The sequence below is a fragment of the Paenibacillus sp. R14(2021) genome (genome assembly GCF_019431355.1).
In the GTDB taxonomy this organism is placed as follows: domain Bacteria; phylum Bacillota; class Bacilli; order Paenibacillales; family Paenibacillaceae; genus Paenibacillus_Z.
The window spans coordinates 3,995,001-4,090,000 of sequence record NZ_CP080269.1 but is presented as its reverse complement, the minus strand read 5'-3'; the positions used below and the strand labels follow the sequence as shown (position 1 = coordinate 4,090,000).

Below are 95,000 nucleotides of genomic sequence, written 5' to 3'. Positions count from 1 at the left end.
CTTACTTCTACAACGGTTCCTTTGTTCTTGCCAAGTATCGCTTTACCAACCGGACTTTCGTTTGAAATCTTATTCTTAAGCGGATCGGACTCCGCAGTACCTACAATGGCATATTCCATTGTATCGCCGAATTCCAGATCTTCAACCGTAACGATCGAGCCGATGCTGACAGTATCGATGTTGATTTCATCGTTATTGATGATACGGGCGTTGCGGAGCATCTTCTCGAGCGTAATAATGCGGCCTTCAATAAACGCCTGTTCATTCTTTGCATCTTCATATTCCGAGTTCTCACTGATATCGCCGTAGCCGATAGCCACTTTAATCCGCTCGGCAACTTCACGACGTTTAACGGACTTCAGATTCTCTAGTTCATCTTCAAGTTTCTTAAGTCCGTCCTGTGTAAGAATAATCTCTTTATCGCTCATGTTACCAATTCTCCTGTCGTGTGGCTTTTATTCATACCGAGTATGAATTCACTGTTACTTAATATATTACGCTCCATGCCCATGATGACACCGCGCAGTAATCAGTTTTTAGACAATCCCAAACCAGGCGGACGGTTTGTTATTGGAAGATTATATTTCAACTTCCCCTATATGTCAACGAAAGCCAAATTCAAAATGTAATCGCTTAACTCCACGAAACGCAAAGGCGCCGGCTGGCTCCTTTGCGTTGTTTATTAGTGGTATACAGCTTCGTTAGAGGCGGATGAGGCCGCGGTCACAGGGGACTCGCCCATTTCACCTAGAGATTCGACATAATTCCCTAAAATTTTCACCATCTTATCACGGGTGGTTTCTTCCATAATGACATCTTTTACACGTGCTGCGCCTGGAATACCTTTGAGGTACCACGCCAGATGCTTGCGCATCTCGCGTACAGCCGTGGATTCCCCCTTGAGGTTCACCAGCCGGTCCATGTGCAGGATGGCTACATCCATCTTCTCGCGCGGCGTCGGATCGGACAGCAGCTCGCCCGTCGTCAAGTAATGAATGGTACGGTACAGCATCCATGGATTGCCGAGCGCGCCGCGGCCGATCATGACACCGTCGCAGCCGGTATGCGTAAGCAGCTGCTGGGCATCCTCTGGCGTAAATACGTCGCCGTTTCCAATAACGGGAATGGATACGGCTTGTTTAACATCCCTTATGATGTCCCAGTTAGCCTTGCCCGTATACAATTGTTCCCTCGTGCGGCCGTGAACGCTGACAGCCTTGCCGCCCGCGCGTTCTACAGCTTGCGCATTCTCGACTGCAAAGACATGCTCGCTGTCCCAGCCGATCCGCATTTTGACCGTCACAGGCTTATCCACAGCATCGACTACAGCCGATACCATTTCGTATATCTTGTTCGGGTCGAGCAGCCAGCGTGCGCCTGCATCGCATTTTGTCACTTTCGGGACAGGACAGCCCATGTTGATATCGATAATATCCGCATTGGTTTGTTTATCGACGACTTTCGCGGCTTCCACCAGCGACTCGCGGTCGCCGCCGAAAATTTGAAGGCTGAGCGGCTTCTCGCGCTCATCGACGAACAGCATTTCCATCGTACGCTTGTTGCCGTGCAGGATCGCTTTATCGCTGACCATTTCGGCACAGACAAGGCCAGTGCCGAACTCTTTGGCAATCAGTCGAAAAGCCGGGTTGCACACACCTGCCATCGGCGCGAGCACGACTCTGTTTTTCATCTCGATGTTTCCGATTTTAAGCATGGACATCCAGTCTCCCTTCTGACTTCGCGGAGGTTATTTGGTAAATACATCATTTCGTGATCGGTGCTGCTAGGATTGATTGTCCGCGGTAAGATCTGCATAGCTGATGCCAAGGGCTTCCGAAATGCGTTCCAACAGTTTGAGGTCCGGCTTGCGTGTTCCCCGCTCCAACGACCCGAGAACGGCAACAGATACCTCCAGTTTCGCCGCTAGCTCTTGCTGCGTATAGCCCTTCAGCTTACGGAATGCGCGGACGCGTCCTGCCAATTGATCGTATTCCATAGCGCGATTCCTTCCCCTCTGTCCTGCAGCGCTCGCTGCGCGATTGCCGTGACTTGCTTGTACAGCGTATGTTCGTTCTGCAGCACATCTCCGAGCGGAACAAGCACAAATGCCCGCTCCATCATGCGCGGATGCGGCAGCGTCAGCTCTTCGTCAGGCAAAATCACTTGTTCGTAAAGCAGCAGGTCGAGATCTATCGTGCGCGGACCCCACCGGATATCCCGCTTTCTGCCCAGTTGATTTTCCATGGCCTGCATGGCATGAAGTAATTGCATGGGAGACAGCGTCGTGCGGAGAGCTGCCGCCATATTTAGAAAAGCCGGCTGATCGGTATAACCGACCGGTGCCGTCTCGTAAATGGACGATACGCGTAAAACCGATATCTCCGGGTGCTTCTCGAGCAGGTTCAGCGCATCGCGCAGCAGCTGCTCGCGATTGCCGACATTAGCGCCTAGCGCAATGTACGCTTCGCTGCCAACTGAACGCTGCTCTTCAGTCCCTGGCGGGTTGTTGTCTTCCATGATCATCCCGCTTTCTGCAAAGTTCCACTGTCACCCCGTCAAAATAAATTTCGAACGGCGGATGCGGCTTCGTTACGGACACCGTCACTTCATTTACACTAGTATAAGCGTCGAGCACGGACGATGCAATGTTGCCGGCTAAAGCCTCAATCAATTTAAACGGCGGTCCTTCGACGATCTTCTTCACAAAAGCATGAATCTCGGCATAGTTCACCGTGCTTGTCAAATCATCGTTTGCTGCAGCTTCCGACAAGTCGAGCTGCAGTGCAAGATCGATAATAAACTGCTGTCCCAGCTTATTTTCCTCCGGGAATACGCCATGGTACCCGAAAAAGCGCATCCCGCGCAAAATCATTTTGTCCATCGCCATGTGTGGCCCCTCTCCATTCTCCTGCTGAGGCATAGGTCGAATACCCTGTACGCGCCCGCTCCTATCGCGGATATACGATGGCATCGGTCATTCTTGCCGCTTCACTGTTGCTGCGCACATCATGCACGCGGACGACTTGGCAGCCTTGGGCAATGCCAAGCACCGTTGTCGCCGCCGTGCCGAAGGCGACCTCATGGGCTTGCAGCCCGCCCAGCGTATCGCGAATGAATTTCTTGCGTGACGTTCCCAGCAGTATGGGGAATCCATGACCGGTCAGCTTATGGAGTTGGCTCATCAATGCCAGATTATCGGCATGCGTCTTGGCAAACCCTATGCCCGGATCCAGCCAAATGTTCGCATCCAAGACGCCGGCAGCTCGAGCTATGTCCACACTCTCCAGCAGATCGGCCATTACGTCCAAAGCAAGATCTCCGTAATCACGGTTATGCCGGTTATGGCTGATGATGACCGGGCAGCGGAACGCCGCGGCGACTTCCGCCATTTGGGGGTCGGCTTTGAGCCCCCAAATGTCGTTAATTAGATGAGCGCCGGCTTCCAGCGCCTGCCGGGCCGTCTCCGCTTTATAGGTATCAATGGAGATCGGCATATGAGGAAGTGCCAAGCGAACCGCCTTGATCACCGGAATTACCCGTTTTAATTCCTCATCGAGCGATACCGCCGCAAAGCCCGGTCTGGTGGACTCTCCGCCGATGTCGATAATATCGGCGCCATCGGCTTCCATCTGCCGAGCGTGACGAACCGCGGCTTCCGTCTCGTTATAACGGCCGCCGTCTGAGAAGGAATCCGGCGTTGTATTCAAAATACCCATTATCAGCGTGCGCGTGCCCAATTGAAGCTTTGCTCCATCCGGAAAGATGTAAGCGCGCTGATACGGCCATTGTTTCTGCTGGGCATCCATTACTGTCATCGTCGTGTCTCCTCCCTATAGAGGGCTAGAAGCCTTGTCGCCAGCGGCCCGGCCGATGCCCTGCCTACGCTGCGCACCTGACCTGCGGCATCCCGCAGCGAGGTGACGGGAACCAGCTCCTGCACGGAAGTCGTGAGCCATGCCTCCTCGGCAAGAGCGAGCTCGTCCCATGTATAGTAGCCTTCCTCGGTGCCGATCCCCACGCTTGCCGCCAGCTCGATTACCCGCTGACGCGTGATGCCCGGCAAGATGCCTGTTGCAATGGACGGCGTGAACAATCGTCCCTCCTTCATGAAGAAGAGATTACTGACAATACCTTCGGCCAGCCAGCCTTCCCGGGTCAGCATCAGCCCTTCCGCACCGGGCAACGCCCCTATTGCCGTTAATTCCCGTTTTGCCACGATATTATTCATATAGTGAAGCGACTTAAGCCGAATTTCGCCCTCTGGTGTATTGCGGCGCGTCGCCAGCAGCGCCAATTGCCGTCCCTCCGTGTAAAGAGCAGGGTCCGGCACGGACAGCGGCTTAACGAGCAGCAGCGCATTCGGCGCCTCGTAATCGCCCGAAGGCAGACCTAGGATGCCTTCGCCCGCAGTCACGGTAAGCCGTACGTAGGCCTCTTCAATCTCGTTCGCGTCCATTAGCTCGCGTAGCCAGCTTTGAATTGCAGCCCCATCCGGTTGATAGTGTATCCCAAGCGAGCGGCAGCCGGCAGACAGCCGCTCCAAATGGCGTTCCAGCAGGTACGGCCTGCCCTCATAGGTGCGGAACGTCTCAAACAATCCCATGCCATACAAAAAACCGTGATCATAAACCGAGATCACGGCTTCCTCCTGACGCTTGATGGTACCGTTCCAACCGATCTTCATCGCGCCGCGCCCGTCCGCGTATTCAGAAAATTGCGGAGCAGGGTAAATCCGTTCTCGGTGATGATGGACTCCGGGTGAAATTGAACGCCTTCAATTGCGTATTCTTTGTGGCGAAGTCCCATGATTTCGCCTTCTTCCGTCTCCGCGCTGATTTCCAGGCAGTCCGGCAGCGTGTCGCGCTTCACGATAAGCGAGTGGTAACGCGTCGCCGTGTAAGGGGACGGAATGCCGGCGAAAATCGTACGGCCGTCATGATAAATCTGCGAGGTCTTGCCGTGCATCAGCTTCTCCGCGCGCACGACGTCGCCGCCGAAAGCTTGTCCGATCGCCTGATGACCCAAGCATACGCCGAAGATCGGGATTTCGCCCTTGAAGCGCTCGATTAGCGCGAGGCTGATGCCCGCTTCATTAGGACTGCAAGGTCCCGGGGAAATGAGAATATGATCCGGTGCCAGCGCAGCAATGCCGTCGAGATCGATTTCGTCATTGCGTTTGACAACGATCTCCTCGCCCAGCTCACCCAAATACTGCACCAAGTTATACGTAAACGAATCGTAGTTATCGATGACCAATATCATTTGTGTTCCCCTTCCGTTCACTTTAATGGCTGCTGTTTACGCGCGGCTAAGCGCCGACCACTGCTCGCTGTACTGAATGGCCTTCCACAGCGCCTTGGCTTTATTCATGGACTCCACGTATTCCCGCTCCGGTACGGAATCGATCACAATCCCGGCTCCGGCCTGCACGTGAACAACCTCATCCTTGACGACCATCGTTCGTATAATAATATTAAATTCCATATCGCCGTTGTAGTCAATCCATCCCATGGAGCCCGTGTACGGACCGCGCCTCGTAGGCTCAAGCTCTTCGATAATCTCCATGGTTCGGATCTTCGGCGCACCGGTAATTGTACCACCGGGGAACGTTGCGCCGATAACATCGTAAGCGTCCTTGCCTTCTGCCAGTCTGCCTTCCACCTGCGATACCAGATGCATGACATGGCTGTAATATTCAATGACCATCAGCTCTTCGACTTTTACCGAACCGAAGGCCGAAATCCGCCCCAAATCATTACGCTCCAAATCGACAAGCATAATATGCTCGGCGCGCTCTTTCTCATTATGAAGCAGCTCATCCGCCAGCAGCTTGTCTTCCGCCTCCGTCCGGCCGCGGCGCCTTGTGCCCGCGATCGGACGCGTTGCCAGTTTGCCGTCCGAAACCTCTACGAGCAGCTCGGGCGAGCCCGATACCAATTGAAAATCTGGGCTGCTCAGGTAACCCATATAGGGCGATGGGTTAACCAGCCGCAGCCACTCATACAGCTCGCGGGGATCCGTCTTGGACGGACGATCCTGCCGCTGCGATAAATTGACCTGGAAAACATCGCCTGCAGCGATGTACGATCGAATTTGTTCTACGGCCGCTTCATAAGCTGCCTTGGCAAAAGGAGATGTAATCCCTTCGATAGCTGCCACGTCGATGTGAGGCGTCCCTTCATCCATAAACGCGATCCGCTCCCTGCGAACGGATTCCGCTGTTTCCGCTTCATGACCGCCCATAAAGGCAGCCCATTGTTCCATAAGCTGTTCCGCACGCTGACGAGCTTCGTGGTACCGCGCTTCCAGTTGAGAAGCATCCGTGCCGACGTCGATCCCGGTATGTACCGCGACGTGCAGCTGCTGCTCCAAATGGTCAACTATCCAGAGCTCGTCTATCCGCATGAACAAATAGTCCGGCAAGCCAAGATCGTCTGCAGCCTGCTCCGGAATGCGTTCAATCGTTCGGATTACATCATAGCTCCAATAGCCGGCGCAGCCGCCCGTCCATTTGGGCGCTCCCGGCACGCGCGGCGACTTATGCCCGCTCATCCAGCTGCGCACCGCGTCCAGCGGTTTCAGCTCGTAAACCGTCACTTGGCCTGAAGCAGCGTCAACCGCTTCCCCGTGCACGCCTTTGCCCTGAATAATTGAGGACGGATGCAAGCCGAGGTAGGTATATCGTCCGTCCTTGCCGCTCTCCATTACAAACGCATGCGGAGCTCCCGCACGCCATGCAGCTTCCCATGAGGCTGGGCGCCCTTCGCCTTCGGCAAGGGGCCGCTTCAAGAGCAGCGGCAGCGACGTGCAGCCCTGCGCCTGCCAGTCGATCCATTCTTTAAAGGCTGTTCGTTCCATTCTCAGCCCTCCACTTCTTCACCGATCAAAAGAGACGTAGCTCTTTGTTTGGAAGCTAGTATACCGAAATTGCATCCAAAAGGAAAGAGCCGCCGCGAAGCTGCGTGCCTCCCGCATACGATGCAGAACACGCTTCCCTGAGGCCGTATCAGGCAAAAGAGGACCTCCGTGAAAGGAGATCCTCTTCCTGTTAACCGATGATTGATAAATTAGTTCTCGAAGTTGAACAGCGGCGTGGACAGGTAACGTTCGCCATTCGACGGGATAACCGCAACGACACGCTTGCCTTTACCAAGTTCCTTCGCAACCTTCAGTGCCGCGAAAATCGCAGCGCCGGAGGAAATGCCGCACAGAATACCTTCTTCTTTCGCAGCGCGGCGAGCTGTATCAAATGCTTCATCGTTCTCAATCGTAATGACTTGATCGTAAATCTCACGGTTCAGAATCTCAGGAATGAAGTTTGCGCCGATCCCTTGGATTTTGTGGCCGCCAGGATTTCCACCGGAGAGCAAAGGGGAAGCAGCCGGCTCAACAGCAACGACCTTAATGCCAGGGAAGTTCTTCTTCAGCACTTCGCCTGCGCCAGTGATCGTACCGCCAGTGCCGATGCCCACAACAAATGCGTCCAATTTGCCGTCCAGCGAATTAATGGCTTCCACGATTTCCGGTCCTGTTGTTTCGCGGTGAATCTTCACGTTCGCTTGGTTCTTGAATTGTTGCGGAATGAAGTAAGAAGGATTCTCGGCCTGCAGCTCCTCTGCACGGCGAACCGCACCGTTCATCCCTTCGGATCCCGGCGTCAGAACTAGCTCTGCACCATAGGCGCGAAGCAGATTGCGGCGCTCGATGCTCATCGTTTCAGGCATAACGAGAATGGCCTTGTAGCCCTTTGCCGCAGCGACCATTGCCAAACCGATCCCTGTATTGCCGCTCGTAGGTTCTACGATCGTATCCCCCGGCTTAATGCGCCCTTCTTGCTCAGCAACCTCGATCATGCTGATGGCAATGCGGTCTTTAACGCTTGCACCCGGATTCTGATACTCCAATTTCACGTAAATTTCAGCGCTGTCTTCCGGTACCAAACGGTTTAAGCGGACAAGCGGCGTATCCCCGATAAGCTCAATGACGCTTTGTACAATTTTGGCCATGAAAAGTGCTCCTCCTTATTCCGACTAATTCAGTTGGTTTTAGCTACATTTTATCAATGACACCCAGTTGTTGTCAATAGCGAGTTTTGGCTCATTCCGCCGCACGCAAGCATTGGAATGAGCCTCAAACTAAGGGATAACAACTGCATTATATTTGGTCAGCAGGGTGTCTTCAACCGACCGCTGTCCATTTAATTTCGACATCGCCAGTTCCCGGCGGGCTTTGTCGCGGATCTGATCCTGACTCATACGGCCTTCGGTCTTCTTCTCCGTTAAGCGAATAATAGCCTGGCCCTTCTCCACTGCAATCGGACCTGTTATATCTCCCACAGCCAGCTGTGTTGCTGCTTGGAGCACATTCGGATCCAGGAACGGATCATCTGCATCGACATCGCCAAGATCGCCGCCGCCCGAAGCCGTGTTCGCGTCGATAGAGTAGGTCTTGGCCATAAGCGCAAAATCCTCCCCGTCTTTAAGCTTATCGAGCAGCTGCTCGGCCTCCTTCTTCGACTTCAGTACGATCCAGGATAACCGAAGCTGCGTTTGCGGCGCGAATTCAGCCTCGTTATCGGCAATATAGGCATCCACTTCCGCTTCGCTCACATCAGCGGTCTGAACCGCGATCTTCTCCAGCAGCAGCCGGTACTTCGTATCCTCGCGAATGCCGTCCGGCGTCAGGCCCAGCTGTTCCTTCATCGCCGCGTAATACTGGTCTTCGCTATCATACCCCGCCATCATGGACGTCAGCTCGTCGCTCAGCTCCGCGCTGGATACCTGCAAGCCATATGCATCCGCATCCATGCGGGTTGCCGCGCGCACCATCAGCAGCCGCAGCACCGAATCACCGTACTGAAGCCGCAGCTGGTCGTTCAGCTGCTTGACGGTGATCTGCTCATCGCCGACTTTGGCGGCAATCGGCCCCGGCTGTTCGACCGGACCTTCATTAAGCCCCTGCGTGCCTTCAGCCGGCACCTGAGGCACGGACTTTGGCGGCAGCAAGACGCGGTACACGACGATAAACGCCAATAATAACATACACAACGCCTGAAGCAGCAAAATACGCTTCAGCACTCGGTCTTTCTTCATACGCGCTTAGCCTCCGATTATTGAATCGGTTTCGGCTTCGCCTGTTCGAGCAGCAATTCCAGCTGCGGACGGTCAAAAACATACTTCTCGTTGCAGAAATGGCACTCGACTTCAGCTTGTCCGTCTTCCTCAATGATTTGTTTCAAATCCTGCTCGCCCATACTAATGAGCGTACGTTCCACCCGCTCTTGCGAGCATTCGCATTTAAATACGATATCAAGCTCATCCATCAGCTGCAGCTCGTCGCCTACAACGCGCTTCAGCAAGCCTTCCGGCGTTTCACCTTGCTCAAGCAGCGATGAGATCGGCGGCAGCCCGTCGATTGCCGCTTCCAGCCTCGTTAAGCTTTCTTCGCTTATGCCAGGCAGCACCTGCACGATAAACCCGCCTGCTGTGATCACTCTGCCGTATTCGTCCACTAACACGCTCAGTCCGACAACGGAAGGCGTCTGCTCGGAAGTGGCGAAGTAATAGGTAAAATCTTCAGCCAGCTCGCCCGATACGATCGGCGTGCTGCCGCGGTACGGCTCCTTCAATCCCAAATCCTTCGTAATGTGTATATAACCCGTGCGTCCGACTGCGCCGGCTACGTCCAGCTTGCCGAGCGAATTGCTGGGGAGCAGTACCTGAGGGTTGTCGACGTATCCGCGCACCTCACCGCTTGCATTGGCATCCACGACGATTTGGCCCACCGGGCCATCCCCTTTAACTTGAATGGTTAGCTTCTCTCTGCCCTTCAGCATGGCGCCCATCATCGAGCCGGCCGTAGCCGTCCGTCCAAGCGCCGCCGTAGTCGTCGGCAGCGTATCGTGGCGTCTGCGCAGCTCTTCCACAAGCCTTGTCGTTTGAACGGCGAACACGCGCAGCTGTCCGTTCCATGCGGTGCCTCGAACGAGGTAATCCTGCTTCGTTGTTGTATCTTCTCTCATGCTACAGTCTCCTCCTTCTTGCCCTTAAAAGCTCGCCTTACTGTATCTTCTATTCTTGGTTGCGTTCGTATATGATGCGCAGACCTTCTAATGTGAGCAGCGGGTCTACTTCTTCGATGGTTTCCGATTCGGCAGCGATCAGGTCCGCCAACCCGCCTGTCGCGATTACGCGCGGCGTGACGCTGAATTCTTTGCGAATCCGATTGACGATACCGTCAACTTGTCCCGCATAGCCGAAAATAATACCCGCCTGCATCGAAGTGACCGGGTTGCGTCCAATAACGCTCTTCGGCTTCACAAGTTCGATGCGCGGCAGCTTCGCGGCTCTCTGATACAACGCCTCCGTAGAAATGCCGATGCCCGGAACAATGGCGCCTCCCAGGTAGTTGCTTCCCGCGTCAATATAATCGAAGGTCGTCGCCGTGCCGAAATCAACGACGATCAGCGGCGCACCATACTTCTCGATGCCGGCGATGGAGTTCACGATCCGATCGGCGCCAACTTCGCGCGGATTCTCGTAGCGGATGTTCAGGCCCGTCTTAATGCCGGGACCAACGACCAGCGGTGATTTGCGCATGTATTTCAGAGACAGCTGTTCCAGCGTGCGCATAAGCGGCGGAACGACGGAAGAGATGATTACGCCCTCGATCTGATCCAGCTTCACGCCTGCGATCTGAAACAAATTATGAATCATAATCCCGTATTCATCCACCGTTGCGGAGCGGTTCGTGCTGAGCCGCCAGTGATACAGCAGCTTACGGGCTTGATAAATACCCAGCACGATATTCGTATTGCCTACGTCGACGACAACGATCAAGCGGTGGCGCCCCCCTTCTTGCCATTCAAGTCGAGGCTGATATCCAGCGACTGGAAGGAATAGGTCAGGCCGCCGACGGAGATCACGTCAACGCCGCAGGCCGCAATGGCACGCACCGTATCGAGGCGGACATTGCCGGATGCTTCCACGATGACATGGGGAGACCGCGATTTAATGATCGCAACGGCTTCCCGCATCCGTTCATGAGTCATATTGTCGAGCATAATAATATCCGCGCCGCAGGCGAGTGCTTCTTCCACCTGCGCGATGGATTCCGTTTCCACTTCAATTTTCATGGTATGCGGAATTACCCGGCGCGCGGCTTCAACCGCCCCCGTAATTCCTCCGGAGCCCTTTATGTGATTGTCCTTAATCATAACGGCATCATACAAACCGAAGCGATGATTGAAGCCTCCGCCTACGCGAACGGCATACTTCTCCAGCAGCCTGTGGCCTGGCGTCGTCTTGCGCGTATCCACGAGACGGGCGGGCAAGCCTTCCATCGCATCGACAAAAGCCCGCGTCTTCGTCGCAATTCCGGACAGCCGCTGCAGCAGATTGAGTGCCAGGCGCTCTCCGGTGAGAATGCTGTGCGTGCTGCCTTCCACCTCGGCAATAATCGTCCCCTTGGCCACGGCATCCCCGTCGGCCGCATGCGGCGTAAAGACCAGCGAGGCGTCAACCACTTGAAAGACGAGCCGCGCGATCGGCATGCCTGCAAGTATGCCCGTTTCCTTCACATGGATAACCGCCTTGGAACGGCTGCCTGCAGGAATGGTTGCCCAGCTCGTAATGTCTCCCGTCCCGATATCCTCCGCCAGCCACGCCCGGATTTGCGCGCTCAGCGTATCCGCGCTTCCGCCTCCGACTGCCGACAATGTTGCCTCATTCATCTTCGATTCGCTCCTCCGTTAAGCCGTACTTGTGATGGAGCACGGTATGCTTGCGCCATAGCAGGTCGTCCCGCTCCGGGAAATCCTCCCGGCTGTGCGCACCGCGGCTCTCTTTCCGGGCCAGCGCAGCTTGCGCGGTCAACGACGCACAAGTCAGCAAGTTTGCAAATTCATATTCCTCGCGTTTCGTAATGACCGATTGAAAAATCGATTTCAAGCGCCAGAGCTCTTCTAGCCCTTTGCCGAGTCCATTGGCATCACGCCGCAGCCCGACATAGCGCACCATGATTTTCTGCAGCTTCAGCCGCTTCTCGACAACCGCCTGAATCGGCGCCTCGCTCCGCTGCAGCGAGTCCATGTGAATCGGAATATTGCGCTCAAGCGGAGGCAGGGAGTTGATGCGCTCCACGATGCGGCGTCCGAATACAATAGCCTCCGAGAGCGAATTGCTTGCCAGCCGGTTGGCGCCATGAACGCCTGTCGACGAGCATTCGCCGCACGCGAAGAGGCGAGCGAGATTCGTCTCTCCGTTCAAGTCGGTTTTGACCCCACCCATCATATAATGCGCGGCAGGTGCGACCGGAATCCAATCCGTCGTTAAATCAAGGCCGTATTTCAAGCAAAACTCATAAATATTCGGGAAACGATGCCGCACCATCTCTTCAGATTCATGCGTAACATCGATATAAACAAACGTCGATTTGGTCGCTTCCATCTCGCTGACAATCGCGCGGGCCACCACGTCGCGAGGCGCAAGCTCCAGCTGCTCATGATACTTGTCCATGAACCGCTCGCCGCGAATGTTCCGCAGTACAGCGCCTTCGCCTCGAACCGCTTCGGATATCAGAAAGCGCGGAGCACCCGGATAGCAGAGAGAAGTCGGATGGAATTGAAAGAACTCCACGTCTTGTATGTATGCTCCTGCTCGGTAAGCCATCGCTACGCCGTCGCCTGTCGCCACTTCCGGATTCGTCGTATACCGATACAGCTGGCCGGCGCCGCCGGAGCATAAAACTGTGGCTCTGCCGCGAACAACTAACCGCTGGCCGTCAGGCTTCTGCACAAGCGCGCCGATGCACTCGCCGTCGCTTGCCGTAATCAAATCAATGACAAAATGATCGTCCCACACCTCGATGCGGGGGTTTTCCACCGCTTTCTCCGATAGTGCACGAACGATCTCGAATCCTGTTGCATCTCCGTTTGCATGTAAAATACGCCGCTGGCTGTGTGCACCTTCCTTGGTAAGGGCAAATTCGCCGTTCTCTTGGTCAAACTGCGTGCCCATGTTCACCAGATCCTGCACGCCCTTCGTGCCCTCATGAACAAGCACGTCGACTGCTTCGTTGAAGCAAAGGCCGGCGCCGGCGATTAGCGTATCTTGCCGGTGATAAGCCGGGGAGTCATCCTCTGAAATGACGGCGGCGATGCCCCCTTGAGCGTAGCGCGTGTTGCTGTCGAGGAGCGACTTCTTCGTGATCATGAGCACGTCATTGGTTTCACTGGCTTTGATTGCGGTAAAAAGACCGGCGATGCCGGCCCCGATTACGATGACGTCTGTATTAACAACGGGCAAACTTTCCAAATCAACATCAACAAGATAACGTGGAATCATAACGGATGCTTTCCTTTCTGCGGAAAGAGAGTCACACACTACTTCACTTGCAGCATGCGTTCCAAGGATAGACGGGCTTTGCTTGCAACATCTTCAGGCACGTAAATTTGCGGCTGCATCGTTTCCAGCGCTTTCACAAGCTTCTTCAGGTTGTTGACTTTCATGTTCGGGCAAACCAAGTATTTCGTTGCAAAATGAAACGTCTTATTTGGGCTGTCTAGTCGAAGCTGGTAGCCTGTTCCGTCCTCGGTGCCGACGATGAATTCTTGACAGTCTGATTCTTTACAATATTTAATGATGGCCGTTGTACTGCCTACAAAATCGCCGAGCGCTACCACTTCCGGGCGGCATTCCGGATGCACAACGAACTGCGCGTTCGGATGCTTCGCTCTCATTTCTTCCACGTCTTTAACCGTCAGCATATCATGCGTGTTGCAGTAGCCTTCCCAGATAATCATCTTCTTGTCGGTTTTCTGCTGCACGTAGTGCCCCAGGTTCTTATCCGGCACCCAGATGATTTCGTCTGAATCGACGGAATTGACGACGCGCACCGCATTTGCGGAGGTACATACAATATCGGTTTCCGCTTTGATGTCGGCAGAGGAGTTAATGTAAGTCACGACTTTCGCGTTGGGATGCTGCGCTTTCAGCTTGCGCAAGCCATCTACGTTGACCATATCCGCCATTGGGCAGCCGGCACGCTCATCCGGAATGATGACGGTCTTGTTCGGAGCCAGAATTTTAGCGCTCTCGCCCATAAAATGAACGCCGCAGAAAACGATAACATCCGCGTCGGTTTCGGCAGCCTTCTGAGCAAGCAGGAAGGAATCGCCCCGGAAATCCGCTACTTCTTGAATTTCGTCCCGCTGATAATAGTGCGCAAGGATGATAGCGTTACGTTCTTTCTTCAGCTGCATCAAACGTTCCCGCAGTTCGCGGTTCTGCTCCGCTTTCCGCTCGAGAGCTAGTGCTTCCATGGTAATATTCCCCTCTTTTTCACTGACTTTGTGAACAGAAGCACAAACTCTGCCAAAATAAATTGGCGCATTCGCCCGTTGATCTGTTCTGTCACCATTATTATCTAGAATTTCGAGTCCAATGCCTGGCAGCTGTCCCACTAGCATACCCGTGGCAGTCAAACCTTTGATTCGCAGTCTTCATCACAAGTGATTAACATTTAATTTACACAAGGCACGGTATGCTGTCAACTCACAAAAGCGGCCGTTTTGGCCGTTCTCGGCAGGGTATGCGCCAGCAGAGATGTTACTAAGCCCGTAAGCTTGATTCTCTGCCTGTTCTGGCTTCTTTACCGCGATAATCACTGCATTAGGTGCACACTGATGTCTAATGAAAAAAAACTGCCCGCTGCAGTTGCCTGCAGGCGGACAGTTTCACTTGTACTCTCACGCTTAAGATTGCTGCGATCCGTTATCGTTGCCATCAGCCGGAGGCGTCAGATCTCCAGCTTCTTTGCCTTGAATGCGCACCTTCACGCCGCCGATCGTATCTACGATTGGTTCGCCTTTCGGCTCATCGGATACCGGGCCTGCGGAAGAACCGCCTTCTCCGTTTTCGCCGATCGAACCGCTCTCGATCAAACGTTTGATTTGTTCAAGCTCCAGCGTTTCTTCTTTAAGCAAGGTTTGTGCAATCAGATGCACTTCTTTGCTCTTATCGTTAAGCAGCTGTTTCGCACGTGCATAGCACGCTTGGATGATGGACTGCATCTCTTGGTCAATCTCGTATGCAATAGCATCGGAATAGTTCTGTTCATGTCCGATATCACGGCCCAAGAATACTTGACCTTGCGAGCTGCCGAACTGCATCGGTCCAAGCTTATCGCTCATACCGTACTCCATAATCATGGCGCGTACGATGCTCGTCGCTTGCTTGAAGTCACTGTAAGCACCCGTACCGATTTCGCCGATGAAGATTTCTTCGGCTACGCGTCCGCCAAGCAGACCCGTGATTTTATCGAGAAGCTCCTGCTTGGTTGCCAGCATGCGGTCGCCATCCTTCGGAAGCATGATGACATAGCCGCCTGCTTTTCCCCGCGGGATTATCGTAACTTTATGCACTTGATCGGCATGCTCCAGGAAGTAGCCGACGATCGTATGGCCTGCTTCATGGTAAGCAACGATGCGTTTCTCGCGGTCGCTGACAACGCGGCTGCGTTTCTCCGTACCGACAATAACACGATCGATTGCATCATCCACTTCCACCATCGCGATGTCTTTCTTATTACGGCGGGCTGCGAGAAGGGCTGCTTCGTTCAGCAGGTTCTCAAGATCCGCGCCGGTAAAGCCAGTCGTACGCTTCGCGATGACATCGAGCTTCACGTCTCTTGCCAGCGGCTTGTTGCGTGAATGTACTTTCAGCACCGCTTCGCGGCCTTTTACGTCTGGACGGTCAACTGTAATTTGACGGTCGAAACGGCCAGGACGGAGAAGCGCCGGGTCAAGAATATCCGGGCGGTTCGTCGCTGCCACGATGATAATACCTTCGTTTGCGCCGAAGCCGTCCATTTCTACGAGGAGCTGATTGAGCGTCTGCTCGCGCTCGTCATGTCCGCCGCCGAGTCCGGCGCCGCGCTGACGGCCTACAGCATCGATCTCATCGATAAAGATAATACAAGGTGCGTTCTTCTTCGCGTTCTCGAACAAGTCGCGAACACGGGATGCGCCGACACCGACGAACATCTCAACGAAGTCGGAACCGGAGATGCTGAAGAACGGAACGCCTGCTTCTCCTGCAACTGCGCGAGCTAGAAGCGTTTTACCGGTACCCGGAGGGCCGTTCAGCAGAACACCCTTCGGAATACGCGCTCCGACGGCTGCGAATTTACGCGGATCTTTCAAGAACTCAACAACTTCGACAAGCTCCTGCTTCTCTTCATCGGCACCCGCCACATCCTCGAATGTGACGCGCTTCTTCTCTTCGTTATAGAGACGCGCACGGCTCTTGCCAAAGTTCATCACTTTGCCGCCGCCGCCCTGCGCCTGATTAATCAGGAAGAAGAACAGAACGAAGATAATAACGAACGGAATGATGGAGGTTAGGAACGTCAGCCAAATGCTTTGGCCTTCCATCGGCTTAACCGTCATATCGAAATGATTGGAAGCCTGCGCGTCGTTAATTTCTTTAACGACGAATTCCTCTACGCTGGAATGCGTATAGAATTGAGCGGATTCCACATTATCCGGCTTCTTCTTGTACTCACCGGAAATCAGATACGAATACCCGTCGAACTGAAGCTCGAGCTTCTTAATATTGTTGCTTTGCAGCTCCTGCCTGAATTGACTGTAGTCGATTTTTGAACTGGAATCATTCTGACTGCTAATAAACTGGAAGATCCCGACGGTCACCAAAAAAATAATCAAATAAAAGCCAGTATTGCGGATGATCCGATTCATCCCCTACCTCCTCTCAAGACGCAAAAAATAGGTGACCTTGCACCTGGAACTCCTTATGGAGCTCTCCTGCAAGGTGAAGTGCATGCTTGTTTATTTCTCGTAAACCTCAGGCTTCAAAATGCCGATAATCGGCAAATTGCGGTATTGCTCCGCATAATCCAGCCCATACCCGACAACAAATGCGTCAGGCAATACAAAGCCTTTATAATCCGCTTCCAGCTCCACCTTGCGGCCTGCCGGCTTATCGAAGAGCGTGACAACCGTGATGGATTTGGCATTGCGGCGCTCCAACACATCAATGAGATAGCTGAGCGTAAGCCCGCTGTCGATAATATCTTCAACAATGAGCACATCGCGTCCCTGCACCGAAGCGTCGAGGTCCTTGATGATTTTGACGACACCGCTTGTTTTGGTCGATTGTCCGTAGCTGGACACCGCCATGAAATCAATCTCAAGCGGAATCGTAATGGTCTTCACCAAATCCGCCATAAAAATAAACGCGCCTTTTAGTACGCAGATGACGAGCGGATTGCGTCCTTCAAACTCTCGGCTGATGGTCTCGCCAAGCTCTTGTACCTTCTGCTGAATTTGGTCTGCGTCGTAAAGCACTTCTTGAATGTCGTTCAGCAACACGGGCCCTCCTAATGTTTCTTGCCTATACTATGAATGAATCCGTACATCTTATTCGGTCTTCGGTCAAACGGTAAAATCCGACGCAAACTGCGCTTTCATGCGAATAACGCGGCTTGTCGATTCCTTCACTTGAGCGAGTCCCGACCTTCGAATGCCCGGAATCCACACCACATTGCCATGAGCGTCGACAATAATCGGCAGCACCTCGCGGCGCGAGGGAGCTATGCGATCGTCAACGAACATATCTTGTACTTTTTTGGTGCCGTTTAAACCAAGCACCTCCATACGGTCGCCGGGACGACGGTTTCGAACTGTGAGCGGAAAATCAAGCAAATCTCCGTCAAACAGCGCTTCCAGCCGGTTGGCCGGTCGCCGCGCATCGGATGCCGCCATCTCTTCAATCGTCAATACCGCTTCCGCTTCGGGCAGCCTCAGGCGCTCCGTGCCTTCCGCCACTACATAAGCATATCCGCTTGAAGGGGACGTCATTCCTCCCCGCGACCCGCGGACGAAAAGCAAATTGTCGTACTCACGTACAAACCGTACACCGCTGCCTGCATCGAAGCTCCACGTTGTGGCTGCGCTCTCGAAGGCTGCAAGCCGTATCGTTTCAACACTTTCGAATGAAGTGGGTTCCGTTTCCAAGCCAATATAGTTCAATATTAGTTTAATCAATCTCCTTTGTAAAGCGACATGCAGACCAAGCAGCGCTTTGCGGTTCAATTGGCATCCTTCGCGGCGGGGCAGGACATGGCGGTCAAAAACCGCCTTCGTTTCTTGCGCCAGCCAGTCGTCTTCAGCCGCTGCAAGCTCCGCCAATCGGACAAGAGACTGCGAGATTTGGGGGTTGTGCGCCGACAGGTACGGCAGAATGTCCAAACGGACCACGTTGCGGAAGTAATGCTTCCGGCTGTTGCTGCTGTCTACGCTGTACGGGACGGCCCGCTCTTCGCAGTAACGGAGGATGTCTGCCTTGTATGTACGCAAAAGCGGCCGAATAAGTTCCACGTTTTTTTCAGAACGGGAAAATGCGATGCCTGCGAGGCCGCCGGGACTGGTCCCGCGCATAATGCGCATAAGAACTGTCTCCGCTTGGTCGTCGGCATGGTGGGCAAGCGCGATACGCGCTGCGCCGTATGTATGAGCGACTTCATGTAGAAATTCATAGCGTTTCAGCCGGGAAGCCGCCTGAGAATTCATTCCTGTTTCTTCTATATATGCCGGCATATCGAGAAGCACGGTTTCGTACGGAATTCCGAGTACCTCGGCAAACCGTCTGACCGATTCCTCCTCCATGGCGGACTCTTCGCCTCGAAACCCATGGTTAACATGGGCCGCGACGAGGGTGAGCGCCTCCGTCGGTGCAAGACGGTGGAGCAGATGCAGCAGCGCCATGGAGTCCGGCCCGCCTGATACGGCAACGACCACCGTGTCTCCCGGCGACCATAAGCCTTCCCGCTTCGCGAGCTGCCTCAATTCGCTCAGCCATTCATCCACTGCATTCATCCTTTCATACTGATCTGCTAGAGTCCTGAACGCAGCAGCCAATAAATCGTCGTCGCAAGCACAGCTGCCGACAGTGCAAACAAGCCTTTCATCCAGCGCGGCGCCGGCGCTCCGGGCGACCGGTTGGCACCGCTTGGCCGGTGCATCCACTGCTGCCAAGCCGCGGCCGCTTCACGCGCGTTCGCGAATTCGCCGTATAGCGCCTTGCGCAGCCAGCCGCTCATCGGCCTAAGGGCCGGACTCGCGGCAGCAAACCGCGCCAGCTCCTCATGCGTTCGCATCTGCGGCAGCAATCCGGCCGACAGCTGCGCGAGGCGCCGTCCTTCGTGCAGCTGCACGCAAAGAACGGCGAACGAGAACAGGTCATAGCCTGCATCCGCCGTACGAGAGCCCGCATTCCAATAGCCGCGGTCATAGATTTCGGTAAACTGCCGGACGCCTTTGCCAAATGCGGTCGCGCCCCCATAATCGACAAGGTCCGGCCTGCCGTAATCAGCCACGATTACGTTCTCGACCTTCAAATCGCCGAACGTCCAGCCTGCCTCATGCAGTTCCGCGAGCTTGCCCAACAGATGATAGCCTACGACGGGGAACCACTCCTTGCCCTGGCGCTGCAAATAATCGCCGAGCGTCATGCCCTTAATATAGCGCATGACATAGAAAGGATACTCCTTGCCGTCCGCCGCCTGGAAATCATCCACGTCGACAAGAAACGCGCTGGCGTTCGATCCGCGCTTCTGCTTCTGCTTGGCAATGGTCTGCAGCACGTTGACCTCCGACTGCAAATCTACCGCGTCGGATCCGATCTTCAGCGCATACAAATAACGCTGCCGCTCCACCAAAAACACTTTGCCATTAGCCCCTTCGCCTAGCATCCGTTCCACGCGGTAGCTGCCTTGCTTCCACTTGCCGCGAATGACCGTGCCGCGAGGGAGACTCCATTCAAACGACGTAGTCACTCATCATCCCGTCCGTTCCATCATTCTTCCTACTACCATAATCGGCTTTCTGGTAAAAATCAATGACATGCAGCAGCGCCGGCCCTGTCGGCGTCGTTCCCCGCATCTGCAGCCGCGGGAATATCGCATGCACGCCGCTAATATCGCGCGTCCAATCCAGATCCTGCCTGCAGTCCTCCCCGTATGCCGATCCCGGAAAATGAAACACGGACAGCTCACTGCCGCCCTGCCTCGACTGCAGGCTGATCGCCAAGTCGCGAATGGCCTCTTCCACCGCATGCAGCTTCGGCTTCATGCTGGCGCTGGCGTCGATCAGCAGCGCTACGCGGAGCTTGCTCGTCTCGCTGAGCTCGTCGATGACGCGAACGACTTCGCCGCGCTTCTCAGGCGGCAGCTCTTCGATGGACGAGGTGCCAAGCACCTGCTTCAGCTCGCGCTGCACCGCATGCTGGATCGTTTGTACGACGGTTTTGCGCGTCAGCATCTGAACCGTCTGGGACAGCTGGCGTGTATGGGTAAGGCGGCTGAGTCCTCCGCCCGCTCTAGCGATTTCCTCGATTTCCGTCGTGCCGAACTCAACAAGATCGCCTTGATCCACAACGCCAACAACATTGACCGTAATACCGACCGCATGGGCCTGGGCCGCGGCAACGACAGGACTGACCCCGACATTGGAACAACCGTCGGTCACTAATAGAATCTGCCTCATTGTACATTCCCCCATATCCATAGATTCAAAACCTCTGCTAGTACTCGTTCTATCAGCATTCCCATATTTAAGAGGGGATAACCGTGGGGCGGACCGAATCGACAGCTGCCGGGCCAAGCCCTATGCAAACGCCAAAAAGCCTGCCTAAGGGCAGACTATGCGAAACTATGCAAGTAAACGGGCATGCCTAGCTTACCTATCTATCATTGGTCACGCAGGATGGCCGGTTCACGTTTGAATAGATCGGAGCCCCGCCCCGCAGCGATGCCGGTCGCGAACATTAGTCGACCACTTTGCACAAGGCGTCCTTCGAACCGCGCGCGGATTCGTTTGCGCTGCTTCCTCCTCTCGATCGATGCATGCACATCCAGCTTCATCGCCGCAGGCTCAATCGTCGCCCCTGGCATCGCTGCCTTCAGCCGCTTATGCGGCGGCTTCGTCCTCATCCCTACCATCATCGGCTCCAGGTACGTCCCCGCCACCGCCACCGGTACGATTCCGTTTGTCCGCGCTTCCACATGCAATCTTTTTATTTTCATCTCAGCTCACCGTCCTAGGACGCTCGACCGTGGGTCTACCAGGCCAGCGGAATGTAGCCCACTCGGGCTGATGCTTGTCTACTCTTGCGACGACAACCGTCATATCATCCACAATGTCGCCTTTGTGGTACCGAACGACCGTATCGAGGAGCGTATCGGCGATTTCCTGCGGATTGTTCGTGCGAATCTCCTGAATGATCCGCTTCATCCACATTTCCTTGTTCACGGCATGCCCCGGCGCATCATAGATGCCGTCGGTCATCATAATGAGCGTATCCCCCGGCTGCAGCTGGACGCGAATAAGATCTATGTCAATGTCCTGCAATATCCCTACCGGCAAATTATTGGCCGAGATCGGAATCACTTCGTTCCCGCGCTTAATGAAGCTGGGCGTTGATCCGATTTTCATGAAGGTCGTCTTCGCCGAGTACATGTCGATAAGGGCCACATCGACCGTCGCGAACACCTCATCCGAGGAACGAAGCAGCAGTACGGAATTCACCGATTTGATCGCCAGCTTCTCATCCATGCCGGACTGCAGCAGCTGCTGCAAGATCGTCAGCGCCGTGCTGCTCTCCTGCTTTGCCCGTTCACCGTTGCCCATGCCGTCGCTGATCGCGACGGCAAATTTGCCGTTGCCAAGCTCCACCGTGCTGAAGCTGTCTCCGGACAGCAGATCGCCTCCCTTGGCGAGCCCCGCCACGCCGGTCTCCACCTCGAACGCCTTGGCCGTACCGAAGACGACCAGCGAGGCGCCTCCGTTCTTCTCCGGCGGCTTCTCCGACATAACGGCGATCGGCTCGCCAAGGATATCGGTAAGCAGCGGGGCTATGATTTTGCGGCACTCATCATAGCCTTGGCCAAACGTATGGTACACCTCGATTTCAACATTGCCCTCCTCCAAATTGATGATTTCGATGCCCTGTATCGATAAACCGAGCCCCTCCAGCGCCTCTCGGATCTGTTCTTCCTGCAAATGCAGCTGCTGCCCTTCCCGCTGAATTTCCCGCGCCAAGTCCTCCATGACTTGTGAGACGCCCGACAGTTGTTCTGCGACGAGCTGACGAGATTCGTTCAATTGTTTCCGCCAGCGGAGATCATGCTGATACAGTTCATACTGCTGCTGCATCACCGCAAGCACCTGCTGCGACTTGATGCAGTGCACGCTCCATTCCTTCGGCACCTCCTTCGGCCCCATGCGGCGCCCTTCCTCTACCGTCGTCATCATCGACGTCATCATCCGGTGCGTATCATAGAATCTCCCCTCCCAACAAAGCTCTTTGCGATGGCATGTACTGCAGGTTCTTTCTGCTGCCGCATTCATGAAGTGAGCGACTGCTTCCTCCCTTCTGTCCTTCTCATCCGTAACGCCGCCGAACTGCCCGAAGCTTCGGGACAGCTGACGAAACACTTCGGAGAACTGCGCTACCCGCTGCGAGGTCACATCTCGGACGCGCCTTGCGTATTCATGCTGCGATTTGACATGCTCTTGTGTGCCGGGCACATATTTGGAAATCAGGCGTATCATGGTTTTGGGTGTAGCCAGCAGCATCGCCGCCGCTATGACGGACTCCCAGGTGGATGCCAGCACATCCGCTTGGTTGCCGATATAGATCGCCAGTATGGACGAGCCGAGCAGCATACCGAAGGCGACAGCCATTTTGCCGCCTTCGCGGAGCAGTCCGGCAAGCAGCCCGGCAAAAGCAAGCAAGCTCATCTGCACGATCGCATTGGCATCGGCAAGACTCAGAATCAATCCGGCTACGACGCCTACCGATGCACCAAGCGGCGCGCCGCCGACAAGCGCGAAGAGCATCAGCATATACCGCGACAGGATGTGCTCGATCGATAAGCCGCCGACGGCCCAGCCAACGGCACCCGTCATAATCGAGGCGAGCATGATCATGAGGCATATAATTTCTTCGTTCTTCAGCGCCGACGTTTTCTTCGTCAGTGTAAGGACGGGGATGGCTTGGACGAAAACGAGCGTAAGCACGAAGCCGAGCGACGCCTCCACACCAACCATCATCAGCTCATACCAGCCAAGGGTGCTCTCAATGACGACCCCGAACAGCCTGACGATGAGGGTGGTGAGAAAAACAAGCAGCGGAGCATAGGAGAGTTCCGCCCGTTCATAAGCTTCAAGCCCACGAAGCAGCAGGTAGACCACCGCGAGCTCCATCGCGATCCACATCGGCTCCGGCGCCACCGCGAACCAGCTGCCCGCTACGATCGATAAAGCCGCAGGCAGGCACATATCTCGGCGGAGGAAGAAAATGACGGTGAAATAAGCAACTGCAAACGGAGTCAGCGATTCTAGAATGACGGCTCGTCCCAGTAGAAAACCGACAGCCATGAGAATAAAGGTCCACTTGCGCGAGGCAAGCATGCCGGCCAAACGAAGAATACCGGTACGTTCTAAGCCTTTGCGCAGAGTCGACTGCACATAGCTCGTCTTTCGTACGCCCGGAAACATGACTACTTTCGGTTTGTGCACCATGGTGAGAGAACACCACCCTTTTCCAATTAATGTATTGCCATTATAAAATCAGGCTTGCTGGAAAGTTTGTCAGAAAGCGTTGTCAGCACCGAAGTTTTTTCCGACATTATCGCCGGGGCGGGCGGCCTCTTGTCAGCATTGCGGCAATCTATAGCCCTCTAAGGCTTAGCCGCGGGCTGCGTCAGTCCGTCACTCACGAATTCAACAAAATCTGTGATAAAATGAAGCGCTTTCATTTACAGAATGCCGTCCGAACCTGTCGGGATAGCGTGAGAACAAGGGAAAAGTTTTTGGCGTGGGCGGGTATATTTATTTGTGAGTACGCATACGAAAGCTTGCAGAGGGTGGGGGAGCGATGAAAGACATCAAAAAAGCAGTGCCGTGGGGCACTGCTTTAGAACATACTATGCAATTAAACGCGCTTCGCTCCACGTCCGCCGCGTTTGGATTCCGTGTTCTTCTTCAAGGAGGACATACGCTCTTCGCTATCCTTCAGGAAGCGTGACACTTTATCCTCGAAAGAAGGCTTGCCGTATGCGGGCTTGCCGCCGCCTGCTTTATTGAATGGACGTCCGCCGCCACCACCGCCGCCTTGGCGATTGAAGCCACCGCCACCGCCGCTTGGACCGCGATCTCCACCACCGCCTGGTGCTCCTGTGCGGCTGAAGCCGCCGCCACCACCACCGCCGCCGCTCGGACGGTTAAAGCCGCCTGGCCGATCTCCACTGCGCTCACGCTGAGGAGGTGCAGACCCTTCTGGCCGGTCAATTGCTTGTTTAATGGAAAGTCCGATTTTCCCGTCTTTGTCTACATTAATGACCTTCACTGTCACAACATCTTCTAGCTTGAGATGGTCCTTAACATCCTTGACGTAGTTATCGGCAATCTCTGAGATGTGAACTAGCCCTGTGACACCTCCCGACAAATCGACGAATGCTCCGAAATGCGTAATGCCTGTCACCTTGCCCTCTAACTTGGCGCCCACTTCAATTGCCATAGGTAAAAATGTTCCTCCCTAACCGTTATGCGAAGCATCAAGCTTCGAGATCCCGCAGCCTGATGAGCCGCGAGTTAAAAAGTATGACGGTAAGCCGTAAAAATGCGGTTACTAAGGTGATTATACCCGAACGGATGAAGCAAGGCAACAGACGGATACCCGTTCCTGCGCCCATCTATGGCTGCTTCACAACCTCGATTGCGCGCTCTCCCTTATTTACCATTCCTAACTCCTGCGTAGCTTTCAGTCCAATATATTCCGGATCCTTCAAGCGTTTGACCTCAAGATCCAAATCCGCTGTTCGTTTGGCCGCTTCGTTAACCTTCTGCGTCGCATTGGCGAGCTTTGCTTCTGCTTGGCCTTGATGGTTCATCTGCGCAACCAGTGTATATAGCGCCCAGCCCATGAAGAGAGCAACGAGGACAAACCATATTTTCAATCTGCGCTTCGTTCCCGTATGACCTGCAGAGGGTTGATTCGATCCTGATACCGCCACTGCCATTCATGGACCTCCTGACGTAAGTTATTCGCCGTCCTTATTATCGTCCTTGCGGTTCTTCCAGCGCTGCCAAAGCTTCGAGACGCTGTCCCTGCCCGCTTGATACCGTTCCGCAATCCGCCATCTGGCGATGACTGGATTTACCCGTATGCTCCAGTAGCGAAACAACGGCTTCCAGATCGGCTTTGTCATCCATGCGAACAACAACCAGAATGGACGTAGCAATTGTACCACAATTTTGAAAAGGAACATAGTAAACGCTCGCAAAAAGGCCAAAATGAGCCTGGTGATGCGATAAAGCAGAATAAGCGGCTTAATGACCAGCAGCTCGAACGCTTTAATTATAAACGCGATGACGGCGCGGACGGTAAGGATCAGAAGCTTGACAAGCCGCACCGTTATTTTGCTGAACAACCAATAATAAAAGCCGATGCCGAGCACAAGCCCCAGAAACACATAGGCCCGCACCTCGCCTTGGTTGCTCGATGAAAGCACCTGAAACACCGCAATCGTCGCTGCGATCCAGTACAGCAGATCGAAGACCGGCACCCACAGCCGGCTGATACGCAGCTCGTCCGACACGACGCGGTAACCGTCGAAGACGACGCCCATCCCGATCCCAGAGAGAAGCATCGTCATCATCGTCCACCATTGTACGCTGAGACTCACTTAAAGATCTTCCCGAACAAGCCTTTGGACTTCGAGGCGTTATTGCCGTCCAAATACGTGAGCGAATAGACCAGTCCTTCAATCGCGACAAGTCCCTGCTCCAGGCTCAAATGCTTCATATGAAGATTCTGCCCGCGAATCGCGAGGAAGCCAAGCTCCGTCTCCAGCAGAAATTCTTCCACGTCGAAGCTCTCTACGTTCATGACGCCGGTAATCTCAAGGATCTTGCGGTTATGCATTTTGATTTCCTGGCGCTTCTGCCCTTTGTTCCCTTGCTCTGTCATTGCCCCGTCCCCCTCCTCTGAGCGTGGTCGTAACTGAGACTAGCCTATGAGGGCGGGACAGGTTTTAGAACTGGGGCGGGGCAAGCCAGTGGCGGAACGGCGGATTATGCTCTAGATCTGGTAAGCCGCTTGGCGGTAACACCTCGCAGTTTTTAATGCTTCATACAAATGAAATTAGTTTAATTCAGCATAGATATGAAACAGTCTAAATCCAGCACCAAACCCCACAAAATGCTTAAATAATGAGACGAAACCCATGTTGACTAACGAGGGTTTCAGACCTATTATGAACATGAAACGGTCAAAACCTATGCATCATAAACCTCAGAGTGGAAGGGGCAACTTCATGCTGTCTAACAAACAGACGGATGCTGATCATCAGGAATCTGTTTTCAAAGCTATGAAAGCGCTTACCGACATGCAGCCACAGGTCGCTGCGGACCCGCACCGGCTCCGCTATCATTTTATGGCGCCGGCAGCCTGGATCAACGACCCGAACGGAATGATTTTTTTCAAGGGAGAATACCACCTCTTCTATCAAATTCATCCGTTCAGCGCAGAAAACGGGCTCAAGCATTGGGGGCACGCCAAAAGCAGAGATTTGATTCATTGGGAGCATCTGCCGATTGCCCTTGCTCCTACCGAAGAGTTCGAACGGAACGGCTGTTTCTCCGGCAGCGCGATCGATCATAACGGCGTACTCACTGTTTTCTATACGGGGAATGTCGCTTCTACCGGCTATAAAAAGCAGGTCCAGTGCATTGCCACGAGTGAGGACGGCATCACCTTCAGGAAGTATGCCGGTAACCCGGTCATTTCTGATTTCCCCGAGCTGGACGGGTCCTGGGATTTCCGCGATCCGAAGGTATGGCATCACGACGGAGTATGGTATATGGCGCTCGGCTCGGGCAAGGATGGGACCGGCAACGCCCTTCTGTATCGTTCGAGCAATTTGCTGGAATGGGCTTACGTCGGCGTGATGGCCGAAGGGCCTCCCGGGGAAGGGGAGTACTGGAATTGCCCGGACTTTTTCTCTCTGGAAGGAAAGGATGTCCTGCTGGCTTCGCCGGGCGTATCGCCCCAGGATCAGGATGTTCGAACTAATATCTATCGCGTCGGACAACTGAATTATGAAACAGGCAAGTTTGAAGCCGAATGGGAGTCCCAGATCGATTACGGGCCGGATTTTTATGCACCTCAGACGCTGATCGATGATCGAGGACGCGTCATCCTGATTGGATGGATGGACATGTGGTGGAATCCGATGCCGACCAAAGCTTACGGGTGGACCGGTGCGATGACCGTTCCGCGCGTCGTGAAGCTTACGCCGGACGGACGGCTGGCTTTCGAGCCCGCGCCCGAACTCCAGGTACTGCGTGACGGTCATCGCGCTTACGGCCCGGCGACCGTGTACCCGGATGGGGAAAATAGGCTGTCCGAAGTTCAGGGGGATAGTCTGGAGATCATCGCCTGTTTCGATCTGGATGCCAGCCAAACGACGGAATTCGGGTTCCGGCTCCGGCGCTCGACCGACGGGACGCAGGAAACCGTGGTGTCGTACGATCCGGCCTGCCATGAACTGGTCGTGGACCGCACAAAGTCCGGCCTTGTGGACGGAGGGGTCAGCCGGGTTCGCCTCTACCCCGATGAGCATCGTATGCTAAAGCTGCATATGTTCATAGATCGGTCATCCTTGGAGGTGTTTGCGAACGACGGCAGCGTGAACGCCACCTATCGGCTGTATCCGAATCCGGACAGCCTAGGCCTTGCGCTGTTCGCACAGGGGGGCCCCGTGCAAGTGACTTCGCTCGACGTATGGAAGTTAAAATCGGTATGGGGGTAACCAAACGGGCGGACCAGGAGGGCTGGTCGCTAGGCAGCAATCGGCTCCGGGTTCAGGTGGCCAAACCCGGAACGGCGTATCGGGGATCGCGATTCGACTGGACCGGACTCGTTACCGAAGTGAGGCTGGATGAACGCCATACGTTCTGCACGAAGGAATCGTTCGTTTCGGGCCAAGGGACCGGAGGCATCGGGCTGTGCAATGAGTTCGGTATTTCTCTTCCCGTCGGGTATGAGGAGGCGAGGGTTGGCGAGACTTTTCCAAAGCTGGGCGTCGGGCTTCTTACGCGTGTCGACGATGCGGCTTACGGGTTCGCCCGATCCTATCCAATCGCCCCTTTCCCCGTTGACGTTCATGCCGGCAAGTCTTCTCTCACGTTTACGGTGCATCCTCTCGTCACACGCGGCTACGCGGTTCGTCTCATCAAGACGGTAAGCGTGGAGCAGAACCGACTCCGGTTCGTCTACGAACTCAGCAACGTCGGCGAAGTCTTCGTCGCTACGAATGAGTACGGGCATAATTTCGTGAATCTGGACGGGCATGCGGTCGGGCCGGAATACCGGCTTCGCCTGCCGGACGGCTTCGCCTTCGAGTCGTCCGGCAGCCGTACGTTCCCGCTCGAATTTGAGAACTGCGTCATGCGCTGGATGCATGTCCCGGAGGGAGAATTCTATTGCCGATCAACGGCATCGTTCTCGCCGGGCCTTCAGTGGGAGCTCACTCACGAGAGCGGGGTCGGAATGCGAGAGCATGTGAATTTTGCTCCTTCCATGATCGCGTTGTGGGGAACGAAGCACGTCGTTTCTCCGGAAGTGTTCCTGCACCTCGAGCTGGAGCCGGGCGAGACGACGTCTTGGACCCGAGAGCTGGAGTTTTATGTCATTGGTCGGGAGTGACTGCAAAAGTGAACGCAAGCACGACAGGAAATGCAGTAAAACGGACGGCGCTCGTCACCGGCGGAAGCCGAGGCATCGGGCGAGGCATTGTGATGGCTTTGGCCGAGAACGGTTACGATATCGCGTTCAGCCACTGGAACGATTCGAAGAACGCCGATTGTACCGCTGCCGAGGTCAAGCAATCCTATCAGCGCAAATGCGCGGTATTCGAAGGAAATCTGGAGAATGAGGACGAACCGGCTCGGCTCGTTCAAGGAGCGATTCAAGCGCTCGGGCACATTGACATGCTGGTCAACAATGCCGGTGTCACGATCTTCCGTCCGGTCACGGAGATGGATATCGAGTCGATGAACCGGCTCCTTCATCTCGACTTTCGCGCTCCGATGCTGCTTATCCGCGAGGTCGGACGACATATGATCGCCAAAGGTATTCAAGGCAGCATCATTAACATCACCTCGACGCGCAGCGAGCGGGCTTATGCGGGCGATGCCGTGTACGGCGGCGTCAAAGCCGCTCTGGCTCGAGCAACGGGATCGGTTGCGCTTGATTTGGCGGCGCACGGCATTCGCGTCAATTGCATCGCGCCCGGGGCGATCCAGACAAGCGCGGATCGAGAGGCGTACTACTGCGGGTTCGGCGCAAAAATCCCGCTGGGCCGCCCGGGAACGCCGGACGATATCGGGAAAGCGGCCGTCTGGCTCGCGTCCGAGCAGGCTTCCTATATGACCGGAGCAGTGCTGCGGGTCGATGGCGGGCTAATCCTGCCGGGCATGCCGGAAACCGCAGACGGGCCAGGCTGGAGAACGCCGGAGTAACGGCTCGTGTATCTATCGCGCTGCATGCCAGTATCATATCATTCCATTCATCCTACGATCGGAGAGGATCCAGCATGTCGCAATTACAAATTCGCGATGTCCGTGCAATCTTAACCGCGCCGGACGGTGTCAATCTTGTCGTCGTCAAAATCGAGACAACCGAGCCCGGGCTGTACGGGCTTGGCTGTGCGACGTTTACACAGCGGCATTTATCCGTGGCCAATGCCGTAGAGCATTATTTGAAACCGTTCCTGATCGGCAAAGACCCGCTTCGGATCGAGGAGATTTGGCAGACTTCCATGGTGAGCGCCTACTGGCGCAATGGACCGGTGCTGAACAATGCCATTGCGGGAGTGGATATGGCCCTCTGGGATATCAAGGGCAAGCTCGCGAATATGCCTGTCTACGAACTGCTCGGCGGCAAATGCCGTGAAGCCGCAGCCGTATACCGGCATACCGACGGCCGTGACCCCCAGAAAGTTGAAGACAACGTCCGAAAGTACATGGAGCAAGGCTACCATTATTTGCGCTGCCAGCTCGGCGGATACGGCGGACACGACCACAAGCTGCACACCCCGGAGAATGCGCTGCCTGGCGCCTACTTCGATCCTGCCGAGTATGCGCGAAGCGTTCCTAAGCTGTTCGATCACTTGCGCAGCCGGCTCGGCTTCGAGATCGAGCTGATCCACGACATCCACGAGCGGCTTGTTCCGATCGAGGCCGTACGCCTCGCAAAGCAGCTGGAGGAGCATCGTCTATTCTACCTGGAGGATGCGCTTCCGCCTGAGCAGCTCGAATGGTTCGAGACAATCCGGAGCCAATGTTCTACGCCGCTCGCTATGGGCGAGCTATTCGTCCACAGCGCGGAATGGATGCCGCTCGTCTCCAGACGGCTGATCGATTTCATCCGCTGCCATATCAGCGCCATCGGCGGGCTGACGCCGGCCGAGAAGCTTGCGACGGTATGCGAAGCATTTGGCATTCGCACGGCCTGGCACGGACCGAATGATATTTCCCCAATCGGGCAGGCCGCCAACATCCATCTCGATCTGAGCAGCCCGAACTTCGGCATCCAGGAGTGGTGCGAAGTGTCCGATCAGATGCGGGAAGTGTTTCCGGGCTGCCCGGAGGTGCGGAACGGGTTCGTCTACGTGAATGAAAAACCCGGGCTTGGCGTAGATCTGGACGAAACGAAAGCCGCCTTCTACCCATGTCACAACCGATTGCCGGAATGGACGCTCTCGAGAATTCCTGATGGCACCTCTGTGCGACCGTAGCAGTCACCGCATGCCGTGAGTGTCAATCTCCCCCCTCGGGGGGAGATTCTCTATATTGGAGTTTACACAAAATATTTGACAGCCCCCGACCGGAGGCTAGAGGAAGGATTGGATAATAGATTTTCATTTGGTGTCAAAATTCGCATTCAACAATCTGTTATGTATTAGATCCTTGTACTGTACTTCTATTTCAAAATGATCACCAAGCGCATGAGCCGTACCTGCGCTGATTCCGAGTGCGTCTTTAGTAAAGTAGGTGAATACTTGGAGTGCATTATTCTCGCTTGCTTCATCTGCATGGGTAAAGTATCGGATGAGTTCCGGGTTGCTAAAATTCGCAAGCTCCTTCATAGCGTCCGTTCCTACATCTAAGTTGGGATTAAATTTGATGTAATTTCCTAATTTATAAAGTTCGATGAAGTCATCAGTAACCTTTACTGCATCTTGTAACGTTATTTTCTTGGCATTTAAAAGGTTTACGTTTGATGTATACATGATATTTATAGGGTGAGCGGCACCGCTCGTATATTCGGTTCCAATATACTGAATGCTTAACAAGCTCTTCCCGATCCATGTCGGAATAAACATAATATCCAGGCTTGTCTTGTCATCTTCTTGATATAATTTCGTTATCTCAAGCGCATCGCTTTTTAGCCTTTGGTTCACTTTCTTTTCCATATAAGGATCATTCAAACCTACGATCGAGGGGTATTGAATGTTCATGTGTGCTTTCTTGTAGCTTATTCTTTTTAATTCTACCTTCTGGATTTGCCCTGCTGCCTGCTTTAATCTCACCGCTTTACCTTTCTTTACATCTATTTCAAATCTCTCTCCCGGCAGCGGGAAGTCCTCTGTCGTGTATAATAAATATTTTCCCTCTTCCAAATAAGGCTCTAATTTAATCCAATGATTAACTTCTCCAATAGATAGTCCATCGATCTCATTTAAAGGAATATCTACACGGATACGTGATATCGCCGACATAGAAACACTCTTTAAATAGAGTCGCGCATAGCTGTTTCTTTGGAATAGATTGACTAGTTCGATGTTATACTCATACCGGCCATCTGCTGTCTTCTGCAATGTGTCCGTTTGAACATTCTCTATCAACCAGCCGCTCGTGTTTACGCTCTCATATAATGGCGGCGTTAACCATAACATGCAAATAATTATGCCTATCACCCCGATCTTACCCCATTTTAACGGGGACCACCGCTTTAACAATAAAACCATCGATACAACAATCAGCACGATGGAAGGCGCCCCAAAATACATCATGACTACTGTAGTAATCAAATCGATACCCCGTTGAAAATTTGCGGTTGACCCAAGAATAAACCAGATGACGCCTGATAGATTTATCAAAACAGCAGCAATCCATATGACTCTTATCCAAATCAGCAGCATACTTCCACCCTCCTTTAAGATTTATCGACTTCACCTCACATTCAAGGCCTTTGCTTATATTATATTCGGAAAAACCTTCTGCCATTTTCATACTTAAATCATTGGTATGCTTCGATTGTTTGTGGAGGATTTAGACTGAATCTTGAAATCTCTCATATTTTTCAAAGCCTATCCATCCTTGTGTTAATGGCCGGTCTCTCTCCGTACCTTCTCACATTTAACAATTACTTCATATGCATATTCCGGACCTAATTGTGCTTTGGCAGCTTCTTCTGCTGTAATTTCTATTTCTCGAATTTGAACAACTATTTCACCTGCGTCATAACGGATATATTTTTTTTCATTTCGTTCGTAAATTTCAATGCCATAATCCGAAAAAACCAATCTTTCTACCAAAGCTATTTCCCCTTTTTGTATATTTCTCTCACAGTATAAGTACCAGGTATAGCAGGATTAATTGTTGCTTCTGGTATACCGCCACCCGTGTATCCTCCAGGTATCCATTGAGAGTTAGCTCCAAGTTCATTACCACTTGGCATCCTATTTCTCACGGATAGCCTCCCCAAATAAAGAAACCTTAAAGGGACGAATCTAATCAAGGTTTCAATAAATATCCCAGAAATTTAGTGAAGAATAACGTGAAATTGATGAATTAACGTCTCGAAAGTTTTAAGCCTCGCATTATCGAGATTTTTTGGCTCAATTCTCACATTATATTTATGGAAAAATCTACTATTAACTTCTTTCTCAAGTGATTGAAGTTCTTCTACATCAGTATATACGAGTAAAAAGTTCAACCAATCATTTACTTCATTTTCATGCCAAACCAATAACACGTCCGAAGATAACTTTGACATCTCTTCTACCTGTTTTTTTAACAATCTCAATGTGCTAATCAATTTATTATGTTCACTTGTATTTATTGTGGTTGACACTTCGATCACCTACTCGATATTATTAGCCAAAATGTTCTCGATCTTGCCGGTCCCGAATCTCGTTAATCTCCGGGCTTGGCCGCCGTCCGTGCCTCCGAAGGTCTTGCTGAGCTTCTTGTACAGGCCTAGCTTCTTGCCATTTCCGTTGCCATGATTGGAAATGTTACAGAGCCCAGCCCAATTCCACAAACTTTGCATCTCATTTTATCTCATAATATTTTGAACTGACATTACTATGGTTAAAAGACCTTGAGCATGTAGCTCCCCTAGGTCTTGAACTTAACTTCATCATTAATTCTTTATTTTGTTAGCAAAACAGTTACACCACTAAGCGTTAAAATCTTTATTAGTTCCATGATTACAGAACTATTATCTAGTTGATTCGATTCTTTAAAAGATTCATTAAAATTACTCCACTCCACAGTAAAAGGTGGCTTGATGCCAAAACCTCCACATAAACAATCCTCAAAACTTCTCAGATCGTACCCATAATACCCAAAGGGCCCGTTGATGGCTTCTCCTAATGCAATAAACACAGAAGGGATATCATTAATATGAGCACCTTCTATTTTAACAATTTTATTATCAGTTTCGTTACTTTGATTTACATGACGATATGGGTGATGTAAACGAATAACCTGCAACCAACTTCTTTTTTCATCTTCATCAAGATAAATCCATTGTCCATATTCTTCTTGGATTGAATCCCCCCTTAACATTTCCCAGTAATCCATTGCATGTGGTAATGCTGTCTCATGTAGTATCCCTGTTAATTCAATAACTGGTTTGAAATCGAAATCATCCTTTTTTAGCTCTAATTGCTTTTTAAGAGTGAAATAATAACTACCCATACTTCTTCCGTTCCGTGATAAAATCGTTATTCTTACATTATAAAAAGAAAAAGGTATTAATTTCATTACTTCGTTGGAATAGGAAAGATCAATTAACCTGATTCTTCTATAACCAGAATTAATGTTTGAAGCCAATAAGTCACCCATTAATCCCTCAACATCTTTACAGTATCCTATAGTTACATCACTTTCATCATCAACAATAGCGTATCCGTATTTCATGAAGTCCCCCTTTTTACTCGGACTTGCATCACTAAAATTTAATTTGCGCTTGGACTATCAAACAACCGCCGTAACCTCTATCAAAAGGTTATCAGTCCATTCTCTAGCAACCATCCATGGAACACGAACTTCGAAGATTCGCTTCTCCATATAAAAAGACAAGCTAAAGTCGAATGAATCACTCTAGCTTGAATAACAAATAATTTATCATTGTTGATTAATTAATTTTAAAAATTCTTTTATACGATTTACTTCATTTGTATGGAGCAATTGAACATTTATCTCCTGTAGCTGATCTAATAACTTAATAGTACTTTGATAAATTTCATTCCTAAATTCATCAAAATCAATAATGGAGTTATTCCATTGCTTATCTTCAAATTTCGAGAATGGTGTATCACTAAAAAAGCCGCGAATGCCTTTAAGGCTAGGATTAATAATTAAACGTACCCTTAGCAACCTTCCTTCCCTATGAAATTCAATCCAATTATTATTTTCAACTACATTCATGGCAATATAGTTGGAGTCTTGTAACCTAACCACTGCCTCAGTCAATCTTCTAAACCAGTGCAATACGAGCTCATTGCCAAAAGGAACATCTTTATGAAAGTATCCCTCAACATTCCCGTTGAAATTCAATTCAATTTGGCCTGAAATATCTCCATAAATATTGTCAAATTGCTCAGCACTCACTCTTGAAATCAAGTTAAGATTATCATCAATAAACCTAAAGAACACTCTGAACAACTTGATTCCTCCTAGTAACCAAAATCAGATAGTTTATATCTATATGCTCCCCAAGCCGTTTTAAAAAGACCATTATCAAATGCTACTGTTATTACTTCACCTTTTACTCTTGTAGTATAAATTCCATCAGTTTTGCCTTTTTTGATCGCTTCATTCGCTGCTTTTTCAACTAAAGACATAATTTGCTCTTTGCTTAACTTTTTATTAAAGAAATCTAATTTACTCAATATATCTTCAACTTCCCGCCTTGATTGTTTTTTCAACATATATTGAATTTGTTGTTTATAGGATGCAAAACAATGTCTCTTCCAAATATGATCAATCTTAGTTGCACTTAGACTAAACTTAACTATTTTTGATTTATTTATTAAATTCTTCGCCCACGTCCAAGCTTTTTTAACACCACTAGTAGTGGTCTTAATGAGGCTTTCACTCTTATTTACTGCAACTGAAATACCATTCCAATCGAAACTTACAAAACTAAAGCATTGACTGTCATAAGCACAACCTATGAAAGCATCGGATACCCCTGACTTATCCCAAGGAATATAAAATGCATTTTTAGGATACCATTTTCCTTTTGCTTTGTTAGCATCGTATATGATTCTGCCGAAGTTTGAAGCATTATTATCCGGGATAAAGTTCTGATGGTTTTCAAATGCATTACTGCTACAATTACCAGGATGGGAATAGTATTTTCCATTTTTAAATGATGAACACCATTTCCCTGTGGGATCTCCATTATTCACTGGACTATTCTCTACATATACATACAAATTCAAGCTCTGCGGCTGCTCAATCTCACCCTCATACGTATCCTAGTTAATAAAGCATTTAATATCCGTAGGAAGCGGGATGGCAGTCGCCACCCCTAGCATTTGTTTCCATTATATCAGCCAGCGTCCTTCTCCGGCATTACAGGCATCACATACGCCGCCTTTGTTCGCATCAGGTAGTGGACGACATTCACCAGCTTCCGCATGATACAGACGATGGCTTGCTGCTTCGTCTTCCCCGCCGTGAGCTTCTGCTCGTAATACGAATAGAAATACGGATTACGCGGCTCCTTCTTCGTTCTCGTCACCGCGATCTGCCGAATAGCCAGCGCCTTCAGAATGTCGTGAAGCTCCCGATTGCCCTGCTTGCTCTTGTAGTTGCGGTGCTTGTTGCCCGAACCTACCGCTATCGGAGCGATTCCCGCGAACCTCGCCAGCTTATCGGATGTAGCGAAGCGGTGAACGTCCCCGATCTCCGCGACCAGCTCCGCCGCCGTCACGAGGTCGATTCCCGTCATCGTCTCCAGTTGGAATCCCAGTTGCTCCAGCAGGCTCCCGATTTCCTTCTCAATCCGGTCTAACTCCCGCTCGTAGAAGCGGATATTCCGCACAAGTCCGCGCACAATAAAATCACGCTTCTCCTGGAAGTCTCGCGTCGTATCACCGTCCACTTCCACGAGCGTTAGAATCTGTTCCGCTTTCTTCATAGACAGCGCATTATTGCTCAAACTCCGCAAGAACCCAGCCAACTCGCTTCCCGTCATGCCTTTTAAGCGAGCAGGGGAGGGATACCGATGCCAGAAAGCTAACGCCGTCTTCCCGTCGATCTGGGAGAAGAACGCTTTGTAGCTTGGATAATGGTATCCGAGCTGCTGGTGCAGGCGCTTCACCATGCCCGTCAGACTCTTCGCTTGCCATTTCCGTTGGGTGACGAGCTGGCTAATCGCCCAGTACAGATCAATCGGCTTCGCGTCAGGCAGATGGGGCAGTTCGTCCCGCAGCACCCGTGCCACGCATTCCGCATCCCAGCTATCCGACTTCTGAACGGTGACGTGGCTCTTCCGGCGATTATTCGCCAGCTTCGCATTTACTTCCTTTACCGTACAGCCGCTTTCTGTTAGGTAGACGGCCAGCGCTCGCCCGAATCCGCCGACGTCCTCCAAGCCATACACGACGGACATACCCTTCTTCGTATACTTCTTCGCTTCCTTCACGAGCAAAGGGAAGGTCGACGGCTTATTGTCGAACTTGATCTCACCTAGCTTCTTATTCCAGCAATCAATCATCACGGCGGTATGATGCTGTTTGTGCAGGTCAACGCCAACGTAAATCAATTTATCCGGTTGAAACAACTTCGCTTCACTCCTTCATTTCGGATGGGACAGCTGCTCATAGGTTGGAGAGGCATCCTCAACTCAAGTAGACGCGCTACAACGACACGTAAGTAACCGTCCCATCGGACGGTGTTGGAACATTCAGGTATCATGAGTTTGCATCCTCAGTTCGAGCGGACGAGCCGCAAAGACACGTTAGCAAAATCTCATGTCCATCCTGTTCCATCAATTAGCCTTGAGGCTTACGCGAGTTCAGCACATAGGCGAGATACGCCTTCTCCAATCTCAGGTGAAGCAGTTCCAGCCGTACAATCGTCTCTTTCTCATGGATCGTAAGCAGCGTCTCCATGACCGCGTCCCGGTCGAATCGTTCACCGTAGCGGTAGATATGATCAAATACCGGATTCAGGCAAGATACCAGTGTTTCCAGCCGCTCTACAGCGCGATCTTCCTGCTCGACATAATGGTTATAGCGCTCCATCTCCGTCATCTACGCCACCGCCTCACAGAATCGCTTCGTGCAGCCCGGCAGCCTTCACGTTTCCATAGCTCATCTTTCCTTCGTATAGCTCTTTTCGGTCAAGGATTCGCTTCACCTGCACCTTCGTGAACCGTTTGCCTTGCTGGGTCGAATAGCCCTCGGCGTTCAACCGTCGCGCCGTCTCCGCCAGCGTCATGCTCGGATTACTCTTCCGTATTTCGAACAGCTGCCTCACAGCAGATGCTTGAAGCGCATTTACTTCAATCACCTTCTTGCCCTTCTTCGCCATATAACCGAAAGCGGCACGTCCGCCAGCGTAGCCACCTTGCTGGGCTTTCTTCATCCTTCCGCGCCCCAGCTTCAAGGCGATCTCTAGCCGCTGGTACTGATCGAGCAGTTCCATCAGCCCGTTAATCAGAAAGTCGTTCGGGTCTTTCCGGTGGATGCTGTATGTCGGTTGCTCGATGCTCTTGATGTCTACGCCATAGCACTTCAACTCGCGATGAACGAGCACTTTCACAATATCGCTACGCCACAGGCGATTCGTATTCAGCACGAGCACGTAACTCACACCGCCATCCGCGAGCGCTTCGAGCATATCCCGGAAGCCTTCCCGCTCGACTTCGAGCGCTTCTTCATCAACCTCCGCGCCGCTAATCCCGGCATCCTCGTAGACGTGAAGCAAGTTCCAGCCTTGCGCCTTGCAGTACGCTTCGATCTCATCTCGCTGGTACGCGAGACTATAGCCTTCTTTCGCTTGCCCTTGCGTCGAAACGCGAATATAACCAATCACGTTCAAGTTCCCCTCACCCTATCGCAACGTAAATTTTAATTACCGTAACGGAGCCTCATCTTTATACTCCTAATAACTGGTAATTATTGCTATGCGGCAAGCATATTACGCGCAGATGGAGGAGTTCAAGCATCGTTTTTTAAGTTGTACGATTTAAAGATTAAAGTCATCAGTACCTTTATCCAGCCGTCCTACAGCGGTTACAGGGCTACTCCATAAACTTTAATACTTTACCCCTTTAAAGTACTACTCACTTCGTTAACCAATACGTCTCAAGCTCGATATAGTCCAGATACTCCACGTCGAATCGGTGGGAGTCCATCAGTTTCGGGACGTATTTTTCCTTCACGCGATTCATCAGCTCATCATAGTCACCCTTAATCGTCGGCGGTACGATCAGGTTCTTACTTTGAAGAAACGGTCGCTTGCCATACGATCTCTCATCCGCTTTAAAGTTCCGCAGATTCTTTAGCATATCGAGCTTCAGCCGATTCCGGCGTTCTACCATCTGGATATTATAAACTCGTTTTAACTCGACGCTCCCAAGCCCCCAGATGTCCCGAAACGTTCCATCCGCCAGCTCCGCTCGCGGGATATTCGGCAGATCAGCGAGCACATGAAAGTGAACTGTCCCGCGCTCTTGGAAGGAACGGACGGCGAGGTATTTAAAATCTCCATACCGCTCCCGCATTCGCTTCACCCAGTTTTCGAAGTCCTTCGCAGCTTCATCCATCGATACCTCCTCCTTCTCGTAGGTCAGCGTAATGAACTTATGACCTTGACTAAAGTTCCGATCCATCAGGTGACAGAACCGTTCACGCTCGGAGAGCGTCAGTCGTCCGGGCTTCGGGGTGCGATTAGGACGTTTCCCAGCACGTTCCTCCTTGTCCGTTGGCTCCAAGATCGCTGTATGGATGAGCTTCTCCAGCTTCGACAACGACGGGTCTTCCAAGATTTCCGCAATCTCCGCGCTTCGTTCTGTCTTCAATCTCCGTGGATTCTTCCCTCCCTCGTAAATCCTCCGTCCGTAACGTTTCACACGCAGACAGTCACCGATTTTCACGATCTGGCAGTTGTAGCTGTTCATTCGGTTTCATCCTTCCTTGTTCAGATACCCTAAATGAACCCGGCATTACGAAATCCACTCAAGCATGTGTCCATGGAAATCCAATCTTCTCACAGTTACGTATGGCCCAGCCCAACTTAGGAGAGGCGTGAATAGCACCTAGAAGCAAAGAAGCCCCCGACAGTGACTTCAGGACGATTAACGTCCATCCAGTCACCAGCAGGGGCATCGGCATACCACTTCATCACATCTTCACAAGGAGACGCGTGATGTATGGAGATCGTATCATTTTTCGGATTATCGGACACAAAACGTATCATCAAAGATCAGGAAAACCGAAATCATCCAGCGCATTTCCAACCTCAAAAAAGAGAATCGGGAAGCAGGGGCAACAAGACGGCTCCGTTAAATCGACGGGCAGTAAGCAAAGAACCCCCATCAGCGATTTTAAGACGCACAGCGTCCATCCAATCGCCATCGGGGGCAGGTGAGGTCTATTCGCTTCCAGAGCACAGGGAATCTCCAGCGCATTCCATTCATCCAGATACCTCGATATCCTCTCGTAAGACGTCGAAGGACGAGCGTAGCGAAGTCCTCTCCGAGCGATAGCGAGGAGTAGAGCACATCCAATTCCTTGAATCTTCCCATACGTGAAGCGGCTCAGGCTCCATTGGGCAGACCCTGCTCACGGATATTCAGGCAGCTTGACGTTCTTCCTCGTTCTCGCTTATCCCTTCCTCGCTTCGCTCGAAAGACTCCGCTTCGCTCCGTCGCCTTCTTACCTTCGGTCTTCGGGAAGAGCAGGATGTTCAGGTGAAGATTCATTCTACATCTGAATATCCCCCGTACTTTTATTTGTCGTATACGACAACTGCCTACATCCACGTTTCGCTCGGTGAAGACCGGTTTTCCCATAGCAGCGCAGCCGGCTCCTGTATTCCCCACAAAGGAGCACACTGCACGATCTCCATAGAAATAGCCCATAGCACAGCCGTTCGGTGGTATTTTCATTCGTCTCTTGGTATAAAGATACCATAATATTACAGTTACTTATTGCGGACTCCGTTACCGATAGGAAAGTTCTATCGGAATTTTTCAGTCCATCGTTACCTCTCACGCTCGCCGCTCTCAGAAGCTCTCTCCGGTCTAACCCACGTTCCATTCTCCAGCAAAGAGCGAAGCACATCAGCTTCCGTTCTACCGGCAGGATCATACACCGCACGCTTCCGCTCGCGATTTTCCAAGTGGATGAGCTGCCTTCTTAGTTTTACCTCCAAGGAATCCTCCACGTTCATTCCTCCGCTCGATTCGATCATCGTGGTGACAGGCTCCATAAAGCACTCTCTCGTCCATTTTGCCACCATTCGCAAATAAAGATTCAAGGAAGCGTAGAAAAGCCCGCCTTACGCGGTTTCTGGTCGTCTTACGTCCATTTCGCGTAGGTAGACTTCGTTCGGTTCGCGTAACGATTAGCGGATAGGCGCGTTCCGTTCATAGTACAACGTCCTTCTCGCCAATTCATTCTGACCAAAGGTCATAACGCCGTCCATCCGAACGCGGGTCAGATAACCTTCTCGCCCAGCCATACGATCGATCTCCGCAAGGACGCGAGGGTCACCAAGGACAAACGGGTCATCAGCGGCTACCGTCAGCTCCAAACATGCTCTTGTCTCAAGTACGTGCCATTCTGGCTCAGGCTGGACGGGAGGAGCCTTCAGCTCGGCGAGTAGCTCAGTTAACACGTTCCGAATCGAACGCTCCAGATTAACATCGCCGCTTCCACGATCTCGGTTAATCAGATCCACGACGTAACTGCTCGCGTTAGGAAGCCCGTCCAAAAACGTCTTAATGTCAGCAGGAACACTTATGGATTTGTTGGCCATTAAGCATCACCTCGTCTCCTCGAACTTACTTTCCCTCGGTCAAACGCGTCACAGCTAAGTTCAAGTCGTCTATAGCACGACTCGCATCTCTCGCGTTAAAGTAGAATCCCTTCCCTTCTCGCCAAGGATTCTCGCTCGACTCTCGCCACCATTTCTGGAGGGCAATCAGGCGTTTCCCATCCTTCTCAACGATCAGCGTCTTAATCGACTGGGTGTTCGATATATTACGCTCCGCTACGATTTCGACCAGGCTAACGGCTTGGTCGGTGAAGTTCAAATTCGACACCGGAACTTCTTCATCCTTCATCAGTCGTACCTCGCCTTTTCTAACGATCTCGAAGCACCGCTTCTCCCAGTGCTCGACGAACTTCTGGGTGCAGGTGATTTCAGCGCCGTTCTTCGGGTTCCGCATTACATAGCCTTCACGCTCATTCGTCAGCTCGTTCAGGTGAGGATTCTTCTCCATTCGGAAGCCTTCTTTCGGTAGATTAATCAGCACGCGAAAATGCGGTCAGGTATACGGACAATTAGTACGACAGTCATTCAGCTTCCGAGGGAACTGGCAATGAATTATTAAAATAAGGCAGCTCGCCAGCACCGCTTACGAATAATCGCACCTATTACGCTTATACGTACCACTTTCAAAAGTAGTATATGGTACCTTTTTGCGTATAGTCAACCAATTCCTTTTCCTTCAAAGGAGCACTATGGCGAAACGAATAAAGGTTAAGATAAAAGAACAAACGAGTCGTAGGGGAATGTCCTTGAGAGAACTTTCCCGGCTTACAGACATTCGCCACGCCGCGCTTAGTGAGCTTTCAAACTCCAAACGCCAGAACATCAACTTCCAGCATATAGAGAAGATAGCTGAAGCACTTAATATTACAGACATCCGCGACATCATCGATCTCGTCGAAGAACCTTAACCGTCCATCTCGGACGGTTTTTCTATTGAATCTGATCCTTATCTAAGTGCCGGGGCTGCCCACGAGCGTTCCATTCGAACTTGCTTCGACCGTCGGACAGCAGGCTACCTGCCTTGTCATAGGTGTAGTCGTATTCCTCGTACCGTATGAGGTTCTCGCGGTGAGAAAGCTGATTCCGTGTATTATAAGTATATTTCGTCCCGATAATCGTATATCCTTTGCCCGCTGCGCGAATGCGCTCGAACAGTTTCTTTTGCTCCCCGGACGGCAGGTTCACTTCACCGTTCACGACATTGTCGATCGCGGCCAGAATGTTCTCGATCTTGCCGGTCTCGAACATCTCGTTAAACGCCGGGCTTGTGCTGCCGTCCGTACCTCCGAAGGTCTTGTTGAGCTTCTTGTACAGGCCTAGCTTATTGCCGTTTCCGTTCGCAAGCGCTTTGTACCAGCCCTTCGTGCTGCAGCCGCCGGAGCCGATGTCATCATCCTTATCATGGCCGTTTGCGTTGCCGTTGTTGCCATTGCCATGATTACAGTTATTGCGATAGCCGGAGTTGTCATCCTGCTCTTGGGTGCCTGTACCGTCTGATGGGTTCATTCGACTATTAAATAATTCACCAAAAGAAAACCTTGAAAGGCCTGAGGCCAATCAAGGCTAAATTTTACTGATTATCATAACGTCCTTACAAGTAATCCATACTACTCAGTGTCTCTTTAGAAATACTCTTTTATAGAATCCCATAATTCTAGAAGAGACTTCCCATTAATTCGACCATTCTTAAATAGAGCTTCAGCTGTTTTAAATTCTTGCGAGTGTCTATCTCTTACCCTTGTTAAGTAGAATCCATCCTCATTATGACTTATCCAATATTCTTCATCTGTAAGATAAAAACTGTACTCCATGCCACAGCTTACCAACTGCTCAAATTCACTATAGTTCATGTAAACCCTCCTTACCTAGACTTCAGTGAACCATCAGAATTATATTCAAACTTATGCTCGTGCGGGACTTCTGGATGCAGTTTCGGATTCCCATGATCTGTCATATCCACATCCCTTGTTGCTTTGCCGTCCGGTCCATAGTATCTACGTGTTTTTATTTGACCAGTATTTGGGTCAACGATATCTACGCTTGAATTAGGTTCACCTTTTAATCCAGGATTCCTATTAGACGGTGCAGTAGTATGATTTTTATAAGGCGTTATATCAATTTCATTGCCTAAGTTTGTTCTTACGATTTGTCTACCTTCATTACCTGCACCCTTAGCACCATTTTGCCCTGGAGCCTTATTAGCAACATGTGAATTCTGCGACGCTCCACGTTCTACTATGCCCACTTCTCTTGATAACTGACCTGCTATGGCTGCCGGTTCTAACGGTACCTCCATAGACATGGATACCCCAACCGATTGCATGATCTTATAGGCCTGATTATATTCCCGCTCATAATATTCAGTATAATAGCTCTTTAGTTTTTTAATAGCCGATTCTGCAGCTGCCGTGGTGTTTTGTGCACTGTTTTTACTAGTGAGTGTTGCTTTCTCAAACAAATCTATGAATTTTGTATTACTAGAATCACCAGGAATAATTGTCTGTTTATTTCGTGCGTGTGGAGGTGAATCCAATGGGTTATTAAAATATCTTCCCCACTGCCCCCGTATTTTCCAATATAAATCGTTTTTGACACCAGCTTGACGGGCAAAGTTTATATCCGCATTCAACCAATCCACATAAATGTCAATTATTTTATTGTACTGTACGATGTTCAAGTGACTTAGTTGATCCCCTGCGGTTTGAAGATATATTTTACGGTCATGTATTAACTGATCAATGGTCGAATTATCGGTTTGATCCATTTGAACATGTCCTGAAGGATCTAGATAAGTTACAGGGTTATTGCTCACATACGTATACAAATTCAACGTCTGCGGACTATCAATCTCACCCTCATACGTATCCTATTTTATAAAGCGTACATCTTAAATTAAGAAATTACCCCGCTATGTTCATTTGAACTTCTGGCATAACATAAGCCGTCTTATGCTTCATCATACCGTAAATCACATTAACCAACTTTCGCATTACGTATACTACGGCCTGTTTCCTCGTCTTATTAGCTTCTAATTTGCTGTGATAATAGGCTAACATTGCTGGATTACGCGGTTCTTTCTTGCCCTTTGTTACTGCTAATTGTCGAATAGCCAAATCATAGAATAAACCGTATAAATGACGATCACCCAGTTTATTTTTCTTAATTTTCCCACTATTTCCAGAACTGTGTTCAGAAGGTGCGATTCCTGCATACTTTGCCAGTTTATCAGCATTCTTGAATCGTCTAATATCACCAATTTGCGCTATAAAGTCTGCCGCAGTAACCAGATCGATGCCTGTCATCGTATCTAACTTCAGGTCTAATTTCCCGATTAACTGACTAAGTTGGCGTTCTATTAATGCAATTTCTTGCTGTAAAAAATCAACTTGACGGACGTAGCTAACAATAACTTCGTCTCTCACATCCTGATCCCCCCTTGTTGTATCGCCATCAGTCTCAACTAATTCAATAATTGCTGCCGCTTTCCCAACAGACAATGCTTGATTGCTATAGCTCCGTAGAAACTTTGCTAATTCTTCCACGCTAATATCATTCAAACAACAATTTTTTATTGTCTGGGCGCTACGGCCGATTTTCGATGACAATTCACCGATCGTGAGAAACTGTTGGTTACCTCTCCGTTTCATGTGTATGCGACCTCCCCTTCCTATAGATACTAATACGTATTATATATTAATACTAATGCGCTACTTACTGCAACTTTATACATTGTCTACACTTCTGTTTAGAGGTGTTTACAATGGCAAGTATTTTGGAGTTAGTCGGCGGTAAAATAAAAGATATTCGTAAAGACCGAAGATTGTCTCAGGATCAGCTTGGTGAACGGTGTGGCTTTCATTTCTCGTATATTGGCGGCGTCGAACGTGGAGAACGAAATGTATCGCTTGAAAATCTTGCTAAAATTGCTGAAGCGCTTCATGTGGAGCTAAAAGAATTGTTCAACTTCAAGCAAGATTCAAATTCTGAGAAAGAAGCTGCGCTCAAAGAAGTGATCTCTTTACTGCAATCTCAGGATATTAAACAAATCATAATGACCAAGAATCTGTTGCTTGAAATACTTGCAGCTTATTCAAATAAATAACCACTCCGCGATGGGAGTGGTTATTTATTTGCTCAAGTACTCACTTGAGAAAAAAACCACATGGAGTCGTTATACTCGCATTTGGCTAATTTCTATGACCCTGTTACATCGAGCTTATATATTCCTTGAGAAGAGACTATAATAAATTCATTAGCATTAATTCTATGAATACGAGTTTCATCGTTCTCATATTTAATAACCGGCTTCGTTTCACCAGTCAGTTTGTTTAGCTGGAACACTCCTTGATCAGTGCAGAACAATACAATTCTTGAGTCGAAAGAAAGTATATCATATACAAGAAGTACGTTTTTTAATTTTGCTGGCTTCCAACGATTTGAATTAAGATCGAGATACATAAGCTCCTGATTTCCGTCTTCTAAATTTACTGAAACCCAAATTGTCTGATATTGATCGACCCAGTAATCCCCAGTATACTCCTGTATTTCATTCTGGTAGTTTGTCCACTTATTTGTATTTAGATCAAACACAGTCAATCCAAGCTCTTCCTCATAGCCCGTATTAAATATTAAACGATTATCGGAAAATGAAATTTCACTTATTGTACCACTACTTACTCCGATCTCATCATAATTCTTAAACGTATTATTTTGCTTATTATATTCAATAAGTCCTTCTCCTGCCGTTCCGAACCAAACGAAAGAATCATTCCCGTATATACCCGTTACTTGTGATTGAAACTCTTTAAATGGCCTTATAGACTGATTTGAATAATTAAGTATGTATACTTTGGGACCTCCGGCAAGCAATGCATTATCTCCATCGTCATAGAGCAATAAATTTGACCCAATATGCAGATCTTTTTCTAAATAATCAACAAACTTATTATCCTTTAAATTATACCTACTAAGTGGGATTGCATCTTGTACCACATCGTTGTTTAGCTGGAAATTATAAAACCAAATATTATCTCGCTGATAATCTATTTTCGTAAAGTTTGACTTAATGGGGTGTTCCCTACTAATTAAAGAGTTGACATCAAAAGTCTGAATACGATCTTCATATACACTCCAAAGTTTGTTATCAATTAACACACTATCCCGTGCAAGTGATGAATCGCCTTTTAACTTGATTGTCTTAATATTCAAGAAATCATTACTTTGCAAATTTACATTAATCTGTTTCACCGTATTTCCTTTTACTTCTTGCAATTCATGATTATCACTACAAGACACCAATACACACCAACATGTTATTATGCACAGAATAAGCGTCCACTTAGATCTCATAAATTCACCCCGAGCATTGTGTTAGGCCCCCCAAGAAGGATTCCTGGGGGACTTTGTTATTTACTTTTTGAAATCAATGTGAAGATGGTCATCATGTCCACTTAATCTTTTCACTTTTGGTCTATATGTTTTTATTAATTCAGGATCATTAAATCGAACTTGCTCTACATTTCTATCAGCAATAATTAAGCTTACCAATTTACTTGTTGCTTTGCGGTCATATACCTTAGAATCCCATCTCACACCACCCTGATTTCTGGTATCGGTTCTAATTGGTCTAATGTCTATATCTTTGCCATCACGATGGGTTTCATGGGGCTTAAGCTTCCCACCATTTTTTTTACTAATATCATTATAATATATCAGTCTTTTATCCACCTTAGCCCAATTTGCCGCAATACGCTTAAATGCCGCTATTGTTTCAGGTGTCCCCCAGGAAGTTAAAGCACAACAATTTTGTCGTTTGAATCCAGGGCCTGTTTTCGGCATTTCAATAAATCCGGTATCTGAAACTTCAACATTTGAATCTGGAACTTCAACATTTGAATCTGGAACTTCAACATTTGAATTCGTGGATGTATTATTATTTAATTGTGATGTTTCTGTAGTATTTGATGATGTACCTGTTGCAGGTTTGTCGCCTGGGAGAATAGCCCAATGGCTACCAGAAATCCATGTAGGTGTATCACCTGGATGGAGAACCCAATAATTACCTCCGAATGGATACGATTCATGAGCAATCTTATTCTCTCCCATTACGTATCCGATAACTATTCTATTTTCTATAATTTCTCTTCCCATAAAGGCAGTATCCTTGCCTAAATAAATATAATCACTTGAACTAAGATTTCCGAGACGAGTATTATTTCCATCAACTGAAACAGAAAAATGTCCATTCGGATCAACGTTATTTATTCCATTATTACTTACATACGTATACAAGTTCAACGTCTGCGGCTGCTCAATCTCACCCTCATACGTATCCTCACTAATAAACCGGGCCGGACGCGGGTCATAGTAGCGCGCTTGCAGGTAGTAATACTGCGTCTTCCGATCCCAGTAGTAACCTGCGTAGCGAATCGGGTTCTCCTTAACCAAATCAGTGGTAATGTCCTCGGTTGGCTCTTCCGGATCATCCGCAATTTCGCTCTCCAGCGTGAGCATTTCTGCCGATGGCTGCTCGGTTTCACCCGTTACATAGGCACTTGCACCTGCCGCCTGATTGCCGTTCCCCGGATGATAATCCGGATCCGTATTGCCGCTGTCATCCTCAGGTCCCTGTATAGAGCCTGGGCTTCCGTTGCCTGTGCCAAGGTCGCCGATCCAGCCTTTGCCCTCGACAACTCGCTCACCGAAGCGATTATACATATGGGTGACTAAGCCCCAAGCATCATACTCGTAACGAGCCGCTACCTTGCCATCCTTGTCGGTTAACGCCACGACATCGCCATGGCTGTTGTACACGTACCAGAAGGTTTCGTCCTTGAACGTGATGGACAGCGGGCGCCCGTTGGTATCGTACGTGTAGGACTTGGTGGATTCGCCATCCTCGTCTTCATCGCCGCTCACCACTTCCTCCAGCAGCTCCCACGTATCCCCTTTGTAATGATACGTTGTCTTCTGCTGCTCGCTTCCTTGGTGATTAAAGCGTGTCTTGCTTACGCGCCGACCGAGCAGATCGTAGGTGTACGACTCGCCAAAACCGTCCGGGAACGTGACTTTGGTCAGCTGACCGCGGGCGTTCCATTCGAACTTGCTTCGACCGTCGGACAGCAGGCTGCCTGCCTTGTCATAGGTGTAGTCGTACTCCTCGTACCGAATAAGGTTCTCACGGTGAGAAAGCTGATTCCGGGTATTATACGTATATTTCGTCCCGATGATCGTATATCCTTTGCCCGCTTCGCGAATGCGCTCGAACAGCTTCTTCTGCTCCCCAGACGGCAGGTTCACTTCACCGTTCACGATGTTGTCGATCGCGGCCAAAATGTTCTCAATCTTTCCGGTCTCGAACATCTCGTTAATGGCAGGGCTCGTGCCGCCGTCCGTGCCTCCGAAGGTTTTGTTGAGCTTCTTGTACAGGCCTAGCTTCTTGCCGTTGCCGTTCGCAAGCGCCTTGTACCAGCCCTTCGTGCTGCAGCCGCCGCCGGAGCCGTTGTCATCATCCTTGTCATGGCCGTTTGCGTTGCCGTTGTTACCATTTCCATGATTACCATTGTTGCCGTTATTGCCATTACCATGATTGCCGTTATTGCCATTATTACCGTTACCATTGCCATTGTTCCCATTTCCATTTCCATTACCATTGCCGTTGCCGTTGCCATTGCCGTTGTTTCCGTTACCGTTATTGCCGTTTCCGTTTCCTCCGCCATTCCCATTCCCGTTGCCATTATTGCCGTTGCCGTTCCCATTGTTGGACATGTTCGCGGCTGACTTTTGGAGGGCGTCGGACGACATTTTGTTGTGCCCGCTTCCGTTGCCGTTGCCGTTGCCATTGCCATTGCCATTCCCGTTACCGTTGCCGTTTCCATTATTGCCATTGCCGTTCCCGTTGCCGTTCCCGTTTCCGTTATTGCCATTGCCGTTACCGTTGCCATGACCATGCGCCGGCTCGGTGGTTGAGCAACCAGGGTCCTGACCGTCACCGGGTTCTTCAGGCTGGGAAGGCGGCTTCGGCTGATTCAAACCGTAGGATGCCAGTACGCGCTGGACAAGCTCCTCCGTCGTCATGACCTGCTTCTTGTCTTCCTTCGTGCCTTGAATGATCGTCTTGCGAACCGTGCGGTTGCCGGATCCGTCGTATTCGTATTGAACGGAATCACCCTCCGACGTATCGTACCGGCTCAATTGCTCCCGATCGTTGTACTGATAGCCGGACTTGTCATCCTGCTCCTGGGTCCCTGTGACGAAATCCCGCGCATTGTACGTATACTTGCCGGTATGCAGGGCATCGGCGTCATGGACGGTTGTCTGCGTATCGATCAGATGTCCCGGCTTGTAGGTCACATGGGTAACCGTGCCGTTCGGGTAGCTGATCGAAGTCACGTAGCCATCCGCATCATAAGTATAGTCGTAGGTCGCTCCACTGGTGTCTGTATAGCTAGTCGGCCTCCCGGCCGGGTCGAGCGTCATCTCCGTACGTTTGCCGTTAATGATCTCCGCCGTACGGTCACCGTTCAGGTTGTACTCGTAGTCGACAACATCCCCGTTCGAATACGCCACGCGCTTGACCTGATTGTTCGCGTAATATGAATAGGCAATGGTTCCTTCCTGGCTGCTCTTCGTCAGCACGTTATCCGCTTTGTCGTAGGTATAGGCAAGCCAGGTGCCATCGCTGTAATCCTCGCGCGTCACGCGATTCATGAAATCATACGTATAGCTTGTTATCCGTCCATCCGGCTTCTTCTCCCGCAGCAGGTTGCCGTTCGGGTCGTAGTTATAGTTGAACAGGTCGTGATCCGACTCGGAGCGAACCACGTCCTTTTGCACGCGATTGCCGGCCTCGTCATAATCATAGGCGGTCTTCTGCTGATTGCCGTCCTTCTGGCTGGTCCGGTTCATATCGGCATCGTATTCGAATGACGTTGTCGCCGAAGGGTCGACGACCGTCGTCAGATTGTCTCTCTTGTCATAGGTGTAGGAGGTCTCTCCATAGACGGGCGGCGTCTCGCTTACTTTGTTCCCCGCCGCATCATAGCTGTACGTATATGTCCCCGTGCTCGGCGCTTCTTTGCGCGTCATTCGGCCAGCCTGGTCGTAGCTGTACTGCGTCGCTTCGCCTTCCCGGTTATATTCGGCGGACAAGCGGCCGTCCAGGTCCACGTCGAAACGCTGCACATGCCCTAGCGCGTCGATTTCCTGAATGCGATCCCCGCGCAGATTATACGCCCACTGCGTATCATGGCCAAGCGGATGCCGCTCTGCCGTCATATTGCCAGCCGGGCTGTATGCGTACTTGATCCAATGTCCGGAAGCGTCCACGGTCATGGTCTGCTGGCCCTTCGCATCATAGGTGCTTGTCGAGGTATGGCCGTTGCCGTCCGTTACGGCAATCATCAGCCCCCGCGGATCATATGCATACTTGGTCGTGATTTGCTGCCCGGTCAAATCAGGGAATTCATAATGCGTCTCGGCCTTCGTCTGTCCTTCCGCATCCGGCAGATAACGCATGACGTTGCCGTTCGCATCCTGCGTCAGCACCGCATTCCCCGCGCCGTCATAGAGATTCCGGGTGGTGGAAGCAATATAGGCCGGCTCCAGTGAGCTGGCACCTTCCTTGTACGTCACCGTCTCGGTCAAGCTGCCGCCGTCGTCGTAATGGTTGACGATCGCATTGTTCAGCGCATCCAGCGATGCAACGACATTGCCGCCCGTATCATAGACCGTCAGTTCCCGGCTGCCGTCCGGGTGCGTCACCGATGTCTGCCGGCCTGCCGCGTCGTACGTATAGCTCGTAATTCGGCTGGCTCCCGTCGCGATGTCGGTTTCTTGCAGCGTCTGCAGCCGGCCCTGTTTATCGTACGTATACGTGCTCCGAAGCTTGGATGGCTCTCTTGTCGTCAGCAGATCGCCCGCAGGGGAATACTCGCTGGTCGTCGTGGACCACTGACCCGCACCGAGCTCCCGCTGCTCTTGCACCACGTTGCCCCAAGCATCCGGCGTAAACAGCACGGTTTGCGTTCGGCCGGATGCATCCACTTGCTCGATCGTTTTGGCTAATCGGCCGAACGAATCGTATTGATGCGTCGTGCGCTGTCCCTCTTCATTGACGTCAACCGTTTCGTTGCCAAAGGCATCATAGGTCGTCGTCGCCGCGTCCCCAGCTTCATTGACCGATTTGAAGAGCCGGTCGTTAGCGTCGGTCTTAACCGTGTTCATTACCGTAATCGGCTGGCCGTCCTCATTCAAGGCCGATCTTACCGTTGTAGTTGAAGCCCCATTGTAACGGTATATCGTGTTGTTGCCGTTGCCGTCCGTCTCGCTCAGCGTGCGGCCCAGCTTGTCGTAGCTGTAGCTTCGCGTGCTCAGAATCTCATTCCCCGGCCTAACAGGGTCGCTCTTCCCGCTCTGCAGCGGCGTTCCCTGCCATACGGGGATCGGCCCGCCCGTTACTTCCTCGGCGCGGTTCCCGTTCTTATCGTACCCATACGTCTGCCAGGAGCCGTTCGGATTTTTCTGCTCCACCAATTGACCGACCGAATCATAGACGAACTCCGTTATCAGCGTACGAGCCGCGGCTGGAATCCCCTGCACCGGCAATTGGTTCGGCAGAAGAACGTTAACAGTCTCGGTCTGCTTGACGATGCGTCCTTGCTTATCGTATTCATAGGCCGTCTGCCCGCCGTCCGGTGCGGTTACGCGCGATTGCTGGCCCGCCTTGTTGTATTCGATTGCCGTTACCTCAGGATGGTCATCCGGCGAGACGACAATCTCGACGGCTTGTCCGGTTGCATTATACAACGTACGCGTCAACAGTCCTCTGGCGTCTACTGTCTCGACAGGCAGCCCTTGGTTGTCGTATACGGTCGTTTCGACGGCCGTGCCTGTCGTTCCGGCCTCCACGGGCTTGGTTTCGCTGCGCAGAACCCGTCCTTCACCATCGACGGTGTAGTCGGTGACCGTGAGGCCGTCGGAGGTTTGGATGAGCTGCCCGCCGTCGTTGTAGTGCATGTTGTTCGTTCGCTTCACCGACGGTTCGGCTTGATCGTATGCGTCCTTCTTCAGCAGCCGGCCGAACGGATCGTAGTCGAATACCTCGACGAGCCCTCCAGGCGATTGCTGCTTCGTGACGTGACCAACGTCGTCATATTCGCGCACGACGACCGTTTCGTCCGCCGTGCCTGCATCCGTCAATTCCTTGACGACGTTGCCGTTCTGATCGTTCTCGTAGGACACTCTTGTTCCGTCCGAGGTCAGGAAGCCGTTCTTGTCGTACGTGTAGCCAAACGCGTTGCCCTCGCCGTCCGTGCGTTTGGACAGCTGGCCCTTAGCGAGATACTCTTCTTTCGTGATGACGTCGTAAGCTTCGTGAATGCCCGCTGGATCGCTGACCTTGGTCGTCGTTGTCCGGCTCACGATATGGCGCCCGTCCTTGACATAGCTGTACCGGACATCGTAGCCGTCCGGCCCGATCTCGGAGATCAGATCCCCGTCGACATCGTAAGCGGAGGTCAGGATCGTGCGCGCAGGGTTCATCTGAGCTTCAAGCCGATCATGTCCGTCATACCGGTACTGCTGGGAGCGCCCCATCGGATCCGTCTCTTCTACAAGCAAGTTCCGGTCATATACGAACGCCGTCTTCGCCTCGACTTGTCCGTCCGCCGTCGTTACCGTCCGCACGCGCTCAGAAGGACGGTTCGCATCGGTAAAGCGCAGCGTATAGGCGCCGGAAGGCTGCGTCACGACCGCTTCCTGCCCGTCGTAGGCGGCACCGACGAACTCTTCGACCTGATCCTGCTTGCGCGTCATGGACATCCGCTGCACGCGGTTATCCGTATCATAGGTCCACTTCGTGACGACCGCATCCGGCGTGATGCCGCTTTGCTCGCGGTCGCTGCTGCCGTTGTCGATGACGCGGTCGACGCGGTGAAGCGCGTCGTATGTAAATCGGGTGATCCGCTGCGAAGGGTCCCGGTAGCCGACGAACTGCCCGGCAGCATCATACATAAAGTAAAACTTGCGCTTCGTGCCCGGCTGGTTCCCGCTGCCGTCCAGCTCCGTCACGACCGTCGAATACAATTCGCCCGTACCCGGCACGTACTGGAAGCTCACGTCATGCCCGGCCGTATCCGTAACCTTTTCAATGCGGTAATCCAGCCCGCCGTGATACGTCGGCCAACTGATCCACGAGAAGAAGATTTCATTGTCATCGCGGTCCTGAATCATCCAGAACCTACCGTCGTTCTTGTACCGGTAGCGGAGCTGATTCGGCCATTCCATAATGAACGCGTTAAGATCCTCGGGATTCGTGCTCTCCGTATCCAGCTTCAATTTCGGATAATAGGTCTTCTGCCCGTCCGCGTAAGTGACATAAGCGCCGTTATCGGCATGAAACCAATATTCGGTTCCGTCGAAGCCGGTCCACGTGATGTCGCCGTCCGGCCATTTCTTCAAGCGGGAGTCCAGGCTGAAGCTCCAGCCGTAGCCGAGCATGCCTTTGACCCGGTTCTGATGGTTGTAGGTAAAATAAAGATCGAGGTCTTGCCCTGGCCCAGCCTGCTGGAATCCCTCAAACCGCTGATGGCCGTTGCCGGTATCCAAGTTAATACTGACGTTGTTGCCTGCGATCTGCGCCTCCGCGCGCGGCCTGTAGCTTTGGTCGCCGCCTCCCGGCACGAAGGGATGAAGCGGAAGCTGCTCCGTAACCTTGTTGCCGGATTCGTCGGTCAGCGTGACCTTCAGCTTCTCGCCGTCGCCGGGCGTGAACGCATAGGCCGCCTGCAAAGGCGCCGACGAGAAAGTCCGTTCTGCGGCCTGCCCGCCGCCCTCGGCTTTGATAACCTTAAGCCCGCCGACATCGTCCTTTGCCTCGACGGCTAGCTTCCCGCCGCCCAAGGGATGGATCGCGACCAATTCAGGGGCCGTGCGGTCCACGACGATGCGCGCGAACTGACCCGGATAACCCGGCAGCGGGACATCGCTCACGATAGGCGGGTCGCCCGGTTTCGCGCCCGGTTTGCTGAACTGGACCGTGTCCGGCTCCGCGCTCAGCTGCGCGTAATAATAGCCTTCCGGCACGGGCTTGCCTTGCGAATCTTTGCCGTTCCACGCATAGGTATTCTTGCCGGATTGGTCGACGCGCTGGTTGACCAGGGTAAAGCTCGTATCGCGCTTGATATCCTTCAACTGCAGCGTCACTTGGTACCCTGCCGGCGGCGCAATCGGCTCGCCCGACTGCGTTGAAATCCAGCTCGCAAGGGTATCCGTCCACGCGAACGTCATCGTGCCTTTATCGGCCGGCAAAATGGGATCCGTTACTTCCAAACGCAGATAAGCGCCCGGCGCGCCGCCTTTCTCTTCGCCGATTTCCTCCTGGGCAAGCAGCACCTTGGCATCGTTGAACGTATGGTAAGCCGGCGTCTCCGTTGCATTCGGATGCTGCCACCAGGTTTCTTCCGCCGACTCCGGCGCAAGCTGCACGGTCGCGTGCGACGCAAACGGCGCCAGCATGGCATTCATGGAACGCTGGGCTGCGGAAGCGGTCAACTCCCCGACCCCAAGCCATGATGCCGCAGGCATCAGCCCTGCAACCAGCGAGGAAATCACTACGCTTGAAATGGCTCTTACGGTATGTTTCGTCTTGTTCTTCATATCCCGTCTCCCTCTCTCTCTATCTCTTTCTCTTGGTTGAACGACAAAAAACCGCATGCCGAATATCGGCATGCGGAACCTAAGACATTGTACGTTAGCGTGTCAGGGGTGTAAGCAGCAGCTTCGGCAGTCTGGCGATCCAACGTGGGACCCATGACTTTGCGTCCCCGCCTCGCGGCGGATTTGCCTTTATCGGATTCTATGATGTCGTTTCTATCGAAATGACTACTTGATCATCCTGAGTTTACCAAATTTAACCGATTTTCAAATAGGTAAATAGTCCTATATTCAAATAAATGGTATAATACACCTAGTTGTCATTTAGTGTGCGGAAGATTGTGACGGCCATTGCACGGATCGGTGAGGCGAGCGCCTGAAGCTTGCACAGAAGGCGATGCATATTGGAAGTTGGAAGCGCCGCTGAATTTCGAACAAGGCAATATACGCACAAAAAAGCCGCGCCCAGCAAGATGCTGAGCGCGGCCTTCTTGTCCTATTGCCAGTCGAGCTTGTTCTCGGACTGACGCGATTCTTCCTTCAACAAAGTATACATCCCGCTTGCCTCGTCCTTCTTGGTCGTCTCCGCGATCCGCTCGACGCGGACGGTGACAATCTTCTGGCCGTATTGAATCTTGAGCTCGTCGCCGGCTTTGACGTCGCTGCTCGCCTTGGCTTCGCGGTCGTTGATCCAGACGCGCCCTTGGTCGGACACGTCCTTCGCGACGGTACGCCGCTTGATCAATCGCGATACTTTGAGAAATTTATCGAGACGCACGCTTACTTGATCGCGTCTTTCAATTTATTGCCGGCTTTGAACGCTGGAACTTTGGATTCCGCGATGGTGATCGGGTTGCCTGTTTGCGGGTTGCGGCCCGTGCGGCCGGAACGTTTGCGCGTTTCGAACGTGCCGAAACCGATCAGCTGTACTTTGTCGCCGCCTGCAAGAGCGTCGGTTACTTCACCTAGGAAGCCATTCAATACGGCTTCTACATCACGCTTTGTCAAACCGCTTTTTGTTGCAATGTTGTTGATCAGATCTGTCTTGTTCATTGTAAAATTGCCTCCTAAAATTTCAAATATGGTTGTAGGCAGCGTTGTCGCCGCCGCATCGCCTAATTTCCTCAAAACTAGTATTCTGCCTGTTAGCAAATAAATCCTGCCTGACTGGAAAAATTTTTTGCAGTTTTATGAGGAAACTAGCCGTTTTTTGACGATTCTTCTGAATGGTTTGCTAGGGCAGCCGCTTGGCTTCTTCCCAGTAGCGATCCATCTCTGTTAAATCAGTTTGGTCAAAGGAACGCCCGCTTATACGAAGCTGCTCCTCAATATATGAAAATCGTTTCTTGAATTTCATATTCGTGCGCGCCAGCGCCTCTTCCGGGTCGGCTTGGATGAACCTCGCCGCATTCACTGCGGCAAACAGCAGATCGCCGAGTTCGCCGGCTTGTTCTTCCGCATCCTGATGCGCGATCGCTTCGCGAAGCTCGCCAAGCTCCTCTTCGATTTTGTCCAGCACCGGACCGATTTCGTTCCAGTCAAACCCGACCTTCGCCGCCTTCTTCTGGAGCTTGTACGCTTTCATGAGCGCAGGCAGATCCGGCGGAATGCCGTCAAGCTGCGAGGCTTGGGAAGGATCGATGCCTTTGCGGCGCTTCTCCTCGGCCTTCATCTGCTCCCAGTTCTCAAGCGCCTCCTGCGCATCGCCGGCAGCGGAATCCCCGAACACATGCGGATGGCGGAACAGCAGCTTCTCGTTAAGCGATTGAATGACGTCATACACCGAGAACGTACCGACTTCCTCTTCCATCTGACTGTGCAGCATCACCTGCAAAATCACATCGCCGAACTCTTCGCGCATGCCGTCCGGGTCGTCATTGTCGAGCGCTTCGATCGCTTCATAGGTTTCTTCGATGAAGTTCTTGCGTATGGATTGGTGCGTCTGCTCCATATCCCACGGGCAGCCCTCGGGGCTGCGCAGAATCGCGACGATTTCATGCAGCCGCTCGAATGTCCGGTTGCGCAGACGCTCATCGGTGGAGCGCGGCAGCCAAATGAGCGAGAGGTTGCCGTAGCCCGGCGTGCGGTCCAATTCGTAGAGCGGCACGGTCAAGATCTTCTCTTCCCCCGGCACGCCGAGCGCATGGCCGATCGTCACGGGATAGTCATCCGGCAAGAGCTCCATCAGCGTCAGCTTCACATCGGAGGCCGTGAATTCGTCATACACTTGACCGATAACGGTATGTAGCTCCGTGCGGATCAACGACGGCTTGAGCTCCGCAGCGTCGAGGAGCTGGAAGCCTTCGATCGGGTCGAAGCCAAGCCGGGTGAAGGCTTGGTCGAGGAAGCTCTCACCGCCGAGAATATGCAGGTCGATTCCGGCTTCCGGGCAGCGTTCGCGAAGAAGCTGCACGGAGCGCTCTGCCACCATCGGATGGCCGGGCACCGCATAGATCAAGGCTTTCTTCGCAGCCGCTTGTTCAATCAAGCTTGATGCAATCGCTTCGTACACATCGGGAAACGAATCCATCTGCTCATACAGCGAGTCGAAGGTTTCGTAGGCGAGCTCATTATCGCTGAACAGGCGCATCATCGGATGCTTGTCCGTGCGGACGTAGCGGTGCTCCGCTTCCTGCAGCTTGCGCCACACGCCGAGCGTAAGCTGGTTCTCATCGCCGGATCCGAGTCCGACGACGGTAATCGTAGGTTGCATATCGATCTTCCTCCTTTATCTTGAACGCATAAACGTATCAACGCAGTCGGTAAAAGGCTAGGCGTCTTGCGGCAGCAGCCGCCATTTAATCAGCGCGGCGGCGAGCACATCGCCGCCGGGCAGCGCGCGCAGCTCGCGCGCGGTTAGGCCGCCGAAGCGCAGCACGGCGGCGGCGAAGAGCGCTCCGCCGAGGGCGGTGCCCCCGAGCGCGAGCGCTGCAGCTGCCGCCCGCGGCGGCAGCGCAAGGCCGAGCAGCGGGGCGCCGCCGCGCTCGGCCAGGACGAGCACCGCGGCCATGACCGCGAGTGCGAGTCCTATGCCCGCGGCGCGCCGCGCGGGCACAGCCGCGCCGGCGGCCCGGCAGACGGCTCCCGAGCCCAGCAGGGCGGCCGCCGTGAGCGCAGCGATGCCGGCGCAGGCGGCGCCGGCCGTGCCGAAGGCCGGCACGAGGGCGGCGTTCAGCGCCGCCTTCAGCGCAGCCGCGGCCAGCATGAGCAGGGCCGGGGTGCGCACCGCGCCCAGCCCTTGCAGCACGGCCGCCGTAAGCGCACTGACGGTGCCGGCAAGCGCCGTGCACCCGACAAGGGCGAACGTACGCGAGCCGTCAGCGTCCGCGTACAGCATCATATTGATGGGCTCGGCCAGCAGCGCGAGCCCCAAAGCCGCGGCTGTGCCGATACCCCATGCGGCCCGCAGCACGATGGCCGCCTGCTGCCGCACGGCCGCGGCATCGCCGCGCGCGAGAGAGCCCGCAAGCGCGGGGACGAATGCCCCGCCCATCGCGCCCGCAACCATGACGACCAGCTGCACAAGCGGCTGGCCCCGGCTGTACAGGCCGAATAGCGTCATCGCTTCGTCCTGCGGCAGACCGGTTCCGTGCAGCAGCCGCGGAACCGTAAACGCGTCCACCACGCCAAGCGCCGGAACCGCAAGGGCGCCCAGCGTGACCGGAATGGCGAGCGCCGCAAGCCGCATCATGATGGACAGAAGCCCTTCCGCCTGGGCATTCTGCCGGGAGGCAAGCTTGGACGCTGATCGGCCCGCTCCTCCGGCAAGCCCGCGCCGCTCCCGCAGCCAATAGCCGGCGAGGACAGCGAGGCCCGCCGTGCCTCCGATGGCTGAACCGGCCGTCGCCCCGGCTGCCAGTTTATCATCCGACCAGCCCAGATGCCAGCCGGCCATCAGCAGCGTCAGCATGCCGGCAACGCGTACGGTCTGCTCGGACAGCTGCGACACCGCCGATGGCAGCATATTCCCCCTGCCCTGATAATAACCGCGAAATGCCGCCATGAGGGGCACGACCCACAGGGCAAGGGCCGAAGCCCGCACCGCCGGCGCGGCCGCCGCATCGCCGAACCATGACGCGGCGACATGCGCGCCTTGCCAGAGCAGGATGAAGCACGCTAAGCCGCCCATCGCGAGCAGCCATGAACTGGCACCAAGCACTCGCCTCGACCCGCCCGCGTCACCGGCTGCTTCGCGCTCCGCGACGAGCAGCGATACGGCAACCGGGAAGCCGGCGGTCACCATGACGAGCAGCAGCTGATAGATCGGATAAACCGCGTTATAGATGCCGAACACGCGGTCGCCGGCAATATTTTGAAGCGGAATTTTTTGCAGCGTTCCTAGTGTCTTGCTGATGAGCATCGCAGCGCCCATGAGCGCCGCGCCTTTAAGAAACGTCGGCCCCCTGCCGCCGTTATCATGGGAGTCTCTTGCGGCTCCGCCACCGCTGTACGTCCCTTCGCTCAGGCTCCCCTCACTTGCGGCAGCCTGTTCATGAACGCCATCACCGAACCCAGCGTCTTCATGGCGCTGCAGCCGCTGCTTCTCGGCGCTTCGCCCAGAAGCTTGGTCTCGCGCTAATCCCGGCCCCGCCGGAACCGCGTCAGTTCCCCTAGCCTCAAGCTTACGGCCGCTTCCCGGCGTATCGGCTCGTTCCCCCTGCCTTTGTTTCAACTTCCGCACCTGCCTGTCTCTTCTCCTTCTCCCATTATACCCTAAACATGGCTGCGTTGACCCGCGGGAGAAGAAGAAGTGCCCTGCCTCCTCTTGATCCCAAGCGAATTCGAAGCGTACCCGCCGCTACGGCCCTCCCACGTAAAAAAAGCTTCCCTGAAGGCATTACCCTCCAAAGAAGCTTGTCGCTCGCTACTGTTCCATTTGCTTCGCAAGGAAACCGGCCGCGGTCTCCGCCATTTTCGTTTCCATTTGCGCCATTTTGATCGACTCGTCCTTGCTCAGCAGCACGACCGTGCCGATGGGATCGCCGCCGGCTACGATCGGAGCCGCCACGACCGACGTGAACGACTCGCCGACATCTTTCACCACTTCGAACGAGCCGCCGCCGGATTCCACGACCGTCTTGCGATTATCCATGCAGTTCTCCAGCATAGAGCCGATCTGCTTCTCCAAGTATTCCTTCTTCGGCGCGCCGGCTACGGCAATGATATTATCCCGATCCGTGATCAGCGTGATATGGTTCGTGCTCTCCGAGAGGGATTCCGCATATTCCTTGGCGAAATCGCCAAGCTCACCAATTGGGGAATACTTCTTCAGAATCACTTCACCATCGCGATCAACGAAGATTTCCAGCGGGTCGCCCTCGCGTATGCGCAGTGTACGGCGGATTTCCTTAGGGATGACGACCCGGCCGAGATCATCGATACGACGGACAATTCCAGTTGCTTTCATGTTCTAGTTGCCCCACTTTCCTTGGAAGGTTTTGAATTGGACTGGACGATTGGCATGCTGCTGCTGCTTTATTATTCAAGAGGAGAGGATCCTTGAAAAAGGTGATTATCGATCTGACCATAGTATTCATCCCCTCCCATTTTCTTATGCATTAGGCACAAACGCCAACAATTGGCGAACCCGCCGCAAGAAGTGCCTGTTTCCGCAGGCTCCCGGGCTCCTGAAAACAAAAAATCCCGCCGCTCACATTCGAGCAGCAGGATGACGGAAAAACAAGAAGATGACAATACGTCCAAGCCCAGCCAATAACCGTTTATTCCGGTGTCTTGCGCTTCCTTTGCCTTCCGGATTTCTCGCCGGTCCGGATCTTGCCATATGCAATCACTCCCAGGTTGGTATTGGCTGCCGCTTACATGTAAGGCTAGTGCTTGAGCAACTGACCCAGCTCCCGCTTAAGCAGCAGAAATTCAGGCAAGTCCCGCACTTCCGGCGTCCGCTGCGCCGGCAGCTTCACTTCGAACGTCTTCAGCATTCGCCCGGGGTTCGCCCCCATAACAACGATGCGCTGCGACAGGAAGATCGCTTCTTCAATATCGTGCGTAATGAACAGTACGGTCGTCTTCTCCTTGTCCCATACGTCCAGCAGCATCTCCTGCATCTCCAGCTTCGTCTGCGCATCAAGCGCTCCGAACGGCTCATCCATCAAGAGCACCTTCGGACGATTGGCCAGCGCCCGCGCGATGGCGACCCGCTGCTTCATTCCCCCGGAGAGCTGTTTCGGATAAGCGCCCGCGAACGACTCCAGCTTAATGACTTTCAGAAAGTGGTTGCTGATCGCACGGCGGTCCAGCGTGGGGATGCCCTTCAGCTTCGGTCCGTATTCGATGTTTTCCCTGACGGTCAGCCAAGGGAACAGCGTGTAGCCCTGGAACACCATGCCCCGCTCCGCGCCTGGCCCGACCACCTCTTCGCCGTCGAGCTTGACGGTGCCGTCCGTCAGCTCATCGAGCCCTGCCACGATGCGCAGCAGCGTCGACTTCCCGCAGCCGGACGGTCCGACGATGGTAACAAACTCATTGGCGCCGACCGTGAGATCAATGTCTTTGAGCGCTTCGAACCGACTCTTCCTCGATTCATACACTTTGTGCAGGCCGGAGACGACGATCTCTCCCTGCTGCCTTGCGCCGGTGCGCGCCGCTGCTCCCGGTGGAGCAGCTTGCACCTGCGCCTGCGCCTCCGCTTCTGGCGCCGTATCCTGCTTCTTCAATGCTTCCATGATGCTCACTCCCCATTTCTTCGCGTTTGGGACGATACGTTATGCGCGCTGCCCGTACCAGCCGCTTATGCCCAAGGGAAAAATCTGCGGTTCAAGAAGGCGAAAATCCGATCGCTGATCAGCCCCAGCAGGCCGATAACGATAATGCCGACAAAAATTTGATCTGTATTCAAGAAGCGCTGTGCTTTCATAATGGCATAGCCGAGGCCGCTGTTGACGGCGACAAGCTCCGCGACGACGAGATAGGTCCATGCCCAGCCGAGAATGAGGCGGAGCGTATGCATCAGCTGCGGCTGTATCGCGGGAATGAGCACCGTCTCGATTGCTTTCCAGCGGCCGGCGCCGAGCGTGAACGATGCCTGCAGCAGATCGGCCGAGACGCGGCGCGTGTTGTCGGCCACCATCAGCACGAGCTGGAAGAAGCAGCCGATGAAGATGAGCAGGATTTTCGCCCATTCCCCGATTCCCGCCCACACCATGATGAGCGGAATGAACGCAACGGCCGGCATGTAACGAATGAATTCCATTGGAGGCTCTACGAACGCCTCCCCGTATTTGAACGTGCCGGCGAAGATGCCGATCGGAATGCCGATGATGCAGGCGAGCAGGAACCCTGCCGATACCCGGAATACGCTGATGCCGATATGATGCCAGTAATCGCTCGTGCCGAGCAGCTTGAACATTTCCGTCAGCACCTTATCCGGCGTCGGCAGGAAAACAGGATTGACCGCCTGCGTGTAGCTCAGCGCCGACCAGAAGGCGAGAAGCAGCAGGAACGAGAACCCGGCAGTGAAGGCAAACGGCCTTCCGCCGATATCTTTGAAGATTTGGAACCGGTGAGGCTTTCGGCGTTTAGGCGCGTTCATCAGCAAATCACTCCTTGGCGGCTTTTTCTACGAACTGGGGATCGAACAAGGCGTCGAAGTCTTTGATTTCATCCACCATATCCAGCTTCTTCAGGAAGTCGGCTGTTTTCTTCGCCGTATAGGACAGCGATGTGTAATCTTCCCGCTTGCCGAACGCGTTCACGTTATCCGCGGCCGTGAACAGCTTGATGCTGCCCAGACCCAGCTTGAAGTCCTCGGGCGTCGTCTCGGCCTTCTTCGCCATAATGGCAATCGCTTCATCCTGGTGGGATTGGAAGTAATCCAGCGCATCGAACCAAGCATCAACAATCTTCTGAATGTCATCCGGGCGATCCTTCACGACGCTGTCGCGGAAGACGAGCAGATCCGGAATCAGACCGGGCGTATCCTTGGAGGAGAAGAGCACCTTGCCCTTGCCTTCCTTGACGGCTTTCGTCTGGAACGGCTCCCACAGGACGGAAGCATCGGTCTTGCCGGAGATAAACGCAGGACCTGCATCGTTGACGGTCATGTTCACATAGTTAACATCCTTCTCGGTCAGGCCGTTCTTGTCGAGCGCCGTCAAGAGCAGCAGATGATCGACGGTTCCAAGCTCCGTTGCAACGGTCTTGCCCTTCAAGTCTTGAATCGATTGGATATCGGGCTTGCTGACGATGGCATCGCCGCCGAAGGAGTTGTCGTTGACGAGCACGGTCTTCAGTCCGATGCCTTTCGAAGCCGGCGCGAGCGTGTCGCTAAGCGTCTGGCTGTTCGCGTCGACCTTGCCGGTCGCAAGCGCCTGCAGGGAGTCGCTGTATACCGGAAACCATTTCAAATCGACTTTCACGCCGTGTTTATCGAAGAAGCCTTTCTCATCGACCAGGTACCAGAAAAACCAGCCCGGCCATGGGCTGAGCGCGATCGTGATCGGTTCGCCGCTCGAACCGGACGCCGCTTCCTTGGAACCCCCGCAGCCTGCAAGCACAGTAAGCATGGCAATAAGCAAAAGCAGTGTGATGGATCGTTTCATTTGTTTCATGTTCTCCCCACTCCCGTCTCTTTTTGGATGAAATCGGCGGCGCTCAGCGAAGGATGGAGTCTGCCGTTTCGTCTTGAAAAAAAGAAAAAGCCTAAGGAGAGATCTCCCAGGCTTTTGTCCTTCCGTGTTATATGGTGCTTCCGGACAACGCCTGCCTGCGAGCCTTCACGCCATACGCCGCCTCTTGGACCAGACTGATCGTTGCCGATCACGGAACCCTAGACAGCATGTTGTTCCCGTATGCGATACCGAGAACCTCTATTCATTTGTCAACCAACCTTACATTTACCTGTATTGTAAAAGCTGATCGACTATTCTGTCAACATCTATGTTAGGTTTTATTACATCAACTTCTAAATCGTTAACTAATGACGGATGACCTCGTGTCGTATTCATGCTGCACAACATGAAGCACACGTTGAAAAAAACTGGATCAGCTTCACAGCCAATCCAGTTCCCCAGTCCATCGAGTTCGTTTACACAAAAGCGATACAAACCGGTTTATACGTTTCGAACGTTTGTCCTGTCGGAGACAGCCGTCCGGATTCCTTATTAATGCGATAACCCACAATCGAGTCGCTGTCCTGATTCGCTGCGAGCAGATGCTGTCCATCGGGAGAAATCGCGAAATTCCGCGGCGTGCGGCCGCCGCTCGAAACGATCTCGACAAGCGCGAGCCGTCCTTCTTCGTCAATGCGGTACACGGCAATGCTATCATGTCCCCGATTGGACGCATACAAGAATCGGCCGTCCGCCCTGACGTGGATATCCGCGCAGGAGCTTTCGCCCGCAAACGATTCCGGCAGCGTGGAGATAACCTGCAGCAGGGACAGCTCGGCATTTACCGCTTCATAGGCGTATAGGCCTACGGTATTGTCCAACTCATTAATGACATAGAGCCTCTCGCCGGATGGGCTGAAAGCCATATGACGCGGTCCTGCTCCGGGTGCCGTCGAGGTCGAGCCTTGGCGAATCAGCTTGCGCGCCTCATGATCGATACGGTAGCTTACGAGCTCATCCGTCCCGAGATCGGCGACGAGCACATACTGGTTAGCTGCATCGATAATAGAAGAATGGGGATGCGGCGCTTCCTGCCGGTCATCCCGGGGGCCTCTTCCTTCGTGTACAATATGGTCCGCCAGCAGAAGGGATCCGTCCGTCTGCACGGCATAGAGGCTAATTGATCCGCCCGTATAGTTGGTCACTAGAATGAGCTGCTGCTCCGCATCGAGCGTAATGTGACAGGGGGAACCGCCTAAAGTCGACACTTCATGGATCAACGTCAGTTCCCCGCTGCCCGCGTCCACCGCATAGCTGAACAAACTGCCAGGCTCTGCCCCTGTTTCGCTGACGACGTAAAGCCTCGTCCCCGCGGCGTTGCTGTGTACGAAAGAAGGATGATGCATGCCCGCCAAGCCTGCTTGGCGCGTAAGACCGCCGTTTTTCACCGCGAAGCGCAGCGCCGATACGCCTTCTTGTTCCGCCCCCGCGTAGGACCCTGTATAAATGAACTGCTCTCCCATCTCTATACGCCTCCCGTATGTACTGATCTGGTCAAAACGAGCCCAGCCGATTAGGGCTGGGCTCGTTGGTGAAGAAGAACATGCTGCATCCCGGATCGGACAGCCGAGGCTTATTTACCCTCGGTTTTCTTCTCGTTCGTGGAAGCATCGTCTTTCTTGTCGGTATTCGTCGTGCCTGTGTTTGTTTTCGTGTCGCCCGCTGGCGCTTCCGCCTTCGGCAGATCGATCTTCGTAATCAGCTTCGGCAGATCCGTCGTCATGAACGCGTTCAGCTTGGCGGACGCCGCTTCCTGCTTGATTCCCGTTTTCTCGTCAGCTGTCAGCTTGTCGAACGGCGTCTCCGTGCGCTTCTCTACCTTCATAACGTGGTAACCGAACTGCGACTTAACCGGGTCGCCGATTTTGCCGATCTCCTGCTTGTTGGCTGCTTCTTTGAATTCCGCAACCCAGCCTTTGGCCGGTTGGTTCTCATAGAGACCGCCTTTGTCCTTGGAGCCGGTATCGTCGGAGTATTTCTTGGCAAGCTCTTTCCAGTCGCCGCCTGCATCCAGCTGCGCCTTCACATCCTTCGCGAGTTTAAGCGCTTCTTCGTCCTTGCGCTTCTCGGCGCCGGTTTGCGGATCGGCTGTCGCGATCAGAATATGGCGAACGGTGATGATATTATAATCGGCTTTAGTCGCCTCAAATTGTTTCTTCACGTCTTCGTCGGTTACTTTGCTCTCTTCGTCTTTCATGATGGTTGTGATCATCGTGTAGAAATAGCGGATATCCTTCTCCGTCAAACCAGCATCGGATACCTTCTTCTTCAAGGCCGCATCCGAATCGATGCCTTTACTGATTTGCGCATAGAATTCGTCGACTTGTTTCTGCGATGCGTCATCCAGCTTCTTGTCCGCCAACGGCTTGTACAAAATTTTGTAGCCGATATACTCGCGCAGGAACTGCTCCTGCAGCTGAGGGATGCTTAGGTACATCTCTGTCTGCGGTTGAACGATGCCGAAGAACGTGGAGTATTTCTTGAATTCCTGCTCGGTCACGGTGCCGTCCTTATAGGTCGCGATCGTCTTGCCGGCTCCCGCGCCCGGCGCGCCGCCCTCCTCGGTCTTCTTGCCGCAGCCTGCTGCAAGCACGATAACCAGTGCAGCGACAAGCGCGAGCAGGATCGTTCTTCTTGCGTGTCTAATGCGTAACATCCTGTAGTTCCCCTTTCGATTGAATGGTGTCTTTGTATTGCGTCAAAAACCGCTCCAGCAGTTCAAGCTTCTGCTCCACCGACAAGCCCTTGCCCCGCAGCTGTACGATCGGGTACGGCTCCTGTCCCATCGAGCGCTTGAACCGGTTTTCCAGCTGCAAGCACAGCAGGTCGACCTTCTTCGTATCGAACCTCTGCTTCTCGCGCTCCGCGAACCGCAAGGTAATATCCTCGCTCTTGCCGCTGATTTGCTCGATTCCGCAAATGGCGCCAAACACCTTGAGACGGGCAACGGACAGCAAATTATCGACCGCCTGCGGCAAATCGCCGAATCGGTCAACCAGCTCATCCCGCAGATCATCTGCCTCCTCGAAGGAACGAGCTGCGGCGACTTTCTTATAAATCTCTATCTTCTGTATGCTATCGTAAATATAGGAAGAGGGCAAGTAGGCATCAATGCTCATATCGATGACCGTGCTTACTTCCTTCTCAGGCACTGCGGCCTCGCCGCCCATTTCCGCCTTACGCCGCGCGATCTCGTCGGCTAGCATTTGCGAGTAGAGATCGAAGCCGACGGATGCAATGAACCCATGCTGCTCTGCGCCGAGCAGATTACCCGCTCCGCGGATGGACAAGTCCCGCATCGCGATCTTGAACCCGGAGCCGAGCTCCGTGAATTCCTTGATCGACTGCAGACGCTTCTCCGCCACTTCCGTCAGCACCTTATCCCGCTGATAGGTGAAATACGCATACGCGATGCGATTGGAACGGCCTACCCGGCCGCGCAGCTGGTAGAGCTGGGACAAGCCCATCTTGTCCGCATCATGCACGATGAGCGTGTTGACGTTCGGAATATCCACGCCTGTCTCAATAATGCTGGTACTGACCAGGACGTCAGATTCTCCGTCGAGAAAGTCGAGAATCGTCTTCTCCAGCTCCTGCTCGGACATCTGCCCGTGGCCAACGGCAACCCGCGCATCCGGTACGAGCGCGTGAATCTGCTCCGCCATCTGATGGATGCCCTGCACGCGGTTGTACAAGTAATACACCTGGCCGCCGCGCGCAAGCTCCCGCTCGATGGATTCGCGCACCAAGGACGGGCTGTACTCGACAACGTACGTTTGCACCGGAAACCGGTTCTCCGGCGGCGTCTCGATGACGGACAAGTCCCGCACGCCGAGCATGGACATATGCAGCGTTCTCGGAATCGGCGTCGCCGTCAGCGTCAGCACGTCGACATTCGTCTTCAGCCGCTTCAGCTTCTCCTTATGCGATACGCCGAAGCGCTGCTCCTCATCCACGATGAGCAAGCCCAAATCTTTAAAAATAATATCCTGCGAAAGCAGACGGTGCGTCCCGATGACCACATCCACCGTGCCGGCCTTCAGCCCCTTCATCGTTGCCGACTGATCCTTCTTGGAGCGGAATCGGCTCAGCACCTGCACGTTGAACGGGAAGCCCGAGAACCGCTCGCGGAACGTCTCGTAATGCTGCTGCGCCAGAATCGTAGTCGGCACCAGTATCGCGACCTGCTTGCCTTCAATCGCGGCCTTGAACGCGGCGCGGACTGCCACCTCGGTCTTGCCGTAGCCGACATCGCCGCAAAGCAGCCGGTCCATCGGACGCTCGGTCATCATATCCTGCTTGATTTCTTTAATCGCGCGAAGCTGATCTACGGTTTCGTCATAAGGGAACATGGCTTCGAAATCCTGCTGGTACGACGTATCCTGCCCGAACGCGAAGCCCGTTGTCGCCTGCCTGTCGGCATACAGCTTGATGAGCTCGTCGGCGATATCTTTGACCGACGACTGCGCCTTGCTCTTCACGCGCGTCCATTCGCTTCCGCCGAGCTTGTAAACCTTCGGCTCCTTCTCTTCGTTGCCGACGTATTTCTGTATGAGGTCGATCTGTTCGATCGGCACGGACAGCTTGTCGCCGCCGGCGTACATAATATGCATGTAGTCCTTATGGATACCGGCGATCTCAAGCGTGCCGATGCCCATGTATTTGCCGATGCCGTGGTTCTGATGAACGACGTAATCGCCGACCTTCAGCTCCGTGTAGCTCTTGATCCGCTCGGCATTATCCATCTTCTTGTCGAGGCGCCGCGCCTTTCGCTGCTTCTGCGAGAACATCTCGCCCTCGGTAATGACGACCAAATGGATGGAAGGCAGCTCAAACCCGCTCTGCAGGTTGCCTTCGATCAGAATCGGCGGCTCGATGCCGTAATCCTGCAGCACCCGGCGCATGCGATCCATCCGCTCCGCGCTGCCGGCCAGCATCATGACGGTGGCTCCTGATTTGCGCCACCGGTCCATCTCCGTCTTCAGCACGTTCATCTGGCCGTGGAAATTCTGCATCGCCCGGCTGACGACGTTAAGGATATTCTGCGGCTGCGTGTGCGGAATCTGCCGCAGGAAGAGCGATAAGAACAGCGTCGGAAATGGACGATGGAACAGCACGTCATCAGACGGACGGGCAAGCGCAAGCGACGGCAGCGCCTTGCCGCTCGTCATAAGATGTGTCGCCCACTCCGCCTCGTCCCGCTCCAGCTGGCGCCCGGTCTCGATGAGACGAGTCGGCTCGTCATAGATGAGCAGCGTATCCTTGGAGACATAATCGAATAACGTCTGCCGCTCGGGATAGAGCAGCGAAATATATTTATAGATTTCGGGAAAATAGTGATGCTCCCGCAGCTTCTCGATTTCCGAGCCGATCTCCGCGCGCAGCCGGTCCTTGGCCGTGCGGTCCGTCATTCGCTGCAGCTGCTGCTCCAAGAGCTCAGACGCATGCTGCGCCGCGTTCTCGAACCGGCGTTTGTCCGCCGTCAGCTCCTGGCAGGGCGGTACGCTGTACTGCTCCAGCTTCTCGATGGAGCGCTGGTCGGAGGAGTCGAACGTGCGGATGGAGTCGATTTCGTCATCGAACCATTCGATGCGGTACGGGTGCGGAGACGTCAGCGGGAAGAAATCGACGATGCCGCCCCTGACGCTCATTTCTCCCTTGCCTTCCACCTTATCGACCCGCTCGTATCCGAGCTCGACCATCTGCCGTAAAAACGCTTCCAAGGACAGCGTCTGTCCGACCTTCAGCTCAATGCGGGCATTAGCCATGACGCTGCTGAGCGGCAGATAACGCCGGACGCCGGAGAACGGCACGACAACAATCCCGCGAAACCCCTGCGACAGCCGGATAAGCACATCCATCCGCTGAGCCAGTGTTTCCGGGCTCGATATCGCTGCTTCCGCAGCGACCAGCTCGTTCGCGGGGTAGAGCAGCACCTCGTCCGAAGAGAGGCATTCCACCAAATCCTCGGCTATCTTCTGCGCCGCGAACATATTGTGGGTAACGACGAGCATCGGCCGGTCCAGCTCCTGCTTCATCGCAGCAATCATAACCTGCCGCGATGAGCCGGCCAGCCCCGAAATCAGCTGCTCGCGCATCCCTTTCTTAATCCCGGATACAATGGAGCCAAAATCCGTATCCGCAGCATATGCTTCCAGTAATGCTTTCAACGTTAGCGGCACCTCGTTTCTTTCCACAACCCGGCCGTCAAGCTCTTCTACTGATGACTTGCAAGCCTTTTCCACTATTTTCTCATTTCGATCATTACAAAAAGAAGCCTCAGCCGTTCGCCAAGGCTCTTCTGTCCGTAAGCCAGCTTGATTATTGCAGCGGATTCGCCACAAGCAGCAGCTCAGGATTGTTTTCTATCGCTTCGCGACAATAGTCGCAGACCACGTTGACCGTAACGTCTCCGTTCGGATTATACGCTATTATATCGCTGCGCTCCTCGGGGGTCAAGAAATGGAAACCAAGCTGCATTTCCGAGATGTGGTCGTTGTTGATGGAGCCCATCGCCGTTTTGCAGTGCCGGCAAACATAATTCACAGCCATATTTATGCCTCCTGAGTGGTTGTTATACCCTCAGTATGCCCGCGGCCGCCTAAATTTAACGGTTAAATTTGGCCATTGTACGTTCAAATGGGTTCGTGAGCGCAAACTCGGCCGCGTCGCAGCTCTCCTCGAGCATCGTCCTCAGCAGCTCGCCCTCGCTCTTCGGAAAATTCGAAAGCACATAGTCCGAGATGCTCATCCCGGGCTTCGGACGAGAGATCCCCATCCGAATCCGGTTGAACGACTGCGTGCCCGTATGCTGAATAATCGATTTGATGCCGTTTTGCCCGCCCGAGCTGCCCTGATAACGAAGCCGGATGCGGCCGGTCTCCGTATCCATATCGTCATAGACGATAATGGCGTCCTCGAGATCCGCTTTAAAATAATCCATGAAGCTGCGCACGGTCTCTCCCGAGAGGTTCATGAACGTCATGGGCTTAATGAGCACGACTTTCGTGCCGGCGACATTGCCTTCGCCGATCAGTGCTTTGCATTTGTTCTGCGTGACCGAAATTCCCCAGCGTTTAGCCAGTTCGTCCACGACCATAAATCCGACATTATGCCGCGTCCCTTGATAAGCGGGGCCGGGGTTGCCGAGTCCGACAATCCATTTCATGCTGTAAGGTCAACTCCTGCTACAAAAATATTCTTTTTGCCCATGCAACGAATCTTCATTCCGAATTGTCATATGTATAGAGGCGGCGGACTGCCGAACTTCGTATGCAAAGGGGCGTATTATCGATGTATGTTAACGGTCAGCTGATCTTCGACGATCTCCATTTCCAAGATCATCACGAATGCAACGTTCCCGTACAAGTCTATTGGGGGCAGGAGCATCATGATATCGGATTCGTCGAATACTTCAGTCCATCGTACATCAAGATGAATAATGTTTTCTACAGCCGCAAGCAATTTACCTTTGTTTCAAGGCCCGGCTACTGAAAAAAAGTAAAGGGGCTGCATCCGGCAGCCCCTCGTTCGTGTTATTCCGACGTGTGCACGCTCATCTTCGCTTCGTGCGAGCGCTGCGCGGCTTCTTCCGTTTCCTCGGCTGCCTCTGCTGCTTCTTCCTCGCTCAGTTCTTTCTGCGGCGCAAGGATCGTGACGACCACCTGCTCCGCGTCCACCCGAGTTGTTACGCCTGAAGGGAGCCGCAGGTCGCCAATAAGCAAATTCTCGCCGATGCCAAGCTGCGCCACATCCACCTCGATCGCATCCGGAATTTGATTCGGCAGGCAATGTATCTCCAGCTCATGCAGCATCGCTTGAAGAATGCCGCCTTCGCGTACGCCCTCCGCATCGCCGACCATGTCGAGCCGAACCGAAGTTTTAATTGACTCATTCATATTGACCTGGTGAAAATCGATATGGAGCACCGCGCGCGACAACGGCTCGCGCTGCACCCCTGTCAGCATGACCGGCTGCTTGCCGGCCCCCGGTATATCGAGCTCCAGCAAGGCATGCGGATGGGAACGCAGCAGGGCAAGCAGTTCCTTCTCGCTCACCGATACGGTCATCGGCTTACCCAGCTTCGTGCCATATACAACGCCTGGAATGATGCCTGACTGCCTCAATTTCCGTAAGTCGCCCTGTGTGCCTGTCGTCCGTGCCTCAGCCTGAAATGGTATCGCCATGATGGAAACCTCCTTGTACAATCAATTTCCATATATTCATACCCATTAAGGGGCCGAAATAAACGAACAAGAGGTTCCCTTGGCTGCTTGCTCGCCCATGGAACCTCAGATCATCAGCTCTTCGCTTTGCTTTCTTTCTTCGCCCTGGCGCGTCCGCGCAGCTTCTCCGCATAGCCCGGCTTGTTCACCTGACGCTCGCGGGCGATGGCCACATCATTCGCAGGCACATCTTGCGTGATGGTTGACCCTGCGACGACATAAGCGCCGTCGCCGATCTTGACCGGCGCGATCAGATTGACATTGCTGCCAACGAACGCATTGTCGCCAATCTCCGTGAGCGACTTGTTATACCCGTCGTAGTTGACCGTAATCGCACCGCAGCCGATGTTGACATCCTTGCCTACCTTCGCATCGCCGACATAGCTCAGATGAGAGACTTTGGTGCCGTCGCCGAGCTCGGCATTCTTCAGCTCCACGAAGTCGCCGATCTTGCAGCCGACGCCAAGCTTCGAGCCTGGGCGCAGGTACGCGTAAGGACCGACAGCGGACTCGTCGCCGATGATGGATTCCGCCGAGACGGCATGCTTCACCGTAACGCCGCTGCCGATCGTCGTATCCGTAATATCCGCGTTAGGACCGATGACGCAGTCCTCGCCGATCACCGTCTTGCCGCGCAGCACCGTGCCGGGATAGATGACAGTATCGGAACCGATGACCACGTCCGCTTCAATATACGTTGCAGCAGGATCGATAATTGTGACGCCGGCGATTTGATGCTTGCGCACGATGCGCGCGCGCATCAGCGCTTCCGCTTCGCCGAGACCGACACGGTCGTTTACGCCGATGCCTTCCGCGAAGTCCGGCGTGCAGTAGGCGCCGACCGTCTCGCCCGCGTTCTTGAGGATCTCCATGACATCCGTCAAATAATACTCGCCTTGGGCATTCTGGTTCGTCACCTTGCGAAGCGCCTGAAACAGCTTCTTATTATCGAAGCAGTACATGCCTGTGTTGATCTCGGTAATCGCCGCTTGCTCTGGCGTGCAGTCCTTCTGCTCCACGATGCGCAGCACGTTGCCCGCTTCGTCGCGAATGATTCGGCCAAGTCCTTGCGGGTTCGGTACGACTGCGGTCAGCACCGTTGCAGCGGAGCCCGTATCTGTATGGATCTGAAGCAGCGAACCGATTGTCTCCGATGTAACGAGCGGCGTATCGCCGTACAGAATGACGGTTGTGCCGTCTTCTCCGCCTAGCAGCGGCTCAGCCTGCTGCACCGCATGGCCGGTACCGAGCTGCTGCTCCTGAAACACGAACTCGATGCCTTCGCCAAGATACGAACGTACCATCTCGGCGCCGTGCCCAACCACGACGACCGTGCGCTGGCAAGCGGCGTCCTTCACCGTTTGAAGCACATGCTCCACCATCGACTTTCCACACACAGGATGAAGCACTTTATATAATTTGGACTTCATGCGCTTGCCCTGTCCAGCGGCAAGAATAATAGCCATAACTTTCAATATTAGTCCCCCCTAGCTTAATCTTCCAAACCTTCACATAAATGCTCTACTGAATATATCGTATCCCGGCACAAAAGAAAAGAGAGCCTCACGGCTCCCTTTTCATCTACCCCGATATCCTTAATTTAAGCGCCTTCTTCAATAACTTCTTCTTCCGTGGCAGCACGTTCGTATTCTGCGAGGACGGCAGCTTGAATCTTCTCCCGTGTCGTCGAAGAGATCGGGTGTGCGATATCGCGGAATTCTCCATCCGGCGTACGCTTGCTTGGCATTGCCACGAACATTCCATTGTTGCCGTCTATCACGCGAATATCGTGAACGACAAATTCATTGTCAATGGTAATGGAGGCGATTGCCTTCATGCGACCTTCGGAATTTACTCGGCGGAGTCTAACATCGGTAATTTGCATCTGTGTTCACCACCTTTGGCTATCAAAGACTTGGTGTATACTTCCACATTCTGATGCAAAATCCTTCATGTTTTTGGAAAAATAATGCTTAGTTTATAAATATTTTTGCTTCGTGAAGATTATCTCTTTTTATTCGACTTTTATCGCTACGATCAGCTCAATTTCGACAAGCACATCTTTGGGAAGCCGCGCCACTTCAACGGTGGAGCGTGCCGGCTTATGGTCGCCGAAATAAGAAGCGTAAATCGAATTAAGTGCTGCAAACTGATTCATGTCTTTGATGAAAACGGTTGCTTTGACCACGTCGGAAAGCGTCGCTCCTGCTTCGGCAAGTACGGCTTTCAAATTCTGAAATACCTGGTGGGTTTGTTCCTCGATGCCGCCTTCAATGAGAACGCCGTCTGCGTTCAGCGGAATTTGGCCGGAAGTGAACAACAGATTGCCAAGCTTAACAGCTTGCGAATACGGGCCGATTGCGGCAGGTGCTTTATCGGTTGCGATGATTTGCGGTTGTACGTTCATTAGGGTAAATCCTCCTCTAGTTGGTTTCCGTCTGGCCCGTGAAGTAATTGCCAGGGACAATCGTCGTTTGCTTCGTCTTGAGGTCAACGGCCGTCAGCCTTGCGAGGGACACATAGTCCTCCAGCAGCCGATCTTCCGTATCGAGCTCGCCGGACTCTACGAACACGCCGACGCCTGCGACTTTGGCATTAAATTCGAAGAGCAGGTCCATCATGCCTTGAATCGTTCCGCCTGCTTTCATGAAATCATCAATAATAAGCACTCGTGCGCCCTCTTTAAGCGCGCGCCTGGCGAGCGACATCGTTTGAATCCGCTTGTTGGAGCCGGAGACGTAATTGATGCTCACGGCGGAGCCTTCCGTCACCTTATTGTCGCGGCGGACGATGACGACCGGCAGGTTCATGCAGGAAGCAGCCGCATAAGCGAGCGGGATGCCCTTCGTCTCAACCGTCATGATGACGTCGATTTCCTTATGTGCGAAAGCGGTCGCGAACATGCGGCCGACATCCGCGAGAAGTCCCGGCAGTCCCAGCATATCTGTCATATATAAATAGCCGCCTGCAAGCACCCGTTCAGGCTGCTCCAGCTGGCGGCAGATGCCGTTCATGATGGCAAGCGCCTCCGAGGTATTCATTCTCGGCGTATACTTGACACCGCCGGCAGCACCCGCCAGCGTATGGAGCTCACCAAGTCCTTCTTCTTCAAACACTTCTTTAATAATAGCTAAATCTTCGCTTATCGATGATTTAGCTGATTGATATCGATCAGCGAAAGCTGTTAGAGAAATTAACGTATGGGGACGCGTAAGCAGGTATTGCGTCATTTCTACTAACCTTGCACTGCGTTTTAACTTCTTCAAAGCGTCCACCCCTTGCTAAATCCGAATGATATATTGACAATATACCATTTTCATACGGATCTAATCAAGGTATACGTCGGTTTCATGTCAGCATTCTTACCACATAAACTTCCTTGCAGAATCCGCGAAGCCCATTATAGATGCGCGACACCTTCGCCTCCTTGCTAACGAGGCCGAACACAGTCGGTCCGCTGCCCGACATCAGTACACCATCCGCACCAAGACGCTGCATGATTTCCTTCATTTGGAGCACTTCCGGATGCAGCTGCAGCGTGACCGTCTCCAGCACATTGCCAAGGTATGTACAGACGCCTGCGAATGAACCCTCTGCAATCGCTTCCAGCATATGCTTGGTCGATGGATGCTGCTTCAGCTCGGAAGCACGCAGCTTGCCGTAGACATCGGCAGTCGATACATTGATGGGCGGCTTCGCTAGAATAACCCAGCACTGCGGCGGATTGCCGATCCGCTCCAGCTTCTCGCCGCGCCCCCGTGCAATCGCAGTGCCGCCCGTTACACAGAACGGCACATCGGAGCCAAGCTCCGCTCCCAGCTCACAGAGCTCCTCATCCGAAATGCCAAGCCCCCATAGACGGTTCAAGCCGCGCAGCGTCGCCGCAGCGTCACTGCTTCCGCCAGCGAGGCCGGCTGCAACGGGGATATGCTTGTCCAAATGAATATAAACGCCTTTGCTCACGTTATAGCGGTCCTTGATCAGTCTTGCCGCTTGAAAAGCTAAGTTTTTCTCATCCAAGGGAATGTAGCCAGCCTGGCTCGAAATGATAATGGTATCCCGCGGCAGCTCTTCCATCTCCAGCCGATCTGCCAGATCCACCATGGTCATAATCATCTCCACCTCATGGAAGCCATCCTCGCGTTTGCGCATAACGTCTAAGAGCAAGTTAATCTTAGCCGGCGCTTTTTCATATATTTTCATGTTCGATTCACCCGTCCGTTTATCGTTAAACTGCACATATTATAACAAAAGGCCATAAGAAAAGCTAAGATGCATTGTGCGTTTGCCTGAGCAAACCCGCCATCTTAGCTGATCGAGCCTTCTATTATTGATAAAAGGGGGTTGTTTGCTGCGGAACATCCTTCATCGTCTGATGCACATAAGGCGGTACGCTGGAAGCAACTGCCGGCCTAATCGGCGGCTGCACCGCATGGGATGCCTGCGCCTGCGCTTGTGCCTGCATCGGCTGCGTTTGGGATCCATACGTGCTGCTTCGCATCGGTTGCTGCTGACTGCCGTATGCCGCTGGCTGCTGCGCCTGATACTGCTTCGCGGCGGCTTCCTCCGCCATTTGGATCGCCCGCTTCACCATATTGCCGGCATCCTTCGCTTTGATTCCGCCCCAGCCTTCACGCTGCACCGTGTCGTAGAAACCTAAATCCTTCGCCAGCTCATTCTTGAGCTGCTCGCTCATCGTACTGCGCCTTCTGCGGGACATAAGAACGACCTCCTCTTGAATCCTGTTGGTATCGTTAGTATGGTTGTTTTCCGCGTTCTCATACGCAATTCGATCAGCTGCGATGCTGGGAATGGCGTGTCCCCCATCGCTTAACGCGCATAAAAAAAATGCAAGTCATGTCAAACGCATCTCACCGCGCTTGTCATCACCTGCACCTTAAAGGCAGCCTTGTTCCGCCGTATGTGTCTTATTGTATATAGGTAATGCGTACCTGACCGTCATCGCTGTCAACCATCACTTCAACGGATTCCGTCAAAATATCGGCGTAGCTGTAGGAGACCCGCTTAAAGGCATGCTGCTCCTGATCAAGTCTGACAATGAATACAGAAGGGTAGATTTCTTCTAATACACCGGTCCGTTCAATCGTCTTTCGACGACCGCCGTTTGCACGAAGAAGTATTTTGGAGCCGACATGGGTTTCCAAACTGCGTTTGATTTCCAATAGCGCATTTTTTGCCATTGTGCACTACCACCTCTTTCCTTGTCCATTATAACCAAAGAAAGGTGGTTTGTCAAAAAATAATAATTATAACAGTGGGATTAATAAATTGTCAATATAAAAAATTCTTATTTTTTCGACCCCATGTATATTTTGTCCGGCTTACGAATGGTTATACGGTAGCCTTCACGCCGGCCAATGTTTTGGGCTTCGGCAGACCTACGCGGAACTTGCCCAGCGTCTCTATGCCCCCGACGCCGTCGATGCCGCTGATCGTGCCGTGTATGACATCCGTGAGGTTAATGGTTTCCCTTATGGACGTATAACTGGCCTTAATTGCGACATATACCGGGTCGAGCGCATGGATCAGGACGCGCCCCGGTGAGCTTGCAAAATTTGATCCGGACTGCAGTAGCGCCTCATAATGAGACTGGCATGCGCCGGCGACGACAATCAGCCCATCCCGGCTTTTCTCGTACTGCCGGGCAATGCGCACTGCATCGACGAAGTTCTGCGAGTTCTTGTAGCTCGCCAAGTTGTTCAGATCATTCTGGCTGCGGCTCTTCAGCACCCCGTCATGCCCGGTAATGACAACGATATCCGGCTGCAGCTGCGGGAGAAGCTTATAGACGGCGTCGGCCATTTGCGACTCATGGACATATAAGCCATGGGCAGGAACACGCATTTGCGTATAGAGCTGCATGCTTTTCTTCATATAATTACTGTCCCCGTCGAGATGAAGCACCTTTCCGGGCACCTCAAAGTAAGGCTGACTCTGATTCTGCGCTCGCAGCAGCTCACGCTGAATCGCCTGCTGCTCACGCTGCTCCTGCATGCGCTGCGTGGATTCATTCGCTTTCAACCGTGCCTGCCGGGCTGCTGTCGGCAGCTCTTCATCCTTCACGACCGATAAGTCCACGATTGGTGCGTCTGCAAGCAGACGATAGTCCGTGCCTTTCAGAATGGCTGTATGCTGTTCAATCGTGGCAACTCGAAATAGGACGTCCCCGCCATAGGATTTGCGGACGACCAGGTCCCCTTGCATCATGGGCAAATCACCTCTTCGTCTATCCTATGGGGAGACGCCCCTGATGGTGCGTTTCTTGGGCTTGAACTGCAGCGCCTTTGATTAGCTGGTCAAGCCCGCATCGAGCAGGGCATGGCTCAGTGCCGCGAATTCCGCAAGCGAGAGCGTCTCGCCGCGGCGGATGGGATCGATGCCGCAGCCTTCGAGTAGCGGCCCGAGCAGCTCGCGGTTAGATTTGCCGACGAATGCAGTTAGGTTATTGGCGATCGTCTTGCGCCGCTGTGCGAAGCATGCCTGCACGGTACGGAAGAAATGCGCTTCATCCCGAACGTCGACCGCCGGTTTCTCGCGCAGGGAAAGCTTGATAACGGCAGAATCGACATTCGGCTGCGGAATGAATACCGTATGAGGGACGATGCAGACAAGCTCAGGCACGCAGTAGTACTGCACAGCAACGCTTAGGCTGCCGTATTCTTTACCGCCCGGCTTTGCCGCCATCCGCTGCGCAACTTCCTTCTGAATCATTACGACGATATGCTCAAGCGGAAGCTTCTCTTCGAGCAGCTTCATTAGAATCGGCGTCGTTACGTAGTATGGCAGATTCGCAACGACACTCACGCCGGATAGACCGGCAAACTGCTTGTCCATCAGCTCCTTCAGGTCGAGCTTCAAGACATCGCCGTGCTCTACGTGTACATTCGGCGTTTCTGCAAGGACATCCTTTAGAATCGGGATAAGCCGGTTGTCGATTTCCACGGCCGTGACGCGGCCAGCCGCAGAAGCAAGCTGCTGAGTCAGCGCGCCGATGCCGGGACCGATTTCAAGCGCGCCCTTCGTTTCATCAAGTTCAGCGGCATTCACGATGTTGCGCAAAATATTTTGATCGATCAGGAAATTCTGACCGAGGCTTTTCTTAAACGTAAACCCGTACTTGGCGATGATGTCCTTCGTCCGCTTGGGTGAGGCCACATCTGCAACTGCTTTGGATCCTTCTGTCATGAATGTTCTCCTTCGCTTTCCATCGTTCTCAGTGCGCGCTGGAATTCCTCCTGCGTAATTCTGAACGTGGAGCACCTTTTATAGAACTGCTTGCCATTGGCGTATCCAATGCCGAGCAAATTGCCCATCTTAAGCCGCCGTTCCGATGCCTGTGCATGCACAAGCAATCCTGCCTGCATCAGATCGTCCATCGTCACTTCCGCAAGATTGCCGCTGCCTTCCGTGGCTTCCGTGCGCAAATTGGCCAGCGCTCTCCGAATGGCTTCGGGAGACGCATTCTCTACGCCGATATCGCCCTTATAGAGTGCCTCCTCCTGGGGAAGAAACGCATGCTTGCAGCCTGGGACGCGCTGCGCCACGATTTTGCGGATCCGCTCGCCGGCATGATCGGGGTCGGTGAATATAATAACGCCTCGACGCTGCTGCGCAAGCTCTACCCGCTTCAGCACGGCTTCGCCGATCGCTGAGCCGCCCGTTTCGATGGTTTCCGCTTCTACGGCGCGTTTAATGGCCACGGTATCGTCTTTGCCCTCAACTACAATGATTTCTTTCATCATGGAAGTTCATTCCTTCCTTTCGCACAAACATCTCGCAAGAATCGCCTAAAGCCGTCCATACAGGCGGCCCCATTCTCGTTTGATATGCCTAAGAAGTCATTATGACTTCGTCTTTGCTGAAAATCAAAAAGAAGAGGCATCGCCTCTCCTTATCATGACATATTTAGGCTTCAAATACGATATGAATCAAGTAGCACCATTATTGCTTCTCTACAGATGCTGCAAAGGATGACCGGGTTTCTTACAGAGACTCCGGCTTTTTCGGTCCCAGCACATAGACCGTATAGCCTCGTTTCAGACCGAAACGATCGGCATACGACTCGCTGTTGTAGTAGACATCGATCTTCTTGCCTTTGATCGCACTGCCCGTGTCTTCCGCACGGCGGAAGCCAATGCCTTCAATGTATACCCACCAGCCGATCGGTATGACTCTCGGATCTACGGCAATCGTCCGGCCCTCTTTCACACGCGCACCGGATGCGGTGATGCCGTACTCGGGGTGGTTGACGCCTTTGCCGGTCGAAGCTACGCCGGCGGAATAGGCGGTCAGCGTTACATTTTTCAATATTTTACTCGCACTGAACGTTATGCCCCGTTTCGTCCAAGTGCCGGATGAATTTGCGGAGAGCATCATGACATCAGGTTTCTTCGTCCCGACGGTCACGATCTTATCCACAGCTGCATCTTGATTCAGCTTCTCGACAAGCGTTTGCGAGACGAGTACACCGTCTGCAAATACAGATTCATAACGTTTGACGACCGTGCCCTGCTTGCCGTTCTGGACAAGCTTCTGCTTCCCAAGTTCCAGCTTAGGATCTTCCTTCTTCACAATGGAGAAAGGAACCGGATACGCGGTCTCCGAATATTTCTTATCGATCCTTGTGATCGTTATGACCATGTTCGGAGAAAGTCTATCCGTCAGCGTAGGCACTACTTTATCTTGACTGCGTACCGATATATTAGCCTGATCGATCGCTGCCTGTACAGTTCTCTCTGTCGTGTACAACGTTTTTGCTTTGCCGTCAGCCTTTACTATTAGCGGCACCGCTTGATCAATTACGACGCGGTCGCCGTCTTTAATACCGCCAGAGAGCGGCATCGACACTTTATCATAAGTGCCGACAGTTATGGCTTGTTCATCCAGTAGGCGTTGAAGGACCCATTGTTTGGTCGATACAATGGTTTCTCGTCCGTTCAATACTACGGAGACGTGCTTGTCAGCCGTTCCGTACAACAACACCAAAAACATGAAAGTCATAGCGATTGAGATCATGGCGCTTAAGATAATTAAACGCACATTCTCATGCTTCCATCGCAATGCGAAAGACATGCTGGATGATCGTTTCCCATGGGTGTCCTTAAGCTGGAGTTCTCCCACTTCATCGGTCCTCCTTACATAGCCCCGCCGCCTTTGTTACGCATGATACTTAGACGCGACTATAAAGTGATTAGCGTGCAAGCACGCATTTTCCAAATTCATCCTCGGTGCCACCTCCATGTTAACCCTATGTCGTCAGTTTACGCATTATTCAAACAAAAAGAAGCCCGACGACAGAGGATCTGTTTCGTGGCTTCCCATTAGACAATGGTAGCATGGATTGCATGCACGAGGTTGATCTCTCTTATTGACGCTTGCGAGGTTAGCTGTCGGATTCGGACGTGAGAGTCGCCCTATTCGCTTATGACGCGTCTTTCGAATACTGCGTCGTTTGCGAAATTCACCCCAAGAAGAATTTCATGTTCCACCGACCGCAATGATACGATCAGTTTCAACAATTGGTTCCCCCGCTCTCCGTTTTTCGGAGATTAAGCGATTATTTTGGAAAAGGAATACAAGTTTTGTTACCCTGAAATGAATCATACCTTCTAGCGCTGCACATTGTAAAGAACTGATTAATGACGATTTAACCGAATTTCAAGGAAAAATCCGAGAAAAACAAGCGATTTCTGAAGCGAAATTCAGTTTTTACACCGGATTAGTCCCAATTCCTTGCTTTCAAAACGATTTTCATCATATTCCAAAACATTTCATCGCGTTTTCCGTTGTGATTTTAGCAATTTCTTCTACAGATTTACCTGTGATTTCCGCCATCGTATTTGCTACAAGACGGACGAAAGCCGACTCATTCCGTTTTCCGCGGTGAGGGTGAGGAGCCAAATATGGCGCGTCGGTTTCGATGAGAATCCGGTCGAGCGGCACCCTCGCCATCACTTCTTTTGGTACCCTGGCATTCTGAAATGTAAGCGGTCCACCGAAGGAAATATAGAAATTCATATCGAGGCATTGCTTCGCTGTTTCCCAACTGCCGGAATAGCAATGCATCACCCCTCCGACCGCCTTCGCGTCTTCTTCTCTCAGTATTCGGACTACGTCCTCATGCGCATCGCGATTATGAATGACGATGGGTTTATCTTTCTGCTTGGCAAGCTGGATCTGCTCGCGGAATACGCGCTGCTGCACGTCCTTCGGCGACGTATCCCAATGATAATCAAGTCCGATTTCACCGATGGCGATGACCTTGGGGTGGTCGCATAAAGATGCAATCCAGTCCAAATCGCCCGGAAGCATATCAATGCTGTCTACGGGATGCCAGCCTACCGCCGCATAGATAAACGAATACTGCTCGGCGAGCGCCATCGTCGTAGGGATTGTCTCCCTGTTGAAGCCAATATTGATCAGCGTATGTACGCCCTCGGCCCGTGCCCGTTCGATAACTTCCGCACGGTCTTCGTCGAATTTATGCGAGTCTAAATGTGTATGTGTGTCGATTAACATGATAATGTCTGAAACCCCTTTCTACATTAAAGCAAATAATTCGCGAATATTCGCGGAAAGCAAATGAACCGATTGAAGCAGCGGTTCTTCTGGGTAATAGAGATGGTACTTGCCTTGATGTATGCCGGTAATGGAACGAACAATGTCGGATCGGCCGGAGATTTCCGACAAACGATCATCTCCGGAGAGCAGCAGAATCGGCGGTTTTTCTTCATTCTCCGTCATGCCGGCCGTTCCTGGACGATACACATGGTAGGGCATGTCAAACGGAAAGTCAATTTCTAGATGATAGCTTGGATGTAGACCGATTGCGCTGAACTGCTCGCGGATTTCCTGCCAGAGCGCCTCATTCGGCTGGTCCATCGTTACATATTTATACAATCTGCGGTCAAGAAAGCGGCGGCATAGGTCAGACAGTACGAAATCGTGTTCTTTCCCCCACTCGGAGAAAGCGGTTTGGACAAGCGCCTCATCCAGTGCGATATAGTCTTCAAGATCAATCATGCCCGAGATCAGTTTTTCCAACGGAGCCATCATCCAACCAAACGGATAGCCACCCGCGTAAAGCTCCATTGCTCTGCGAAATATTTGTCTAAGAATAATTTCAGAGCTTCTGGTTACCGGGTGAAAATACACCTGCCAATACATTTGATACCGGGACATGAGATAATCTTCCACGGCATGCATGCCGCTTTCTTTGACGACGATCCGCCCCTGATATGGTCTCAGCACCCGCAGGATCCGCTCCAAATCGAAGGTACCGTAATTGACCCCCGTGAAATAAGCATCGCGGAGCAAATAATCCATCCGATCCGCGTCCATCTGACTGGAAACTAGACTAACGACAATCGGCTGATGATAGGTTTTGCAAATGACGGATGCAATCCGCTCCGGATATGAGCGGTCAAAGGCACGCAGCACCCGGTTGATTTCCGTATCCTCAAGAAGCAGACGGCACGTCCATTCTTCGTGACGCGTGTCGAACACATCTTCAATGGAATGAGAGAACGGACCGTGGCCGATATCATGAAGCAGTGCCGCGCATAGCGCAACAAGCTTCTCCTCCTTCGGCCAATCCGGATAGCCGCTCCGCTCGAACTGTGAAATGATTTTGCGTGTGATTTCATAGACGCCGAGCGAATGCGAGAATCGGCTGTGCTCTGCGCCATGGAAAGTTAAATAAGAAGCGCCGAGCTGCCGTATGCGCCGAAGACGCTGAAACTCCCGGGTATTAATCAAATCCCAAATCAGCTGATCCTGCACATAGATGTATTTATGAACGGGGTCTTTGAATACTTTCTCTTCAGGCAGTCGGTCCCTTGCATGATTCGCAACCATTTCTTAGCCTCCTTAGCGTTCGCCATTTCGACACAACCTGTCGAATATTTGTCGAATGATGTCGTAATCCCATTTCCAATATGAGCCCCACTGTTGTAGTATATATAGTATAAACAAGTGCCCATTTCTAGAGATAATATGGTCACAATTGGTCATTTTTGCCGATAATGGCAGGTTGACTATTTTGGGAAACGTTGGTATTATATAGACATTCAATGATAGAATTATGTCGAATCGTGACGACTATTGCATATGAAAGGAGAACGAAAAGAAATGATGAAATCTACTGGTATCGTTCGTAAAGTTGATGAGCTTGGCCGCGTTGTTATTCCAATTGAATTGCGCCGTACGCTTGGAATTGGAGAGAAGGACGCACTGGAAATTTACGTAGACGGCGAACGCATTATGCTGAAGAAATATGAGCCTGCATGTATCTTCTGCGGCAATGCAGAGAACGTCGCTTATTTCAAAGGCAAAATCGTTTGCAACGTTTGTCTGACAGAAATGCCGACTCCCGTAACAAAATAAGAGAGACAAATCCAAAATTATCAGTTATAATAACATTATCCCATTTGTTAATTCTAACCTTTAAATACTCCTTGATGCCTTCCTGGGCCTTATCGGCCAGGAAGGTCTTTTTTTTGTTCGCTTACTTCTTCATAACTTCATTATAAACATCCCGCTTCTGCAGCCCTCTGTCTTGTGCAGCCCGCTTGATCGCTTCCTTGCGATCTCCAAGCTGTACTTCATACCGCTCCACATGCTCTTCGACGCTGAGCGTGCTCCACCAAGAGGTTTCCTCAAGCTTTGCTGCAGCTTCTTCCTCCGCGCCGATCCCGGCGACTACGAGACAATACTCGCCGAGCGGCGGATGCTCTTCCAACCAAGCCATGCATTCCGATATCGTGCCGCGCGCAACTTCCTCATGCCGTTTGGTCAATTCTCTGACCATGGCCATCTTACGGTTGCCCCACTGCTCTAACATCGCGGGTAAGGTCTTCGTTATTCGATGCGGCGATTCGTAACAGATCAAGGTACTGTCTTGACGCTGCAGTCGTTGCAGCCATATGTTCAGCGGTTTGCGATCCCGAGGCGGGAAGCCGGCAAACAGGAACTTCTCCGTCGGCAGGCCTGAGACGATTAGTGCAGACAAAGCCGCATTGGCTCCCGGAATCGGCACAACCGTTAACCCGCGCTCCGCCGCCGCCGCCGCCAGATCTGCGCCAGGATCAGAGATCGCCGGCAGTCCCGCATCGCTGACAAGCGCGATTGACTGCCCCTCCTCCAATAAACGAATAAGCTCAGGACCGCTCGCTTCCTTATTATGTTCATGATAGCTGACCAGTCGCGAGTTAATTTCGAAATGAGCTAGCAGCTTGCGGGTTTGACGCGTATCTTCTGCCGCAATAAGATTGACTTCTTTTAAGATTCGGATCGCGCGAAACGTCATATCCTCCAAATTACCGATCGGCGTACCGACCAAATATAACGTGCCTGTGGCGTGTTTGGTGCCATCTCCTTGGAAGCTTCGCTGTACAATCATTTACCGTTCTCCTTTGTATGCACGCCTGCAGCTGCCTGATTGCCGTAGTAAATTTGCATTAACTCTTCATTATACTGGCGCTCTTCATTATAAACGATTAACGGAGGCAGCATCTTCATATCAGGCTTCCCGTCTCTAGCTGCTTCAATGAGTACCATATTGGATTCCGCCTCTGCATGCGGATGGACGAATCTCATTCGTTTGGGTTCCAGCTTCCATTTACGCATCGTTTCCAGAATTTCTACTAAGCGTGAAGGTCGATGAACCATAGCCATGCGGCCGCCAGGTCGAACCAATCTTGCGCAAGCAGCGACAATGTCATTCAATGTACCATTGCGTTCATGCCTGGCCATTGCAAAATGCTCGTTCTCATTCTGATCGCCCGTCCCCGCCGGCATGTAGGGTGGATTTACCGTGATGAAATCATAGGTGCCATGGCCATTCTGCTTATGAAAATCGCGCAGGTCGCCTTCGTAAATCGTGATTTGTTCCTCCAGGCCGTTTGCCTCAACACTGCGCTTTGCCATATCAGCCAATCGCGGTTGAATTTCCACCGCGTCGATGGCAGCTTTCGTTCGCGTTGTCAGAAGGAGCGGAATAACGCCATTGCCGGTACACAGGTCAAGAATCCTGCCGCGCGGTGGAATAGCGGCAAATCGTGCCAGCAGCACCGCATCCATCGAGAAGCTGAACACTTCTCTGCTTTGAATAATATGTAATTGATGCGTTAGTAGATCATCCAGCCGTTCATCCGGTGCCAGCATAACCTCTTTTACCACGTTTCATGCTCCTCATCCAATCGATTTTCAGTTCTCTTCAATAAAAACAAGACCCTGCGGAAGAGGGTCTTGTTCGTTAATCTTTATTAAGAAACGAAAGGCAGAACAAACAGTCGCCTTCTGTCCGCAAATGTCCGTAATACAAGTTGCAAATATGAAAGCCTTCATGATAAAGCCGAGCTAAATTGTCATAGCCTTGACCGACTGCAGCAGGATCGCCAGTCATCACGGGCTCCTCTGAAGCATCGTCTTGAACGGCAGCTGCCGCATCCAAGACAATCGGCTCTGATTTCGGCGTCGGCGCAAATACAGCCGTTTCCCGCTTCAATACTTTGCGCAGCTGGCCGTTCTCTATGCTTAGCCGATTATTCTCTTCAAGCAGCGCTTTAATCTTCTGCTTCATCGTACCCAGCTCTGTATATAAGCTGCCCAAATGCGTTTCCAACTCACTGATCTCACTAAAAATGTCTTTTTTCAAGTTTCCACCCCAAGGCTATACAGCTTCGGATTTCACAGTACCGGTAATCATTTGATCACAACATCATCCAGCGGCAGTTCTTTCGGCTTGCCTCCAACGTCGAACAACTGAACATAAACCGATTTGGTTCCTGCGTTAATGCCCGTTACTTTGCCTTCGCCATAAGAAGTGATGACCACCTTGCCGATCGCCGGCAATTCTTCGCGAACACTCTCATAATTGTCATGCTCGTATTTGAGGCAGCACATTAAGCGGCCGCATAATCCGGAAATTTTCGTAGGATTTAGCGATAAGTTCTGATCCTTCGCCATCTTGATGGACACCGGCTCGAAATCGCCAAGCCAAGTCGAGCAGCACAGCACGCGGCCGCATGGACCGATACCGCCCAGCATCTTCGCTTCATCGCGAACACCAATTTGTCTAAGCTCGATCCGCGTGCGGAATACGCTTGCCAAATCCTTAACCAGCTCGCGGAAATCGACTCTGCCTTCAGCCGTGAAGTAGAAGATGATCTTATTCCGATCGAAGGTAAACTCAACATCAACCAGCTTCATCTTCAACTGATGATCTCTTATCTTCTCCAGACAGGTAGCAAAAGCATTCTTTGCCGCTGCCTTATTTTCTTCGACTATTTTCGCGTCGTTGTCACCGGCGATGCGAATGACCTTCTTCAGCGGCAGGACGACATCTGACTCGCCAACCTGTTTTGGTCCCACCACGACTTTGCCATACTCGATTCCTCTCGCCGTCTCAACAATGACAAACTGTTCCTTATCAATGTTGAATTCGACGGGATCGAAGTAGTAGATTTTGCCCGCTTTCTTAAAACGGACACCAACGACGTTATACAACTATTCACCCCTCCTGTACGCGGATCAGAAGCTGCTCAAGTGCCAACTGCGGCGACACATGTGCGCGTATGCGCTTGCCGGCCTCGAGTGTATGTTCCATGCATGCCACCCAGCCCTCCGCCGAACGCGCATATGCATGCTTGCCAATCCAATCAAGCTGATCTATAAAAACGAGTGATTCATGTCTTCCTGCTTGATAATGAATCATATCCTTGTACCAAAGTACAAGCATGGATAGAAGAAGCTGCGGCTGCTCGCCTAGCTCCGTCTTTATAATTTGCTGCTGCAAGGACAACATTGCCGCGGTGAACCGGGTCAGACTGTCCTTTCCTAATTGTATCACTACGTTTCTCATTTCTGCAAACCCATTCTGTTGGGTTAACGCCCTGCAGGCATCAAGACCTGACGCGAGCTGCACAGCTGCGCGCGCTGGAAGCTGCGGCACGCCTTCATTCGCTAATGTTTGCAGCATATCCTGCGGCGCAAGCGGCATGAAAGGCACCCACTGCGTGCGCGATCTAATCGTCGGCAGCATGGCTTGCCCATTCTCGGTGAGCAGAATCGCCACGACAGCCGACTGCGGCTCTTCTAGAAACTTAAGCAGGCTGTTTGCCGCTTGAAGCGTCATTGTTTCCGCACGCTGCATGATATAGATTTTCCGGGCTGTATTTATGTTTCGATAAGCAAGCTCTCTTTGAAGCTCGCGAATTTGGTCGATTTTAATGGAATTGCCGTCAGGCTCGACGATATGCAAATCCGGTTGATTGCCATGCTCGAATTTTCGGCATTCCAGGCAATGGCCGCAAGCATCATCGCCGGCCTCCGAGCAGAACAGCGCTTTGGCAAATGCCATCGCCATGCCCATACGCCCGCTTCCAGGCGGCCCGCTGAATAAATAGGCATGTGAAACTTTGCCGCTGGTCAGTGCATATTGCAAAATACGTTTTGCCTTCGGTTGTCCCGCAAGCTGTGCAATGCTCATACCGCGTAAATCCTTTCTATCTTAGAAGAACAAATTAATGAGTATGCCGCGAATGTCGCCGATCGTCTGGAGCAGCTTCAGCCGTCCTTCCTCGGTCTCCAGGAGTTCCTCTCCCATAGATATAAGCGAGCTGTCGATTTCCTCAAGCAGCTTGTACCTCTTCGTACGGCCGCGCCGGTCGAATCCGCGTGTTTCCTTCATCCCGATACCGCGTCTAACGGTATCCTCTAGAAACTGCTTCACCATTTGGCGATAGAGCTTAAGCTCTCTGACCGTCATGGATCGAGAGAGCCTTTCGCCTTGATTATGAATATCCTTAAGCTTCTCCTGAAGCTGTTCAATCGTCCGCTGCTCATCCTGCACATTCATAACATCCGCAAAATTTTTCATGGCAACAGGCTTGGAGCCGGTATCGGGGCGTGAACGGTCCGCACCTAACGGACGCCAGCCGGGATTGATTTTCATTGCTCATTCACGCCCTATGATTAGAAATGTTCAAAACGTTCAACAGGTACGACAAAGACAGCTGCTCCGCCAACCTGCACTTCTACAGGAAATGGAATGTAAGAATCTGTTGTGCTGCCCATCGGAGAAACAGGCGAAACGAGCTGGTCACGCACCTTACAATTGGCACGGATCACCGTCATTACTTCATGCACACGTTCATCCTCAATCCCGATCATGAACGTCGTATTGCCCGCACGCAGGAATCCCCCCGTACTTGCAAGCTTCGTTGCCCGGAAACCTTCTCTTACGAGTGCATTCGACAATCGATTGCTGTCTTTATCCTGTACAATAGCAACAACTAACTTCATCCTTATCCCTCCCATAATAGATCCCTTGAAACGATAACGGCTATAAGCCTGTCTATTTACGATCAGAACCCCATACCTGATATGATGCGGAAATTAACGTGCTATACTTATTATTTGACATCGAATGTAAATAATCCTTCAAAATCGCTGTTTTAATATAGAAAGCACGTCATTTAGGACCGTTTTTGGCGGCTGTTCGGCATTAATTCGGATGATCCGGTTTGGCTCGTCAGCCAACAATTTGCGGTACCCTTCTTGAACGGCTCTATGGAATGCGAGACCTTCCAGATCGAGCCGATTGATTTCTCGTTCCTCAGCCGAATTGATTCTGGCTAAACCGGCTTCCGGAGAAATATCGAGCCAAAATGTGAGATCCGGCATCATGTCGTCAATCGCAAACTGGTTAATGGATCGAACCTCCTCGATACCGAGCCCGCGCGCATAGCCCTGATAAGCCAAGCTGCTGTCGATGAATCGGTCGCAAATGACAATATCTCCGCGGGATAACGCAGGCATTACTTTTTCGACAAGATGCTGGCGTCTTGCTGCCGCATAAAGCAGTGCTTCCGTCCGTGCATCCATTGCAGTATTGCCCTTATCCAGGATAACACCGCGAATCTGCTCCGCAATAGGAATGCCTCCAGGTTCTCTTGTCGTCCATACGTTCTTACCTTGTTCGTGCAGCGATCGGGCAAGTTCGGCAATTAATGTCGTTTTTCCCGCACCTTCCCCGCCTTCAATCGTCAAAAACAAGCCTTTTTCCACCTGCCGTGCTCCTCTGTCTGTTTATACCCCTATCATATCAAAGCCAATCATACGCGTAAATGTGCTATCCCAGCGATACGACGGCAATGGTTTGCATAGTAGGGTCAGCCGCCCCCTGGCATCTGGCACCGTCATTGACGAGCTGGCGAATAGCTGCGACCGCTTCGAAAGTGATGAGCTCGCCCTCGTAGAGTAAGGGAATCCCGGGCGGATATGGAATGACTGCTTCTGCCGCCTTTCTACCGACGGCTTCCTCAAGGTTCACACGCTGCGAGTCGTTATGGCCGTTTCTTCTTGCACCTAATCTGCCGAATAACACGGGCTCAGATATTTGGTATGGGATTTCAGTGATTACAGGCTTCTCCTGCGGTCTTGTCGATGTGATGCTCTTGTTGGAATCCGAAGCAATTGCTATTGCAAGCAGTGCTTGCTGCAGCCGAGCCGCGTCATCCGCCGAGGCAGCCATTCCGAAGAGCAGTACCACATAACGGGAGTCCGCCATTTCCGCGTAACATCTGAAGCGTTCCAGCTGTTTCTGCAGCTCGAAGCCTGTTAATTTACCGCTGGAATCGCAAAGAACGATACGCAGCGGATCCGTTTGAATCGATGAATCTTCCGTCATTTCAACCAAGCGATATTGATCCTGCTCTATAATCCAATGCCTGAAAGCCGCAGCTGTTGCTAACCCCTGCTGGAACAATGCAGTTCCGCCGTAGAAATCGATCATTGCCCGGGTAATATCAAGCGATGCCATGATGGGATAGGACGGACTGGAGCTTTGGATCATGCGAAGCGACTCTCTAAGCGCCGTTCGGTCGATTTGCTCACCCTGGACATGAAGCATAGCACCCATCGTCAGCGCCGGTAATGTCTTATGCGTCGATTGAACAACCGCATCGGCTCCGGCAAGAAGAGCAGATGGCGGGAACGCCGGGTGAAGACCGTAATGTGCGCCGTGAGCTTCATCTACCAGCAGCATTTTTCCATGCCGATGTATGAGATCCACATAAGCTCGCAGATCTACACTGAGCCCGTAATAGCTCGGGTTTGTGAGAAATACTGCTTTGGCCTCGGGATAGCGGTTCAGCGCATCTTCTAGATGCGACAATTGCGGAACGATATTCAAGCCGCTAGCCACATCTCTGGCGGGCATCATGAAGACCGCTTTGGCTCCTGCCAGCTTCAGTCCATTTAATACGGATTTATGAGCATTTCGCTGGACGATAATTAGATCTCCAGGCTCGCACACAGACAGCAGCATCGCCAAATTGCCAGCCGTACTCCCGCCAACAAGAAAGAAGGTCTGCTCCGCGCCAAACGTCCGTGCTGCTAAGCGCTGGGCTTCATCGATCATGCCGGTAGGTTCATGCAGATCATCAGTAATAGATAACTCCGTGACATCGATGTTCATCACGGTTTCTAACATACGCCGCGCTGCATCAGGTATGCCTGGCATGGCCAATAGCGATTGACCGTATTTATGCCCTGGTACATGCAAACTGAGCGGCTGCGATCGATGGAGTTGAAGTAGTACTTCCAATATAGGTGAATGCCATATTCGGCTTCCTGAAGCGGACAAATCTTTTCCCCCTGGTTCTTATTTGCTTATGTTCTCATCATAAATCATTCTGACCTTGACATAAACTGCAGGAGAAAAGAAAAAATCCCCCGATCTCTCTCGATAAATGACTACGACACGAGAAAAATAAGGGATTAAATAGCTGCTTGGATGCAGGGTCTATGCATTATTTTGAAGCCAGATGCGTCTTAGCTGATGAATAAAAAATGGATACTTCGCATCCTGTACCTCTGTGCGGACCATTTCGCTTTCGCACGATTCGCATATAAATTCATCAATAATCCGAATACCTTCCTGTTTCTCATGACCGCATATAATGCACGCACTGCTTGAAGGTTGTTCCGTCATTTCGCTTCACCTCATTGTAATAAAATATGCCATTGTTACTAGTATGCCACAAAGTCTAGCAACCTATACGACTTTCATAGCCCATTTCAAATAGTAATACAGTTTATGTTGCAACGCCCAGAATGGTGACGTGCTGCTTGTACTTCTTTTGATGGGCAGGTCTTCATAATAGCTCCATAAAATCCGATACATTGATGTAGATTGATGAAAGGATTGACGATATCATGCGAGGCAAGCTAGCTGAACAGGAGAAGGCAACGATCTACCAGTACCAGCTAAAGCAAAAAATAACCGTTCGTGATGAATTGTATCGCAGTCATCTCTGTGTATTAGCCATTCTGGCTATCTTCCTGCTTATTATGTACCGCGTAGAGGGTGTAAAAGCATTGGGAATCGGCATTATTGGCACCCAAATTATCCATTTCATTATCATTCGCCTGACACTTATACGTGTAGATGAGCCGGATTACAGGCGTTGGGGATGGAGAGTTGTTGCACCTTGGATCGGTTACATCCCGACTGCGCATATCGAACTTGGTTTATTCCGGAGGCTGCACCGTCATTTACTATGGCTTGGATTATGTGCGATAGGAGTCTTCTATCCTTGGGCCAACGAAGCAACGATGATCAGTCTAATTATGTGTCATGTTTGGTTTCTTGCACCGCGGCTTGTTGTTGTACGAAGATTAAAAAAAGCAAAGCGCGAAGGTATACTCAAAATCGCATCAAACGAAGTCAGCTTTTATCACCGTTAATGGGCTTCCAGCGAAGCCCAGCGGATAGCAGCTGACTTTTTAGTTGAAAGCAACAAAAAACCGATCGCAGAAACTGCGATCGGTTGTTCGTGCTTGGCAACGTCCTACTCTCCCAGGACCCTGCGGTCCAAGTACCATCGGCGCTGGAGGGCTTAACGGTCGTGTTCGGGATGGGTACGCGTGGTTCCCCTCCGCCATCGCCACCAAACGATGTACATACAGAGCTGTCTTTCACCCTGAAAACTGGATACGAACCTTTGCGAAGGTCATTACTTAGCTGAACGAAGATGTTAACGTTAGTTTCCGAAGTGAACCCCTTAACAGGGTTCAATAGGATAAGCCCTCGACCGATTAGTATTCGTCAGCTGCATGCATTGCTGCACTTCCACCTCGAACCTATCAACCTGGTCGTCTACCAGGGGTCTTACGAATTGGGAAATCTCATCTTGAGGGGGGCTTCACGCTTAGATGCTTTCAGCGCTTATCCCGTCCGCACTTGGCTACCCAGCGGTGCTCCTGGCGGAACAACTGGTACACCAGCGGTGCGTCCATCCCGGTCCTCTCGTACTAAGGACAGCTCCTCTCAAATTTCCTACGCCCACGACAGATAGGGACCGAACTGTCTCACGACGTTCTGAACCCAGCTCGCGTACCGCTTTAATGGGCGAACAGCCCAACCCTTGGGACCTACTTCAGCCCCAGGATGCGATGAGCCGACATCGAGGTGCCAAACCTCCCCGTCGATGTGGACTCTTGGGGGAGATAAGCCTGTTATCCCCAGGGTAGCTTTTATCCGTTGAGCGATGGCCCTTCCATTCGGTACCACCGGATCACTAAGCCCGACTTTCGTCCCTGCTCGACTTGTAGGTCTCGCAGTCAAGCTCCCTTATGCCTTTGCACGCTGCGAATGATTTCCAACCATTCTGAGGGAACCTTTGGGCGCCTCCGTTACATTTTAGGAGGCGACCGCCCCAGTCAAACTGCCCACCTGACACGGTCCCTGTACCGGATTACGGTACCAGGTTAGAACTCCGATACGATCAGGGTGGTATCCCAACGTTGCCTCCACCGAAGCTGGCGCTCCGGCTTCTTAGGCTCCCACCTATCCTGTACAGATCGTACCAAAGTCCAATATCAAGCTGCAGTAAAGCTCCATGGGGTCTTTCCGTCTTGTCGCGGGTAACCTGCATCTTCACAGGTATTAAAATTTCACCGGATCTCTCGTTGAGACAGCGCCCAAGTCGTTACGCCATTCGTGCGGGTCAGAATTTACCTGACAAGGAATTTCGCTACCTTAGGACCGTTATAGTTACGGCCGCCGTTTACTGGGGCTTCGGTTCATAGCTTCGCCTTGCGGCTAACCACTCCCCTTAACCTTCCAGCACCGGGCAGGCGTCAGCCCGTATACTTCGCCTTACGGCTTCGCACAGACCTGTGTTTTTGCTAAACAGTCGCTTGGGCCTTTTCACTGCGGCCCCCTCGGGCTATTCACCCTACCGAGGCACCCCTTCTCCCGAAGTTACGGGGTCATTTTGCCGAGTTCCTTAACGAGAGTTCTTCCGAGCGCCTTAGCATACTCTGCTCGACTACCTGTGTCGGTTTGCGGTACGGGCACCTTCACCTGGCTAGAGGCTTTTCTTGGCAGCCTGAACTCATGACCTTCGCTACTGCAATTTTCGCTCCCCATCACAGCCCAGCCTTATCGATGTGCGGATTTGCCTACACATCAGCCTCACTGCTTGGACGGGCATCCATCAGCCCGCGTCACTATCCTTCTGCGTCACCCCATTGCTCGTAACGGCTTACGGTGGTACAGGAATATCAACCTGTTGTCCTTCGACTACGCCTTTCGGCCTCGCCTTAGGTCCCGACTTACCCTGAGCGGACGAGCCTTCCTCAGGAAACCTTAGTCTTACGGCGGACAAGATTCTCACTTGTCTTTTCGTTACTCATACCGGCATTCTCACTTGAATGCGCTCCACCAGTCCTTACGGTCTGACTTCAACGTACATTCAACGCTCCCCTACCCCTGCAACATAAGTTGCAAGCCATAGCTTCGGTGGTGTGTTTAGCCCCGTTACATTTTCGGCGCAGAGTCACTCGACCAGTGAGCTATTACGCACTCTTTAAATGGTGGCTGCTTCTAAGCCAACATCCTGGTTGTCTTTGCAACTCCACATCCTTTCCCACTTAACACACACTTGGGGACCTTAGCTGATGGTCTGGGCTGTTTCCCTCTTGACAATGGATCTTAGCACTCACTGTCTGACTCCCGGATATAAGTACATGGCATTCGGAGTTTGACTGGACTTGGTAACCCTTGGCGGG

Annotated in this window: 92 protein-coding genes, 2 rRNA genes, 1 pseudogene and 3 riboswitches (2 of these 98 cut by a window edge); of the genes and pseudogenes, 9 read left to right on the top strand and 86 right to left on the bottom strand. The window is 52.4% G+C overall.

Features of this window, described 5'->3' with window-relative positions; genetic code table 11:
• From greA to yabP, 27 genes are all read right to left on the bottom strand, one after another.
• Nucleotides 1-428, bottom strand: partial view of a transcription elongation factor GreA gene (gene greA / locus KXU80_RS19035; RefSeq protein ID WP_219834771.1) — the 5' portion only. The gene continues 49 nt to the left of window position 1, outside the view; only the first 428 of its 477 coding nucleotides appear in the window; the start codon lies at nucleotides 426-428; the stop codon falls past the left edge of the window.
• A 254-nt stretch (nucleotides 429-682) separates the two neighbouring features.
• The gene (gene dusB / locus KXU80_RS19030) at nucleotides 683-1,714 is read right to left on the bottom strand and encodes a tRNA dihydrouridine synthase DusB (RefSeq protein WP_219834770.1); all 1,032 of its coding nucleotides are present in this window, start codon (nucleotides 1,712-1,714) and stop codon (nucleotides 683-685) included.
• Between the two features lie 69 nt (nucleotides 1,715-1,783).
• Complete coding sequence (locus KXU80_RS19025; protein WP_219834769.1) at nucleotides 1,784-1,996, bottom strand: helix-turn-helix domain-containing protein; 213 nt, start codon at nucleotides 1,994-1,996, stop codon at nucleotides 1,784-1,786.
• Nucleotides 1,948-2,517, bottom strand: coding sequence for a 2-amino-4-hydroxy-6-hydroxymethyldihydropteridine diphosphokinase (gene folK / locus KXU80_RS19020; RefSeq protein ID WP_219834768.1), 570 nt, complete (start codon nucleotides 2,515-2,517; stop codon nucleotides 1,948-1,950). The genes KXU80_RS19025 and folK overlap by 49 nt, the downstream gene beginning before the upstream one ends.
• Nucleotides 2,489-2,881 (bottom strand): dihydroneopterin aldolase, encoded by a 393-nt coding sequence (gene folB, locus KXU80_RS19015; RefSeq protein WP_219839116.1) that lies wholly within the window; start codon nucleotides 2,879-2,881, stop codon nucleotides 2,489-2,491. Before folB ends, folK begins: the two co-directional genes overlap by 29 nt.
• A gap of 67 nt (nucleotides 2,882-2,948) precedes the next feature.
• Complete coding sequence (gene folP, locus KXU80_RS19010; protein ID WP_219839115.1) at nucleotides 2,949-3,806, bottom strand: dihydropteroate synthase; 858 nt, start codon at nucleotides 3,804-3,806, stop codon at nucleotides 2,949-2,951.
• Nucleotides 3,807-3,811: 5 nt separating this feature from the next.
• Nucleotides 3,812-4,684, bottom strand: coding sequence for an aminotransferase class IV (locus KXU80_RS19005; RefSeq protein WP_219834767.1), 873 nt, complete (start codon nucleotides 4,682-4,684; stop codon nucleotides 3,812-3,814).
• Nucleotides 4,681-5,262, bottom strand: a complete 582-nt coding sequence (gene pabA / locus KXU80_RS19000; protein WP_219834766.1) for an aminodeoxychorismate/anthranilate synthase component II — start codon at nucleotides 5,260-5,262, stop codon at nucleotides 4,681-4,683. The genes KXU80_RS19005 and pabA overlap by 4 nt, the downstream gene beginning before the upstream one ends.
• A gap of 36 nt (nucleotides 5,263-5,298) precedes the next feature.
• Nucleotides 5,299-6,858: an anthranilate synthase component I family protein gene (locus KXU80_RS18995; RefSeq protein WP_219834765.1), complete on the bottom strand. Its 1,560-nt coding sequence runs from the start codon at nucleotides 6,856-6,858 to the stop codon at nucleotides 5,299-5,301.
• A gap of 209 nt (nucleotides 6,859-7,067) precedes the next feature.
• Nucleotides 7,068-8,006 carry a cysteine synthase A gene (gene cysK / locus KXU80_RS18990; RefSeq protein WP_219834764.1) on the bottom strand — a complete coding sequence of 313 codons (939 nt, stop codon included), beginning with the start codon at nucleotides 8,004-8,006 and terminating at the stop codon, nucleotides 7,068-7,070.
• A 129-nt stretch (nucleotides 8,007-8,135) separates the two neighbouring features.
• A complete protein-coding gene (locus tag KXU80_RS18985; protein ID WP_219834763.1) occupies nucleotides 8,136-9,092 on the bottom strand; it encodes a peptidylprolyl isomerase in 957 nt (318 codons plus the stop codon).
• Between the two features lie 17 nt (nucleotides 9,093-9,109).
• Nucleotides 9,110-10,021 carry an Hsp33 family molecular chaperone HslO gene (gene hslO / locus KXU80_RS18980; protein ID WP_219834762.1) on the bottom strand — a complete coding sequence of 304 codons (912 nt, stop codon included), beginning with the start codon at nucleotides 10,019-10,021 and terminating at the stop codon, nucleotides 9,110-9,112.
• A gap of 49 nt (nucleotides 10,022-10,070) precedes the next feature.
• Nucleotides 10,071-10,838 (bottom strand): type III pantothenate kinase, encoded by a 768-nt coding sequence (locus KXU80_RS18975; RefSeq protein WP_219834761.1) that lies wholly within the window; start codon nucleotides 10,836-10,838, stop codon nucleotides 10,071-10,073.
• A complete protein-coding gene (nadC, locus tag KXU80_RS18970; RefSeq protein ID WP_219834760.1) occupies nucleotides 10,835-11,731 on the bottom strand; it encodes a carboxylating nicotinate-nucleotide diphosphorylase in 897 nt (298 codons plus the stop codon). The genes KXU80_RS18975 and nadC overlap by 4 nt, the downstream gene beginning before the upstream one ends.
• Nucleotides 11,724-13,343, bottom strand: a complete 1,620-nt coding sequence (gene nadB / locus KXU80_RS18965) for an L-aspartate oxidase (RefSeq protein WP_219834759.1) — start codon at nucleotides 13,341-13,343, stop codon at nucleotides 11,724-11,726. The genes nadC and nadB overlap by 8 nt, the downstream gene beginning before the upstream one ends.
• 38 nt (nucleotides 13,344-13,381) lie before the next feature.
• Nucleotides 13,382-14,320 (bottom strand): quinolinate synthase NadA, encoded by a 939-nt coding sequence (gene nadA, locus KXU80_RS18960; protein WP_219834758.1) that lies wholly within the window; start codon nucleotides 14,318-14,320, stop codon nucleotides 13,382-13,384.
• 432 nt (nucleotides 14,321-14,752) lie between these two features.
• Entirely contained in the window at nucleotides 14,753-16,756 is a 2,004-nt protein-coding gene (gene ftsH, locus KXU80_RS18955) for an ATP-dependent zinc metalloprotease FtsH (protein ID WP_219834757.1), read from the bottom strand.
• A gap of 90 nt (nucleotides 16,757-16,846) precedes the next feature.
• A complete protein-coding gene (gene hpt / locus KXU80_RS18950) occupies nucleotides 16,847-17,386 on the bottom strand; it encodes a hypoxanthine phosphoribosyltransferase (RefSeq protein ID WP_219834756.1) in 540 nt (179 codons plus the stop codon).
• A 66-nt stretch (nucleotides 17,387-17,452) separates the two neighbouring features.
• On the bottom strand, nucleotides 17,453-18,886 hold the full coding sequence (gene tilS / locus KXU80_RS18945) for a tRNA lysidine(34) synthetase TilS (protein ID WP_219834755.1): 1,434 nt from the start codon (nucleotides 18,884-18,886) through the stop codon (nucleotides 17,453-17,455).
• Between the two features lie 26 nt (nucleotides 18,887-18,912).
• Nucleotides 18,913-19,854 (bottom strand): protein kinase domain-containing protein, encoded by a 942-nt coding sequence (locus KXU80_RS18940; RefSeq protein WP_258171059.1) that lies wholly within the window; start codon nucleotides 19,852-19,854, stop codon nucleotides 18,913-18,915.
• A complete protein-coding gene (locus KXU80_RS18935; RefSeq protein WP_219834754.1) occupies nucleotides 19,838-20,563 on the bottom strand; it encodes a vWA domain-containing protein in 726 nt (241 codons plus the stop codon). The genes KXU80_RS18940 and KXU80_RS18935 overlap by 17 nt, the downstream gene beginning before the upstream one ends.
• Nucleotides 20,564-20,766: 203 nt before the next feature.
• Nucleotides 20,767-21,102, bottom strand: a complete 336-nt coding sequence (locus KXU80_RS18930) for a hypothetical protein (protein ID WP_219834753.1) — start codon at nucleotides 21,100-21,102, stop codon at nucleotides 20,767-20,769.
• Between the two features lies 1 nt (nucleotide 21,103).
• Nucleotides 21,104-23,602, bottom strand: coding sequence for a stage II sporulation protein E (spoIIE, locus tag KXU80_RS18925; protein ID WP_219834752.1), 2,499 nt, complete (start codon nucleotides 23,600-23,602; stop codon nucleotides 21,104-21,106).
• A gap of 412 nt (nucleotides 23,603-24,014) precedes the next feature.
• Nucleotides 24,015-24,599: a S1 domain-containing RNA-binding protein gene (locus KXU80_RS18920; protein ID WP_219834751.1), complete on the bottom strand. Its 585-nt coding sequence runs from the start codon at nucleotides 24,597-24,599 to the stop codon at nucleotides 24,015-24,017.
• Nucleotides 24,600-24,774: 175 nt separating this feature from the next.
• Nucleotides 24,775-25,101, bottom strand: coding sequence for an FtsB family cell division protein (locus KXU80_RS18915; protein ID WP_219834750.1), 327 nt, complete (start codon nucleotides 25,099-25,101; stop codon nucleotides 24,775-24,777).
• A gap of 21 nt (nucleotides 25,102-25,122) precedes the next feature.
• Entirely contained in the window at nucleotides 25,123-25,767 is a 645-nt protein-coding gene (gene yabQ, locus KXU80_RS18910; protein WP_258171058.1) for a spore cortex biosynthesis protein YabQ, read from the bottom strand.
• A complete protein-coding gene (yabP, locus tag KXU80_RS18905) occupies nucleotides 25,764-26,051 on the bottom strand; it encodes a sporulation protein YabP (protein WP_219834749.1) in 288 nt (95 codons plus the stop codon). The genes yabQ and yabP overlap by 4 nt, the downstream gene beginning before the upstream one ends.
• 346 nt (nucleotides 26,052-26,397) lie before the next feature.
• On the opposite strand from yabP, the gene KXU80_RS18900 reads away from it, so the two are divergent.
• The 4 genes from KXU80_RS18900 to KXU80_RS18885 all read left to right on the top strand — a co-directional run bounded on the left by KXU80_RS18900 (nucleotide 26,398) and on the right by KXU80_RS18885 (nucleotide 30,882).
• On the top strand, nucleotides 26,398-27,894 hold the full coding sequence (locus tag KXU80_RS18900; RefSeq protein ID WP_219834748.1) for a glycoside hydrolase family 32 protein: 1,497 nt from the start codon (nucleotides 26,398-26,400) through the stop codon (nucleotides 27,892-27,894).
• Nucleotides 27,885-28,790, top strand: a complete 906-nt coding sequence (locus tag KXU80_RS18895; protein ID WP_219834747.1) for a hypothetical protein — start codon at nucleotides 27,885-27,887, stop codon at nucleotides 28,788-28,790. The genes KXU80_RS18900 and KXU80_RS18895 overlap by 10 nt, the downstream gene beginning before the upstream one ends.
• An 8-nt stretch (nucleotides 28,791-28,798) precedes the next feature.
• A complete protein-coding gene (locus KXU80_RS18890) occupies nucleotides 28,799-29,605 on the top strand; it encodes an SDR family NAD(P)-dependent oxidoreductase (protein ID WP_258171057.1) in 807 nt (268 codons plus the stop codon).
• Nucleotides 29,606-29,679: 74 nt separating this feature from the next.
• Nucleotides 29,680-30,882, top strand: coding sequence for an enolase C-terminal domain-like protein (locus KXU80_RS18885; RefSeq protein WP_219834745.1), 1,203 nt, complete (start codon nucleotides 29,680-29,682; stop codon nucleotides 30,880-30,882).
• Nucleotides 30,883-31,005: 123 nt separating this feature from the next.
• Here the strand turns inward: KXU80_RS18885 and KXU80_RS18880 are convergent, their stop codons facing one another.
• The 13 genes from KXU80_RS18880 to KXU80_RS18820 form a co-directional block, all read right to left on the bottom strand.
• Nucleotides 31,006-32,289 carry a DUF4163 domain-containing protein gene (locus KXU80_RS18880; protein WP_219834744.1) on the bottom strand — a complete coding sequence of 428 codons (1,284 nt, stop codon included), beginning with the start codon at nucleotides 32,287-32,289 and terminating at the stop codon, nucleotides 31,006-31,008.
• Nucleotides 32,290-32,472: 183 nt separating this feature from the next.
• Nucleotides 32,473-32,685, bottom strand: coding sequence for a hypothetical protein (locus KXU80_RS18875; RefSeq protein WP_219834743.1), 213 nt, complete (start codon nucleotides 32,683-32,685; stop codon nucleotides 32,473-32,475).
• 548 nt (nucleotides 32,686-33,233) lie between these two features.
• Nucleotides 33,234-33,422, bottom strand: a complete 189-nt coding sequence (locus tag KXU80_RS18870) for a hypothetical protein (RefSeq protein WP_219834742.1) — start codon at nucleotides 33,420-33,422, stop codon at nucleotides 33,234-33,236.
• Between the two features lie 101 nt (nucleotides 33,423-33,523).
• Nucleotides 33,524-34,297 carry a barstar family protein gene (locus tag KXU80_RS18865; protein ID WP_219834741.1) on the bottom strand — a complete coding sequence of 258 codons (774 nt, stop codon included), beginning with the start codon at nucleotides 34,295-34,297 and terminating at the stop codon, nucleotides 33,524-33,526.
• Between the two features lie 207 nt (nucleotides 34,298-34,504).
• The gene (locus tag KXU80_RS18860) at nucleotides 34,505-35,044 is read right to left on the bottom strand and encodes a hypothetical protein (RefSeq protein ID WP_219834740.1); all 540 of its coding nucleotides are present in this window, start codon (nucleotides 35,042-35,044) and stop codon (nucleotides 34,505-34,507) included.
• A gap of 11 nt (nucleotides 35,045-35,055) precedes the next feature.
• Nucleotides 35,056-35,793: a hypothetical protein gene (locus KXU80_RS18855; RefSeq protein ID WP_219834739.1), complete on the bottom strand. Its 738-nt coding sequence runs from the start codon at nucleotides 35,791-35,793 to the stop codon at nucleotides 35,056-35,058.
• A 143-nt stretch (nucleotides 35,794-35,936) separates the two neighbouring features.
• Nucleotides 35,937-37,106: an IS110 family RNA-guided transposase gene (locus KXU80_RS18850; RefSeq protein ID WP_308858316.1), complete on the bottom strand. Its 1,170-nt coding sequence runs from the start codon at nucleotides 37,104-37,106 to the stop codon at nucleotides 35,937-35,939.
• A gap of 277 nt (nucleotides 37,107-37,383) precedes the next feature.
• Nucleotides 37,384-37,644: a hypothetical protein gene (locus KXU80_RS18845; protein WP_219834737.1), complete on the bottom strand. Its 261-nt coding sequence runs from the start codon at nucleotides 37,642-37,644 to the stop codon at nucleotides 37,384-37,386.
• Nucleotides 37,645-37,657: 13 nt separating this feature from the next.
• The gene (locus KXU80_RS18840; RefSeq protein ID WP_219834736.1) at nucleotides 37,658-38,434 is read right to left on the bottom strand and encodes a recombinase family protein; all 777 of its coding nucleotides are present in this window, start codon (nucleotides 38,432-38,434) and stop codon (nucleotides 37,658-37,660) included.
• A 244-nt stretch (nucleotides 38,435-38,678) separates the two neighbouring features.
• Nucleotides 38,679-39,515: a rolling circle replication-associated protein gene (locus KXU80_RS18835; protein WP_219834735.1), complete on the bottom strand. Its 837-nt coding sequence runs from the start codon at nucleotides 39,513-39,515 to the stop codon at nucleotides 38,679-38,681.
• 1,085 nt (nucleotides 39,516-40,600) lie between these two features.
• Nucleotides 40,601-40,828 carry a hypothetical protein gene (locus KXU80_RS18830; protein ID WP_219834734.1) on the bottom strand — a complete coding sequence of 76 codons (228 nt, stop codon included), beginning with the start codon at nucleotides 40,826-40,828 and terminating at the stop codon, nucleotides 40,601-40,603.
• A gap of 135 nt (nucleotides 40,829-40,963) precedes the next feature.
• Nucleotides 40,964-41,377 (bottom strand): hypothetical protein, encoded by a 414-nt coding sequence (locus tag KXU80_RS18825; protein WP_219834733.1) that lies wholly within the window; start codon nucleotides 41,375-41,377, stop codon nucleotides 40,964-40,966.
• A gap of 25 nt (nucleotides 41,378-41,402) precedes the next feature.
• Nucleotides 41,403-41,843 carry a hypothetical protein gene (locus KXU80_RS18820; RefSeq protein WP_219834732.1) on the bottom strand — a complete coding sequence of 147 codons (441 nt, stop codon included), beginning with the start codon at nucleotides 41,841-41,843 and terminating at the stop codon, nucleotides 41,403-41,405.
• Between the two features lie 241 nt (nucleotides 41,844-42,084).
• On the opposite strand from KXU80_RS18820, the gene KXU80_RS18815 reads away from it, so the two are divergent.
• The gene (locus tag KXU80_RS18815; protein WP_219834731.1) at nucleotides 42,085-42,303 is read left to right on the top strand and encodes a helix-turn-helix domain-containing protein; all 219 of its coding nucleotides are present in this window, start codon (nucleotides 42,085-42,087) and stop codon (nucleotides 42,301-42,303) included.
• 22 nt (nucleotides 42,304-42,325) lie between these two features.
• Here the strand turns inward: KXU80_RS18815 and KXU80_RS18810 are convergent, their stop codons facing one another.
• The 4 genes from KXU80_RS18810 to KXU80_RS18795 form a co-directional block, all read right to left on the bottom strand.
• Nucleotides 42,326-42,901 carry a hypothetical protein gene (locus tag KXU80_RS18810; protein WP_219834730.1) on the bottom strand — a complete coding sequence of 192 codons (576 nt, stop codon included), beginning with the start codon at nucleotides 42,899-42,901 and terminating at the stop codon, nucleotides 42,326-42,328.
• A gap of 116 nt (nucleotides 42,902-43,017) precedes the next feature.
• Nucleotides 43,018-43,245: a hypothetical protein gene (locus tag KXU80_RS18805; RefSeq protein ID WP_219834729.1), complete on the bottom strand. Its 228-nt coding sequence runs from the start codon at nucleotides 43,243-43,245 to the stop codon at nucleotides 43,018-43,020.
• An 11-nt stretch (nucleotides 43,246-43,256) separates the two neighbouring features.
• Nucleotides 43,257-44,159 carry a hypothetical protein gene (locus KXU80_RS18800; RefSeq protein ID WP_219834728.1) on the bottom strand — a complete coding sequence of 301 codons (903 nt, stop codon included), beginning with the start codon at nucleotides 44,157-44,159 and terminating at the stop codon, nucleotides 43,257-43,259.
• A gap of 136 nt (nucleotides 44,160-44,295) precedes the next feature.
• A complete protein-coding gene (locus KXU80_RS18795; RefSeq protein ID WP_219834727.1) occupies nucleotides 44,296-45,042 on the bottom strand; it encodes a transposase in 747 nt (248 codons plus the stop codon).
• Between the two features lie 113 nt (nucleotides 45,043-45,155).
• On the opposite strand from KXU80_RS18795, the gene KXU80_RS18790 reads away from it, so the two are divergent.
• Nucleotides 45,156-45,497 (top strand): helix-turn-helix domain-containing protein, encoded by a 342-nt coding sequence (locus tag KXU80_RS18790; protein WP_219834726.1) that lies wholly within the window; start codon nucleotides 45,156-45,158, stop codon nucleotides 45,495-45,497.
• Between the two features lie 92 nt (nucleotides 45,498-45,589).
• Here the strand turns inward: KXU80_RS18790 and KXU80_RS18785 are convergent, their stop codons facing one another.
• From KXU80_RS18785 to pth, 16 genes are all read right to left on the bottom strand, one after another.
• Nucleotides 45,590-46,642, bottom strand: a complete 1,053-nt coding sequence (locus tag KXU80_RS18785; RefSeq protein WP_219834725.1) for a ligand-binding sensor domain-containing protein — start codon at nucleotides 46,640-46,642, stop codon at nucleotides 45,590-45,592.
• Between the two features lie 162 nt (nucleotides 46,643-46,804).
• On the bottom strand, nucleotides 46,805-55,051 hold the full coding sequence (locus KXU80_RS18780) for a penicillin-insensitive murein endopeptidase (protein ID WP_219834724.1): 8,247 nt from the start codon (nucleotides 55,049-55,051) through the stop codon (nucleotides 46,805-46,807).
• A 122-nt stretch (nucleotides 55,052-55,173) separates the two neighbouring features.
• A riboswitch (cyclic di-GMP riboswitch) is annotated at nucleotides 55,174-55,249 on the bottom strand.
• A gap of 295 nt (nucleotides 55,250-55,544) precedes the next feature.
• Nucleotides 55,545-55,826 (bottom strand): RNA-binding S4 domain-containing protein, encoded by a 282-nt coding sequence (locus tag KXU80_RS18775; protein WP_219834723.1) that lies wholly within the window; start codon nucleotides 55,824-55,826, stop codon nucleotides 55,545-55,547.
• A 2-nt stretch (nucleotides 55,827-55,828) separates the two neighbouring features.
• A complete protein-coding gene (locus tag KXU80_RS18770; protein WP_219834722.1) occupies nucleotides 55,829-56,101 on the bottom strand; it encodes an HU family DNA-binding protein in 273 nt (90 codons plus the stop codon).
• A gap of 181 nt (nucleotides 56,102-56,282) precedes the next feature.
• Entirely contained in the window at nucleotides 56,283-57,761 is a 1,479-nt protein-coding gene (gene mazG, locus KXU80_RS18765) for a bifunctional methyltransferase/pyrophosphohydrolase YabN (protein WP_219834721.1), read from the bottom strand.
• 57 nt (nucleotides 57,762-57,818) lie between these two features.
• Entirely contained in the window at nucleotides 57,819-59,420 is a 1,602-nt protein-coding gene (locus KXU80_RS18760) for a polysaccharide biosynthesis protein (RefSeq protein ID WP_219834720.1), read from the bottom strand.
• 492 nt (nucleotides 59,421-59,912) lie between these two features.
• Complete coding sequence (gene spoVT, locus KXU80_RS18755; RefSeq protein WP_219834719.1) at nucleotides 59,913-60,455, bottom strand: stage V sporulation protein T; 543 nt, start codon at nucleotides 60,453-60,455, stop codon at nucleotides 59,913-59,915.
• A gap of 243 nt (nucleotides 60,456-60,698) precedes the next feature.
• Nucleotides 60,699-60,830, bottom strand: coding sequence for a hypothetical protein (locus KXU80_RS28130; RefSeq protein WP_258171056.1), 132 nt, complete (start codon nucleotides 60,828-60,830; stop codon nucleotides 60,699-60,701).
• A 46-nt stretch (nucleotides 60,831-60,876) separates the two neighbouring features.
• Nucleotides 60,877-61,731 (bottom strand): ABC transporter ATP-binding protein, encoded by an 855-nt coding sequence (locus tag KXU80_RS18750; RefSeq protein WP_219834718.1) that lies wholly within the window; start codon nucleotides 61,729-61,731, stop codon nucleotides 60,877-60,879.
• Nucleotides 61,732-61,796: 65 nt separating this feature from the next.
• Nucleotides 61,797-62,597, bottom strand: a complete 801-nt coding sequence (locus KXU80_RS18745; RefSeq protein ID WP_219834717.1) for an ABC transporter permease — start codon at nucleotides 62,595-62,597, stop codon at nucleotides 61,797-61,799.
• Between the two features lie 7 nt (nucleotides 62,598-62,604).
• Nucleotides 62,605-63,615 (bottom strand): ABC transporter substrate-binding protein, encoded by a 1,011-nt coding sequence (locus KXU80_RS18740; protein WP_219834716.1) that lies wholly within the window; start codon nucleotides 63,613-63,615, stop codon nucleotides 62,605-62,607.
• A 101-nt stretch (nucleotides 63,616-63,716) separates the two neighbouring features.
• A riboswitch (guanidine-I (ykkC/yxkD leader) is annotated at nucleotides 63,717-63,848 on the bottom strand.
• 243 nt (nucleotides 63,849-64,091) lie between these two features.
• Complete coding sequence (locus KXU80_RS18735; protein ID WP_219834715.1) at nucleotides 64,092-65,138, bottom strand: lactonase family protein; 1,047 nt, start codon at nucleotides 65,136-65,138, stop codon at nucleotides 64,092-64,094.
• A gap of 110 nt (nucleotides 65,139-65,248) precedes the next feature.
• On the bottom strand, nucleotides 65,249-66,331 hold the full coding sequence (locus KXU80_RS18730; RefSeq protein ID WP_219834714.1) for a peptidylprolyl isomerase: 1,083 nt from the start codon (nucleotides 66,329-66,331) through the stop codon (nucleotides 65,249-65,251).
• Entirely contained in the window at nucleotides 66,318-69,845 is a 3,528-nt protein-coding gene (gene mfd / locus KXU80_RS18725) for a transcription-repair coupling factor (protein WP_219834713.1), read from the bottom strand. The genes KXU80_RS18730 and mfd overlap by 14 nt, the downstream gene beginning before the upstream one ends.
• Before the next feature lie 151 nt (nucleotides 69,846-69,996).
• On the bottom strand, nucleotides 69,997-70,227 hold the full coding sequence (locus tag KXU80_RS18720) for an anti-sigma-F factor Fin (RefSeq protein ID WP_219834712.1): 231 nt from the start codon (nucleotides 70,225-70,227) through the stop codon (nucleotides 69,997-69,999).
• 55 nt (nucleotides 70,228-70,282) lie between these two features.
• Complete coding sequence (pth, locus tag KXU80_RS18715; protein WP_219834711.1) at nucleotides 70,283-70,843, bottom strand: aminoacyl-tRNA hydrolase; 561 nt, start codon at nucleotides 70,841-70,843, stop codon at nucleotides 70,283-70,285.
• 125 nt (nucleotides 70,844-70,968) lie between these two features.
• Between pth and KXU80_RS18710 the strand changes: the two genes are divergently transcribed.
• Nucleotides 70,969-71,169: a hypothetical protein gene (locus KXU80_RS18710; RefSeq protein ID WP_219834710.1), complete on the top strand. Its 201-nt coding sequence runs from the start codon at nucleotides 70,969-70,971 to the stop codon at nucleotides 71,167-71,169.
• Nucleotides 71,170-71,210: 41 nt separating this feature from the next.
• Here KXU80_RS18710 and KXU80_RS18705 read toward each other — a convergent pair whose 3' ends face one another.
• The 14 genes and pseudogenes from KXU80_RS18705 to KXU80_RS18640 form a co-directional block, all read right to left on the bottom strand.
• Nucleotides 71,211-71,861: a 50S ribosomal protein L25 gene (locus KXU80_RS18705; RefSeq protein ID WP_219834709.1), complete on the bottom strand. Its 651-nt coding sequence runs from the start codon at nucleotides 71,859-71,861 to the stop codon at nucleotides 71,211-71,213.
• A gap of 113 nt (nucleotides 71,862-71,974) precedes the next feature.
• On the bottom strand, nucleotides 71,975-73,375 hold the full coding sequence (glmU, locus tag KXU80_RS18700; RefSeq protein WP_308858105.1) for a bifunctional UDP-N-acetylglucosamine diphosphorylase/glucosamine-1-phosphate N-acetyltransferase GlmU: 1,401 nt from the start codon (nucleotides 73,373-73,375) through the stop codon (nucleotides 71,975-71,977).
• A gap of 125 nt (nucleotides 73,376-73,500) precedes the next feature.
• On the bottom strand, nucleotides 73,501-73,785 hold the full coding sequence (gene spoVG, locus KXU80_RS18695) for a septation regulator SpoVG (protein WP_018759486.1): 285 nt from the start codon (nucleotides 73,783-73,785) through the stop codon (nucleotides 73,501-73,503).
• 129 nt (nucleotides 73,786-73,914) lie between these two features.
• The gene (locus tag KXU80_RS18690; RefSeq protein ID WP_219834708.1) at nucleotides 73,915-74,307 is read right to left on the bottom strand and encodes a RidA family protein; all 393 of its coding nucleotides are present in this window, start codon (nucleotides 74,305-74,307) and stop codon (nucleotides 73,915-73,917) included.
• 16 nt (nucleotides 74,308-74,323) lie between these two features.
• Nucleotides 74,324-75,166, bottom strand: a complete 843-nt coding sequence (gene purR, locus KXU80_RS18685) for a pur operon repressor (RefSeq protein WP_219834707.1) — start codon at nucleotides 75,164-75,166, stop codon at nucleotides 74,324-74,326.
• Nucleotides 75,167-75,248: 82 nt separating this feature from the next.
• Nucleotides 75,249-76,103 (bottom strand): 4-(cytidine 5'-diphospho)-2-C-methyl-D-erythritol kinase, encoded by an 855-nt coding sequence (gene ispE / locus KXU80_RS18680; protein WP_219834706.1) that lies wholly within the window; start codon nucleotides 76,101-76,103, stop codon nucleotides 75,249-75,251.
• Nucleotides 76,104-76,446: 343 nt separating this feature from the next.
• A pseudogene (locus tag KXU80_RS18675) lies at nucleotides 76,447-76,620 on the bottom strand (small, acid-soluble spore protein, alpha/beta type); the annotation flags it as partial.
• A 208-nt stretch (nucleotides 76,621-76,828) separates the two neighbouring features.
• The gene (gene veg / locus KXU80_RS18670) at nucleotides 76,829-77,101 is read right to left on the bottom strand and encodes a biofilm formation stimulator Veg (RefSeq protein ID WP_219834705.1); all 273 of its coding nucleotides are present in this window, start codon (nucleotides 77,099-77,101) and stop codon (nucleotides 76,829-76,831) included.
• 151 nt (nucleotides 77,102-77,252) lie between these two features.
• Nucleotides 77,253-78,128: a sporulation peptidase YabG gene (yabG, locus tag KXU80_RS18665; protein ID WP_219834704.1), complete on the bottom strand. Its 876-nt coding sequence runs from the start codon at nucleotides 78,126-78,128 to the stop codon at nucleotides 77,253-77,255.
• 81 nt (nucleotides 78,129-78,209) lie between these two features.
• Nucleotides 78,210-79,106, bottom strand: coding sequence for a 16S rRNA (adenine(1518)-N(6)/adenine(1519)-N(6))-dimethyltransferase RsmA (rsmA, locus tag KXU80_RS18660; RefSeq protein ID WP_219834703.1), 897 nt, complete (start codon nucleotides 79,104-79,106; stop codon nucleotides 78,210-78,212).
• Nucleotides 79,103-79,663, bottom strand: a complete 561-nt coding sequence (gene rnmV / locus KXU80_RS18655; protein WP_219834702.1) for a ribonuclease M5 — start codon at nucleotides 79,661-79,663, stop codon at nucleotides 79,103-79,105. Before rnmV ends, rsmA begins: the two co-directional genes overlap by 4 nt.
• Nucleotides 79,664-79,904: 241 nt before the next feature.
• The gene (locus KXU80_RS18650) at nucleotides 79,905-81,041 is read right to left on the bottom strand and encodes a resuscitation-promoting factor (RefSeq protein ID WP_219834701.1); all 1,137 of its coding nucleotides are present in this window, start codon (nucleotides 81,039-81,041) and stop codon (nucleotides 79,905-79,907) included.
• Nucleotides 81,042-81,277: 236 nt separating this feature from the next.
• Nucleotides 81,278-81,486, bottom strand: a riboswitch (cyclic di-AMP (ydaO/yuaA leader).
• A gap of 188 nt (nucleotides 81,487-81,674) precedes the next feature.
• Entirely contained in the window at nucleotides 81,675-82,439 is a 765-nt protein-coding gene (locus tag KXU80_RS18645; RefSeq protein WP_219834700.1) for a TatD family hydrolase, read from the bottom strand.
• Nucleotides 82,440-82,460: 21 nt separating this feature from the next.
• The gene (locus tag KXU80_RS18640) at nucleotides 82,461-83,777 is read right to left on the bottom strand and encodes an HD domain-containing protein (RefSeq protein ID WP_219834699.1); all 1,317 of its coding nucleotides are present in this window, start codon (nucleotides 83,775-83,777) and stop codon (nucleotides 82,461-82,463) included.
• A gap of 273 nt (nucleotides 83,778-84,050) precedes the next feature.
• On the opposite strand from KXU80_RS18640, the gene KXU80_RS18635 reads away from it, so the two are divergent.
• The gene (locus KXU80_RS18635) at nucleotides 84,051-84,305 is read left to right on the top strand and encodes an AbrB/MazE/SpoVT family DNA-binding domain-containing protein (RefSeq protein ID WP_090648939.1); all 255 of its coding nucleotides are present in this window, start codon (nucleotides 84,051-84,053) and stop codon (nucleotides 84,303-84,305) included.
• Nucleotides 84,306-84,426: 121 nt separating this feature from the next.
• Here KXU80_RS18635 and rsmI read toward each other — a convergent pair whose 3' ends face one another.
• From rsmI to KXU80_RS18585, 10 genes are all read right to left on the bottom strand, one after another.
• Entirely contained in the window at nucleotides 84,427-85,320 is an 894-nt protein-coding gene (rsmI, locus tag KXU80_RS18630; RefSeq protein WP_219834698.1) for a 16S rRNA (cytidine(1402)-2'-O)-methyltransferase, read from the bottom strand.
• Nucleotides 85,317-86,084, bottom strand: a complete 768-nt coding sequence (locus tag KXU80_RS18625) for a tRNA1(Val) (adenine(37)-N6)-methyltransferase (RefSeq protein ID WP_219839111.1) — start codon at nucleotides 86,082-86,084, stop codon at nucleotides 85,317-85,319. The genes rsmI and KXU80_RS18625 overlap by 4 nt, the downstream gene beginning before the upstream one ends.
• Before the next feature lie 91 nt (nucleotides 86,085-86,175).
• Nucleotides 86,176-86,577 (bottom strand): initiation-control protein YabA, encoded by a 402-nt coding sequence (locus KXU80_RS18620; RefSeq protein WP_219834697.1) that lies wholly within the window; start codon nucleotides 86,575-86,577, stop codon nucleotides 86,176-86,178.
• 47 nt (nucleotides 86,578-86,624) lie between these two features.
• Entirely contained in the window at nucleotides 86,625-87,428 is an 804-nt protein-coding gene (locus tag KXU80_RS18615; protein ID WP_219834696.1) for a PSP1 domain-containing protein, read from the bottom strand.
• A 4-nt stretch (nucleotides 87,429-87,432) separates the two neighbouring features.
• Nucleotides 87,433-88,410 carry a DNA polymerase III subunit delta' gene (gene holB, locus KXU80_RS18610; RefSeq protein ID WP_219834695.1) on the bottom strand — a complete coding sequence of 326 codons (978 nt, stop codon included), beginning with the start codon at nucleotides 88,408-88,410 and terminating at the stop codon, nucleotides 87,433-87,435.
• A gap of 21 nt (nucleotides 88,411-88,431) precedes the next feature.
• Entirely contained in the window at nucleotides 88,432-88,875 is a 444-nt protein-coding gene (locus tag KXU80_RS18605) for a YaaR family protein (RefSeq protein WP_219834694.1), read from the bottom strand.
• 20 nt (nucleotides 88,876-88,895) lie between these two features.
• Nucleotides 88,896-89,225 carry a cyclic di-AMP receptor DarA gene (locus KXU80_RS18600; protein WP_219834693.1) on the bottom strand — a complete coding sequence of 110 codons (330 nt, stop codon included), beginning with the start codon at nucleotides 89,223-89,225 and terminating at the stop codon, nucleotides 88,896-88,898.
• Nucleotides 89,226-89,363: 138 nt separating this feature from the next.
• On the bottom strand, nucleotides 89,364-89,990 hold the full coding sequence (tmk, locus tag KXU80_RS18595; protein WP_219834692.1) for a dTMP kinase: 627 nt from the start codon (nucleotides 89,988-89,990) through the stop codon (nucleotides 89,364-89,366).
• Nucleotides 89,991-90,054: 64 nt separating this feature from the next.
• A complete protein-coding gene (locus tag KXU80_RS18590) occupies nucleotides 90,055-91,530 on the bottom strand; it encodes an aminotransferase class I/II-fold pyridoxal phosphate-dependent enzyme (protein WP_258171473.1) in 1,476 nt (491 codons plus the stop codon).
• Nucleotides 91,531-91,728: 198 nt separating this feature from the next.
• Nucleotides 91,729-91,917, bottom strand: a complete 189-nt coding sequence (locus KXU80_RS18585) for a sigma factor G inhibitor Gin (protein ID WP_219834690.1) — start codon at nucleotides 91,915-91,917, stop codon at nucleotides 91,729-91,731.
• Between the two features lie 224 nt (nucleotides 91,918-92,141).
• On the opposite strand from KXU80_RS18585, the gene KXU80_RS18580 reads away from it, so the two are divergent.
• Nucleotides 92,142-92,672: a transposase gene (locus tag KXU80_RS18580; RefSeq protein ID WP_219834689.1), complete on the top strand. Its 531-nt coding sequence runs from the start codon at nucleotides 92,142-92,144 to the stop codon at nucleotides 92,670-92,672.
• A gap of 91 nt (nucleotides 92,673-92,763) precedes the next feature.
• Here KXU80_RS18580 and rrf read toward each other — a convergent pair.
• Together rrf and KXU80_RS18570 are read right to left on the bottom strand one after the other, a co-directional pair.
• Nucleotides 92,764-92,880: ribosomal RNA gene (rrf, locus tag KXU80_RS18575) — 5S ribosomal RNA — on the bottom strand.
• Between the two features lie 123 nt (nucleotides 92,881-93,003).
• Nucleotides 93,004-95,000 (bottom strand): 23S ribosomal RNA (locus tag KXU80_RS18570); it runs 931 nt beyond the window's last position.

What these genes read in the sequence shown, in the direction of transcription:
- dusB (WP_219834770.1), bottom strand. Translation starts at nt 1,714, where the DNA reads ATGCTTAAAATCGGAAACATCGAGATGAAAAACAGAGTCGTGCTCGCG.
- KXU80_RS19025 (WP_219834769.1), bottom strand. Translation starts at nt 1,996, where the DNA reads ATGGAATACGATCAATTGGCAGGACGCGTCCGCGCATTCCGTAAGCTG.
- folK (WP_219834768.1), bottom strand. Translation starts at nt 2,517, where the DNA reads ATGGAAGACAACAACCCGCCAGGGACTGAAGAGCAGCGTTCAGTTGGC.
- folB (WP_219839116.1), bottom strand. Translation starts at nt 2,881, where the DNA reads ATGGACAAAATGATTTTGCGCGGGATGCGCTTTTTCGGGTACCATGGC.
- folP (WP_219839115.1), bottom strand. Translation starts at nt 3,806, where the DNA reads ATGGATGCCCAGCAGAAACAATGGCCGTATCAGCGCGCTTACATCTTT.
- KXU80_RS19005 (WP_219834767.1), bottom strand. Translation starts at nt 4,684, where the DNA reads ATGAAGATCGGTTGGAACGGTACCATCAAGCGTCAGGAGGAAGCCGTG.
- pabA (WP_219834766.1), bottom strand. Translation starts at nt 5,262, where the DNA reads ATGATATTGGTCATCGATAACTACGATTCGTTTACGTATAACTTGGTG.
- KXU80_RS18995 (WP_219834765.1), bottom strand. Translation starts at nt 6,858, where the DNA reads ATGGAACGAACAGCCTTTAAAGAATGGATCGACTGGCAGGCGCAGGGC.
- cysK (WP_219834764.1), bottom strand. Translation starts at nt 8,006, where the DNA reads ATGGCCAAAATTGTACAAAGCGTCATTGAGCTTATCGGGGATACGCCG.
- KXU80_RS18985 (WP_219834763.1), bottom strand. Translation starts at nt 9,092, where the DNA reads ATGAAGAAAGACCGAGTGCTGAAGCGTATTTTGCTGCTTCAGGCGTTG.
- hslO (WP_219834762.1), bottom strand. Translation starts at nt 10,021, where the DNA reads ATGAGAGAAGATACAACAACGAAGCAGGATTACCTCGTTCGAGGCACC.
- nadC (WP_219834760.1), bottom strand. Translation starts at nt 11,731, where the DNA reads ATGAATGAGGCAACATTGTCGGCAGTCGGAGGCGGAAGCGCGGATACG.
- nadB (WP_219834759.1), bottom strand. Translation starts at nt 13,343, where the DNA reads ATGATTCCACGTTATCTTGTTGATGTTGATTTGGAAAGTTTGCCCGTT.
- nadA (WP_219834758.1), bottom strand. Translation starts at nt 14,320, where the DNA reads ATGGAAGCACTAGCTCTCGAGCGGAAAGCGGAGCAGAACCGCGAACTG.
- ftsH (WP_219834757.1), bottom strand. Translation starts at nt 16,756, where the DNA reads ATGAATCGGATCATCCGCAATACTGGCTTTTATTTGATTATTTTTTTG.
- KXU80_RS18935 (WP_219834754.1), bottom strand. Translation starts at nt 20,563, where the DNA reads ATGAGGCAGATTCTATTAGTGACCGACGGTTGTTCCAATGTCGGGGTC.
- KXU80_RS18930 (WP_219834753.1), bottom strand. Translation starts at nt 21,102, where the DNA reads ATGAAAATAAAAAGATTGCATGTGGAAGCGCGGACAAACGGAATCGTA.
- spoIIE (WP_219834752.1), bottom strand. Translation starts at nt 23,602, where the DNA reads ATGGTGCACAAACCGAAAGTAGTCATGTTTCCGGGCGTACGAAAGACG.
- KXU80_RS18920 (WP_219834751.1), bottom strand. Translation starts at nt 24,599, where the DNA reads ATGGCAATTGAAGTGGGCGCCAAGTTAGAGGGCAAGGTGACAGGCATT.
- KXU80_RS18915 (WP_219834750.1), bottom strand. Translation starts at nt 25,101, where the DNA reads ATGGCAGTGGCGGTATCAGGATCGAATCAACCCTCTGCAGGTCATACG.
- yabP (WP_219834749.1), bottom strand. Translation starts at nt 26,051, where the DNA reads ATGACAGAGCAAGGGAACAAAGGGCAGAAGCGCCAGGAAATCAAAATG.
- KXU80_RS18900 (WP_219834748.1), top strand. Translation starts at nt 26,398, where the DNA reads ATGCTGTCTAACAAACAGACGGATGCTGATCATCAGGAATCTGTTTTC.
- KXU80_RS18895 (WP_219834747.1), top strand. Translation starts at nt 27,885, where the DNA reads ATGGGGGTAACCAAACGGGCGGACCAGGAGGGCTGGTCGCTAGGCAGC.
- KXU80_RS18885 (WP_219834745.1), top strand. Translation starts at nt 29,680, where the DNA reads ATGTCGCAATTACAAATTCGCGATGTCCGTGCAATCTTAACCGCGCCG.
- KXU80_RS18880 (WP_219834744.1), bottom strand. Translation starts at nt 32,289, where the DNA reads ATGCTGCTGATTTGGATAAGAGTCATATGGATTGCTGCTGTTTTGATA.
- KXU80_RS18870 (WP_219834742.1), bottom strand. Translation starts at nt 33,422, where the DNA reads ATGCAAAGTTTGTGGAATTGGGCTGGGCTCTGTAACATTTCCAATCAT.
- KXU80_RS18865 (WP_219834741.1), bottom strand. Translation starts at nt 34,297, where the DNA reads ATGAAATACGGATACGCTATTGTTGATGATGAAAGTGATGTAACTATA.
- KXU80_RS18850 (WP_308858316.1), bottom strand. Translation starts at nt 37,106, where the DNA reads ATGATTGATTGCTGGAATAAGAAGCTAGGTGAGATCAAGTTCGACAAT.
- KXU80_RS18845 (WP_219834737.1), bottom strand. Translation starts at nt 37,644, where the DNA reads ATGACGGAGATGGAGCGCTATAACCATTATGTCGAGCAGGAAGATCGC.
- KXU80_RS18835 (WP_219834735.1), bottom strand. Translation starts at nt 39,515, where the DNA reads ATGAACAGCTACAACTGCCAGATCGTGAAAATCGGTGACTGTCTGCGT.
- KXU80_RS18830 (WP_219834734.1), bottom strand. Translation starts at nt 40,828, where the DNA reads ATGGAGCCTGTCACCACGATGATCGAATCGAGCGGAGGAATGAACGTG.
- KXU80_RS18825 (WP_219834733.1), bottom strand. Translation starts at nt 41,377, where the DNA reads ATGGCCAACAAATCCATAAGTGTTCCTGCTGACATTAAGACGTTTTTG.
- KXU80_RS18820 (WP_219834732.1), bottom strand. Translation starts at nt 41,843, where the DNA reads ATGGAGAAGAATCCTCACCTGAACGAGCTGACGAATGAGCGTGAAGGC.
- KXU80_RS18815 (WP_219834731.1), top strand. Translation starts at nt 42,085, where the DNA reads ATGGCGAAACGAATAAAGGTTAAGATAAAAGAACAAACGAGTCGTAGG.
- KXU80_RS18810 (WP_219834730.1), bottom strand. Translation starts at nt 42,901, where the DNA reads ATGAACCCATCAGACGGTACAGGCACCCAAGAGCAGGATGACAACTCC.
- KXU80_RS18805 (WP_219834729.1), bottom strand. Translation starts at nt 43,245, where the DNA reads ATGAACTATAGTGAATTTGAGCAGTTGGTAAGCTGTGGCATGGAGTAC.
- KXU80_RS18800 (WP_219834728.1), bottom strand. Translation starts at nt 44,159, where the DNA reads ATGGATCAAACCGATAATTCGACCATTGATCAGTTAATACATGACCGT.
- KXU80_RS18795 (WP_219834727.1), bottom strand. Translation starts at nt 45,042, where the DNA reads ATGAAACGGAGAGGTAACCAACAGTTTCTCACGATCGGTGAATTGTCA.
- KXU80_RS18790 (WP_219834726.1), top strand. Translation starts at nt 45,156, where the DNA reads ATGGCAAGTATTTTGGAGTTAGTCGGCGGTAAAATAAAAGATATTCGT.
- KXU80_RS18780 (WP_219834724.1), bottom strand. Translation starts at nt 55,051, where the DNA reads ATGAAGAACAAGACGAAACATACCGTAAGAGCCATTTCAAGCGTAGTG.
- KXU80_RS18770 (WP_219834722.1), bottom strand. Translation starts at nt 56,101, where the DNA reads ATGAACAAGACAGATCTGATCAACAACATTGCAACAAAAAGCGGTTTG.
- mazG (WP_219834721.1), bottom strand. Translation starts at nt 57,761, where the DNA reads ATGCAACCTACGATTACCGTCGTCGGACTCGGATCCGGCGATGAGAAC.
- KXU80_RS18760 (WP_219834720.1), bottom strand. Translation starts at nt 59,420, where the DNA reads ATGGGCGCTGCGATGCTCATCAGCAAGACACTAGGAACGCTGCAAAAA.
- spoVT (WP_219834719.1), bottom strand. Translation starts at nt 60,455, where the DNA reads ATGAAAGCAACTGGAATTGTCCGTCGTATCGATGATCTCGGCCGGGTC.
- KXU80_RS28130 (WP_258171056.1), bottom strand. Translation starts at nt 60,830, where the DNA reads ATGGCAAGATCCGGACCGGCGAGAAATCCGGAAGGCAAAGGAAGCGCA.
- KXU80_RS18750 (WP_219834718.1), bottom strand. Translation starts at nt 61,731, where the DNA reads ATGGAAGCATTGAAGAAGCAGGATACGGCGCCAGAAGCGGAGGCGCAG.
- KXU80_RS18745 (WP_219834717.1), bottom strand. Translation starts at nt 62,597, where the DNA reads ATGAACGCGCCTAAACGCCGAAAGCCTCACCGGTTCCAAATCTTCAAA.
- KXU80_RS18740 (WP_219834716.1), bottom strand. Translation starts at nt 63,615, where the DNA reads ATGAAACAAATGAAACGATCCATCACACTGCTTTTGCTTATTGCCATG.
- KXU80_RS18735 (WP_219834715.1), bottom strand. Translation starts at nt 65,138, where the DNA reads ATGGGAGAGCAGTTCATTTATACAGGGTCCTACGCGGGGGCGGAACAA.
- KXU80_RS18730 (WP_219834714.1), bottom strand. Translation starts at nt 66,331, where the DNA reads ATGTTACGCATTAGACACGCAAGAAGAACGATCCTGCTCGCGCTTGTC.
- KXU80_RS18720 (WP_219834712.1), bottom strand. Translation starts at nt 70,227, where the DNA reads ATGGCTGTGAATTATGTTTGCCGGCACTGCAAAACGGCGATGGGCTCC.
- pth (WP_219834711.1), bottom strand. Translation starts at nt 70,843, where the DNA reads ATGAAATGGATTGTCGGACTCGGCAACCCCGGCCCCGCTTATCAAGGG.
- KXU80_RS18710 (WP_219834710.1), top strand. Translation starts at nt 70,969, where the DNA reads ATGTATGTTAACGGTCAGCTGATCTTCGACGATCTCCATTTCCAAGAT.
- KXU80_RS18705 (WP_219834709.1), bottom strand. Translation starts at nt 71,861, where the DNA reads ATGGCGATACCATTTCAGGCTGAGGCACGGACGACAGGCACACAGGGC.
- spoVG (WP_018759486.1), bottom strand. Translation starts at nt 73,785, where the DNA reads ATGCAAATTACCGATGTTAGACTCCGCCGAGTAAATTCCGAAGGTCGC.
- KXU80_RS18690 (WP_219834708.1), bottom strand. Translation starts at nt 74,307, where the DNA reads ATGAACGTACAACCGCAAATCATCGCAACCGATAAAGCACCTGCCGCA.
- ispE (WP_219834706.1), bottom strand. Translation starts at nt 76,103, where the DNA reads ATGAAAATATATGAAAAAGCGCCGGCTAAGATTAACTTGCTCTTAGAC.
- veg (WP_219834705.1), bottom strand. Translation starts at nt 77,101, where the DNA reads ATGGCAAAAAATGCGCTATTGGAAATCAAACGCAGTTTGGAAACCCAT.
- yabG (WP_219834704.1), bottom strand. Translation starts at nt 78,128, where the DNA reads ATGATGCAAGGGGACCTGGTCGTCCGCAAATCCTATGGCGGGGACGTC.
- rsmA (WP_219834703.1), bottom strand. Translation starts at nt 79,106, where the DNA reads ATGACAGAAGGATCCAAAGCAGTTGCAGATGTGGCCTCACCCAAGCGG.
- rnmV (WP_219834702.1), bottom strand. Translation starts at nt 79,663, where the DNA reads ATGATGAAAGAAATCATTGTAGTTGAGGGCAAAGACGATACCGTGGCC.
- KXU80_RS18645 (WP_219834700.1), bottom strand. Translation starts at nt 82,439, where the DNA reads ATGTTAATCGACACACATACACATTTAGACTCGCATAAATTCGACGAA.
- KXU80_RS18640 (WP_219834699.1), bottom strand. Translation starts at nt 83,777, where the DNA reads ATGGTTGCGAATCATGCAAGGGACCGACTGCCTGAAGAGAAAGTATTC.
- KXU80_RS18635 (WP_090648939.1), top strand. Translation starts at nt 84,051, where the DNA reads ATGATGAAATCTACTGGTATCGTTCGTAAAGTTGATGAGCTTGGCCGC.
- rsmI (WP_219834698.1), bottom strand. Translation starts at nt 85,320, where the DNA reads ATGATTGTACAGCGAAGCTTCCAAGGAGATGGCACCAAACACGCCACA.
- KXU80_RS18625 (WP_219839111.1), bottom strand. Translation starts at nt 86,084, where the DNA reads ATGCTGGCACCGGATGAACGGCTGGATGATCTACTAACGCATCAATTA.
- holB (WP_219834695.1), bottom strand. Translation starts at nt 88,410, where the DNA reads ATGAGCATTGCACAGCTTGCGGGACAACCGAAGGCAAAACGTATTTTG.
- KXU80_RS18605 (WP_219834694.1), bottom strand. Translation starts at nt 88,875, where the DNA reads ATGAAAATCAATCCCGGCTGGCGTCCGTTAGGTGCGGACCGTTCACGC.
- KXU80_RS18600 (WP_219834693.1), bottom strand. Translation starts at nt 89,225, where the DNA reads ATGAAGTTAGTTGTTGCTATTGTACAGGATAAAGACAGCAATCGATTG.
- KXU80_RS18585 (WP_219834690.1), bottom strand. Translation starts at nt 91,917, where the DNA reads ATGACGGAACAACCTTCAAGCAGTGCGTGCATTATATGCGGTCATGAG.
- KXU80_RS18580 (WP_219834689.1), top strand. Translation starts at nt 92,142, where the DNA reads ATGCGAGGCAAGCTAGCTGAACAGGAGAAGGCAACGATCTACCAGTAC.